Source organism: Saccharothrix sp. DSM 118769 (genome assembly GCF_052936295.1).
Map to the genome: position 1 here is coordinate 226,272 of NZ_CP193627.1, position 113,468 is coordinate 339,739.

At 72.2% G+C, this 113,468-nt stretch carries 111 protein-coding genes and 2 tRNA genes (2 of these 113 cut by a window edge); 73 read left to right on the forward strand and 40 right to left on the reverse strand.

What is annotated here, in order from left to right; all coding sequences use genetic code 11:
* Positions 1–323, reverse strand: the 5' portion of a protein-coding gene (locus tag ACRAKJ_RS01120; protein ID WP_438923780.1) for a hypothetical protein. The gene continues 901 nt to the left of window position 1, outside the view; only the first 323 of its 1,224 coding nucleotides appear in the window; the start codon lies at positions 321–323; the stop codon falls past the left edge of the window.
* A 76-nt stretch (positions 324–399) separates the two neighbouring features.
* On the opposite strand from ACRAKJ_RS01120, the gene ACRAKJ_RS01125 reads away from it, so the two are divergent.
* The 3 genes from ACRAKJ_RS01125 to ACRAKJ_RS01135 are packed head-to-tail and all read left to right on the forward strand — an operon-like array spanning position 400 to position 4,201.
* Entirely contained in the window at positions 400–1,665 is a 1,266-nt protein-coding gene (locus ACRAKJ_RS01125) for an aspartate kinase (protein WP_438923781.1), read from the forward strand.
* Entirely contained in the window at positions 1,662–2,726 is a 1,065-nt protein-coding gene (locus ACRAKJ_RS01130; RefSeq protein ID WP_438923782.1) for an aspartate-semialdehyde dehydrogenase, read from the forward strand. The genes ACRAKJ_RS01125 and ACRAKJ_RS01130 overlap by 4 nt, the downstream gene beginning before the upstream one ends.
* 50 nt (positions 2,727–2,776) lie before the next feature.
* A complete protein-coding gene (locus ACRAKJ_RS01135; RefSeq protein WP_438923783.1) occupies positions 2,777–4,201 on the forward strand; it encodes an FGGY family carbohydrate kinase in 1,425 nt (474 codons plus the stop codon).
* On the opposite strand, the gene ACRAKJ_RS01140 is transcribed toward ACRAKJ_RS01135, so the two are convergent.
* A complete protein-coding gene (locus ACRAKJ_RS01140) occupies positions 4,177–5,361 on the reverse strand; it encodes an MFS transporter (protein ID WP_438923784.1) in 1,185 nt (394 codons plus the stop codon). The two genes, ACRAKJ_RS01135 and ACRAKJ_RS01140, sit on opposite strands and share 25 nt — an antisense overlap.
* Positions 5,362–5,446: 85 nt before the next feature.
* On the opposite strand from ACRAKJ_RS01140, the gene ACRAKJ_RS01145 reads away from it, so the two are divergent.
* Together ACRAKJ_RS01145 and ACRAKJ_RS01150 are read left to right on the forward strand one after the other, a co-directional pair.
* Entirely contained in the window at positions 5,447–5,872 is a 426-nt protein-coding gene (locus tag ACRAKJ_RS01145; protein ID WP_438923785.1) for a transcriptional repressor, read from the forward strand.
* Positions 5,873–5,937: 65 nt separating this feature from the next.
* Positions 5,938–7,386, forward strand: a complete 1,449-nt coding sequence (locus ACRAKJ_RS01150; protein ID WP_438923786.1) for a catalase — start codon at positions 5,938–5,940, stop codon at positions 7,384–7,386.
* 126 nt (positions 7,387–7,512) lie between these two features.
* On the opposite strand, the gene ACRAKJ_RS01155 is transcribed toward ACRAKJ_RS01150, so the two are convergent.
* Positions 7,513–8,580, reverse strand: a complete 1,068-nt coding sequence (locus ACRAKJ_RS01155) for an alpha/beta hydrolase fold domain-containing protein (RefSeq protein ID WP_438923787.1) — start codon at positions 8,578–8,580, stop codon at positions 7,513–7,515.
* A 78-nt stretch (positions 8,581–8,658) separates the two neighbouring features.
* On the opposite strand from ACRAKJ_RS01155, the gene ACRAKJ_RS01160 reads away from it, so the two are divergent.
* The 3 genes from ACRAKJ_RS01160 (at position 8,659) to ACRAKJ_RS01170 (ending at position 10,244) form a co-directional block, all read left to right on the forward strand.
* A complete protein-coding gene (locus ACRAKJ_RS01160; RefSeq protein WP_438923788.1) occupies positions 8,659–9,219 on the forward strand; it encodes an NAD(P)H-dependent oxidoreductase in 561 nt (186 codons plus the stop codon).
* Between the two features lie 109 nt (positions 9,220–9,328).
* Positions 9,329–9,751 carry an organic hydroperoxide resistance protein gene (locus tag ACRAKJ_RS01165; protein WP_438923790.1) on the forward strand — a complete coding sequence of 141 codons (423 nt, stop codon included), beginning with the start codon at positions 9,329–9,331 and terminating at the stop codon, positions 9,749–9,751.
* 16 nt (positions 9,752–9,767) lie between these two features.
* Positions 9,768–10,244 carry a ferritin-like domain-containing protein gene (locus ACRAKJ_RS01170; RefSeq protein WP_438923789.1) on the forward strand — a complete coding sequence of 159 codons (477 nt, stop codon included), beginning with the start codon at positions 9,768–9,770 and terminating at the stop codon, positions 10,242–10,244.
* A gap of 54 nt (positions 10,245–10,298) precedes the next feature.
* Here ACRAKJ_RS01170 and ACRAKJ_RS01175 read toward each other — a convergent pair whose 3' ends face one another.
* From ACRAKJ_RS01175 to ACRAKJ_RS01185, 3 genes are all read right to left on the reverse strand, one after another.
* On the reverse strand, positions 10,299–12,107 hold the full coding sequence (locus ACRAKJ_RS01175) for a prolyl oligopeptidase family serine peptidase (protein WP_438920998.1): 1,809 nt from the start codon (positions 12,105–12,107) through the stop codon (positions 10,299–10,301).
* Positions 12,104–12,925, reverse strand: a complete 822-nt coding sequence (locus ACRAKJ_RS01180) for a methyltransferase domain-containing protein (protein WP_438920999.1) — start codon at positions 12,923–12,925, stop codon at positions 12,104–12,106. Before ACRAKJ_RS01180 ends, ACRAKJ_RS01175 begins: the two co-directional genes overlap by 4 nt.
* A gap of 76 nt (positions 12,926–13,001) precedes the next feature.
* Positions 13,002–13,229 carry a hypothetical protein gene (locus tag ACRAKJ_RS01185; RefSeq protein ID WP_438921000.1) on the reverse strand — a complete coding sequence of 76 codons (228 nt, stop codon included), beginning with the start codon at positions 13,227–13,229 and terminating at the stop codon, positions 13,002–13,004.
* A 272-nt stretch (positions 13,230–13,501) separates the two neighbouring features.
* On the opposite strand from ACRAKJ_RS01185, the gene ACRAKJ_RS01190 reads away from it, so the two are divergent.
* The 5 genes from ACRAKJ_RS01190 to fxsT all read left to right on the forward strand — a co-directional run bounded on the left by ACRAKJ_RS01190 (position 13,502) and on the right by fxsT (position 21,154).
* The gene (locus ACRAKJ_RS01190; RefSeq protein ID WP_438921001.1) at positions 13,502–13,702 is read left to right on the forward strand and encodes a hypothetical protein; all 201 of its coding nucleotides are present in this window, start codon (positions 13,502–13,504) and stop codon (positions 13,700–13,702) included.
* A gap of 889 nt (positions 13,703–14,591) precedes the next feature.
* A complete protein-coding gene (locus tag ACRAKJ_RS01195) occupies positions 14,592–14,948 on the forward strand; it encodes a MerR family transcriptional regulator (protein ID WP_438921002.1) in 357 nt (118 codons plus the stop codon).
* A gap of 474 nt (positions 14,949–15,422) precedes the next feature.
* Positions 15,423–16,277, forward strand: coding sequence for an FRG domain-containing protein (locus ACRAKJ_RS01200; RefSeq protein ID WP_438921003.1), 855 nt, complete (start codon positions 15,423–15,425; stop codon positions 16,275–16,277).
* Complete coding sequence (locus ACRAKJ_RS01205; protein ID WP_438921004.1) at positions 16,277–17,371, forward strand: DUF262 domain-containing protein; 1,095 nt, start codon at positions 16,277–16,279, stop codon at positions 17,369–17,371. The genes ACRAKJ_RS01200 and ACRAKJ_RS01205 overlap by 1 nt, the downstream gene beginning before the upstream one ends.
* Positions 17,372–18,259: 888 nt before the next feature.
* Positions 18,260–21,154 (forward strand): FxSxx-COOH system tetratricopeptide repeat protein, encoded by a 2,895-nt coding sequence (fxsT, locus tag ACRAKJ_RS01210; protein WP_447008851.1) that lies wholly within the window; start codon positions 18,260–18,262, stop codon positions 21,152–21,154.
* A 750-nt stretch (positions 21,155–21,904) separates the two neighbouring features.
* On the opposite strand, the gene ACRAKJ_RS01215 is transcribed toward fxsT, so the two are convergent.
* The 3 genes from ACRAKJ_RS01215 to ACRAKJ_RS01225 form a co-directional block, all read right to left on the reverse strand.
* On the reverse strand, positions 21,905–22,123 hold the full coding sequence (locus tag ACRAKJ_RS01215) for a transposase (protein ID WP_438921006.1): 219 nt from the start codon (positions 22,121–22,123) through the stop codon (positions 21,905–21,907).
* Between the two features lie 465 nt (positions 22,124–22,588).
* Complete coding sequence (locus ACRAKJ_RS01220; RefSeq protein ID WP_438921007.1) at positions 22,589–23,404, reverse strand: protein phosphatase 2C domain-containing protein; 816 nt, start codon at positions 23,402–23,404, stop codon at positions 22,589–22,591.
* A 12-nt stretch (positions 23,405–23,416) separates the two neighbouring features.
* Complete coding sequence (locus ACRAKJ_RS01225; protein WP_438921008.1) at positions 23,417–24,250, reverse strand: sigma-70 family RNA polymerase sigma factor; 834 nt, start codon at positions 24,248–24,250, stop codon at positions 23,417–23,419.
* A gap of 135 nt (positions 24,251–24,385) precedes the next feature.
* Between ACRAKJ_RS01225 and ACRAKJ_RS01230 the strand changes: the two genes are divergently transcribed.
* The 15 genes from ACRAKJ_RS01230 (at position 24,386) to ACRAKJ_RS01300 (ending at position 36,642) form a co-directional block, all read left to right on the forward strand.
* Positions 24,386–24,730 carry a hypothetical protein gene (locus ACRAKJ_RS01230; RefSeq protein ID WP_438921009.1) on the forward strand — a complete coding sequence of 115 codons (345 nt, stop codon included), beginning with the start codon at positions 24,386–24,388 and terminating at the stop codon, positions 24,728–24,730.
* Positions 24,730–25,164 carry a hypothetical protein gene (locus ACRAKJ_RS01235; protein ID WP_438921010.1) on the forward strand — a complete coding sequence of 145 codons (435 nt, stop codon included), beginning with the start codon at positions 24,730–24,732 and terminating at the stop codon, positions 25,162–25,164. The genes ACRAKJ_RS01230 and ACRAKJ_RS01235 overlap by 1 nt, the downstream gene beginning before the upstream one ends.
* A 53-nt stretch (positions 25,165–25,217) precedes the next feature.
* Positions 25,218–25,679 (forward strand): NUDIX domain-containing protein, encoded by a 462-nt coding sequence (locus ACRAKJ_RS01240; protein WP_438921011.1) that lies wholly within the window; start codon positions 25,218–25,220, stop codon positions 25,677–25,679.
* 94 nt (positions 25,680–25,773) lie between these two features.
* Positions 25,774–25,932: a hypothetical protein gene (locus ACRAKJ_RS01245; RefSeq protein ID WP_438921012.1), complete on the forward strand. Its 159-nt coding sequence runs from the start codon at positions 25,774–25,776 to the stop codon at positions 25,930–25,932.
* Between the two features lie 41 nt (positions 25,933–25,973).
* On the forward strand, positions 25,974–26,096 hold the full coding sequence (locus ACRAKJ_RS01250; protein ID WP_438921013.1) for a hypothetical protein: 123 nt from the start codon (positions 25,974–25,976) through the stop codon (positions 26,094–26,096).
* A gap of 104 nt (positions 26,097–26,200) precedes the next feature.
* Entirely contained in the window at positions 26,201–26,395 is a 195-nt protein-coding gene (locus ACRAKJ_RS01255) for a hypothetical protein (RefSeq protein WP_438921014.1), read from the forward strand.
* A gap of 8 nt (positions 26,396–26,403) precedes the next feature.
* Positions 26,404–26,661 (forward strand): hypothetical protein, encoded by a 258-nt coding sequence (locus tag ACRAKJ_RS01260; protein ID WP_438921015.1) that lies wholly within the window; start codon positions 26,404–26,406, stop codon positions 26,659–26,661.
* On the forward strand, positions 26,658–27,872 hold the full coding sequence (locus ACRAKJ_RS01265) for a hypothetical protein (protein ID WP_438921016.1): 1,215 nt from the start codon (positions 26,658–26,660) through the stop codon (positions 27,870–27,872). Before ACRAKJ_RS01260 ends, ACRAKJ_RS01265 begins: the two co-directional genes overlap by 4 nt.
* A complete protein-coding gene (locus ACRAKJ_RS01270; RefSeq protein WP_438921017.1) occupies positions 27,869–30,100 on the forward strand; it encodes an FtsK/SpoIIIE domain-containing protein in 2,232 nt (743 codons plus the stop codon). The genes ACRAKJ_RS01265 and ACRAKJ_RS01270 overlap by 4 nt, the downstream gene beginning before the upstream one ends.
* A 304-nt stretch (positions 30,101–30,404) precedes the next feature.
* Complete coding sequence (locus tag ACRAKJ_RS01275) at positions 30,405–30,575, forward strand: hypothetical protein (protein WP_438921018.1); 171 nt, start codon at positions 30,405–30,407, stop codon at positions 30,573–30,575.
* Positions 30,576–30,611: 36 nt separating this feature from the next.
* Complete coding sequence (locus ACRAKJ_RS01280; protein ID WP_438921019.1) at positions 30,612–31,991, forward strand: DUF4398 domain-containing protein; 1,380 nt, start codon at positions 30,612–30,614, stop codon at positions 31,989–31,991.
* Positions 31,992–32,168: 177 nt separating this feature from the next.
* On the forward strand, positions 32,169–33,215 hold the full coding sequence (locus tag ACRAKJ_RS01285; RefSeq protein WP_438921020.1) for a bifunctional DNA primase/polymerase: 1,047 nt from the start codon (positions 32,169–32,171) through the stop codon (positions 33,213–33,215).
* Between the two features lie 43 nt (positions 33,216–33,258).
* Positions 33,259–34,935, forward strand: coding sequence for a hypothetical protein (locus ACRAKJ_RS01290; protein WP_438921021.1), 1,677 nt, complete (start codon positions 33,259–33,261; stop codon positions 34,933–34,935).
* A 329-nt stretch (positions 34,936–35,264) separates the two neighbouring features.
* Complete coding sequence (locus tag ACRAKJ_RS01295; protein ID WP_447008852.1) at positions 35,265–35,492, forward strand: helix-turn-helix domain-containing protein; 228 nt, start codon at positions 35,265–35,267, stop codon at positions 35,490–35,492.
* A gap of 55 nt (positions 35,493–35,547) precedes the next feature.
* On the forward strand, positions 35,548–36,642 hold the full coding sequence (locus tag ACRAKJ_RS01300) for a tyrosine-type recombinase/integrase (protein WP_438921023.1): 1,095 nt from the start codon (positions 35,548–35,550) through the stop codon (positions 36,640–36,642).
* 65 nt (positions 36,643–36,707) lie between these two features.
* Here the strand turns inward: ACRAKJ_RS01300 and ACRAKJ_RS01305 are convergent.
* Positions 36,708–36,784: transfer RNA gene (locus ACRAKJ_RS01305), tRNA-Pro, on the reverse strand.
* Between the two features lie 43 nt (positions 36,785–36,827).
* Positions 36,828–37,787, reverse strand: coding sequence for a metallophosphoesterase (locus tag ACRAKJ_RS01310; protein ID WP_438921024.1), 960 nt, complete (start codon positions 37,785–37,787; stop codon positions 36,828–36,830).
* A gap of 64 nt (positions 37,788–37,851) precedes the next feature.
* Between ACRAKJ_RS01310 and ACRAKJ_RS01315 the strand changes: the two genes are divergently transcribed.
* Entirely contained in the window at positions 37,852–38,319 is a 468-nt protein-coding gene (locus tag ACRAKJ_RS01315; RefSeq protein WP_438921025.1) for a GatB/YqeY domain-containing protein, read from the forward strand.
* Positions 38,320–38,945: 626 nt separating this feature from the next.
* On the opposite strand, the gene ACRAKJ_RS01320 is transcribed toward ACRAKJ_RS01315, so the two are convergent.
* Positions 38,946–41,429 (reverse strand): transglycosylase domain-containing protein, encoded by a 2,484-nt coding sequence (locus ACRAKJ_RS01320; RefSeq protein ID WP_438921026.1) that lies wholly within the window; start codon positions 41,427–41,429, stop codon positions 38,946–38,948.
* A 258-nt stretch (positions 41,430–41,687) separates the two neighbouring features.
* Here ACRAKJ_RS01320 and ACRAKJ_RS01325 point away from each other — a divergent pair, with 258 nt between their 5' ends.
* The gene (locus ACRAKJ_RS01325; RefSeq protein ID WP_106616446.1) at positions 41,688–41,978 is read left to right on the forward strand and encodes a WhiB family transcriptional regulator; all 291 of its coding nucleotides are present in this window, start codon (positions 41,688–41,690) and stop codon (positions 41,976–41,978) included.
* Between the two features lie 9 nt (positions 41,979–41,987).
* On the opposite strand, the gene ACRAKJ_RS01330 is transcribed toward ACRAKJ_RS01325, so the two are convergent.
* The 3 genes from ACRAKJ_RS01330 to ACRAKJ_RS01340 are packed head-to-tail and all read right to left on the reverse strand — an operon-like array spanning position 41,988 to position 44,396.
* Positions 41,988–43,100 carry an ArsA-related P-loop ATPase gene (locus ACRAKJ_RS01330; protein WP_438921027.1) on the reverse strand — a complete coding sequence of 371 codons (1,113 nt, stop codon included), beginning with the start codon at positions 43,098–43,100 and terminating at the stop codon, positions 41,988–41,990.
* A complete protein-coding gene (locus ACRAKJ_RS01335) occupies positions 43,097–44,089 on the reverse strand; it encodes an ArsA-related P-loop ATPase (protein ID WP_438921028.1) in 993 nt (330 codons plus the stop codon). Before ACRAKJ_RS01335 ends, ACRAKJ_RS01330 begins: the two co-directional genes overlap by 4 nt.
* A gap of 55 nt (positions 44,090–44,144) precedes the next feature.
* Positions 44,145–44,396, reverse strand: coding sequence for a hypothetical protein (locus ACRAKJ_RS01340; RefSeq protein ID WP_438921029.1), 252 nt, complete (start codon positions 44,394–44,396; stop codon positions 44,145–44,147).
* A 141-nt stretch (positions 44,397–44,537) separates the two neighbouring features.
* Between ACRAKJ_RS01340 and ACRAKJ_RS01345 the strand changes: the two genes are divergently transcribed.
* From ACRAKJ_RS01345 to ACRAKJ_RS01360, 4 genes are read left to right on the forward strand one after another with little or no spacing between them, the layout of a single operon-like run.
* Positions 44,538–44,693 carry a hypothetical protein gene (locus tag ACRAKJ_RS01345; protein WP_306744357.1) on the forward strand — a complete coding sequence of 52 codons (156 nt, stop codon included), beginning with the start codon at positions 44,538–44,540 and terminating at the stop codon, positions 44,691–44,693.
* Positions 44,690–45,148 (forward strand): RidA family protein, encoded by a 459-nt coding sequence (locus ACRAKJ_RS01350; protein WP_438921030.1) that lies wholly within the window; start codon positions 44,690–44,692, stop codon positions 45,146–45,148. The genes ACRAKJ_RS01345 and ACRAKJ_RS01350 overlap by 4 nt, the downstream gene beginning before the upstream one ends.
* Position 45,149: 1 nt before the next feature.
* Complete coding sequence (locus ACRAKJ_RS01355) at positions 45,150–45,752, forward strand: hypothetical protein (protein ID WP_438921031.1); 603 nt, start codon at positions 45,150–45,152, stop codon at positions 45,750–45,752.
* A 38-nt stretch (positions 45,753–45,790) separates the two neighbouring features.
* Positions 45,791–47,227: a hypothetical protein gene (locus tag ACRAKJ_RS01360; RefSeq protein ID WP_438921032.1), complete on the forward strand. Its 1,437-nt coding sequence runs from the start codon at positions 45,791–45,793 to the stop codon at positions 47,225–47,227.
* A gap of 84 nt (positions 47,228–47,311) precedes the next feature.
* On the opposite strand, the gene ACRAKJ_RS01365 is transcribed toward ACRAKJ_RS01360, so the two are convergent.
* Positions 47,312–48,217: a Gfo/Idh/MocA family oxidoreductase gene (locus ACRAKJ_RS01365; protein ID WP_438921033.1), complete on the reverse strand. Its 906-nt coding sequence runs from the start codon at positions 48,215–48,217 to the stop codon at positions 47,312–47,314.
* A gap of 118 nt (positions 48,218–48,335) precedes the next feature.
* Positions 48,336–48,692 (reverse strand): hypothetical protein, encoded by a 357-nt coding sequence (locus tag ACRAKJ_RS01370; protein WP_438921034.1) that lies wholly within the window; start codon positions 48,690–48,692, stop codon positions 48,336–48,338.
* 69 nt (positions 48,693–48,761) lie between these two features.
* Here ACRAKJ_RS01370 and ACRAKJ_RS01375 point away from each other — a divergent pair, with 69 nt between their 5' ends.
* Positions 48,762–49,526 (forward strand): NUDIX hydrolase, encoded by a 765-nt coding sequence (locus tag ACRAKJ_RS01375; RefSeq protein WP_438921068.1) that lies wholly within the window; start codon positions 48,762–48,764, stop codon positions 49,524–49,526.
* Positions 49,523–50,278 (forward strand): MBL fold metallo-hydrolase, encoded by a 756-nt coding sequence (locus ACRAKJ_RS01380; protein WP_438921035.1) that lies wholly within the window; start codon positions 49,523–49,525, stop codon positions 50,276–50,278. Before ACRAKJ_RS01375 ends, ACRAKJ_RS01380 begins: the two co-directional genes overlap by 4 nt.
* Positions 50,279–50,526: 248 nt before the next feature.
* On the opposite strand, the gene ACRAKJ_RS01385 is transcribed toward ACRAKJ_RS01380, so the two are convergent.
* The 4 genes from ACRAKJ_RS01385 to ACRAKJ_RS01400 form a co-directional block, all read right to left on the reverse strand.
* Positions 50,527–50,991, reverse strand: a complete 465-nt coding sequence (locus tag ACRAKJ_RS01385; protein WP_438921036.1) for a hypothetical protein — start codon at positions 50,989–50,991, stop codon at positions 50,527–50,529.
* A gap of 190 nt (positions 50,992–51,181) precedes the next feature.
* Positions 51,182–52,420 (reverse strand): MFS transporter, encoded by a 1,239-nt coding sequence (locus ACRAKJ_RS01390; protein ID WP_438921037.1) that lies wholly within the window; start codon positions 52,418–52,420, stop codon positions 51,182–51,184.
* A 419-nt stretch (positions 52,421–52,839) separates the two neighbouring features.
* Positions 52,840–53,514, reverse strand: a complete 675-nt coding sequence (locus tag ACRAKJ_RS01395) for a Crp/Fnr family transcriptional regulator (RefSeq protein ID WP_015097742.1) — start codon at positions 53,512–53,514, stop codon at positions 52,840–52,842.
* A gap of 215 nt (positions 53,515–53,729) precedes the next feature.
* A complete protein-coding gene (locus ACRAKJ_RS01400; protein WP_015097743.1) occupies positions 53,730–53,981 on the reverse strand; it encodes a hypothetical protein in 252 nt (83 codons plus the stop codon).
* A 289-nt stretch (positions 53,982–54,270) separates the two neighbouring features.
* Between ACRAKJ_RS01400 and nth the strand changes: the two genes are divergently transcribed.
* Genes nth through ACRAKJ_RS01420 form a run of 4 tightly spaced genes read left to right on the forward strand, consistent with a single transcriptional unit; the run spans position 54,271 to position 57,518 of the window.
* Positions 54,271–55,038 (forward strand): endonuclease III, encoded by a 768-nt coding sequence (gene nth / locus ACRAKJ_RS01405; RefSeq protein WP_438921038.1) that lies wholly within the window; start codon positions 54,271–54,273, stop codon positions 55,036–55,038.
* A complete protein-coding gene (locus ACRAKJ_RS01410; RefSeq protein ID WP_438921039.1) occupies positions 55,035–55,646 on the forward strand; it encodes a redoxin domain-containing protein in 612 nt (203 codons plus the stop codon). Before nth ends, ACRAKJ_RS01410 begins: the two co-directional genes overlap by 4 nt.
* On the forward strand, positions 55,643–56,344 hold the full coding sequence (locus ACRAKJ_RS01415) for an NUDIX domain-containing protein (RefSeq protein WP_438921040.1): 702 nt from the start codon (positions 55,643–55,645) through the stop codon (positions 56,342–56,344). Before ACRAKJ_RS01410 ends, ACRAKJ_RS01415 begins: the two co-directional genes overlap by 4 nt.
* Positions 56,331–57,518: a MarP family serine protease gene (locus tag ACRAKJ_RS01420; RefSeq protein WP_438921041.1), complete on the forward strand. Its 1,188-nt coding sequence runs from the start codon at positions 56,331–56,333 to the stop codon at positions 57,516–57,518. Before ACRAKJ_RS01415 ends, ACRAKJ_RS01420 begins: the two co-directional genes overlap by 14 nt.
* Here ACRAKJ_RS01420 and ACRAKJ_RS01425 read toward each other — a convergent pair.
* The 4 genes from ACRAKJ_RS01425 to ACRAKJ_RS01440 all read right to left on the reverse strand — a co-directional run bounded on the left by ACRAKJ_RS01425 (position 57,515) and on the right by ACRAKJ_RS01440 (position 61,812).
* Positions 57,515–58,453: an alpha/beta fold hydrolase gene (locus ACRAKJ_RS01425; RefSeq protein WP_438921042.1), complete on the reverse strand. Its 939-nt coding sequence runs from the start codon at positions 58,451–58,453 to the stop codon at positions 57,515–57,517. The genes ACRAKJ_RS01420 and ACRAKJ_RS01425 overlap by 4 nt on opposite strands.
* A gap of 5 nt (positions 58,454–58,458) precedes the next feature.
* Positions 58,459–58,926: a phage holin family protein gene (locus tag ACRAKJ_RS01430; protein WP_438921043.1), complete on the reverse strand. Its 468-nt coding sequence runs from the start codon at positions 58,924–58,926 to the stop codon at positions 58,459–58,461.
* 124 nt (positions 58,927–59,050) lie between these two features.
* A complete protein-coding gene (gene acs / locus ACRAKJ_RS01435) occupies positions 59,051–61,027 on the reverse strand; it encodes an acetate--CoA ligase (protein WP_438921044.1) in 1,977 nt (658 codons plus the stop codon).
* A 215-nt stretch (positions 61,028–61,242) separates the two neighbouring features.
* A complete protein-coding gene (locus ACRAKJ_RS01440; RefSeq protein WP_438921045.1) occupies positions 61,243–61,812 on the reverse strand; it encodes a GNAT family N-acetyltransferase in 570 nt (189 codons plus the stop codon).
* 91 nt (positions 61,813–61,903) lie between these two features.
* On the opposite strand from ACRAKJ_RS01440, the gene ACRAKJ_RS01445 reads away from it, so the two are divergent.
* Positions 61,904–62,629 carry an oxidoreductase gene (locus ACRAKJ_RS01445; protein ID WP_438921046.1) on the forward strand — a complete coding sequence of 242 codons (726 nt, stop codon included), beginning with the start codon at positions 61,904–61,906 and terminating at the stop codon, positions 62,627–62,629.
* A gap of 174 nt (positions 62,630–62,803) precedes the next feature.
* Here ACRAKJ_RS01445 and kynU read toward each other — a convergent pair whose 3' ends face one another.
* Both kynU and ACRAKJ_RS01455 read right to left on the reverse strand, forming a co-directional pair.
* A complete protein-coding gene (gene kynU, locus ACRAKJ_RS01450; protein WP_438921047.1) occupies positions 62,804–63,928 on the reverse strand; it encodes a kynureninase in 1,125 nt (374 codons plus the stop codon).
* The gene (locus ACRAKJ_RS01455) at positions 63,925–64,740 is read right to left on the reverse strand and encodes a tryptophan 2,3-dioxygenase family protein (RefSeq protein ID WP_438921048.1); all 816 of its coding nucleotides are present in this window, start codon (positions 64,738–64,740) and stop codon (positions 63,925–63,927) included. Before ACRAKJ_RS01455 ends, kynU begins: the two co-directional genes overlap by 4 nt.
* Positions 64,741–64,847: 107 nt before the next feature.
* On the opposite strand from ACRAKJ_RS01455, the gene ACRAKJ_RS01460 reads away from it, so the two are divergent.
* Positions 64,848–65,297: a winged helix-turn-helix transcriptional regulator gene (locus ACRAKJ_RS01460; RefSeq protein ID WP_438921049.1), complete on the forward strand. Its 450-nt coding sequence runs from the start codon at positions 64,848–64,850 to the stop codon at positions 65,295–65,297.
* Here ACRAKJ_RS01460 and murQ read toward each other — a convergent pair.
* The 6 genes from murQ to ACRAKJ_RS01490 form a co-directional block, all read right to left on the reverse strand.
* Positions 65,266–66,201, reverse strand: a complete 936-nt coding sequence (gene murQ, locus ACRAKJ_RS01465) for an N-acetylmuramic acid 6-phosphate etherase (protein WP_438921050.1) — start codon at positions 66,199–66,201, stop codon at positions 65,266–65,268. The two genes, ACRAKJ_RS01460 and murQ, sit on opposite strands and share 32 nt — an antisense overlap.
* Positions 66,198–67,115: an SIS domain-containing protein gene (locus ACRAKJ_RS01470; protein WP_438921051.1), complete on the reverse strand. Its 918-nt coding sequence runs from the start codon at positions 67,113–67,115 to the stop codon at positions 66,198–66,200. The genes murQ and ACRAKJ_RS01470 overlap by 4 nt, the downstream gene beginning before the upstream one ends.
* 100 nt (positions 67,116–67,215) lie before the next feature.
* Complete coding sequence (locus ACRAKJ_RS01475) at positions 67,216–68,868, reverse strand: serine hydrolase (protein ID WP_438921052.1); 1,653 nt, start codon at positions 68,866–68,868, stop codon at positions 67,216–67,218.
* Between the two features lie 11 nt (positions 68,869–68,879).
* Positions 68,880–70,148: an exo-beta-N-acetylmuramidase NamZ domain-containing protein gene (locus ACRAKJ_RS01480; protein WP_438921053.1), complete on the reverse strand. Its 1,269-nt coding sequence runs from the start codon at positions 70,146–70,148 to the stop codon at positions 68,880–68,882.
* 5 nt (positions 70,149–70,153) lie between these two features.
* A complete protein-coding gene (locus ACRAKJ_RS01485) occupies positions 70,154–71,914 on the reverse strand; it encodes a glycoside hydrolase family 3 N-terminal domain-containing protein (protein WP_438921054.1) in 1,761 nt (586 codons plus the stop codon).
* 568 nt (positions 71,915–72,482) lie between these two features.
* Positions 72,483–73,295, reverse strand: coding sequence for an HAD-IB family hydrolase (locus ACRAKJ_RS01490; protein WP_438921055.1), 813 nt, complete (start codon positions 73,293–73,295; stop codon positions 72,483–72,485).
* 498 nt (positions 73,296–73,793) lie between these two features.
* Here ACRAKJ_RS01490 and ssd point away from each other — a divergent pair, with 498 nt between their 5' ends.
* The 8 genes from ssd to ACRAKJ_RS01530 all read left to right on the forward strand — a co-directional run bounded on the left by ssd (position 73,794) and on the right by ACRAKJ_RS01530 (position 79,868).
* The gene (ssd, locus tag ACRAKJ_RS01495) at positions 73,794–74,849 is read left to right on the forward strand and encodes a septum site-determining protein Ssd (protein ID WP_438921056.1); all 1,056 of its coding nucleotides are present in this window, start codon (positions 73,794–73,796) and stop codon (positions 74,847–74,849) included.
* A 399-nt stretch (positions 74,850–75,248) separates the two neighbouring features.
* Positions 75,249–76,379 carry a TadA family conjugal transfer-associated ATPase gene (locus tag ACRAKJ_RS01500; RefSeq protein WP_438921057.1) on the forward strand — a complete coding sequence of 377 codons (1,131 nt, stop codon included), beginning with the start codon at positions 75,249–75,251 and terminating at the stop codon, positions 76,377–76,379.
* A complete protein-coding gene (locus tag ACRAKJ_RS01505; protein WP_438921058.1) occupies positions 76,376–77,140 on the forward strand; it encodes a type II secretion system F family protein in 765 nt (254 codons plus the stop codon). The genes ACRAKJ_RS01500 and ACRAKJ_RS01505 overlap by 4 nt, the downstream gene beginning before the upstream one ends.
* A 343-nt stretch (positions 77,141–77,483) precedes the next feature.
* Entirely contained in the window at positions 77,484–78,038 is a 555-nt protein-coding gene (locus tag ACRAKJ_RS01510; protein ID WP_438921059.1) for a type II secretion system F family protein, read from the forward strand.
* 17 nt (positions 78,039–78,055) lie between these two features.
* The gene (locus ACRAKJ_RS01515) at positions 78,056–78,217 is read left to right on the forward strand and encodes a DUF4244 domain-containing protein (RefSeq protein WP_438921060.1); all 162 of its coding nucleotides are present in this window, start codon (positions 78,056–78,058) and stop codon (positions 78,215–78,217) included.
* 59 nt (positions 78,218–78,276) lie between these two features.
* Positions 78,277–78,648 carry a TadE family type IV pilus minor pilin gene (locus tag ACRAKJ_RS01520; protein WP_447008853.1) on the forward strand — a complete coding sequence of 124 codons (372 nt, stop codon included), beginning with the start codon at positions 78,277–78,279 and terminating at the stop codon, positions 78,646–78,648.
* A complete protein-coding gene (locus ACRAKJ_RS01525) occupies positions 78,611–79,003 on the forward strand; it encodes an Rv3654c family TadE-like protein (protein WP_438921062.1) in 393 nt (130 codons plus the stop codon). The genes ACRAKJ_RS01520 and ACRAKJ_RS01525 overlap by 38 nt, the downstream gene beginning before the upstream one ends.
* Positions 79,004–79,268: 265 nt before the next feature.
* Positions 79,269–79,868 (forward strand): bifunctional DNA primase/polymerase, encoded by a 600-nt coding sequence (locus tag ACRAKJ_RS01530; RefSeq protein WP_438921063.1) that lies wholly within the window; start codon positions 79,269–79,271, stop codon positions 79,866–79,868.
* Here the strand turns inward: ACRAKJ_RS01530 and ACRAKJ_RS01535 are convergent.
* Positions 79,838–82,228, reverse strand: a complete 2,391-nt coding sequence (locus ACRAKJ_RS01535; RefSeq protein ID WP_438921064.1) for a DEAD/DEAH box helicase — start codon at positions 82,226–82,228, stop codon at positions 79,838–79,840. The genes ACRAKJ_RS01530 and ACRAKJ_RS01535 overlap by 31 nt on opposite strands.
* A gap of 235 nt (positions 82,229–82,463) precedes the next feature.
* Here ACRAKJ_RS01535 and ACRAKJ_RS01540 point away from each other — a divergent pair, with 235 nt between their 5' ends.
* The 8 genes from ACRAKJ_RS01540 to ACRAKJ_RS01575 all read left to right on the forward strand — a co-directional run bounded on the left by ACRAKJ_RS01540 (position 82,464) and on the right by ACRAKJ_RS01575 (position 93,519).
* Positions 82,464–84,803 carry a sodium-translocating pyrophosphatase gene (locus ACRAKJ_RS01540; protein WP_438921065.1) on the forward strand — a complete coding sequence of 780 codons (2,340 nt, stop codon included), beginning with the start codon at positions 82,464–82,466 and terminating at the stop codon, positions 84,801–84,803.
* A 124-nt stretch (positions 84,804–84,927) separates the two neighbouring features.
* Positions 84,928–85,509: a hypothetical protein gene (locus tag ACRAKJ_RS01545; RefSeq protein ID WP_438921066.1), complete on the forward strand. Its 582-nt coding sequence runs from the start codon at positions 84,928–84,930 to the stop codon at positions 85,507–85,509.
* A gap of 38 nt (positions 85,510–85,547) precedes the next feature.
* The gene (locus ACRAKJ_RS01550) at positions 85,548–86,165 is read left to right on the forward strand and encodes a hypothetical protein (protein ID WP_447008854.1); all 618 of its coding nucleotides are present in this window, start codon (positions 85,548–85,550) and stop codon (positions 86,163–86,165) included.
* Positions 86,166–86,298: 133 nt separating this feature from the next.
* Complete coding sequence (locus ACRAKJ_RS01555; protein WP_438922306.1) at positions 86,299–86,877, forward strand: hypothetical protein; 579 nt, start codon at positions 86,299–86,301, stop codon at positions 86,875–86,877.
* Between the two features lie 128 nt (positions 86,878–87,005).
* Positions 87,006–89,774, forward strand: a complete 2,769-nt coding sequence (topA, locus tag ACRAKJ_RS01560) for a type I DNA topoisomerase (RefSeq protein WP_438922305.1) — start codon at positions 87,006–87,008, stop codon at positions 89,772–89,774.
* A gap of 23 nt (positions 89,775–89,797) precedes the next feature.
* Positions 89,798–90,184, forward strand: coding sequence for a hypothetical protein (locus ACRAKJ_RS01565; RefSeq protein ID WP_438922304.1), 387 nt, complete (start codon positions 89,798–89,800; stop codon positions 90,182–90,184).
* Positions 90,185–90,268: 84 nt separating this feature from the next.
* Complete coding sequence (locus ACRAKJ_RS01570) at positions 90,269–92,299, forward strand: MFS transporter (protein ID WP_438922303.1); 2,031 nt, start codon at positions 90,269–90,271, stop codon at positions 92,297–92,299.
* A 20-nt stretch (positions 92,300–92,319) separates the two neighbouring features.
* Positions 92,320–93,519 (forward strand): DNA polymerase III subunit delta', encoded by a 1,200-nt coding sequence (locus tag ACRAKJ_RS01575; protein WP_438922302.1) that lies wholly within the window; start codon positions 92,320–92,322, stop codon positions 93,517–93,519.
* Here ACRAKJ_RS01575 and ACRAKJ_RS01580 read toward each other — a convergent pair.
* Positions 93,497–93,874, reverse strand: a complete 378-nt coding sequence (locus ACRAKJ_RS01580) for a hypothetical protein (protein ID WP_438922301.1) — start codon at positions 93,872–93,874, stop codon at positions 93,497–93,499. The genes ACRAKJ_RS01575 and ACRAKJ_RS01580 overlap by 23 nt on opposite strands.
* 160 nt (positions 93,875–94,034) lie before the next feature.
* Complete coding sequence (locus tag ACRAKJ_RS01585) at positions 94,035–95,606, reverse strand: hypothetical protein (protein WP_438922300.1); 1,572 nt, start codon at positions 95,604–95,606, stop codon at positions 94,035–94,037.
* Between the two features lie 116 nt (positions 95,607–95,722).
* Here ACRAKJ_RS01585 and ACRAKJ_RS01590 point away from each other — a divergent pair.
* Both ACRAKJ_RS01590 and ACRAKJ_RS01595 read left to right on the forward strand, forming a co-directional pair.
* A tRNA-Thr gene (locus ACRAKJ_RS01590) sits at positions 95,723–95,796 on the forward strand.
* A gap of 133 nt (positions 95,797–95,929) precedes the next feature.
* A complete protein-coding gene (locus tag ACRAKJ_RS01595; protein ID WP_438922299.1) occupies positions 95,930–96,124 on the forward strand; it encodes a hypothetical protein in 195 nt (64 codons plus the stop codon).
* Here the strand turns inward: ACRAKJ_RS01595 and ACRAKJ_RS01600 are convergent.
* Complete coding sequence (locus ACRAKJ_RS01600; protein WP_438922298.1) at positions 96,111–97,058, reverse strand: TIGR03617 family F420-dependent LLM class oxidoreductase; 948 nt, start codon at positions 97,056–97,058, stop codon at positions 96,111–96,113. The genes ACRAKJ_RS01595 and ACRAKJ_RS01600 overlap by 14 nt on opposite strands.
* Positions 97,059–97,101: 43 nt before the next feature.
* A complete protein-coding gene (locus ACRAKJ_RS01605; protein ID WP_438922297.1) occupies positions 97,102–97,554 on the reverse strand; it encodes a DUF4442 domain-containing protein in 453 nt (150 codons plus the stop codon).
* Positions 97,555–97,682: 128 nt separating this feature from the next.
* On the opposite strand from ACRAKJ_RS01605, the gene ACRAKJ_RS01610 reads away from it, so the two are divergent.
* Both ACRAKJ_RS01610 and ACRAKJ_RS01615 read left to right on the forward strand, forming a co-directional pair.
* Positions 97,683–98,225, forward strand: a complete 543-nt coding sequence (locus tag ACRAKJ_RS01610; protein ID WP_438922296.1) for a MarR family transcriptional regulator — start codon at positions 97,683–97,685, stop codon at positions 98,223–98,225.
* Positions 98,225–99,919 (forward strand): DHA2 family efflux MFS transporter permease subunit, encoded by a 1,695-nt coding sequence (locus tag ACRAKJ_RS01615; RefSeq protein ID WP_438922295.1) that lies wholly within the window; start codon positions 98,225–98,227, stop codon positions 99,917–99,919. The genes ACRAKJ_RS01610 and ACRAKJ_RS01615 overlap by 1 nt, the downstream gene beginning before the upstream one ends.
* Positions 99,920–100,030: 111 nt before the next feature.
* On the opposite strand, the gene ACRAKJ_RS01620 is transcribed toward ACRAKJ_RS01615, so the two are convergent.
* Entirely contained in the window at positions 100,031–100,534 is a 504-nt protein-coding gene (locus ACRAKJ_RS01620; protein WP_309110360.1) for an inorganic diphosphatase, read from the reverse strand.
* A gap of 477 nt (positions 100,535–101,011) precedes the next feature.
* Between ACRAKJ_RS01620 and dacB the strand changes: the two genes are divergently transcribed.
* From dacB to hpt, 4 genes are all read left to right on the forward strand, one after another.
* Positions 101,012–102,361 (forward strand): D-alanyl-D-alanine carboxypeptidase/D-alanyl-D-alanine endopeptidase, encoded by a 1,350-nt coding sequence (dacB, locus tag ACRAKJ_RS01625; RefSeq protein ID WP_438922294.1) that lies wholly within the window; start codon positions 101,012–101,014, stop codon positions 102,359–102,361.
* Between the two features lie 252 nt (positions 102,362–102,613).
* On the forward strand, positions 102,614–103,645 hold the full coding sequence (locus ACRAKJ_RS01630; protein WP_438922293.1) for a zinc-dependent metalloprotease: 1,032 nt from the start codon (positions 102,614–102,616) through the stop codon (positions 103,643–103,645).
* Complete coding sequence (gene tilS, locus ACRAKJ_RS01635) at positions 103,642–104,559, forward strand: tRNA lysidine(34) synthetase TilS (RefSeq protein ID WP_438922292.1); 918 nt, start codon at positions 103,642–103,644, stop codon at positions 104,557–104,559. The genes ACRAKJ_RS01630 and tilS overlap by 4 nt, the downstream gene beginning before the upstream one ends.
* A gap of 17 nt (positions 104,560–104,576) precedes the next feature.
* Entirely contained in the window at positions 104,577–105,128 is a 552-nt protein-coding gene (hpt, locus tag ACRAKJ_RS01640; RefSeq protein ID WP_438922311.1) for a hypoxanthine phosphoribosyltransferase, read from the forward strand.
* A gap of 63 nt (positions 105,129–105,191) precedes the next feature.
* On the opposite strand, the gene ACRAKJ_RS01645 is transcribed toward hpt, so the two are convergent.
* On the reverse strand, positions 105,192–106,895 hold the full coding sequence (locus ACRAKJ_RS01645; protein WP_438922291.1) for a substrate-binding and VWA domain-containing protein: 1,704 nt from the start codon (positions 106,893–106,895) through the stop codon (positions 105,192–105,194).
* A gap of 431 nt (positions 106,896–107,326) precedes the next feature.
* On the opposite strand from ACRAKJ_RS01645, the gene ftsH reads away from it, so the two are divergent.
* The 7 genes from ftsH to ACRAKJ_RS01680 all read left to right on the forward strand — a co-directional run.
* A complete protein-coding gene (gene ftsH, locus ACRAKJ_RS01650) occupies positions 107,327–109,675 on the forward strand; it encodes an ATP-dependent zinc metalloprotease FtsH (RefSeq protein ID WP_438922290.1) in 2,349 nt (782 codons plus the stop codon).
* 5 nt (positions 109,676–109,680) lie between these two features.
* On the forward strand, positions 109,681–110,304 hold the full coding sequence (gene folE / locus ACRAKJ_RS01655; RefSeq protein ID WP_438922310.1) for a GTP cyclohydrolase I FolE: 624 nt from the start codon (positions 109,681–109,683) through the stop codon (positions 110,302–110,304).
* A 29-nt stretch (positions 110,305–110,333) separates the two neighbouring features.
* A complete protein-coding gene (gene folP, locus ACRAKJ_RS01660; protein WP_438922309.1) occupies positions 110,334–111,119 on the forward strand; it encodes a dihydropteroate synthase in 786 nt (261 codons plus the stop codon).
* Positions 111,112–111,471, forward strand: coding sequence for a dihydroneopterin aldolase (gene folB / locus ACRAKJ_RS01665; protein WP_438922289.1), 360 nt, complete (start codon positions 111,112–111,114; stop codon positions 111,469–111,471). The genes folP and folB overlap by 8 nt, the downstream gene beginning before the upstream one ends.
* Positions 111,468–111,950, forward strand: coding sequence for a 2-amino-4-hydroxy-6-hydroxymethyldihydropteridine diphosphokinase (folK, locus tag ACRAKJ_RS01670; RefSeq protein WP_438922288.1), 483 nt, complete (start codon positions 111,468–111,470; stop codon positions 111,948–111,950). The genes folB and folK overlap by 4 nt, the downstream gene beginning before the upstream one ends.
* 65 nt (positions 111,951–112,015) lie before the next feature.
* Entirely contained in the window at positions 112,016–112,468 is a 453-nt protein-coding gene (locus ACRAKJ_RS01675; protein WP_438922287.1) for a DUF3180 domain-containing protein, read from the forward strand.
* A 50-nt stretch (positions 112,469–112,518) separates the two neighbouring features.
* A protein-coding gene (locus ACRAKJ_RS01680; RefSeq protein ID WP_438922286.1) for a DUF6779 domain-containing protein crosses the window boundary here: on the forward strand, positions 112,519–113,468 show its 5' end (the start). 1,102 nt of this gene lie beyond the right edge of the window; 950 of the gene's 2,052 nt are visible here — the first part of the coding sequence; it begins with the start codon at positions 112,519–112,521; its stop codon lies off the right edge, out of view.

Below are 113,468 nucleotides of genomic sequence, written 5' to 3' on the forward strand. Positions count from 1 at the left end.
GGCGTCTCCGGCGAGCGCCGCCCGAAGGCGTCCACCAGCCACGGCGGCACGTCGGCGTACCCGCCCTCGGCGATGCCCAGGAACCACTGGCCGTCCCACGAGGTGAGAGCCTTCGTGACGCCCTTGTCCCAGCGGGCGGCCATCAGCTGCAGCGCCAGCAGGCCCAGCTCCCTGACCAGCAGGAACAGCACGGCGGGGGCGAGCGCGACGGTCACCCGGTGTCTGGCCGCGCGGGCCAACCGGTCCCGCGCCGACGGCGCGTCCTCGGGCTCCACGCGAACGGCCTCCAGGCTTGGCACGACCCCGAGGGTAGTGGGCGTCACGGCGGCCCCGTCCCACTCCTCGGGCCAGGTAGTCTCCCCGTGAGCTGGGCTTGAAGCACCTGGAGGGAGTGGGTCTGTGGCGCTCGTCGTCCAGAAGTACGGCGGTTCCTCGGTCGGGAGCGCCGAGCGGATCAAACGCGTGGCCGAGCGCATCGTCGCGACCCGCAAGGCGGGCAACGACGTCGTCGTCGCGGTCTCCGCGATGGGCGACACGACCGACGAGCTGCTCGACCTGGCGCGCCAGGTGTCCCCGGTGCCGCCCGCCCGCGAGATGGACATGCTGCTCACGTCCGGTGAGCGCATCTCCATGTCGCTGCTGGCGATGGCGATCAGCTCGCTGGGGGCCGAGGCCCGCTCCTACACCGGCTCGCAGGCCGGCGTGATCACGACCTCCGTGCACGGCAAGGCGCGCATCATCGACGTGACGCCGAGCCGCATCCAGGACGCGCTCGCCGAGGGGGCCATCGCGATCGTCGCGGGCTTCCAGGGCGTGTCCCAGGGCAGCAACGAGATCACCACGCTCGGCCGCGGCGGCACCGACACCACCGCGGTGGCGCTGGCCGCCGCCCTGAAGGCCGACGTCTGCGAGATCTACACCGACGTGGACGGCGTGTTCAGCGCCGACCCGCGCATCGTGCCGAACGCCAAGCGGCTGGAGACCATCTCCTACGAGGAGATGCTCGAGATGGCGGCCAGCGGGGCCAAGGTGCTCATGCTGCGCTGCGTCGAGTACGCCCGCCGGTACGGCGTCCCGGTGCACGTCCGATCCTCGTTCAGCAACAAGCCCGGGACCATCGTGTCCGGGTCAGTGGAGGACCTTCCCGTGGAACAGGCGATGATCACCGGCGTCGCGCACGACCGGTCCGAGGCCAAGGTCACCGTGACCGCGGTGCCCGACCTGCCCGGCATGGCGGCGCGCATCTTCCGCGTCGTGGCCGAGGCGGAGCTGGACATCGACATGGTCGTGCAGAACGTGTCGCAGGCCGTGTCCGGCCGCACCGACGTGACGTTCACCCTGCCGAAGGACGACGGCCCGCGCGCCGTGGCCGCGTTGGAGAAGTCGCGCGAGGAGATCGGCTTCGACCAGGTGCTCTACGACGAGCACGTGGGCAAGGTCTCGCTGGTCGGCGCGGGCATGCGCTCGCACCCCGGCGTGACCGCGCAGTTCTGCGAGGCCCTGGCGTCCGCCGGGGTCAACATCGAGATCATCTCCACCTCGGAGATCCGGATCTCGGTCATCTGCCGCGACACCCAGCTCGACGAGGCCGTGCGCGCGCTGCACGACGCGTTCGACCTGGGCGGCGACGAGGAGGCCGTGGTGTACGCGGGGAGCGGGCGATGAGCGGGCCGGTGCTCGCCCTGGTGGGGGCGACCGGTGCCGTCGGCACCGTCATGATCGACATCATCAACCGGCGCGAGTCGGTGCCGTGGGGCGAGGTGCGGCTCATCGCGTCGGCGCGCTCGGCGGGCAAGAAGATCACCGTGCGCGGCGAGGAGCTGACGGTGGTCGAGCTGACGCCCGAGGCGTTCGACGGCGTGGACGTCGCGATGTTCGACGTGCCGGACGAGGTCTCGGCCGAGTGGGCGCCCGTCGCGGCGTCGCGCGGCGCGGTCGCCGTGGACAACTCGGGCGCGTTCCGGATGGACCCCGAGGTGCCGCTGGTGGTGCCCGAGGTCAACGCGGACGCGACCGCGACGCGGCCCAAGGGCATCATCGCGAACCCGAACTGCACGACGCTGTCGATGATGGCGGCGCTGGGCGCGCTGCACCGCGAGTTCGGGCTGCGCGAGCTGGTCGTGGCGTCCTACCAGGCCGCCTCGGGCGGCGGGCAGGTCGCGATCGACCGCCTCTACGCCGAGGTCGGGGCGTTGGCGGGCAAGCAGGTCGGCGTCCGCGCGGGCGACGTGCGGGAGGCGCTGGAGGCCGCGGGCCTGCCGGTGTCCGACTCGCCGTTCCCGGCGCCGCTGGCGCTGAACGTGGTGCCGTGGGCCGGTTCCCTCAAGGACGACGGGTGGACCAGCGAGGAGCTGAAGGTCCGCAACGAGTCCCGCAAGATCCTGGGCATCCCGGACCTGAAGGTGTCGGCGACCTGCGTGCGCGTGCCTGTCGTGACCACGCACTCGCTGGCCGTGCACGCGACGTTCGAGCGCGAGGTGACGGTGGCCCGGGCGCACGCGATCCTGGCCGCGCAGCCGACCATCGTGCTGGTGGACGACCCGGCGGCGAAGGAGTTCCCGACGCCGGCGGACGTCGTCGGCGAGGACCCGACCTACGTGGGCCGCGTGCGGCAGGCGCTGGACTTCCCGAACACGCTGGACTTCTTCGTGTGCGGCGACAACCTGCGCAAGGGCGCGGCCCTGAACACCTACGAGATCGCCGAGGAACTGGTCGCCCGCCTGTAGTCGCGCCCGTGGTCGCGCTGCGCGGGGTCCGTCCGCTGTAGGTTCGCCTCATGGCGGACGTAGTGCTCGCGATCGACCTCGGCACGACCTCGACCAAGGTCATCGCGGTGGACCGGAACGCGGGCGTGGTGGCATCGGCGGAGCACGGCTACCCGATGCGCACCACGCCCTCCGGCGAGGCCACCCACGACCCGGACGAGGTCCTGACGGCCGCGTTGACCGGGTTGCGCGAGGTCGCGACCTCGGGTCACCGGGTGCGGGCGATCTCGCTGACCGGGGCCATGCACACGCTGCTCGGCCTGGACGCGTCCGGCCGCCCGGTGACGCCGTCGCTGTCGTGGGCGGACAACCGGGCCGTGGCGCAGACCGCCGAGCTGCGCGGCACGGGTCGCGGCACGGCGCTGCACCGCGCCACCGGCACCCCGGTCCACACCATGTCGCCGCTGGTGAAGCTCGCGTGGTTCGCCGAGCAGGGCACGACCGCGGACCGCTGGTGCGGCCTGAAGGACTACGTCGCGCTCAAGCTCACCGGCGTGTTCGCCACCGAGCACTCGTCGGGGTCGGCGACCGGCCTGATGGACCTGGCCACGAGGTCCTGGCACGCCGACGCGCTCGCGTTCGCCCGGGTGACGGCGGAGCAGCTGCCCGAGCTGCACGCCCCGACCGACTCGGTGCCGCTGACGTTCGCCGTGCCCGGCGTCGACCCCGGCACGCCGGTGGTGCTGGGCGGCGGCGACGGCCCGATGGCGAACCTCGGCGTGGGGGCGGTCGTGCCGGGCGTGGCGGCGGTGTCCCTGGGCACGAGCGGCGCGCTGCGCGTGGTCCGCTCCGGGCCCGCCGTGGACGAGCTGGGCCGCGTGTTCTGCTACGCGATCGCCGACGACCTGTGGGTGCTGGGCGGCGCGGTGAGCAACGGCGGCGTGGCCGCCCAGTGGGCCGCGGACGCGTTCAAGGCCGACCTGCCCACCCTGCTCGCCGAGGCCGCCGCCGTCCCGCCGGGCGCGAACGGCGTCACCGCCCTGCCCTACCTGCTCGGCGAGCGCGCGCCCTGGTGGGACCCCGACGCGACCTCGGCGGTCATCGGCCTGCGCCGCGAGCACGGCCGCGCCGAGATCACCCGGGCCCTGGTCGAGGGCGTGGCGCAGCAGCTCGCCCTGGTCCTCGACGCGGTGCGCTCGGTGGCGGACGTGCACGCGGTCCGGGTGACCGGCGGCGCGTTCCGCAGCGACCTGTGGGCGACCGTGCTGGCGTCCGCGCTCGGCCTGGAGCTGGAGCTGGCGGACGACAGCGAGGGCTCCGGCGTGGGCGCGGCCCTGGTGGCGTGGCGGGCGCTGGGCGAGTTCCCGGACCTCACCGTCGCCGCGGAGCTGATCAAGCCGGTGAGGACGATCCGACCGGACCCGGCCGCGGTCCGCCACTACGCCGCGGCCCGCCCCGGCGTCGAACGCCTCTACCGCGCGTTGGCCGAACTGTAGGCCGCGGCGCGCGTCCGGCGGTCCAGCAGGATCGTGAGCAGCGCGATCGCCACCGCGCCCAGGCCGGCCGTCGCGAAGCCCCAGGCGGGGGAGCCGTGGTCGATCACGAAACCGGTGACGGGCTGGCCGAGCGCGACGCCCAGGGTGAACGCCGAGCCCTGCAACCCCATCGCCTCGCCGCGCGCCGACGCGGGGGCGTTGGTGGTGATCGCCTCGCCGGTCGCGGTGATGGTGGGGGCGCACAGGAAGTTCGTCGGCACCAGGGCCAGGGCCAGCCACCACGGCGAGCCGGCGACCAGGCCGATCGGCACCGCCAGCACGCCCATGCCGCCCATCAGCGCCCACAGCGGCGGCACGCGGTCCAGGCCGCCGTAGACGAAACCGCCGAGCAGGGACGCCACGCACATGACGGCGACCATCGCGCCCGTCCACGCGGTCAGGTCGAGCTCGCGCATCGACGCCACCAGCGACACCTCGACGCCGGACAGCACGAACGTGGCACCGCCCGCGCTGACCAGCACGCCGACCATGCGGCCGTCGAGCCACTCCCGGCGCGGCACCCGGACGGTGTCCTCGGACTCGTGCCGCACGGGCGGGTCGACCCACCACAGGACCGCGCCGACGAGCACCATCGCCGCGCCGATCACCCACATCGCGGTGCGGCTGCCGCTCTGCGTCACCAGGGCGACGCCCAGCGCCGGGCCGGCCATGAACGAGACCTCGACGGCCATCGAGTCCATGGCGAGCGCGGTGCGCCGGGAGGAGTCGGGCACGAGGGCGGTGAGGACCTGGCGGCCCAGCGACATCACCGGCATCACCATGAGGCCGGCGAAGAAGCAGGTGACGAGCAGCACGTGGTAGGGCAGCAGGGGCGCGACGAACCAGAAGACGCCCTCGGAGACCATCGAGACGGCGAGCATGGCGCGCAGCCCGCGCCCGTCGACCAGCCGTCCCATCAGCGGCGAGCCGATCGCGATGCCGACCGTGGACAGGGCCCCGACCAGGCCCGCCTCGCCGTAGCCCCGTTCCAGGCCGAGCAGCACGTGCATCGTGACGGTCATGCCCGCGGCCGTCGCCGGCACCCGCGCCAGCAGCATGAGCAGCATGAGACCGGGCACGCGCGGCGTGCGCAGGACGGCGAGGTAGTTAGCGACGTTCACGAGTTCATCTTCACCCGTCCGCGCAAGAGCTTTAACCATTCGCTTTCTTGACCGGTTCAAGAAAGGTTGCTTGACTGGGTCGGCCATGACCCCAGGACCTCGCGAGCTGCTCAAGGACGCCGGGCTGCGCGTCACCGCGCCCCGGATCGCGGTGCTCGAATGGCTCGCCGAGCACCCGCACGCCACGGCCGACCAGGTCGCCGAGGCCGTGCGGGCGAAGTTGGGGTCCGTGTCCACGCAGGGCGTCTACGACGTGCTGAACACGTGCTCCCGGACCGGGCTGCTCCGCCGCATCGAGCCCGCCGGCCACCCGGCGCGCTTCGAGACGCGGATCGGCGACAACCACCACCACCTCGTGTGCCGGGCGTGCGGCAGGACCGAGGACGTCGACTGCGTCCACGGCGCCGCGCCCTGCCTGGAGCCGTCGGACGCCGCCGGTTTCGCCGTGGACGAGGCGGAAGTCCTGTTCTGGGGCCACTGCCCCGCGTGCCGGGGCGCCGACCTCCCTTGAACCGCACCTCCGGGCCCCCGCACCCGAAGACCGACTGCCGCACCACCACCGAAGGAGCTGGAAGCGTGACCGAAGCGCGTCACACCACCACCAACGCGGGCACCCCGGTCGCGAGCGACGACCACTCGCTCACGCTCGGCGCGAACGGCCCGATCCTGCTCCAGGACCACTACCTGATCGAGAAGAACGCCCAGTTCAACCGCGAACGGGTGCCCGAGCGGGTCGTGCACGCGAAGGGCGGCGGCGCGTTCGGCCACTTCGAGACCACCCGGGACGTCAGCCGCTTCACGAAGGCGGCGCTGTTCCAGCCGGGTGTGCGGACCGAGGCGCTGCTGCGCTTCTCGACCGTCGCCGGCGAGCTGGGCTCGCCCGACACCTGGCGCGACCCGCGCGGGTTCGCGCTGAAGTTCTACACGTCGCAGGGCAACTACGACCTCGTCGGCAACAACACGCCGGTGTTCTTCCTGCGCGACCCGATCAAGTTCCCCGACTTCATCCGGTCCCAGAAGCGCCGCGCCGACACCGGCCGCCGCGACCACGACATGCAGTGGGACTTCTGGACGCTCCAGCCGCAGACCGCGCACCAGGTGACGTGGCTGATGGGCGACCGGGGCATCCCGAGGACGTGGCGCCACCAGAACGGCTACGGCTCGCACACCTACCTGTGGGAGAACGCGGCCGGCGAGCGGTTCTGGGTCAAGTACCACTTCAAGACCGACCAGGGCGTCGAGTGCCTGACGTCGGAGGAGGCCGCGCGGATCGCCGGCGAGGACGCCGACGCGCACCGCGCCGACCTGTGGCACGCCGTCGAGCGGGGCGAGTTCCCGTCGTGGACGCTGCACGTGCAGGTCATGCCGTACGCGGACGCCGCGGACTACCGCTTCAACCCGTTCGACCTGACCAAGGTGTGGCCGCACGGCGACTACCCGCTGGTCGAGGTCGGCAAGCTGGTCCTGGACCGCAACCCGGCGGACTACTTCGCCGAGATCGAGCAGGCGGCGTTCGAGCCCGGCAACCTGGTGCCCGGCATCGGCACGTCCCCGGACAAGATGCTGATCGGCCGCCTGTTCGCCTACCCGGACGCGCACCGGTACCGCATCGGCGCGAACTACGCGCAGCTGCCGGTGAACCGGCCGAAGTCGCCGGTGAACTCGTACGCCAAGGACGGCGCGATGCGGTACGGCAACGCGAGCGACCCGGTGTACGCGCCCAACTCCTACGGCGGCCCGCACGCCGACGCGGTGGTCGCGGGGGAGACCCTCTCGGCCTACGGCGTCGAGGACGAGGTCGTGCGCTCCGCCTACAAGCTGCACGCCGAGGACGACGACTTCGGCCAGGCGGGCACGCTGGTCCGCGAGGTCTTCGACGACGCCCAGCGCGAGCGCCTGGTGCGGAACGTCGTCGCGCACGCGGGCAACGGCGTGTCGGCCCCGGTGCTGGAGCGCGTGTTCGAGTACTGGCGCGCCGTCGACAAGGAGACCGGCGACCGGATCGCCGCCGCCTTCCGCGGGTAGCGCGCCGGGTCCACGCCCGAAGACCGCGCCCGAAGACCAGGAGGGCCGCCCGGATCAGCGCCGGGCGGCCCTCCCGCCCGTTCCGCACCGCCGGACCCGTCGGCGCACCGACCCGGGTGCGCCGGGCTAGGCGGTCTCGGCGATGTCCTGCCGCGAGTTGGCCAGGGCCAGCCCGGTGCGCAGCGCCCCGACCGCCTCGGCCACCGCCTCCCGGAACACGCCGCCCACGCCGAGGATGTTCGCGTACCCGTGGAACAGGCCCGGGTGGCGGCGCAGCACCACCGGCACGCCCTGCTCGGCCAGCTTCTCGGCGAACGCCTCGCCCTCGTCGCGCAGCGGGTCGAACCCGGCCGTGGCCAGGTACGTCGGCGGCAGGCCGCTCAGGTCCTCGGCCAGCAGCACGGACAGCCGCGGGTCGCTGTGCACGTCGCGGGACGGCGCGTAGTGGTCGAGGAACCAGTCCATCTTCTCGTCGGTCAGGAAGAACCCGTTGCCGAACAGCTCCCGCGACCGCCGCCGCACCGAGGCGTCCACCGCCGGGTAGAACAGCAGCAGGAACACCGGCTTCACCGCGCCCGCGTGCAGGGCGGTCACCGCGGCGAGGTTGCCGCCCGCGCTGTCGCCGCCCAGGGCGATCCGGTCGCGGTCGGCGTTCAGCTCGTCCGCGTGCGCCACCGCCCACTCGAACGCGGTCCGCGCGTCGTCCGCGGCGGCCGGGAACGGGTGCTCGGGCGCCAGCCGGTAGTCGGCGGACAGCACCCGCACGCCCGCCTCGACCGCGAGGAAGCGGCACAGGTTGTCGTGGCTGTCCAGGTCGCCGGACACCCACCCGCCACCGTGGTAGAAGACCAGCAGCGGCGAGCCGGGCGCGAGCGAGGTCGGTTCGTAGGAGCGGCCGGGGACGCCGTCGAGGTCGAGCGACCGCACCGCCACGCCGCCGATGACCGGCCCGCACACGAGCTGGTTGCTGCGGGACAGCGCGAGGCGGTTCGCGGCCGGCGTGGTCGTCTGCCAGTCCTCGCCGCTGAGCTGCTGGAGCTTGAGCAGCAGCTGCGCCTCGGGGTGCAGCTCCTGGCCGTCCAGGGTGATGGGGCGCCCGGCGATCAGCCTGCGCAGCGGCGCGGGCAGGCCGAACGCGAAGCGCAGGGCGCCGGCGAGGACACCGGGTGGGATCGACTCCGCGAGCTTCGACATGCGACGCACGTTACTCGTGGGTAAGCACCGAAGCGAGGAATGGACCTCCAGCTAGGTCGAGGTGGCAGGATCGGGACCATGACGGTCACCGTGGTGGGCATCGGCGGGTCGCTCCGCCCCAACTCGCAGTCCGAGCGCGCCATGCGCATCGCGTTGGGCGGTGCCGCGGACGCGGGCGCCAAGGTGATCGAGGTCGCGGGCCCCGAGCTGGTGCTGCCGTTCTACGACCCGTCCATCCACGACCGCCCGGACAACGCCCGCCGGCTCGTGGAGGCCCTGCGCCGGGCCGATGGTGTGGTCCTCGTCTCACCCGGCTACCACGGCACGGTGTCCGGCCTGGTCAAGAACGCCCTGGACTACGTCGAGGACCTGCGCGACGACGAGCGCCCCTACCTCGACGGCCGGGCGGTCGGCTGCGTGGCCGCGGCCCACGGCTGGCAGGCGTCGGTCACCACGCTCACCGCGCTGCGGTCCATCGTGCACGCCCTGCGCGGCTGGCCCACGCCCCTCGGCGCCGCGGTGAACTCCCGCGAGGTCGAGTTCGACCTCGAAGGCGGCTGCTCCGTGCCCTCGGTCGGGGAGCAGCTCCGCACGATCGGGCGACAGGTGGCGGAATTCGCCGTGTCGAAGGCCGGGTAGCGGGTACCTCTCGAAAGGGCGTGAGCTGCCCCACGACCGGGTGTGGATCAGCCCGACCGGGCGTTGGACTGATCGACAAGCCACCACCGGCTCGAGGGAGAGCGTGACGATGAAGGTGCTCTACACGGCGCAAGCCACCGCGGTCGGCGACGGGCGCAACGGCGAGGTCCGGTCCTCCGACGGCGTGATCGACGAGCAGCTCGCCACCCCCACCGAGCTGGGCGGTCCCGGCGGCGACAAGACCAACCCCGAGCAGCTGTTCGCCGCCGGGTACGCGGCGTGCTTCCACAGCGCGCTCAAGGTCGCCGCGCGCCAGGCCAAGGTGACGACCGGTGAGACCACCGTCGACGCCAAGGTCGGCATCGGCCCGAACGACGCGGGCGGGTTCCAGCTGGCCGTGGAGCTGGCCGTGCACATCCCGGGGGTGGAGCAGGCCGTCGCCGACCGGCTGGTCGACGCAGCGCACCAGATCTGCCCCTACTCCAACGCCACCCGCGGCAACATCGAGGTGGCCCTCACCGCCACCGTGTGAAGGAGGACTCAGCCACATGAGCAAGAGCCCGATCACCAGCCCGCTGTCCGACGCCGACAAGGCAGCCGTGGGGGCGGTCCTGCAAGCCACCCTGGTCGACCTGATCGACCTGTCGCTGGTGGCCAAGCAGGCCCACTGGAACGTGGTCGGCAAGAACTTCCGCAGCGTCCACCTCCAGCTCGACGAGCTGGTCACGACCGCGCGGACGTACACCGACGAGGTGGCCGAGCGGGCCGCGGCGCTGGGCATCTCGCCCAACGGCAAGGCCAGGACCGTCGCCGAGGGGTCGGGTGTCCCGGAGTTCCCGGACAACTGGCTCAAGGAGGCCGACGTCGTCGAGGCCGTCGTGACGGCCCTCGGCAAGCTGATCGAGCGGCTGCGCGGCCGGATCGACGAGGTCGACAAGCCCGACCTCGTCACCCAGGACCTGCTCATCGAGGTCACCAGGAACCTGGAGCAGGCCCACTGGATGTGGCAGGCCCAGCAGGCGTGACGCCCTGACGAACCCGGCCGGGGCCCTCCCACCCGGAGGGCCCCGGCCGCGTCCTCAGAGCACCCGCCGCACGAACGCGACCTCCGCCGCCGTCTGCCGGATCGTCTCCGCGACCACCAGCGACCCGTGCCCGGCGTCGTACCGGTACACCTCGTAGGCCGCGCCCCGCTCGGCCAGCCGGTCCAGGTAGTTGTCGATCTGCCGGATCGGGCAGCGCGGGTCGTTCTCGCCCGCCAGCACCAGCACCGGCGCGCGCACCGCGTCCACGTAGGTCAGCGGCGAGCACTCGCGGTACCGCTCCGGCAGCTCCTCCGGCGACCCGCCGAACAGGGCCCGGTCGAACGCCCGCAGCGGCTCCATCTCGTCCTCGTAGGCGGCCAGGTAGTCGGCCACCGGCACGCCCGCGACACCCGCCGCCCACCGCTCCGGCTGCGTGCCCAGCGCCAGCAGCGTCAGGTACCCGCCCCACGACGCGCCGTTGACCACGCACCTCGCCGGGTCGGCGAACCCGGTCGACACGGCCCAGTCGTGCACCGCGGCCACGTCCTCCAGCTCGGTCAGCCCCGGCCGGCCCTCGATCGCGTCGCGCCACTTCGAGCCGTACCCGGTGGAGCCCCGGTAGTTCACGTGCACCACGGCGTACCCGGCGTCCAGCCACACCGCCCGGTAGGCGGAGAACCGGTCCTCGTCGGCCGAGTGCGGCCCGCCGTGCAGGTGGAACACGGTCGGCAGCGGGCCGTCCGGCGCGCCCTCCGGCCGCGCGACCAGGGCGTGCACGTCCCCGACGAACACGTCGGTCAGGTCCACCGAGGCCGGCGCCGCGTGACCGGGCGGGGTGAGCAGCACGCGCTCGTCGCCGTCCGCCGCCAGCACCCGCACCACGCCCGGCCGCCCGGCCGAGGACCACGAGTACTCCACCGAGCCGTCGGGCCGCACGTGCGCGCCGCCGACCGTGCCGTGCGGGGTGTCCAGCGCGGTCAGCGCCCCCGTCGCCAGGTCGTAGCGGTGCAGCGTGTTGCGCGCCCGGAAGGTGTGCACGACCAGCAGCGCCGACGCGTCCGGGTACCAGTCGGCGCTGATCTCGCCGGGCAGGTCGACCACGACCTCGGTCTCCTCGCCGGTGGCGACGTCCCAGATCAGCAGCTCGTCCTTGCCGCGCCGCTCGTGCCCGACGAGCAGCCGGTTGTCGCCGCGCACCGGGCTGAACGCGATGGCGTCCAGGCCCTTGCCCGGACCGTCCCACTTCTCGGCGACCTTCTCACCCGTCGGGGTGATCACGCGGAGCGCGGCGTGCCGGTTGTCGCCGTGCTCGGAGTGCGCGAGCGCCAGCAGCGTCTCGTCCTTGGACAGCGCGGTCACCCCGCCGTCGTTCTCGTGCGCGTAGACGACCTCGGCGGGCGCGCCGCCGCGCGAGACGTACACGGTGGTGCCGTCGTCGGTGGACGTGCCGACCGCGACGACCTCGTGCCCGATCTCCAGCCCGGCCGGGTACCCGGCGTGCACGCCCTCCACGGCGGGCTTCACGTCGCCGGCCGCCGCGAACGGCTCGCGCACCCACGTGCCGAACTCGTCGCCGTCGGTGTCGTCGAACCACCAGATCGACTCGCCGTCGGGGCTGAGCGCGCCGTGCGAGGTGCCGTTGGGCCGGTCGGTGACCTTGCGGTGGGTGCCGGTGGCCCGGTCCCAGGCGTAGATCTCCCACACGCCACTGGAGTTCGACAGGTACAGGTTGCGGTCCGGCGCGTCCTCCGCCCAGCTGGGCAGGCTCACGCGCGCCGCGGTGAAGCGGGCGCGCCAGCGGGCCTCGGCCTCGGCGTCGGGGAACAGCGGGTCGGGCACGGCGGCGGTCGGGTGCGTCGTCACACCCCCGATCCTGCCGGCTTGCGCGCGGTGACCAGGTAGTAGTCGAGCAGGCCGCGCCGGGCCACCCGGTGGTAGGCGCGGTCCCAGTGGTCCGGGCGGGGGCCGAGTTCGAGCCAGCGGTCCAGGCCGCGCCACACGTGCTCGCCGATGGAGGTCGCCGCCACGTCGGCGAACCCGGCGGCGCGCAGGTGGTCGAGCACCTCGCCCACCGGGTGCGCCAGGTCCAGGCCCCGGGCGAACGACTCGACCGCGGTGAGCAGCTCCGGCGCGGCGGCGGCGTCGGTGGCGAAGAACGTGGTCAGCGCGAACCGGCCGCCGTCGCCGAGCACCCGCGCGCCCTCCCGGGCGAACCCGGCGACGTCCTCGAAGTGCTGCGCGGCCTCCACCGACAGCAGGGCGTCGAACGCGCCGTCGTCGAACGGCATGTCGTGGGCCGCGCCCTGCGCGAACGCCACGCGCGGGTCGTCGTTGGCCGCGGTGGCGCGCGCGACCTGCTCCGGCACCAGGTCCAGGCCGCGGACCAGGGCGGGGTCGTGGCGCAGCGCCCGCCGGGTGCCCACGCCGTGCCCGCAGCCGACCTCGACGAGCCGGTCGCCCGGTCGGGGCGCCAGCGCGTCGAGGACCACGTCGTAGAGGGCCTCCTGGGTGGCGACGCGCTGCTCGACGGTGATCGGGCCGGTCAGGTCGACGTCGCGCCAGTAGCCGAAGTTGATGAAGCCGCCGGCGAAGACGGGCAGCGCGGCCAGGTCCTTCGTGCCGTACATGTGCCGCCGCAGCGCCGTGCGCTCCTCGATGCCCGATCTGCCGTCGTCCGCCATGCCGTGATGATGCCCGCCCGGACCCGCGTTCACGCAGGGTGACGCGGCTGCCGGTGGCGGGCGCGACGGAGGGTGATCAGCGGTGGTCCAGCTCCTCGTCGAGGATGCGGTCCACCGCGTGCGACGCCCGGACCAGCGCGAGGGCCACGAGCCCGGCGAGCGCGGCCACGACGCCCGCGACCACGCCCCAGACCGGTGTGCCGAGGAGTGCGACGAGCCCGGCCGACCCGAGCGCGACCAGTGGCAGGACGACGAGGGGGAGGAGGTTCTCGGAGGCCGGGCGTGCGGTGGAGGTGGTGCTCAAGGTGCTTCTCCCTGCTGGCGGTGCCCTCGGTGCTGAACGGTGGATCTCCGGTGCGGGTGCGTTGACTCGTCGTCGCATCGATCTTGCTGCTCGTTACGCACCGTAAGTTGAATCTGCAACCTCCACTCGAATGGGCTAACAGAACGTGACAACCCTTCGACTGTGCGGCCGAACGGTCGGTTTTGACAACAGCGAGGAGTGACGAGTAACGCCAACGTTCGTATGAACGAATCACCTGGCAAGACGAGTGCGGCACAGGGGAGGTCAGACCGATGATCGACAACACGGTTCGGCAGGGCGGTCGCGTCGGGTGCACGGACGCCCTCGGTCGTCGGCGCACCCTGGAGGTCACCCTCACCGAGGAGGGCAACGTGTGCATCCACACGCCGCCCGGCGAGTCCGCCAAGCTCGACTGGAACCAGGTGGGCGAACTGCTCCGCCGCCTCGCCGAGCTCCGCCCGCACGTCCGCTAGCGACCCGCGGCGGCGGTGGCCCCGGGCGAGCGCCCGAACCACCGCCGCCGCCGGCGGCCCGAGCCACCCCGAGTCACCTCTCCGGCGCCACCCCCCGCTTGCCCCCAGGCCCGCCGCGCAGGCACGTCCGCGCCGCCGGTCGGGCGCGGACGTTCCGCCCTCGCACCCTCCGCGCCGCCGCCGCGCCTCCCGCGCCGCCGCCGCGCCCTCGCCTTCCCCCGTTGTGCCTGGTCAGCCGTACTGCGTCACTCGAACGAGGAAATCTGTGCCGACGGGGGTAGACATTCCATGATCCGTGTGCGTAGTATCTTCCTTGTCACGAGAGAGAAGGTCTCATCGGCACGGGAGATGACGAACTACCCGTGAGTTGGGAGCAAGACGGCCTCACAGGCCGGGGCGGGAACAGCACGTTGCCTCGGCGCGAGGTCAAGGGCCTTCGACGGCCGGAGTTGGGCAAGACAGCAGTGGGCAAGACAAAGCAGTACGCAAGGCAGTAGACAAGGCAATACGCAAGACAAGTAAGGCAGTAGGCAAGACAGGCAGTCGCAAGACACGCAAGGCAGTACGCAAGACAAGCAGTCGCAAGACACGCAAGGCAGTACGCAAGACAAGCAGTCGCAAGAGATCAGGGAAGTAACCAGAGGAGAAGGGAAGGGTCACACACCATCGGATCGCCTGCCTCGGGCTGGACCAGCCGGGCGGGTACCGCACTCCAGACAGATTGGAAGGTGGTCTCCGGTTACGCATAAGCGATCCTCGCGCTCATCGTCGTCAGTGGGACGTGCAGCGCGGATGTGACAAGCCGACCTAGCGGTCGGATGATGGAAGTGAACCCATAACCCTGGGCCCCGGTGCTACGGCACCGGGGCCCTCGTGGCGCGGAGGTGCAATGCCGGCAGAGACAAACGAGCCGCAGAACGCGGCGGACAGATTCGACGACGACCACTACCCCGCCTACACCATGGGCCGGGCCGCGGAGATGCTCGGCACCACACCGGGTTTCCTCCGCAGCCTCGACGAGGTGAAGCTGATCGAGCCGCAGCGCTCGCAGGGCGGGCACCGCCGCTACTCCCGCCACCAGCTCCGGCTGGCCGCGAGGGTCCGGGAACTCGTCGACAAGGGCACCGGCCTGGAGGCCGCGTGCCGCATCGTGACCCTGGAAGACCAGCTCCAGGAAGCCCAGGACCTCAACAAGCGGCTCTCACCGCCGCCCGAACAGGACTACCCGCCGCTGCGCGGCGTGTGACGCGGAGAACCGGGGACGTCGCCACGGCGGCGGGACTTCCGGCGCGGGCCGACCAGGCACCGCGACGAGCCACCGTCGACGTCCCAGCTCCCGCCCACGCTCACACCCACCGGGCTGAAGAACGACCCGGACCCGGAAACGACCGAGCCCCGGAAACGACTCAGGGCCCGTCCGAATACCTCTCGGACAGGCCCTGATCTGTGGTCGGGGTGACAGGATTTGAACCTGCGACCTCTTCGTCCCGAAGCAAAGTTGCCAGGACCAAAGCCTCCCTGTTCTACCAGCTCACGGCACATGTGACGTCCGTGAACGTCCGGGTGCGTGTGCACTTGTCCGCCTTGGTTGTCACGCAGTTGGTCGCTCACTCGCCCGCTGTAGGTGAGTTCGTCGGTGGGGCGAGGTCGTAGGACGGCGCGCTGCGCCGCCCGGCCGACCGGCGCAGTGAGGCGGATGCTGGGAGTGCCAGGATGGACGATGTCCGCCGTACGCCCGCGACACGCCGCCAGCGGCGGTGGCCTTGATCGCGTAGAGGGAGTTTCGGCAGAATCGTCCGATCAGTCGCACAGCGTGGTGAACGGATGGTGCTCGATGCCGAAGGGCACGCCCGGTGAGATCTGCTGTGTCGAGGATCTGCTTGAAGTGCTGGAAGACACAGCGGCGTTCGGCACGCGGTGGTACCGCGGGCACGTGGACCAACGCTGGCCCTTGGTTCCTTCGCTTGCTCGGCGTCGAGAGTGGCTTGAGGCTGAACGCGAGATGGTGAAGCGTTTCAAGCAGGATGCGCACTCGCGGCTACGTTATGCGCCTGACTCGGAGTGGGGCTGGGTATTTCTTGCTCAACACCATGGCTTGCCGACTAGGCTGCTTGACTGGACTGAAAATCCACTGGTTGGGTTGTACTTTGCGGTCGAGCGAGATTCCGGTCAAGACGATAAGCGTGCAGATGGGCGTTTTTTTATATTGCGTCCGAGAGATCTTAACGCGAGTACTGTGTCCGCTGATATTGACATGCTTATGTTCGGTCACGATGAACTCTTGAACGATTACCTGCCTGAAAATGTTAGCAAGAAGCCGAGTATGGCCCCAGTCGCAGCGATCGCCAACAGGACATTTGGTCGAATCATTGCCCAGAGCGGCACTTTTACGGTGAATCACCGATCCCATGCCCCCCTTGAATCTAGCCATGGCGCGGATTGCATAGATAGCTGGGTGGTGCCGGTTCAGTATAAAGAGCGGATCAGGCAGCAGTTGCGCGCGATTAATATTTCGGCTATGTCGGTCTATCCAGATCTGAACACTCTTGCTGCGTATGTGAAGGGTATGTACTGATGGAAGATTTTAATGTCGGCCACGTGCGCAATACCTCCGTCGGCTATCTTTCTCAGCTGCGCAGTCAGATTGAGATGGAGCCGGTGTACCAGCGGCAGGGGAGTATTTGGTCTATTGAGAAGCAGCAGCTTCTCATCGACTCGCTCATCAACGGGTTCGATGTTCCGAAGATCTATTTTCATGAGTTTGTGACACGCCGGGTAATTGACGGCAAGCGCGTTAAGTATGCGATCGTTGATGGAAAGCAGCGCCTACAGGCGATATGGGACTTTCTAGACGATCTGTATCCGTTGGCGGATGACTTTTCATACTTTGAAGATCCTGATGTTGCTGCGGCTGGTCTCACCTACTCGCAACTTGTGGACGAGTATCCAGACGTTGTCGCTCTTCTGAACTCGACCTCACTCGACGTCATTGGCATCCGAACCGATGATGTCGAGATAATCGAGGAGATGTTTTCTAGGCTGAATGAGGCTGTCCCTCTTAATGCTGCGGAGAAGAGAAATGCGTTCGGCGGACCACTGCCGGCAGCTTCAAGAGAATTGGCCGACAACGACTTCTTCAAATCCCGATTGCCTTTCAAGAACACGCGCTATCGCCACTGGGATCTTGCTGCAAAGTTCCTCTATTGGGAATACATGGGCGGTCCGGCCGACTCTAAGAAGTTTCATTTGGACACGTTCTTCAAGTCAATGAAGAAAGACTCCGGTGAAGTTGAAAAGGTGGTGAAGGCGAAAGCCGGCGCGACAACTGTTCTAGGGCTTCTCAACGATGTGTTCCAGGAGAAAGATCCACTCTTGGAACAGCTGGGCATGGTTTCGGTCTACTACCTTGCCTATCGGCACCTTTCTACTCAGGGACAGGATCTGCCTGTGAGAGACTCTCTTGTGAGTTTCAACGACGCGCGTCGCGCAAACCGAGTAGCTGCCGAATCTGAGCTGTCGAACGCCCAGTATGAGTTGCTCGAATTTGATCGCCATTCACAAAGCCCTAACGACAGCTTGGCGCTCTCTTATCGATTGAAGGTCTTGCTGAGGTACCTTGATGGAACGCTCGAATCGTCTCCGCCTAGTCTCGATGTAGACGGGAATTGAGTTCATTGAGTGTTGCCGTCATGCATGCATGCCGTTTGATCGTTCAAATCGATACTGTCGTCGGAGTTTCGTGACCTTGGGCGAATATGCGGAGAGGCCTGACCTAAGTTGAGGGCACGAGGCAGAGTCCTGTGCGGCGCTCTGCGGCCCGGCCACCCAAGGCAGGCCGTTGGAGCCTGCCTTGGCGCAGCCGTGTACTACTCCTTCACCTTCTGAAATTAGAAATAGACGGACAAACCCGCAATAGGCCGACGAAGAGTGCTCTGACCTGCGCCGATGTAGGGCGGTCTGAGTGCGGGTTTGGCTGAGTCGGCGGGTTTGAATCCGTCTCAAACCTGCACACCCAACAGGCGGCCCTGGTCCGTCACACACGCTTTCGAGGTCTGCGAACCACCGACCAGCACCGATCGCAACGCCTATTCAAGCAGCTCAACGAAGTACGGCGGTCCCCACGAACGCACCCGACCGTCGGTGAACGCCGCCACGAATGCAACCGCAGCGCACCGCGCCCGAGCTGCAGTTCTCCCTGTGGGACTTGCCGACCAACGACGTCCAACCCACACACCTAACCGGGCATCAAGTGAACCAGCCGCGCCCTGCCGGGGTGGGCCGGTGGTCCTTCGGTGGGCTGCCTCGGTTCGCCGCTTCTACGAGCCCTCAAGGCACCGCGGCGCCTTGCTCGCTGACTGCGGCGGTCCATGAGGATGATCTTTGCCTCGGATCTGTTGCTTGGTCCGACAATCTGCGAATTTATGAGGGATGTACATGTTCTGCGCTGGTGCGTTCCGTGCATGTTCCGCCGTTCGGATCTCTCGGGTGGGGCCTGTGCTGTAACCAGGGGTCGGGCGGGCACGATGTGTCCGGGTACACGGTTGGAGGGCGGTGTCCGTGGCGGACAAGTGGGACTTCTTCGTCTCCTACACGCAGGATGATCGGCAGTGGGCCGAGTGGATCGCGTGGGAGTTGGAGGAGGCCGGTCATCGCGTGCTGATCCAGGCGTGGGACATCGTGCCTGGCAGCAACTGGGTCGCCACCATGCAGGAGGGCGTGCAGAAGGCGGAACGCACGATCGCGGTCCTGTCGACGGCCTACGCGTCGTCGACTTACGGCGCGGCGGAGTGGCAGACCGCGTGGCGCGATGCCCCACTTGGTGAGAATCGCAAGCTGCTGGTGCTGCGGGTGCAGGACTGCGACCGGCCGGGCCTGTTGGGCTCGGTGGTGTCGGAGGACCTGTTCGACCTGCCGGCCGACGAGGCCCGCGACCGCTTGCTGCGGGTCGTGAAGGGTGCCGTCGAGGGCCGGTTGAAGCCCGCCACCGCTCCGGGGTTTCCCGGCCGGACGAGGGCGGTGGCGCGGGAGCCGCGGTTCCCGGGTTCGTTACCGGGGGTGTGGAACGTGCCGGCGCGGAACCCGAACTTCACCGGTCGTTCCGGGTCGTTGTCGCGGTTGCGGGAGGCGTTGCGGTCGTCGGGGACGGTGGCGGTGCACTCGCTGCGGGGTCTGGGCGGGGTGGGCAAGTCGCAGTTGGCGATCGAGTACGTGTACCGCTTCGCCGCCGACTTCGACGTGGTGTGGTGGATTCCCGCCGAGCAGCCCTCGCTGATCCCCGACCACCTGGCCGAGTTGGGTGCCGCGCTGGGGATCGACGGCGGTGCCGATCCCGCAACCACGGCCACCGTGGTCCTGGCCGGCTTGCGCGGACGGCGGCGGTGGTTGTTGGTCTTCGACAACGCCGAGGAGGTCGATGCCCTGCGGCCGTACCTGCCTTCCGGCGACGGCCAGGTGCTGATCACCACCCGACGCAACGGGTTCCGGTCGCTCGGCCCGGTGCTGGACGTGGACGTGCTGGACCGCGCCGAGAGCGTGGCACTGCTGCGACGTCGCCTCCCCGAAATGCCCGACGACGCGGCGGATGCGCTGGCCCAGTGGCTGGGTGATCTGCCCCTGGCGCTGGAACAGGCGTCGGCGTACCTGGAGGCCACCGAACTCCCGGTCGGTGAGTATCTGGATCTGCTGCGCACACGTACCGCCGAGATGATCGTCCGCGGTCGGGTCGCCGGTCGTGGAGAGACGTTGGCGACCCTGTGGGACCTGTCGCTGACCGCCTTGCAGGCACAGGACCGGGCGGCGGTTCAGCTACTCGACCTGTTGGCCTGGATGGCACCCGAACCCGTCCCCCTGGACCTGTTCACCGCCCACCCGGAGGTGCTGCCCGAACCGCTGGCCGAGGTCGCCACGGACCCGGTCGGGTTCGCCGAGACGGTCGGAGCGCTGGCCGGCTGGTTCCTGGCCCGACGTTCCGGCGACGAGGTGACCATCGCCCATCGACTGCTCCAACAATCACTCCGCGCCCGCACCACCACGACGCCGGCACAGGACCGCACTTCCCCGGCATTGGTGGTTCAGCAGCTGCTCGCAGCGGACCTCCCGGGCGAGATCATGACCGCACCGCAGAACTGGCCTCGCTGGCGGGCGCTCCTCCCGCACGTCCTGACCGTGCACGAGGACACCACGAGCATTCCATCCGCCACTACCGAGCACACCGCGTGGCTGCTCGGCCGCGCCGCCACCTACCTCCGAACGCACGGCCGCCCCGGCGACGCCCACCCCCTGCTCGAACGGGCGCTGACCATTGACGAGGCCACCTACGGACCCGACCACCCCGAAGTCGCCACCGACCTGAGCAACCTCGGTGGCGCGTTGAGCGACCTGGGCCGCCCCGGCGACGCCCACCCCCTGCTCGAACGGGCGCTGGCCATCACCGAGGCCACCTACGGACCCGACCACCCCGCCGTCGCCACCCTCCTGAACAACCTCGGTGGCGCGTTGAGCGACCTGGGCCGCCCCGGCGACGCCCACCCCCTGCTCGAACGGGCGCTGGCCATCACCGAGGCCGCCTACGGACCCGACCACCCCGCCGTCGCCACCCTCCTGAGCAACCTCGGCCTCGCGTTGAGCGACCTGGGCCGCCCCGGCGACGCCCACCCCCTGCTCGAACGGGCGCTGACCATCACCGAGGCCACCTACGGACCCGACCACCCCGCCGTCGCCACCCTCCTGAGCAACCTCGGTGGCGCGTTGCGCGACCTGGGCCGCCCCGGCGACGCCCACCCCCTGCTCGAACGGGCGCTGACCATTGACGAGGCCACCTACGGACCCGACCACCCCGAAGTCGCCACCGACCTGAACAACCTCGGCCTCGCGTTGAGCGACCTGGGCCGCCCCGGCGACGCCCACCCCCTGTTCGAACGGGCGCTGGCCATCACCGAGGCCGCCTACGGACCCGACCACCCCGCCGTCGCCACCCTCCTGAACAACCTCGGTGGCGCGTTGAGCGACCTGGGCCGCCCCGGCGACGCCCACCCCCTGTTCGAACGGGCGCTGGCCATCACCGAGGCCGCCTACGGACCCGACCACCCCGCCGTCGCCAGCCTCCTGAGCAACCTCGGCCTCGCGTTGAGCGACCTGGGCCGCCCCGGCGACGCCCACCCCCTGTTCGAACGGGCGCTGGCCATCACCGAGGCCGCCTACGGACCCGACCACCCCGCCGTCGCCACCCTCCTGAACAACCTCGGTGGCGCGTTGAACGCCCTGGGCCGCCCCGGCGACGCCCACCCCCTGCTCGAACGGGCGCTGACCATCACCGAGGCCACCTACGGACCCGACCACCCCGAAGTCGCCACCGACCTGAACAACCTCGCGGTGGTATTGCAAGACCTCGGACACAGTGACGAGGCGCAACAGCTCGCCGAGCGTGCAAAACGCCTTCGATCCTCCAAATAGACACAACATGGAACGGCGCGCTCTCCCACACGTCGGCAAGCCTTGTGAGCTTGTCGACGCCGCCAAGGCGGCGAGCTGTCCACAGGGGGCAGCCGAGCGCCATAACTAACCCATCAAGTCGACCACCCGACGCTCGCCCTAAGCCCGACACCATATGCGATTTCCATCGAGCGACGAGAAAAATCTTGAACGCGACGCTTGTTCGGCTAACGGTTTAGGAAACCGTGCTCGCTGGCACATTCGAAACCGCCTCTGACCCGGGAATACGTATCATCCCCCAACTTGGGCAGGGTCAACTTGGGCAGCTATTGGGCAAACGGGCCGCTTTACCGGCACCGCGCCGAGTGGACAAAGGCGCTCCTGGGATGCGCGCCGAAGAAAGCTGCTCTGACTGATGTTGAGAGGCGCGAGGCAGAGTCTTCCCTAGGGCTGGCTTGCTTCGTCCCCTCTACGGGGCTCTCAAGGCGTCCTGTGCGGCCCTCTACGGCCCGGCCCCCCTTGGCGGACCGTTGGGCCCGCCTCGGCACAGCCATGTACTACTACTACTTCACCTCTTAAAATCAGAAAACAAACCCGCAAACCCGCAAGAGACTGACGAAGCAGGCTCTGACCTGCGCTGATGAGCTGCGGGTTTGAGTGCGGGTTTGGCTGGGTTGGCGGGTTTGAAACCCGCATCCAAACCCGCCAACCCACAGGACGGCCCTACTACCTCCCGCAGGGGCTAGTAGGGCCGTCCTGCGAGGGTGGCGATCAACGCTGCTCACATTGCGTACCGAACTGGATCGCCCCGGCGGCGTCCGCGCGGGCTTGCAACGCGGTCAGGACCCGCTGCCAGACGCCGGCCCGCTGCCAACGGCGGAACAACCCGTAGACGGTCTGCCAGGGCCCGTACTCGGGCGGGACATCGCGCCACGGGGCGCCGGGCGGTGTTGGGAACACCCCCGCTCGCGCGGGGAAGACCCCAGCCATCCGAGGCCCAATCCGAACAGCACGGGAACACCCCACTCGCGCGGGGAAGACGGCGTCGCGATGCTGCGCGCGGTCGCGGAGCAGGGAACACCCCCCGCTCGCGCGGGGAAGACAGCGCCCGTTGGGGGTTGAGGAGGTCGCCGGGCGGAACACCCCCGCTCGCGCGGGGAAGACAACCAGTCCTGCGCCTTGATCGCCTCGGCCGTGGGAACACCCCCGCTCACGCGGGGAAGACACTGCGCCTCCTCCCTGTTCGTGACGGAAACGAGGAACACCCCCGCTCACGCGGGGAAGACACTTCTTGACCTGGGACTATACCCGGCCGTACTGCCGTTTTGATTCGGTTCATAACAGTCTCGAAAGTCGGTGATCGCGTACCGCTGGCCGACAACATGGCAGCACCTGACAGCAGAGGTCGACTGGTAGTCGACAGAGTGACACCTGACTGCGCATAGCATTGGACTGCTAGTCGAACGTCAAATAAACCGCAGTCGCATCGTCGCTCTTCTTGTATCGCGGCCAGCGGCGGCCCGTCGGGTCGCTGTCCTCTACTTCGCGAACGGCAGAAATCAGACCTCGGGGCCCGGAAGCATCCAAGGTGGCCATAATGCCGCTCCAGTCGGTTATATTGAACTCTTTTAGCCTAGCTGCACCATCCGAGAGCAATGCCGCACGCTTTACTAGCGCCTTTGGCGTAGATCCCGTTAGCGCTTCTGCTGCGGCTTTGGGATTGGTTCCTGCCACCCAGTAGCCGCCAGGGGTATTTCGGATTAGCCTTTGCGCCTCCACGAGCTTGCTGACATTCTTCTCGTGTTCATCGGTACCTGTGTCCGAACTTACGGCCGCTTCGTGTTGCGCTCGATTTACTCGCGCTACGCGATCGTCGCTAACAGCTATGAACTCATTAGTGCAGTCGAGCAGCAAGGTTGAGTCTGCCAGAACCAGCCAATCGAAATATTCCTCTCCTTCGCGTAGTGCTAGAACTGTCGCTGACGGTGTTCCGGGGTTTTTCAGGTCGCATGTAGGCGCATGGATTCTTGCTGTCGATTGGATGGATGCGGCCAGGGCGGAGCGCATGTCTAGTTCGTCGTCCGCCAAATTTGCGACTAGCGCTGAACCCAATCGCTCTACGAACCACGGCACGCCGTGTATGCATCCGGTTCCAAGGTCGCCCGGAGCAGTCAGACCGTCTAGGAGGACGGCGATCCTGTTGGTTGCTGCGGCCCAGTCTTCATTTGGGTTTGCAAAGCTTCCCGGTTGACTGTCCAGTTCTGCGCGCATGGAACCGCCGTCCTACTTGTAGATGGGAGCGACACGCTTGGAGGACAATACCCGGCGTGTAGTTGCATCAAACGTGCAGTGAATTACAGTCGAGAACCGACCATCTTTCACTTCACGGTAAAGTTCGGCGATGTGGTTGTCGAGAAAGTGTATGACACCTGCGGCTCCAATTGCGTGAATGCCCGCGATATATAGAAAATTGCCTTTGCCGTCGAGTCTGGGCAATTTTCCGACATACGCATAGTCGGCAGGCGTGCCGTCGTCCATCGGGGAACGATAAACTTTTTGTTGCATGCGGTCGAGTAGGTGCCATCCGCTGTCGTCGCGGTCAAATCCAATGTAAGTGTCAGATTCGAGAACTTGTGCAATGAGTGGCGACAGTCGAGGTCCGCAAATTACCACCAGGTCATCCCGGTTGAGGTTGATCATGCCGGGGGGCTGTATGACCTCGTAACTAGTTTCAAAATCCAGGCCGCTGGCTAGGCTTCGGAACTCATCGTAAGCTTGAAAGTCTTCCTGTGCCACAACCGGGCCGGGGTTATTTTCTTTAGCTTCAAGCTTCCCGCCCACGGCGACTACTAGATTTGTGCCTACTCCAAAGAATGCGCGTTCGATCTTAGGGCCGGTCTTCAGTAGCTGACCTACCCGTGAACGTGTCATGTCGAGATGTCCAGCAATTTCGGTCTGTGACATTCCGAGTACGGAGGACATCTCTTCCAAAGCTTCCTTGCGGACCCTGGAGATCTCTGTAACCGCAGCTTGGAACCTGCCGACCAGGTCGCTCGCCTGTTGAGCGCGGCGTATGGGGTCCTGGATGTCGCGTAGTTGCTTGACCTGCTCTTCCATGCCTCCACCTTCCTCTGCAAGGGGGCTTGCGCCATCTTCGCAAGAGGGGGTTGACGAACGCAAGCAACCCTGTCTAACGTGGCCTCTGCAACCCCCCCTTGCGAGATGCAAGGGGGCTTGACAGTGGAGGTTGAAGTGGACACGACGCGCAACTACCCGGACGGTCTGACCCCGGCGGCCCTGCGGCTGCTGGACCAGCAGGTTTCGGTGGAGATCGCGGTGGCGGCCGGGCCGTCGTCGGCGTTGTTGGACGGTTCGGCGCGGGAGCGTCGCAACCGCCGCATCCTGGCCCGAGCGTTGGCCGGCATCACGCCGAAGTACGGCGTCACGCTGGACCAGGCGGTGGCCGAGCTGGCGGAGCCGGTGCGGCCGGTGGTGGTGGCGAACGTGATGCCGGCCCCGGTGTTCGGCAAGCACAAGGGACGGGGTCGCCGGACGCGCCGCGCCGCCGCTCGTGCCGCGGTGAAGCAGGCCGCGTGATGGCGACGATGGCGTACCGCGCGGCGGTGGCCGCGGCGTTGTTGGCCGAGCACGCCGAGGCGTTGGCGGGGGTGTGCGCGGTGGCCGTGCGGGTGGCCCGTGACCCGGCTTCCGACCAGGGCATCCGCTTGCAGATGGGCTGGTCGTTGTCGTGGGAGTCGTCGGCGGGGCAGGTGACGCGGGCGGCGCAGGCGCTGGGCTTGGCACACGTGCTGTTCGACCCGGTGGGCGACTACGTGCGGGTGTCGGCGCAGGGGCCGGTGGCCACGTCGGCGGGCACGGCCCTGGTGGAGGTGTGGGACCACCTCACCGGTGAGCAGGTCGGCCGGGCCGCCGCCGCGCTGGGCCTGGCCCTGGTTCCCGGCACCGATCCGGTGCGTGTGGCGGTGGTGGACGTGCTGCGCCTGACCGCGTCCGAACCGGCCGCCGCCTGACCGTCCGTCCCTGCTTTCCCTTATGCATCAACACCTTTGAGGAGATCGCCGCTGTGAAGAGCAACAACGCTTCCATCACCACCGATGTGCTGCTGTTCGCCCAGGACGACGCCGGAACGTGGCGGGTGCTGCTGATCGAGCGGGGTCACGACCCGTTCGCGGGTCGGTGGGCGCTGCCCGGTGGCTACGTCGACCCGCACGAGACGTTCTCCGCCGCCGCCGTGCGCGAGCTGGCCGAGGAGACCGGTGTCGAGTTCAGCGAGTGGAACCTCGACCGGGTCGGCGTCTACGACGCGCCGGACCGCGATCCGCGGGGCCGTGTGGTGTCGGTGGCGTTCGCCGCGGTGCTCGACCACATGCCCCCGGCCGTGGGTGGCGACGACGCCCGTCAGGCCCGGTGGTGGCCGGTGGCCGAGGTGCTGTCGATCGACTTCGGGCACCTGGCGTTCGACCACGACCAGGTGCTCACCGACGCGGTGGACCTGCTCATGGCGCAGGGCGTCACCGTCCACTGACTTCGCCCGGACCGGCGGCCCATCCCGGCCAGGAACCGCCGCCGGTCCGGTCCACCCCAACACCGCCCCAGAGGGGCGGGTCAGGAGAACACCAGTGTTGCGCAGTCTGATCACCAAGTCCTCGGCGACCCACTGCACCGCCCCGACCGGCCGCGACGGCCGTCACTGCGGCAAGCGCAAGCGCACCGGCCGACTCGCCGACGGCACCACCTGCGGCGGCCCGATGTGCGCCCTGTGGCACGCCGCCCGCTGACCACCACCCCGTCACCCGCACACCCGGACAGGGAGAACCGCATGGCCACGACCTCGAACCCGCCGCGCATCCCGATCGACTGGTGCACCCGCTGCGGCCACAAGAAGAACAACCCCCGGGCGACGTGCGTCTGCCCGAGCTGCGCGTGCGGCACCACCCGCTGAACGTCCCGTTGCGCCCGGACCGGCGGCCCATCCCGGCCAGGAACCGCCGCCGGTCCGGTCCACCCCAACACCGCCCCAGCGGGGCGGGTCAGGAGAACACCAGCATGGCGAACAACCCGCATCGGCGCGACCTCGTGGACGCGGCCACCGGTGACACCTTCGACCAGCCCGCCCCCTACGGCCTGGTCACCCAGGTCACCAGCGCGGACGGCTCCGCCCCGTCGTCGCAGCGTGGCCGCACCTGGCAGGACCTCACCGCCTCCGGCCGCAAGCTGCGCCCCGCCGGGGGCACCCGGTGAGCCTGCCGATGCCCTTACTGCTCCTCGTCGTCGCCCTGGCCCTGGTCGCCGTGGTGGTGCTGTGGAAGTTGCTGATGGTCGCCGGGCTGATCGGCCTGGCGCAGTGGGCGGTGACCGTCCAGGCCGAGGACCCCACGGTCCTGCTGGTCGCCTACGGCCTGCCCGCCCTCGTGGTGGCCGTCCTGGCCCGCCGCGCCACCCGTACCGGCCGCCGCGCCGGGCCGTTCTCCCCTCGTTCCGCCCGCCGTTTGGAGGTGTCCCGATGAGCACGTATGCCGACAACCGGCGCGCGGACAAGGCCGCCGCCGCGGAGCAGCGCCGGGCCGATCAGGCCATGCTGTTCGAGCAGCGCCGCGCCGACGCCGCCGCCCGCGCCGAACAAGACCGGGCCGAACGGGCCGCCGCCGTCAAGCTCAGGCGGGATCAGGCCGATGCCGCCCGCGCCCGCCGCACCCGCGCACTCAAGGCCACCTCCGGGTGGGTGTCGGCGCACACGATCGACCTGCTGTTCGTGCCGGTCATCCTGGTGCCCGCCCTGCTGGCCTGGTCGGCTATCGCCGGGTTCGGCCACGACCTCTACGGCGCGCCCGGCTGGACCATGCCGCTGTACTCCGAGGCGGCGATGTGGGCGTTCGCGTTCGCCCTCGCCGCCGCCCGCCGCGCCGGACGCCCGGTGCGGCGGCTGCTGGTCGGCCTGTGGTTCTCCGCCGCCGTGTCCGCGACGCTGGCGTTCCTGCACGGCCTGACCGCCGACGGCGGCAGCGTCACCGACGGTGTGGTGATGGCCATCGTGGCGGTGGGCGGGGTGGTGGTCCACCAGCTGGTGGACACCGCCGCCACCGCCGCGCCCGTGAAGCCGCGGCCGACCCGTGAGCAGCGCGCCGCCCTGCGGCTTCAGCGCTTGGCCGCGCGCCGGGTGGAGGCGGTGCGCCGCGCCGCCGTGCGCCAGGCCGCCGCCGAGCTGGCCGCCGACGGCACCGCCACCCTCGTGCACCGCCCCGGCCTGGTCGAACCGCGCCGCCGCTTCGGCCGCGTCCGCCTGATCCCCACCACGGTCGCCGGGCTGCCCGTCGCCACCGCGAGCGGCGACAGCGTCGGGGACGCCCTGGCCGCCGAGATCGGCGAGTACCTGACCGCCCTTCCCGCCCTGCCCGCACCGCGCACCACCGGCACCGCCGCGCCGACCCCGGCCGACCGGCCCGACACCACCCCGACGGCCGATGCGCCGTCCGGCGCGCACCGGTCGGGAAATGCGGAAACACCCGCTGCGCCGGACGCCGCGAAGATCGCCCGCTACACCGCGCGCGTCCGTGCCGCGATCGACCGCCAGGCCCTCCCGGAGCAGCCCTCCCAGACCGCCGTACGCAAGTTCCTGCGCTGCCGCTCCGAGGACGCCGCCACCGTGCACCGCGCCCTGTTCCCCACCCGCAACGACGGCCCCGACGACGGCGGCACCCGCCAGGAGGTGACGGCATGACCACCGCACACCAGCACGACGACGAGGGCCAGGAGCACGGCAACGTGGTGCGCCTGCCGGTGCGCCGCGCCGACACCGCCCCGGTGCCGGACACGGACGGGCTGGAACCGGACGGGGCGGTCGTCGGGGAGCTGCTCACCGACGCCGAGTCCGCCGAGCTGGACCGGCGCATGGCCGCCGCGCGCATGCGCGACGCCGCCGGGGCGGTGGTGCGGGTCGTGCGGCACGAGCGCACCCGCTCCGTCGCGCGGGCGGTGCGCCGCAACGCCGGCTACGCCGTCGCCGGGTCCCGCATCCGCCGCGCCGAACGTCGGGCGCGGCGCAAGCACCTCGACCTTGAGCAGGCCATCACCACCCTGCGCGTCAACGCGAAGTCCGCCGACGACTTCCGGGTGCTGCGGGAGCTGGAAGAGGCGTTGGAGCGCCGCCGCACCGGGGCGGCGCAGCGCGGCCGGGAACGCCGGTTGGAGATCCTGCGGTGGTCGGGTGGGGCGGTGGTGCTGCTGGCCGGCGGGCACGTGCTGTTCCTCGGCTTCGCCGCCGCACAGGCCGTGGTGGGCGCCGGGTCGCTGACCGACCGGTGGAACGCCACCGTCGAGTTCTGGACCACCGTCGCCGACCTCTCCCCGGCCGGGGACTACTGGTGGGCCTGGGCCGTCGCCGTCGCGGGCACGTGGGCCGCGCGCACTATCCCGGTGGGCCGGGATCGGGGCACGTTGCCGATGTGGGCGGGGGAGGACCAGGCGGTCCCGGCGGACGGGCGCAGCATCATCGTGGACGAGTCCGCGGTGCTCTCCGCGCTGCGCCACCTCGGCGGCCTGCCGCTGCTCAAGGACGCCTTCCGCGAGGGATGGGGGCGCAGCATCACGCCGACGTGGGTGCAGCCGCCGCACCGCGACGGCAACGGCGTGCGCATGCAGCTCGTGCTGCCCAAGGGCGTGCCAGTCGAGGAGATCGTCAAGCGCAAGACCGTCTTCGCCCACAACCTCGTGCGCCTGCCCGTCGAGGTGTGGCCGTCGGAACCCAAGGGACAGCCCGGGGTGCTGGACCTGTGGGTCGCCGACCAGGGCGCGCTCTCCGGCCCGGTCGGGCCGTGGCCGCTGCTGGCCGCCGACGGACCGTCGGACTACTTCGCGTCCGTCCCCGTCGGCATCAACATCCGGGGCGAGGTGGTGCGGGCGCAGCTGTCCGAGAAGAACTACGCCGCCGCCGGGGTCATGGGCTCGGGCAAGTCGAGCATGTTCATCACCCTCGTCGCCGGGGCCGTGCTGGACCCGCTGGTCGAGGTGGACGTGTTCGTCCTGGCGGAGAACTTCGACTACGAACCGCTCAAGCCGCGGCTGCGCACCCTGCGCACCGGAGCCGACGCCGACACGGTCAAAGCGTGCCTGACCACCCTGCGCGAGCTGTACGCCGACCTCGACGTACGCGGCAAAGCCCTGCGGGAGCACGAGGTCCGCAAGGTCGACCGCAAAGTCGCCACCAAGGACACCCGACTCCGGCCCCGGGTCGTGGTCATCGACGAGTGCCAGGCGCTGTTCATGCACGAGGAGTACGGAGAGGAGGCCGCCGACGTGGTCACCAAACTCATCAGCGCCGCCCGCAAGTACGCCGTCACCCTGCTCTTCGCCACCCCCGAAGCCTCCACCGCCTCTTTGCCGCGCAAGGTCACCGCGGTGACCTCGTGCAAAGCCTGCTTCGCCATCGGCGACCAACAGTCCAACGACGCCATCCTCGGCACCGGCTCCTACAAGGCCGGCATCTCCGCCGTGTCGCTGGAACCGGCCACCGACGAGAGCCCCGGCGACATCGGCACCGCCATGGTCCGCGGCATCATGGCCAAACCCGGCCTGCTCCGCTCGTTCTACCTCACCCCCGCCGAACTCGCCGAGGTCACCGACCGCGCCATGGACCTGCGAGACGGTCACGTCCCCCCGACCACCGGCGACGACGAGCCGGAGAAGGTCGACTTCCTCACCGACCTGGCCCACGTCCTGACCGGCCACAAGCACCTGCGCACCGCCCAGGTGCTCAACGCCCTGGCCGCGCTGCGCCCCGACCACTACGGCAAGTACACCAGCAGGACCCTCGCCGCCGCCCTGGCCGAGGTCGGCGTGCCCATCGTCAAGCGCGACAGCGGACAGAGCGCCGTGGACGCCAACGACGTCACCGAAGCCGTCACGATGCGTGACACAGAGAACGGCGCGGACACTGACGACGAGGGCTAGAAACCCGCCCGTCGGGCACCGGGAAGTATCGGGGAAGCAGCCGGGGGAGCAGCGAGACCCAGGGGAATTCCCCTGACTGCTCCCCTGGCCAACTTCCCTGACTCCACCAGGCGAGACGCCTGCCAGGGAAGATCGACACAACGGGACGGCGACCAGCCGAAACCCCGGAAAACGCCGGTCCTGCTCCCCTGACGGCTTCCTTCCCCACACCGCTTGACACCTCCGCGCCGGCACCCCGCACCACCGCCCGCGCGTCACCCTCGCACACCCACACGTCGTCACACAAAGTCACGAAAGGGTCGTCATGGGCGACGACAACCTGATCCACCTTGAGGTGCGCCGGTCCTGGTGGGACGGCCACGCCGAAACCGCCTGCGGACTTCGCGTCGACCGGCCCGAAGCCGTCTGGACCTGGTTCACCACCCGCACGTGGTGCCCGACCTGCCGCGCCGCCGACCGCGCGGCCACCCGCTGACCCACCCGAAACCCCAGCACAGCGAAGGGACGTGACATGTGCAGAGCAGGGGGCCGCCGCTGCCCCAACGCCGGAGGCCGCTTCACCCAGAACACCCGCCAGGCCGTCTCCCGCGCCCGCCGCGCCCTGCGCGACGCCCACGAGATCGGCAACCCCGCCGAGATCACCGCCGCACGGCAACGCCTCGCCGACGCCCGCACCGCCCACCAGGAAGCCAAGACCGCCGCCGCCCGACACGACCACGGAACCGCAGGTCACGACGGGGACGTGACAGCGGCCCGGGTACTGCGCCCACCCACCGATCCGCCCTCGTCGGCACGGCCGTTGGGGGACGGCTCGACAGGGGACACCGAACTGTTGACCTACCCGGACGGGACCCGGTTGGTGCGCAAACGCAACGGCACCAAAGCCCACTACCGCGACGCGGACCCGGTGAAGCTGACCGACGCCGAGGAACTCGCCCCCCACGTGCTGGCCGCCGTCGGCCTGCCCCACGCCGCGGTGCACCGCACCGCCCCCGACGAAGTCCTCATGGAATACGTGCACGGCCGCTCCGGCACCGAACTGACCGGAGGCCGCCACGTGCCCGACGACTACAGCGGCAGCCCCGACGGGCGGCTGCTCGGACTGGTCGACCACGTCATCGCCAACCGCGACCGCAACACAGACAACTGGATACAGACCCACGACGGCCGCCTGATCGGCATCGACCACGGCGAGGCGTTCAACGCAGACCCGTTCACCACCAGCCCGTTCGCCCACACCCTCTACGACCACACCGAACGCACACCCACCCCGCGCGCCAACGAGTTCACCCCCGCCGACATGCACCACCTCGGCCAACGCCTGGCCGCACTGCGCCCCGAGTTCGACAAACGCGGCCGGAGCGACTGGCACGACTCCATGATGCGCCGCCACCACGACCTCGCCCAACACGCCACCGGCACCACCGACCTCATCACCCGCCACCACCGGGCCGAGGAGAACGCCGCGACCCCACACCACAACGAGGACCAGGACCACACCACCGCCCACCGCGACACCACAGGTCACAGCGGGGACGTGACCCCGCCGCCGACCACCGACGACACCGCCACCGCTCCGTCCACACAGGACGCCGGCACCCACCGCCACGGAGGATTCATGATCCGCAACACCAACAACGTCCACGGCAACGCCCACGTCGGCAGCCAACACGACATCCACCACGGCGACGGCGACGCCACCCGATCCACCAGGCGCGCCCGCCCCACCACAGGCGACGACAGGGACACGACCGACCACGCCGACCGCAACGACACCACCAACGGCCACGACGAGCCGCACGGCACCCACAACATCGCCTCCGGCAACGACCACGTCACCCAACAGGTCGGCTTCACCCTCGCCGACCTCCGCCGACTGCGCCGCCGCTGACCCCATCAGGGCCGGTCATACCGGGGACGTGACCGCCCCACGTCCCCCGGCACGACCGGCCACCGCACCTACACCGTCCACACAGGAGTCCGGGACTGACAGGACGGCCCTGCTATCCCCGCGCGGCTAGCAGGGCAGCAAGTCGCTTCGACCCGATCGCCGAGAGGAACCACCGCCATGACCACAACCCAGCCCACCGCCGCCGACGTCGCGCTGTGGGTGGCCCGGCGGCACGGCTGGCACGTGATGCCCCTGCACCCCGGCACCAAACGCCCGCTGGCCGGCTGCCCGGACTGCCGGGGCGGCGGAGGCCACACCGCCGACCGGTGCCCGTGCCTGGCCCGCGCCGACGGCGCGCTGTGCCACGGCGTGTGGGCCGCCACCGCCGATACGGCGGTGGTCGACCGGTGGGCGGGACGCTGGCGCACGAGCGTGTGGGCGGTGCACCTGGGGGTGTCCGGGCTGCTGGCCGTCGACCTCGACGCCCACGGCGGCACACCGCCCGCCCAACCGCTCAACGGCCTGCCCTGGCCCGACGGCAACCCGCTGCCCACCGACGGCATCGACACCTACGCCGCGTTGGCTGGCCTGCGCGGGCAGGGGTTCGACGTGGACACCCTCGTCACGGAGACCCCGTCCGGTGGGCTGCACCTGCTCTACACCGCCGAGTCGGGCCGGTGGAAGTCCAGCACCGGCCGCGTCCGCGACGGCGAGAACGTGGTGAGCAGCGGACTCGGCTGGCAGGTCGACATCAAGGCCTACGGCGGCTACGTCGTGCTGCCCGGCTCCACCACCCCCGCCGGCACATACCGCCGCACCTCCACCACCTTCACCCCGACCGTCCTGCCCGACTGGCTCACCGCCGAACTCGTGCGCACCGGCCACGACCGCCACGCCACCCCGACACCGATCCGACCGGCGACGCCGGTCACGGTCACCGCCCGCGGTGAGGACCGCCAAGCCCGCTACGCCGCCGCCGCGCTCCGGTCGGCGTGCGAGGAGTTGGCCGCGATGCCGCCGGACTCCGGACGCAACCGCAAGCTGTTCCGCTCCACCAGCCGACTCGCCGGAATGGTCGAAGCCGGCTGGATCGACCGCCACCAGGTGGAGACCGCGCTCGCCACCGCCGCCCACACCGCCGGACTCCCGGCGGGGGAGATCCGCTACGCCCTGGCCTCCGGGTTCGCCCGACCCCGCACCCCGACCGAACACCCCGCCGCATGACCACCAAACGCGCCCAGCGCGCCACGGAAGGGAGGCCCGTCGCATGACCACTGCCGCCGAACCCGCCATCACCGACACCGCCGACGAGACCGCCGACCGGCCGCCCATCCGCATCGGCGGGGACGCCGAGACCATCCGCACCCTCACCGCCGCCGTGGCGGAGGGCGCGCTGCCCGACGTGTTCGTCTCCGGCGGGCAGCTCGTGCACCTCTCCCGCGTCTCCGGCCCCACCGGCACCGACCACACCGCCGGACAACCCGCCGCGCTGCCCGTACAGGCCGAACCGCTCACCGCCTCCGCCCTGGCGTTCCTGCTCGCCCACCACACCTACGTCCACCGCCTCAAGAAGGACAAGAACACCGACGAGTGGACCGAAGTGGAGGTCAGCCCCACCGGAACCGCGCTGTCGGCGGTGCTGTCCTCGCGCTACTGGCCCGGCGTCCGGCCGCTCAACGGCATTGTCGGTTCACCCGTCCTGCGCCCGGACGGAACGCTGATCCAGACCGCCGGCTACGACCCCGCGACCGGCCTCTACTACTCGCCCACCGCTCCCATGCCGCCCGTCCCGGCCCACCCGACCGCCGACCAGGTCGCCGACGCCAAGGCCTTTCTGCTGGACCGGCTGTTGTCCGATTTCCCGTTCGTTGCCCCTGCCGACCGCGCCAACCACATCGCCCTGCTACTCGCGCCCATCCTGCGCCCCTACCTCGGATGCCTGACCCCGTTCGGCCTGATCTCCGCCACCACCCAATCCAGCGGCAAAACCCTGCTCGCCGAAATCCCCGGCTACATCTACGGCTGCAAAAACCTCGTCTGGCGCAAAGGCGACGACAGCGAATTGGAGAAGGGCATCACCAGCGCCCTGCACAGCTCCTCACCGATCATGCTCTGGGACAACATCGCCGAAGGAACCATCGTTTCCTCCGCCGTCCTGGCCCAACTGCTCACCTCCCCGCAGTGGTCCGCCCGGATGCTCGGCTCCTCCGGTGCCGGATTCACCGCCACCAACAACCGACTCTGGCTCGCCACCGGAAACAACATCCGGTTGGGCGGGGACATGGCCACCCGCACCGTCCTGGTCCGACTCGACCCCAACGACCCGCACCCCGACCAACGCGACCAAACCGCGTTCGGCATCCCCCACCTCGACAACTGGCTCAAAACCCCCGCCAACCGCGTCACCGTGCTACGCCACCTGCTCATCCTGGTCATGGACTGGATCAACGCCGGCGCACCCCGCTCCGGCCACACCATGCGCCAATTCACCACCTGGGCCGGAGCCTCCGGCGGACTACTCGCCCACCACGGCATTGACGGCTTCCTCGACAACCTCAACGACATGCGCGAAGCCGACGACGAAGACGCCGAATGGGTCGCCTTCCTCGCCCGCTGGCACGAACTCAACCACAACCGCCCCATCACCAGCCGACACCTCCGCCAACAAGCCGAAATCGACATCATCGACAACCAACCCGTCGACCGCTGGGAAGGAACCTTCCTCACCGACGACCAAGGCCGCACCCCCTCCACCAAATCCATTGGCCGACACCTCACCGGCCACATCGGCCGCTGGCACGGCGACTACGTCATCCGCTCCGCCATGGACACCCACGCCAAAGCCCGCGTCTTCTGGGTCGAAACCCGCACCAACGACGACCACCAAGCCGACCAGGCCGCCGACGACCAGGCCCCGGCTGGCCAACCAGACCTCTGGCAGTAGCAGGACAGCCCCGACCGGCCCCGTCGACCCGCTTGCGGGTTTGACGCGACCCCCCGCGGCTTTGGTGCGGGTTTGCCCCGACCTCAAACCCGCGCCGCATCACCGCAGGTCAACGTCCTTCCTCTGCCCGATCGGCGGGTTTGCGGGTTTGACACCCCGTACCCGCACCCGCACAGCACCAACGTCCGGCCGCGCTACGTCGCCGCCACCCCGACCGGCCAACCCCGAGGTGATGACGCATGCCCAAAATCCCCACCCAACGACAGACCTCACCACTGGAGAGCGCTCGCGTGAAGCCGCACGACTCACCGGAAAGCGAGGGGGTACCGATGAGCGACACGAGCAACGTCACCGAGTTGGCGAAATATCTCTACAAAGTGCCCGAAGCGATGCGGCTGCTGTCACTGAGCCGCAGCACCTTCTACGAGCAGATGCGGGCTGGACGGATCAAGTTCGTCAAGCAGGGCAGCGCCACACTTATCCCGGCATCCGCGATCCGCTCCTACGTCGCGCTGTTGGAGCGGGAAGCGGGGGTGCACCTTGGCGAAACGGCGTAGCCGCGGGGATGGCGGCCTGCACTGGGATGACGCGCGTAAGCGCTGGATTGCGACCGTGACCGTAGGCTTCGACGGACGAGGGAAGCGGATCACCAAACGCGCCAGCGGCCGGACGAAGACCGAAGCGAAGAACAAGCTTGACGCCATCCAGCGTGACGTCAAGGACGGGCTAGCGATCGAACCGCACAACTACACGGTTGCCGACGCTGTGACCAACTGGTTGCAGTACGGTCTGAATGGCCGCGACAAACAGACCGTCACAACGTGTCGAATCCTCGCTGAAACACATGTCATCCCTGCATTGGGTGCGCGCAAGCTTCGTGAGCTGTCGGCGGACGATGTTGACGAGTGGTTGGCGGCGAAAGCGAAGACTCTCAGCACGCGGACGCTGCGAGACATTCGCTCGGTTCTCCGTCGATCCGTAAGCCGTGCGCAGGCGCGCGACAAGGTCAAGCGCAACGTCGTGCTTCTCTGTGAGTGTCCGGAAGGGCAGGCCGGTAGACCGTCGAAGTCGTTGACCTTCGAGCAGGCCGAGGCTGTCTTGCTCCGCGCGGAAGCTGATGAATCGACGATCGGGGCCTACATCGTGGTGTCACTGGTGGGCGGCCCGCGCACCGAGGAGGCACGGCCTCTCACGTGGTCGCATGTCGACCTGAAAGGGGATCCACACGTCAGTCCACCGATACCGCCGCACATCGCCGTGTGGCGGTCGGTGCGGACCGGTGGTGACACGAAGACACGGAAGTCCCGGCGCACGCTCGCGTTGTCGCAGCGGGCGATCAAGGCGCTGGAAGCTCAGCGGGCACGTCAGGAGGTGCACAGGAAGCGGGCTGGCGACCAGTGGCAAGAGCACGGGTTGGTGTTCGCGTCGGAAGTGGGGACCGAGCTGGACGCGGCCAACGTGCGCCGCATGTTCCGGCGAGTCCTCAAGGCGGCAGGGCTTAACGCTGCGGAGTGGACGCCTCGTGAGCTGCGGCACAGCTTCGTCTCGCTGCTCTCGGACAGCGGCATGACCTCGGACCAGATATCGAAGCTCGTGGGGCACAGCAGCACGTCGGTCACGGAGGAGGTGTACCGCCATCAGATCCGGCCAGTGATCCAAGACGGCGCGACGGCGATGGATCGGATTTTCCCGGCTGCGAAAGCATAGTCACGCAGTTAGTCACCCATATACGGGTCAGGGCCGGTATGTCTTAAGACATACCGGCCCTGACCTGGTCGGGGTGACAGGATTTGAACCTGCGACCTCTTCGTCCCGAACGAAGCGCGCTACCAAACTGCGCCACACCCCGGTCCCGCTCGCCCGACCGGTCACCCGCTCGAACGAGGAGAACTCTACCTGACGTTCCCACCCACTCCGAACCGGGTATCCCTTTTCGCGTCCGACCCGCTCTGACCTGCGTCAACCGGACGCGGCACCAGGGTGAGCAGGCTCGCCTCCGGCGGGCAGGCGAAGCGCACCGGCGCGTACGGCGACGTGCCCAAGCCCGCCGACACGTTCAGCCACGTGTGCGAGCCCCAGCGCGACACGCCCCGCGCCCGCGACCGGTCCAGGTCGCAGTTCGTCACCAGCGCGCCGTAGCCCGGGATGCGCAGCTGCCCGCCGTGCGTGTGACCCGCCAGCACCAGGTCGTAGCCCTCGGCGGCGAACGGGTCCAGCACGCGCGGCTCCGGCGAGTGCGTCACGCCCAGGCGCAGCGGCACGTCCGGCAGCGGCCCGCTGATCTCGTCGAACCGGTCCCGCTTGAGGTGCGGGTCGTCCAGGCCCGCCGCGAACACCTCCACCCCGTTCACCACGAACGAGTGGCGCGTGTGCGTCAGGTCCAGCCAGCCCCGCTCGACCATCGCCGCGCGCAGGTCCCGCCACGGCAGCGGGATGCCGTGGATGCGCTTCGTCTTCGCCGACGGCAGCAGGTAGCGCGCCGGGTTCTTCGGCCGCGGCGCGTAGTAGTCGTTGCTGCCGAACACGAACACACCCGGCCGGTTCAGCAGCGGACCCAGCGCCCGCAGCACCGCGGGCACCGCCTGCTTGTGCGCGAGGTTGTCCCCGGTGTTCACCACCAGGTCGGGCTCCAGGTCGTCCAGCGCCGCCACCCAGCGCTGCTTCGACGCCTGCCCCGGCATCATGTGCAGGTCGGAGAGGTGCAGCACCCGCAGCGGCGACGAACCGGGCGCGAGCACCGGCACGGTGGCCTCGCGCAACGTCCAGTGCCGCCGCTCGACCCCCGCCGCGTAGGCGAGCGCGGTGGCGCCCAGGGCGGTCGTGGCGAGCAGTGATCGGCCGAGCGTGTTCACGAGGTCGAGGGTAGGGGGTTAACCGATTCGGGCCGACGGGGGCCTTTCGGTACCGTTCGGCCTCATGGCGGAGCTGAAGGCACGGTTGCAGGCGGACCTCACGGCGTCGATCAAGAACCGGGAGACGGTTCGGGCGGGCGCGCTGCGGATGACGCTGGCCGCCGTGACCACCGAAGAGGTCTCCGGCAAGGCGGCGCGCGCGCTGTCCGACGACGAGGTGCTCAAGGTCATCACTCGCGAGGTGAAGAAGCGCAAGGAGGCCGCCGAGGCGTTCGGCGGGGCGGGGCGGGTCGAGCAGGCGGAGCTGGAGCGGCAGGAGAGCGCCGTGCTGGAGGCGTACCTGCCCGCGCAGCTGTCGGACGACGAGCTGGTGGCCCTGGTCGACGCGGCCGTGGCGCAGGTGACCGAGCAGATCGGCGAGCAGCCGGGCCAGCGCCAGATGGGGCAGGTCATGAAGATCGTGAACGCCCAGGTGGCGGGCCGCGCGGAAGGCGGCCGGGTCGCCGGCGCGGTGCGCGCCAAGCTCGCCTGAGACCGGGCCTGGATCGCACCCGTACACACGATCGGGTGATCGATGTACGTAACCGCGATCTCGGCCATCGGTTGAAGACGAAGCGGAACCCCGAGACCACCACCCCTGCCGACCAACTGGCCGCCGACACACCCGGAGGACGACCCGCACCAGGCCGACCCACACCAGAGGACACCCGCCGAGCCCGGAGAGCCCCAGGAAGCCCACAGGCACGCCCAGGGCACGGGTGCGGCCGGGGTGCGGGGCGGAGTGCGGGCAGAGCCGGGTGTGGCGAGGCCGCGGCAGCCGGAGCGGGTGTGGCGCGAGCGCGCCGCCGGTCGAGGCGGGACGGGACGGGTGCGGGCGAGCCCGGCGCGGCGAGGGGAGTGGAACGCGACCCGGGACGGGTGCGCCACGAGCAGCGCACCCCGGGCGAGGCGGGCTGAGCGGGCGCGGGCAGCGCGCCGCGGGCGAGACGGCGCGGGCTGAGCGCCGTGAGCAGCGCGGTGCGGGTGGGGCGTGCGCTGAGCGGCGCGGAGCAGCGGGGCGTGGCGCGGAGCAGCGGGGCGTGGCGCGGGCTGAGCGGCGTGGGCGGGGCATGCGTGCGTGCGCGGGTGACCGGCTGGGGCACCCGCGCACGCGGGAGATCAGCGGCCGGGGGGCTCGATCGGGATGGTGATCTGCGGCGGCTCGCCCGGGCGGCCCGGTGGTTCGCCGGGTTGGCCCGGGTTCGGCTGGCCTGGCGCGGGCTGGCCGGGTGCCGGTTGCCCGGTGGTCGGCTCGACCGGCTGCGGCGGGGGGACGTAGCCCGTCGAGACCAGGAGGGTCACCACGGTGCCGCGCAGCGCACTGCCCCGCGGGGTCTGGCCGACGACCTGGCCCTTCGACTGCTCGGAGTTGCGGTTCTGCACCGACACCTTGTACCCCGCCTGCTCCAGGGTCCGGGTGGCGTCGTTGACGTTGCGCCCCACCACGTCCGGCACGCGGATCTCGCTGCCGCCCTTGAGGTAGCGCTCCTCGACCGGCGGCAGCGGCTTCACCGGCAGTCCTTCGTGGACCTTCGTCATCGTGTCGAACCAGGTGCGCGCGGGCACCGTGCCGCCGTAGATGTCGCCGCTGCCGCACAGCCTCGGCGGTCCGGCGTTGACGCAGATGCCGCGGGGGTTCGTCCCGTCGTTGAACGTCTGGACCGCGCCCGCGAAGTCCGGCGTCGCCCCGATGAACGCCGCCGACTTGTACTCCTCCGTCGTCCCGGTCTTGCCGAGCATCGGCCGCCCCCACTTGAACTGCCGGGCCGCGGCGGACGCCGTGCCGGCGCCCTGGTCGTCCTTCGACATGCCCGCGGCCAGGCCGTTCGCCAGCGGCTCGGCCACGACCTGCTCGCACGGCGCCTCGTTCACCGGCACCGGCTGCCCGTTGCGGTCCAGCACCTGGCCGACCGGTGACGGCGGGCACCACACGCCGCCGCTCATGATCGTCGCCGCCACGTTCGCCAGCTCCAGCGTGGACACCGGCGCGGGCGACAGCGTGAACGACGCGTTGCCGCCGTTGGACTTGTAGAACTCGGTCTGCGAGATCCGCAGCTGCCGGTCGCGCGCCTTGGGGTCCGGTCGCACGCCGCCGATGTTGGTGGCCATCGTCTCGCGCATCCCCAGCCGCGACGCCATGTCCACGACCGGGTCCATGCCGAGCTGCTCCTCCAGGATCACGAACCCGGTGTTCGGCGAGGTCTGCAACGCGGTCTGCAACGACATCTGCGGCGGGTACGTGGACGACGCGTTGCCCAGGCAGTACCAGCGGGTGTTCGGCTCGCCGGTCGGCGGGCACTTGTCGCCGCCGCCCTTGAACACGCGCGACACGTACGAGTTGGGCGTGGCGATCGTGTTCTCGATGCCCATGCCCTTCTCCAGCGCCGCCGCGGCGGTGAACACCTTGTAGATCGACCCGGCGCCGAACTTGTTCTCCACCCCGGACGGCAGGTCGAACTGGGTCTGGAACTGGTCGGCCTTGAGCCCGTAGTCGCGGTTCGCGACCAGTGCGACCACCTCGTGCCGTTCGCGTCCTGGCCGCACGACCGCCATCGCGTTGGCGATCCCGCCGGTCGACTTCGCCACCTGCGCCTCGGCGGCCTGCTTGGCGTGGGACGTGATGGTGCGGTCCAACGTGGTCCGCACGGTGTAGCCGCCGGTCTTGAGCTGCTCCAGGCTGAACCCGTTGCGCTCCAGGTAGTTCACGACGTACGAGCAGAAGAACCCGTTCTCGGGTCCCGCGCCGACGCACCCGTTGGGCGGTGTCCGGACCGGGCTGGCGATCCCGAGCGGTTCGGCCTTCGCCGTCTCCGCCGCGTCCCGCGACAGCTTGTCGTTCTCGACCATCTTGTCGATGACCTGGTTGCGCCGCACCAGCGCCTTCTCCGGGAACACCTCCGGGTTGAGCGCGGACGGGCTGTTCACCATCCCGGCGAGCATCGCCGACTGCGCGACGGTCAGCTTGTCGGGCGTGGTGGCGAAGTACGCCTGGGCCGCCGCCGCGATGCCGTAGATCGTGGAGCCGAACGGCACCACGTTCAGGTAGCGGGCGAGGATTTCCTCCTTGCCGAGTTTGCGTTCGAGCTGCAAGGAGATGCGCGCTTCACGGGCTTTTCGCGCAATCGTCTGCTCTTGCGCCTTTTGCTGTTCGACCTGGTTGTTCCGCGCCACCACGTGCACGAGGTAGTTCTTCACGTATTGCTGGGTGAGCGTGGAGGCACCCTGCGTCACGGCACCGCTGAACTGGTTGGTCAACCCGGCGCGGATCGTGCCCTTCCAGTCCACGCCCTGGTGCTCGTAGAACCGCCGGTCCTCGACGGAGACCAGCGCGGCTTTCATGGTGGGCGAGATCTTCTCGGGCGGAACGAGCACCCGGTACTGGTCGTACAGGTAGGCGATGGGCGCGCCGTCCTTGTCCGTGATCGTGGAGACCAGCGGCGGGTCGGTCGTGACCAGGTCCGCGGAGATGCTGTCCACCGTGTCGCTGGCTCTGTTCGACACCATCCCGAGCGAGCCCACGACGGGGAACAACAGACCTGCCAGCAGCACTCCGGCCAGCAGGCACAGGCCAAGCAGTTTCAGCACGCCGTTCCTGGCTCGCATGCCGGTGAGCGTACGCGGCACCCAAAGAGGTGATCGAGATCGCGCACAGTTGATTACACAGGATGAGTACTCGTACTCAAGACAGGTAACAGGTGGGCAACCCAGGGTTGGAGGTGGAACCAGAAGGCTCTACAGTCCGTCACTGTCCACGACAGCAGCCGACGGCGCAGCCACTCGTTGGTGGTGAGCCTACGGCATCCGCGGCAGGGGTGTGGCGGATTTAGGAAGTCTGGGCACAGGGGAACTGAGGTGGGGGCTATGCAGCAGGGGGATTGGCGTATCAAGGCTTCGTGCCGCGACGAGGAGCCGGACCAGCTCTTCGTCAGGGGTGCGGAGCAGCGCAAGGCCAAGGTGGTGTGCCTGGGTTGCCCGGTGCGCACCGAGTGCCTCGCGGAAGCCCTGGACAACCGGATCGAATTCGGTGTGTGGGGTGGAATGACGGAGCGTGAGAGGCGGGCGCTGCTGCGGCGGCGACCCGACGTCACCTCCTGGCACGAGCTCCTGGACACGGCACGCCAGGAGCACCACGAGGAGTCCAAGGTCGGGTAGGGGCGGTTCCTACTCGCCCGCGAGCCGCCGGCCGATCTCGTGCAGGCCGTCCAGGTCGTGCACGTCGGTCGGCAGCGCGGGCACACCGACCAGCGGAACGCCGGGGTGCGCCCGGGTGAACCGCGCGAGCAGTCGCTTCTCCCGATCGGCGACGGCCACGCGGTCCGCGTGCACCCGCAGCACCGCGGCGGCCAGCGGCGCGTCCCCGGCGCGCTCCAGCCGGTCCGCCGCCGCCAGCGCGCCCGGTGCGGGCAAGGGGGCCAGCACCGGGTGCGTCCGGTTCGCCACCAGGCCGGTCAGCGGCATCCGCTCCGCGCTCAACCGCTCGACGAAGTAGCTGGCCTCGCGCAGCGCGTCCGGTTCGGCCGCCGCGATCACCAGGAAGCCCGTGCCGGGTGAGCGCAGCAGGTCGTAGGTGGCCTGGGCGCGCTGCCGGAAGCCGCCGAACATGCTGTCGAACGCCTGCACGAACGTCGACGCGTCGTTCAGGAGCTGGCCGCCCACGATCGTCGACACGGCCTTGGTGAACAGGCCGAACCCGGCGCCGACGATCTTGCGGATGCCGCGCCCGCCCGCCCGGGCGGGCGCCGACAGCATCTTGATGAGCTTCCCGTCGAGCACCGTCGACAGCCGCTGCGGCGCGTCCAGGAAGTCCAGCGCCGAGCGGCTCGGCGGCGTGTCCACGACCACCAGGTCCCAGTCGTCCTGCGCGACGAGCTGCCCCAGCTTCTCCATCGCCATGTACTCCTGCGTGCCGGAGAACGACGTGGAGATCGTCTGGTAGAAGGGGTTGGCGAGGATCTGCTCGGCCCGCTCCCGGCCCGCGTGCTGCCACACCATGTCGTCGAACGTGCGGCGCATGTCCAGCATCATCGCGTGCAGCTCGCCGTCGAAGTCGCCCTCGACGCGCCGCGGGTTGTTGTCCAGCTCCCGCAGGCCCAGCGACTGGGCGAGCCGCCGCGCCGGGTCGATCGTCAGCACCACCGCCCGCCGGCCGCGCGCCGCCGCCCGCAGGGCCAGCGCCGCGGCCGTCGTCGTCTTGCCCACCCCGCCCGAGCCGCAGCACACCAGCACCCGCGTGCCCGGGTTGTCCAGCAGCGCGTCCACGTCCAGCCGGTTCACCGCACACCCCGCCCGACCAGCAGTTCCGCCAGCTCGTACAGCGCGGCCACGTCCACCCCGTCGGTCAGCTCGGGCAGCTCCACCGACGGCAGGTCCGACTCGGCCAGCTGCTCCTTGGCCCGCTGCTCCGCGAGCACCCCGGCGGCGTGCTCGACGGCCTGCTCGACCAGGCCCTCCAGCACGTCGGCGTCCACGTCCAGCCCGGCGGCGGCCAGCCCGTCGCGCACCCGGTCCGCGTCCACCCGGCCCGCCGCGGCGGCGGCCACGGACCGCGCGGGCAGCCTCGGCGGCCGCACCCGGTTCACGAACACCGCGCCGGGCCGCAGGTCGGCGGCGTCCAGCTCGGCGACCGCCTCCAGCGTCTCGCGCACCGGCATCTCCTCCAGCAGCGCCACCAGGTGCACCGCCGTGTCGCCCGAGTGCAGCAGGTTCACCACGCCGTCGCTCTGCCCCTTGATCGGCCCGACCTTCGCCAGGTCGGCCATGGCCCGCGTGACGTCGAGGAACCGCACCACGCGGCCGGTCGGCGGCGCGTCCAGCACGACCGCGTCGTACTCGTGCCTGCCGTTCCTGCCGACCCGGCGCACGCACTCCTTGACCTTGCCGGTGAGCAGCACGTCCCGCAGGCCCGGCGCGAGGGTCGTGGCGAACTCGATCGCGCCCATCTTCTTCAGCGTCCGGCCCGCGAAGCCCAGGTTGTAGAACATGTCGAGGTACTCCAGCAGCGCCGCCTCGGGGTCCACGGCCAGCGCCCGGACCTCCCCGCCGCCGGGCGCGGACGCGATGCGCTCCTCGGAGTAGGGCAGCGGCGGCCGGTCGAACAGCCGCGCGACGCCCTGCCGGTTCTCGACCTCCACCAGCAGCACCCGGCGACCGCCGGTGGCCAGGGCCAGCGCCAGCGCCGCGGCGACCGTCGTCTTGCCGGTCCCGCCCTTGCCCGTGACGACGTGCAGCCGCGCGCGGGTCAGTTCGTCGGTCCAGCCGTTCACCAGGTCAGCCTAGGCGCGGACCACCGCGGGCCGCTGGGCGAGGGAGGCCGCCGCGTCAATCCCACATGGTGACGAACACCACTGCGATGGCGGTCGCCGCGACCACGCCCCATGCCACCACCGAGGGCAGCACGTAGGCGATCAGCACCGCCACCACGGCCACCGCGACCGCCCCGATGCCCGCCGCGCGCCACACCTGCGACCGCACCGCGCCCTTCCGGTCCCGCGTCAGCGCCATGGCCACCAGGACCATCACCAGCCCGCCCAGCAGGAACGAACCGGTCGCCACGATCCGCCACGTCTCCACACGAGCAAGTTAGCGCTTGGTGACGGGGCCGTCACCTGCGGAAACCGCAGAAGTGCGTGAACCCGACGGGAAAATTCCAGCTCGCGCGACCTGCGAGCGGGCGCGGGCGAGTACTCCGGGTGTCCGGCTAGGCTGCCCGCCATGCAGACGTGGGAGTACGCGACCGTCCCGCTGTTGATCCACGCCACCAAGGCGATCCTGGACCAGTGGGGCCAGGACGGCTGGGAGCTCGTAACTGTCCTGCCCAACCCCAGCGGTGAGCAGCACGTCGCCTACCTGAAGCGGCCGAAGGCATGAGCTGGACGGCCCGCCTGGCCGAGCTCGGCGTGGCGCTGCCCCCGGTCGCGGCGCCCGTCGCCGCGTACGTGCCCGCCGTCCGCAGCGGCCGGCACGTGTTCACCTCGGGCCAGCTCCCGTTCGTCGACGGCGCGCTCGCCGCCACCGGCAAGGTCGGCGGCGACGTCAGCCCCGAGGAGGCCAAGGCGCACGCCCGCACCTGCGCGCTCAACGCGCTGGCCGCCGTGGACGCGCTCGTCGGCCTGGACTCCGTGGTCCGCGTCGTCAAGCTCGTCGGGTTCGTCGCCTCCGCCGAGGGCTTCACCGGCCAGCCGGCCGTCGTGAACGGCGCGTCCGAGCTGATCGGCGAGGTGTTCGGCGACGCCGGGCGGCACGCGCGGTCGGCCGTCGGCGTGGCCGAGCTGCCGCTGGGCGCGCCCGTCGAGGTGGAGCTGATCGTCGAGATCGGGGAGTGAGATGTCCGACACGTGCCACGAGCTGCTGCTGCGCCTGGCCGGGAGGCTCCCCGACGACGTCCTGTGGCGGTTCCGCGACTGGGCCGCGACGGACGCCGTCCTGGTCCTCGCACGCGCCCTGCCACGCACGTTGCTGCACGACCGGATCGGCCTGACCGACCGCGAGCAGGCCCTGCTCGCCGACGCCCTCGTGCCGCACGGCGCCGACCGGGCCACCATCAGTTCCATCAGGGGACTGGACGAACTGCCCGATCCCGGCTACACCTTCACCCCGGAATCACCCGATCGGGTGCTGATGGGTGATTCCGCGACCGTGGTGCTCGGGGCGACCCTGCGCGGTCGCCCCGGGGTCGGCGAGGTCCGGTCCACGTGGCGGCTGGGCGGGGACGGGACCAGGAAGCTCGTCCTGGTCGCCGCCACGACCGGGTGCGCCCGGCTGGCCGGCGAACTCCAGCGCGTGCTGCGGGCGCTCGGCGAGCACGACCCCCTCGTGGAGGTCCTGCCCGTCGGACTTGACCTGCCGCCCTACCACCGGGCGGCGTTGGCGGCCTCGGAACTGGTGTGCACCGGCGCCGAGGCCGACGGGCACCTGGTGCCCGTATAGAGCTCGTCGCTCCCGCGCGGGCCGGAAGGAGAACAGGCGTGACGAACGACGGAGTGGGACTCCCCGTCCGTTTACACGACCTCCTGTTGTCGTTGGCCGGACGGGTCGACGACGACGCGTTGACGCAGGCCCGTGAGCTGCTCGCGGTCGCCGAGCTGGACCGGGCCGTGGAGCTGCTCGTCGGCTGCCTGCTGGCCGGTCGCATCCCGGTGTCCACGGAGGAGCGTCGCGAGCTCGGCTGGCTGCTGGGCGAGGTCCGCTCGGACCGCGCCCTCGCCGACCGGCTGTTCGCGGTCGAGCAGGTGCCCGTGCCCCGGCACCGGTTCAGCGCCGAGTCCGACCCGGCCGACGGCCTGGGCGACGTGCTCGGCAGGACCGTGTCGGCGCTGCCGGACGTGCGCGGCGTGCGCGCCACGTGGCGGTCCACCCCGGCCGGCGCGACACCCGGCCCGCTGCCGCAGCGGGTCGTCCTGGTCGACATCGGCCCCGCCGGGTTCGCCCCCGCCACCGCGTACCGGGTCGACACCGTGCTGCGGAAGGCCGGCATCCGGGCCGTGGTCGAGGTGCTGACCGTGGGCACGCCGCTGGGCGAGTACCACGCGGCCGCGGTCACCACCGCCCGCGAGGTGTTCTTCGCGTCCGGCTCCACGACACCGGGACCACCGCCCGATCCCGGCACGTGGTTCGACGGTGACATGTCGGGCCAGGCACCGGTGGTCGAGCCGGAACCGGTGCCTGTCGAACCCGAGAACGGCTCCAAGTCCCGTCGTGCGCGCGTCGACTCGTACGAGGGGGCGCAACCGTTCCCGCCCAAGCCGGTCAAGCGGCTGCCGGTGCGCGAACCCACCGACGAGCCGCAGGGCGACCACCGGGTCGAGCCGCGTGCCGACTCGCGGGCGGAGTCGCGCGCCGAGTCCCGGTCCGACTCGCGCGTGGAGTCGCGGTCCGACTCGCGTGCCGAGCCGCGACCCGACTCGCCGGCCGAGCCGCGTGCCGACTCCCGGGTCGACTCGCGGACCGACCCGCGGACCGACCCGCGGACCGACCCGCGGACCGACTCGCGGGTCGACGACCTGCTGGGCGACGGTGGGCGGGGCGAGGAGGTGCGCGTCACCGACGCCGCGCCGCCCGAGCCCGCGCCCGAACCGGTCGTGGAGGAACCGCGGGGCCTCACGCCCCCGGTGACGCCGCTGCCGCTGTCCCTGCCCGACGACCACCCGCTGTCGCGGTCCGAGGTCACCACCGAGCTGAACCCGGACGACCTCGCCGCGCTCCAGGCCGCCCTGGCCGAGGGGCAGGCGCCGGCGTCCGTGCAGCTGCCGCCGACCGTCGACGCCAAGCTCAGCGACCGCGAACGCGCCCTGCTCCAGCAGCTCCACGAGGAGCTGGCGCAGCGCGAGCAGCAGTCCTGGCCCGGCGGACCGGAGTTCGTCAACGGCGTGCCCAAGCCGAACAACGGCAAGTACCCCGGCTAGCGCGCCCGCGCGGCAGCCCGGCCCCGACGTCCGCGCCCAGCGGCCGGGAGGGCCGGGCCGCCGCCCACGCCGTCCCGCGGCCCCTCACGCCGTTCCGGCGTCGCCCCCGGCCCTCCGCCGCGCCAGGTCGATGACCCGCTGGAGGTGCAGGCCCCGGCGGACGTCCAACGGGTGCCGCGCCGTGCCGCTGTCCACCATCGCCACGAAGTCGTCCAGCAGGTTCGTGAAGCACTGCACCGCGCTCGTGCCCCGGTCGGCCAGCACGCGGTGACCGTGCTCGCCGTACACCGCCACCTCCGAGACGCCCGGCGTCAGCGGCAGCGTCATGCTCAACGCGGCCGAACTCGTCGCGCCGCCCTCGTGCCGGAAGACCACCTGCCACACGCCGTGCTCCGACCGGTCCGCCGCCACCACGTCCGTGATCGTCCCCAGCGCCGCGTCCAGCAGGTCGAACGCGTGCGGCCCGACGTCGTCCAGCGGGCCCCGCTCGTGCCGCCACGGCGAGTGCGAGAACGGGCCGTCCAGCAGCGCGCCCGACAACCAGCGGGCGCTGCCGCCCACCCAGCCGCCCACCCGCGCCAACTGCTCCAGCTGCTCCCGGGTCTCCGGCGCGTACCGACGGGTCAGCACGACCAGCGAGGCCACCCCGTGCCGCTCCACCGCGTCCGCGAGCCGCTCGGCGTCCTCCAGCGTCGCGGCGATCGGCTTCTCCAGGACCAGGTGCTTGCCCAGCTCGGCGGCGCGCGTCGCGATCGGCGCCTGCACCTCCGGCGGCACGGCGAACGCGACCGCGTCCACCTGCTCCAGCAGCTCCTCCGGCGTCGCCGCCGTGCCCGCGCCGTAGGTGCCGGCCAGCGCGGCCGCCGCCTCCCCGCGCCGGGCCCACACCGCCGCCAGGCGCGTCCCGGGGTGGTCGGCGATGCCCGGCGCGTGCACCCGCTCCGCCCACGGACCCGCGCCGATCAGTCCCACGCGCAGCTGTTCGTCCACGCCGGCCACCCTAACTCCCACCCGCCCCCGCCCCCGGCCGGTGATCACCACCCAGGCCGTCACCCGACCCGGGCTCGGCCGTCACCGCCCGGCCTTCACCGGGCCCCGGGCTCGGTCGTCACCGGCCACCGAGGTAGTCCTCCTCGGGCACGAAGATCCGCCTCCCGGTGCCGAAGCGCAGCTCCACACCGCCCTCCTGCCGCACCACCTCCGGCTCGGTCCCCCACCCGCCCGGGACCGCCACCACGAACCCGTGGTCCTCCGCCCGCCCGAGCCACACCTCGTGGTCCGTGCCGCCCAGCAGCCGCGACTCCTCCTTCACGTACACGTTCGGAGTTCCCTCGTACGTGTGGATCGTCTCGCTGGTCGGCAGGAACAGGACCACGGCCGCGACGGCCGTCAGACCGGTGCCGATCACCCCGCCCGACCCGAACAGCAGGACGTTGACCAGGCAGCCCTTTTTCGCGGTGTCCACAGCGGGTGATCCTCGTCGTAGGCTCGGTCCGTGCGCGAACTACCCGACGAACTGGTGCTGCCGGCCGAGATGGCCCCGTCCACCTTCACCGGCCCGCCGGCCGAGCCCCGCGACGCGGCGACCGTCGTGCTCGTCCGCGACGGCGACCGGGGGGTCGAGGCGTTCCTGCTGCGCCGCGTCGCCGCCATGGCGTTCGCGGGCGGGATGACCGTGTTCCCCGGCGGCGGGGTCGACCCGCGCGACGCCGACGCCTCGGTCGCGTGGAGCGGCCCCCCACCCGGGTGGTGGGCCTCGAAGTTCGCCTGTTCGCCCGAACTCGCCACCGCGCTCGTGTGCGCCGCGGTGCGGGAGACGTTCGAGGAGTCCGGCGTGCTGCTGGCCGGGCCGTCGGCCACCACGGTCGTCGCCGACACCGGCCCGTACGCGGCGGCGCGGGCCGCGCTGGTGGCGCGGGAGCTGTCGTTCGCGCGGTTCCTGGCGGACGAGGGGCTCGTGCTGCGCGCCGACCTGCTGCGACCGTGGGCCAACTGGGTGACCCCGCCCGAGGAACCGCGCCGCTACGACACCCGGTTCTTCGTCGCCGTGCTGCCCGAGGGGCAGAGGGCGGACGGCGCGACCACCGAGGCGTCGGACGCGGTGTGGCAGCGGCCGGCCGACGCGCTGGCCGACTGGGAGGCGGGCCGCCGAGCCCTCATGCCACCCACCTGGGTGACCCTCTCCGAGGTGAACGACCTCGGCTCCGTAGCGGCCGTCCTGGCCGAGCCGCGCGAGGTCGAGAAGATCATCCCCAAGATCGTCCGCGACGGCGACGTCCTCCGGGTGGTCCTGCCGTGAGCGCCGAGTACGGGGTGCTGCGCCGGGTCACGCCGTTCGCGTCGGTCGTCCTCGCGGAGAACCCGGGGATGATGACCCTGGAGGGCACGAACACGTGGGTCCTGCGCGCGCCGGGCGCCGAGTCGTGCGTCGTGGTCGACCCGGGCCCCCTGGACGAAGGCCACCTGAACCGCGTGGCCGCGCACGGCCCGGTCGACGCCGTCCTCCTCACCCACGGCCACCCGGACCACTCGGAAGGGGTGAGCGCCTTCGCGCGGCTCGTGGGCGCCCCCGTGCACGCCGCGGACCCGAGGTTCGCCACCGCGCCGCTGGCCGGCGGCGAGGTCGTCACCGGCGGCGGCCTGGAGATCACCGCCCTGGCCACGCCGGGCCACACCGACGACTCGTTCTCGTTCCTGGTCGGCGACGCGGTGCTCACGGGCGACACCATCCTGGGCCGCGGCACGACGGTGCTCGACGGCAGGCTCGCCGACTACCTCGCGTCCCTCAGGACCCTCGCCGACCTGCCGGGGGGCACCGCGGTGCTGCCCGGCCACGGGCCCGAGCTGCCGGACGTCGTCGCCGTCGCCCGCGCCTACCTGGCCCACCGCGAGGAGCGCCTGGCCCAGGTCCGCGCGGCGGTCGAGCGGCTGGGCGGCGCGCCCACCGCGCGCCAGGTCGTCGAGCTCGTCTACGCCGACGTGGACCGCTCCCTCTGGCCCGCGGCCGAGTGGTCGGTGCGGGCCCAGCTCGACTACCTCGCGGGCACCTGACGCGCGGGTGCCTGACGCGCGGGTGCCTGACGCGCGGGTGCCTGGGGCGGGCCGGTGGTGGCGGTCGGTGGTGGGCCGGCGGGGTCGGTGGTGGGGGTGGGCTGTTCGTCCTCCGGGGTGTGTCGGCGGCCGGCTGGTCGGCAGGGGTGGTGGTCTCGGGGTTCCGCTTCGTCTTCAACCGATGGCCGAGACGGCGGTTACGTACATCGATCACCTGATCGTGTGTACGGGCGACCGATGACCACTGGTCAGACCGTTGTCCGGATCGGGACGACCAGGTAGGTCAGCTCCATCCCGTCCTCACCCGCCTGCGACGTGAGCACGGTGGACCGCAGCCCGTCCTGGATGCGCAGCTCCACGCGCCGCCCGCTGAACGCCGTCAGCGCGTCCGCCAGGTACCTGGCCTGGAAGGTCTTCGTGATCCGGCTGCCGTCGATCGTCGCCTTGACCGACTCCGACCTCGACCCCGGCCCCTCCGGACCACCTGACCGCGGGTCGCCGCCGCGCACGCGCAGCTCGCCGTCGTCGACCTGGAGCGTGACCGAACCGTGCGGCCCGGGGTGGGGAACCGCGCGGCGCACGGCGCCGGCCAGCGCGTCCGCCTCCACCAACACCGTGCTGTCGATGACCGCCTCCAGCAGCTTCCTTGTCCGAGTCGTGCGGGGAACGGGGTTGCCGGCGGCGCCGTGCCGGCGCGAGGTCGTCAAGTGCACCCGCCGGTACACACGGTAGCGAAGTGAGCGCCGTTCGGTAACGATCCGTCCCGCTTGGTCCCGGAGGTGAACGGTCCGGGGCTGAGCGCGAGGACGCACCCGCGCACCCGCGCGCCGGTGATCGGGTGCATGCGGCGAACGCTAGACCCGACCACCGACATTCTCGCCCACCGACGTGGAAAGCCGCACGTCAGCGGGCCGCGAGGTCCATGTCCTCCTGCTGGGGCAGCGGCACGCCGGCCGCCACCGTGCCGCGGAAGACCCACACCAGGGCGGCGATCACCAGGCCGGACACCGCCGCCACCGCGAACGCGGTGCTCGTGCCGTGCGACTCGACGAGCTGGCCGCTGGCGGACTGCCCGATGGCCAGGCCGACGGTGACGGCGGTGACCACCCAGCCGAACGCCTCGGTCGCCGTGCCCGCCGGGGCGACGTGCTCGATCGCGGTGGAGTGCGTGGTGGACTGCGGGGTGATCAGGGTGCCGACCACGAGCAGCGCGCCGGCCAGCCAGAACAGGCTGGTGGGCAGCGCGAGCAGCAGCGACAGCAGCGCGAACCCGCCGAGCAGCACGGGCAGCCGCAGGTGCATGGCGCGCGGGAACGGCTTCATCGCGTACAGCACGCCGAACACGACGGAGCTGACCGACCACAGGCTCAGCAGCAGCCCGCCGAGGCCCACGTGGCCGGCGTTCGCGGCGGCGGCGGGCACGGCGACCTCGATGAACCCGATCGTGACGCCGAAGCCGAGGGCCGCGAGCGCCACGGTGCGCATGCCGGGCGAGGCGAGCGCGCCGAGCAGGTCGCGCCGCGCCGGTTCCGGCCGCACGGCGCGGACGGTCGGGTTCAGCGCGAACCACACCGCGCCGACCACCATGGACGCCGCGCCGACCACCACGCCGGTGCCCGCCCACGGCACCGTGACCAGCAGGCCCGCGAGGCCGGGGCCGAGGATGAAGAAGACCTCCATGCTGATCGCCTCGTAGGCGTACCCGGCGAGCCGAGCGGACCCGGGCGGCAGGGCGCGGGCCCACAGGGCGCGGGACGCCGAGCCGACCATGGGCTCGGTCAACCCGACGGCGAACGCGAGCGGCACGAGGAGGGGCAGCGCCACGCCCGCCTCGACGGCGGTGACGGCGAGCGCCACGAACACGGCGAACAGCGACACGGCGACGAGCAGCGGGCGGGTCGGCCCGTGCCGGTCCATCAGCCTGCCCTGCACGATCGACCCGACCGCGACGCCGACCAGGGACGCCGCCGACACCAGGCCCGCGGCGGCGAACGAGCCGGTCTCGCGCTGCACGAACAGCAGCAGCGAGAGGCCGATCATCGCGATCGGGAGGCGGGCGAGCAGGGACGCGACGACGGGGCCGCGCATCCCCGGTGCGGTCAGGGCGGTGCGGTAGTCGGAGAGGCGGGCAGAGTGGGACATGCGTACCAGTATGCCCGCACTGGTACGCGCGTACCAGTCATCGGGCGGTGCGATCGGTCACCCGGTGGGGATCGTCCACTTCTCGGGAGCGTTATTGCGATCCGGTAACAACAATGGGATGACCGGGTGAAACCCCTCGGAAAAATGCCTGCACAAGGGGTCCTTGAGGGTGAACGGCCTTGAGTTGCGGCCCAGGGGGCGTGCGATCGTGGACAGCACGACCCGCGTACCCGTTTCGACCTTCGTCGCTACGGGTAGTCAAACCTCCTTCCGGTGCCGAAGGGTCGGGGCCTGCGGGCACCGGAGGTGTGGAACGCGTGATCTGTCGGGGGATGGGTCGCGCGAACAACAGGGCCGGTGCGCCGCGTCGGGGGCGGCGCCCGGCTCTGTTGCTGCGTCCGGCGGCTGCCGGGACCTGCTCAGCGAGCGCGGCGCGCCAGGCGCTCCGGGTCCAGGATCAGCACGCTCTTGCCCTCCAACCGCAGCCACCCGCGGTGGGCGAAGTCGGCCAGGGCCTTGTTCACCGTCTCGCGCGACGCGCCCACGAACTGGGCGATCTCCTCCTGCGTCAGGTCGTGGGTGACCCTCAGCAGACCGGCCTCCTGGCTGCCGAAGCGCTGCGCGAGCTGCAACAGCGCCTTCGCCACGCGGCCGGGCACGTCGGTGAAGATCAGGTCGGCCAGCATGGAGTTCGTCCGGCGCAGCCTGCGCGCCAGGGCGCGCAGCAGCTGCTCGGCGATCTCCGGCCGGTTGGTGATCCACTGCCGCAGGGCGGGGCGGTCCATGCTCACCGCGCGCACCTCGGTCACCGTGGTGGCGGTGGACGTGCGGGGGCCCGGATCGAAGATCGACAGCTCGCCGAACATGTCGGACGGGCCGAAGATCCCCAACAGGTTCTCCCGACCGTCCGGCGACTTGCGGCCGATCTTCACCTTCCCGGACTGGATGATGTAGAGCCGGTCGCCCGGCTCGCCCTCCGCGAAGATCACGTGGCCACGCGGGAATTCAACGGACTCCAGCGTCTGCGCCAGTGCCTCCGCTGCCGCCGGTTCAACCCCCTGGAAGATGCCCGCGCGGGCCAGGGTCTCGTCCACCTCGTCCCTCCTGTCGAGACGCGGCGGCATGGTCGAGCGCGTTCCGCCTTCTGGCGGATCAGCGCCTTGCCGCCGATCACTGGGTGCAGTCTAAGGGCTGTGCGGGAGATCGCCTTCCGGCGCGCCGCCGCACGTGCCCCGCGACTCGGGGCGGACAGCCCGATGAGGCCCGCCGGGGGATGCGCCCCCTCGGGCCTCGCCGGTCCTCGCCCCGGTCAGCGGCGGGTGCGCCGCTGACGCAGGTTCCTCGCACGACCACCCAGCCTGCGCAGCCGGAACAGCTCCAGCGCGCGGCCGATGCCGTGCCCGTAGAGGGCCCTGACCTCGTCGGGCCGGGCCGACTCCAGGAACTCCTCGACCTCGTCCTCCTGCACGGCGACGTGGCGCAGACGAGCTTCCACGCGCTCCATGAAGAGCGCGAAGAACATGATCACGATCGGAACGGCGATGACGAACCAGGCAGTCATGATGGCTCCGATCCTTGCGCATCCGTTTCGGCGCGCACTAGAGGGGGGTCACTCTTGCGTGTGTCGTCGTGCGCTCGTAAGTGGGACGTGCACGGCGGGGCGGTGGTTGCTCGGTGCTCGCCGACGAGTTGTTCCCCGGGGCCGCGCACCCCGAAACGCCGGCCCGCGCGCCGACCCCCTCGTCGACCCCCGCACCCGCCCGCGCACCGGTTCCCGCACCCACCCGCGCCGGGCGCCGGCACCGCCCACGGCCGCGTCGCCCACCGGGCGGGAGCAGTAGTGTTCCGACATGGCCAAGAGCGCGGTGAAGCAGCCGGAGACGAGGCTGGGGCTGGTCCGCCGGGCGCGCCGGGTGGTGCGGGTGCTGGGGCAGGGCTACCCCGACGCGCACTGCGAGCTGGACTTCCGCGACCCGCTGGAACTGCTCGTCGCCGTCGTCCTGTCCGCCCAGACCACCGACGTCCGGGTGAACCAGGTCACGCCCGCCCTGTTCCGGCGCTACCGCACGGCGCGCGACTACGCCTCGGCGGACCGGGCCGAGCTGGAGGAGCTGATCAGGCCGACCGGCTTCTACCGGAACAAGGCGACGTCCCTGCTGGGGCTCGGCGCCGCCCTGGTGGAGCGGTTCGACGGCGTCGTGCCGGGCAGGCTGGAGGACCTGGTCACGCTGCCCGGCGTCGGCCGCAAGACCGCGAACGTGGTGCTGGGCGACGCGTTCGGCGTGCCGGGGATCACCGTGGACACCCACTTCGGCCGGCTCGTCCGCCGCTGGGGCTGGACCCGGGAGGAGGACCCGGTCAAGGTCGAGCACGCCGTCGGCCCGCTCGTCGAGCGCAAGGACTGGACGATCGTCTCGCACCGCACGATCTTCCACGGCCGCCGCGTCTGCCACGCCCGCACGCCCGCCTGCGGCGCGTGCCTGCTCGCGCCGCTGTGCCCGTCCTACGGCATCGGCCAGGTCGACCCGGTCAAGGCGCAGAAGCTCGTCAAGGGCGAGGAGGCGCCGCACCTGATCGAGCTCGCCGAGCGCGTGCGTGCGGGGGAGAAGTTGGCGTGAGCACCCGAGCCCGGTGGACGGCCGTCGCCCTGGTGCTGGCGGTGGCGGGCGTCGTCGCGCTGTGGCCGCGCTCGTCCGACCCCGTCGACCCCGGCCCGGCGGTGAGCGCGCGGCCCGCGCCGGACCTCGGCCTCGCCCGGCGGGACGCCGCGCTCCAGCCGTGCGCGCCGCCCCCGCGCTCGCAGGACGGCGCGGCACCCGGACCGGCCGCGCTGCGCGGCCTGGAGGTCACCTGCCTCGGCGACGGCACCCGCCTCGACGTGGCGTCCGCCCTGCCCGGTCGGGCCGTGGTGAACTTCTGGGCGACCTGGTGCGTTCCCTGTCAAGAGGAGCTCAGGGTGCTCGACGCCTACGCCCGGGAGCCCGGCGCGGTGCCGGTGCTGACGGTCCTGGTCGACAGCAAGGAGGGGGACGGGCTGGAGTTGCTGGCCAAACTCGGTGTTCACCTGCCGTCCGTGCACGACCCCGCGGACCTGCTGCGCAAGGCCGTGGCCCCGCCGCCGCGCATGCCGGTGACCTACGTCGTCGGCGCGGACGGCGCGCTGGCCCTCGTGCCCGACCCGCTCGTGCTGACCACGGTCGAGCAGGTGCGCGAGGTGGTGGGATGACCGCGCTGGTCGACCCGGGCGACGTCCCGGAGTGGATGAGCGGCCTCGTCAAGGCCACCGCCGAGATCGACGCCCGCGCCTTCACCCGCCTCTCGCCGCCGCCACCGGGCACCGGGCGCGCCGCGGCCGTGCTCATGCTGTTCGGCGAGGGCCCCCGCGGGCCGGACGTGCTGCTGCTGCGCCGCGCCGACACCCTCGGCTCGCACCCCGGCCAGGTCGCGTTCCCGGGCGGCGCCGCCGACCCGACCGACGACGGCCCGCTGGACACGGCGCTGCGCGAGGCGTTCGAGGAGACCGGGGTGCTGCGCGAGGGCGTCCGCCCGGTCGCGCTGCTGCCCGAGCTGCACGTGCCGGTGTCCGGGTTCGTCGTCACGCCGGTGCTCGCGCACTGGCGCGAGCCGTCGCCGGTCGCGCCCGTCGACCCGGCGGAGACCGCCGCCGTGGCCCGCGTGCCGGTCGCGCACCTGGCCGACCCGGCGAACCGGTTCCGGGTGACGCACTCCTCGGGCTACACCGGCCCCGCGTTCTCCGCGCCGGGCATGCTGGTGTGGGGCTTCACCGCCGGGCTGCTCAACGGCCTGCTGGCGCTCGGCGGGTGGGAACGGCCGTGGGACACCTCGGACGTGCGGGACCTGGACCTCGCGCTGCGCGCGACGGAGCGGGCGGTCGTGGATCGGGGTGCCGGTGAACTGGGTTGACCTGCTCGTCCTGGCGCTGGCCGCCTTCGCCGCGGTGTCCGGCGCGCGGCAGGGCATGGTCGTGGCGCTGCCCGCGTTCGTCGGCGTGCTCATCGGCCTCGTGCTCGGCACGCAGCTCGCGCCGCTGGTGGTCGCCCAGTTCGAGAACGTGGTGACCAAGGTCGTCTTCGCGGTCGGCATCGTGGTGCTGCTCGTGGCGCTCGGCGAGACGCTCGGCGTGTACGTGGGGCGGACGATCAAGCCGCGGATCAACTCCAGCCCGCTGCGCGGCGCGGACAACGCGCTGGGCGCGATCGTGCAGGGCGCGGTGGTGTTCGTCGTGGCGTGGATGATCGCGCTGCCGCTGACCGTGGTCGCCGGGCTGCCGTCGCTGGCCAAGGCGCTCAACCAGTCGGTGATCCTGTCGACCGTCGACGGCACCATGCCGCAGGCCGCGCGGACCCTGTCCGGCGACCTCCAGAGCCTGTTCGACGTGTCCGGCTTCCCGGCCGCGATGGACCCGTTCAACCGCACGCCGCTCAAGGAGGTCGGCCCGCCCGACCCGGCGCTGAGCCAGGACCCGATCGTGCAGAACCTGCGGGCCAGCGTGCTCAAGGTGCGCGGGCGGGCGCCGTCGTGCTCCCGCGCCCTGGAGGGCACCGGGTTCGTGATCGCGCCGGAGCGCGTGATGACGAACGCGCACGTCGTCGCCGGCACCACCGAGGTCGCGGTCGAGGTCGGCCGGGGCCAGTTCGACGCGACCGTCGTGCACTACGACGCGCAGACCGACGTCGCCGTCCTCGCCGTGCCGGACCTCAAGGCCGAACCGCTGAAGTTCCGCACCGACGAGATCGCGCAGGGCGAGGACGGCATCGTCCTCGGCTACCCGCTGGACGGCCCGTACACGGCGTCCGAGGCCCGCGTGCGGGAGCGCATCCCGATGCTGCGCGGCCCGGACATCTACGACGCGCAGACCGTGACGCGGGACGTCTACACCGTCCGCGCGAAGGTCCGCAGCGGCAACTCCGGCGGTCCGCTGGTCGACCCGCAGGGCCGCGTGATGGGCGTGGTGTTCGGCGCGGCGGTGGACGACCAGGAGACCGGTTTCGTGCTGACCGCCCAGGAGGTCGCCGACGAGGTCGCGGAGGCGCCGTCCCTGGTGCGGCGGGCGTCGACGCAGACCTGCGCGTCCTAGCCCCGGGCCTGGACCTTCGCCAGGAACTCGGTGACCAGGCGGCTCGTGGTGTGCGGCGACTCCTGGTGCGGGAAGTGGCCCACCTCGGGCAGCACCCGGTACGACGAGCGGGGGCCCGCCCAGGCGGTCGAGTCGGAGGCGGTGGACTCCAGCAGCACCGGGTCGCGCGCGCCGTGGACCTGGAGGACGGGGACCTCCAGGCGGCGGTCGAGGACCTCGGCGAAGCGGCGGCCGTCGCTGCGCAGCTGGGAGCGGACGGCCCAGCGGTGGTACTCCATGGCGCTGTGCGCCACGCCGGGGATGAGGACGGCCTCGCGGTTGCGGCGGAGCACCTCGTCGAACTCCGGTGCCACCGTCCACTTCGGACCGGACCAGGAGCGCAGCAGGTCGGCCACGGCGGCGCCCCGGTCACGGGTCAGCGCGCGCTCGGGCCGCACCGGCAGCTGGAAGCGGAAGATGTGCGCCGCCGCGCGCCCCTGACCGCGCGGGTGGCGGCGGATGGCGCGGCGCAGGGCCAGCGGGTGCGGCGCGGCCACGGCCGTGACCGAGGAGACCAGGCGGGGGTGCATGGCGCCGACCGTCCACGCCAGCATGCCGCCCCACGCGTGGCCGACGAGGTGCGCGCGGCTCTCGCCCAGCGCCTTCACCAGGCCCGCGACGTCACCGGCGAGCGTGAAGCCGTCGTAGCCGCGCGGCGGCTTGTCCGAGTCGCCGTAGCCGCGCAGGTCCACCGCGACCGCGCGGTACCCCGCCTCGGCCAGCGCGACCAGCTGGTGCCGCCACGTCCACCAGAACTCGGGGAAGCCGTGCAGCAGCAGCACGAGCGGCCCGTCGCCGAACTCGACCACGTGCAGCCGGATGCCGTTCGCGGACACGTCGCGGTGCGCCCACGGGCCGGGCACCCGGGCGGTCGACGGGTCCGGTGGCAGCCGCACGGGCGTCAGCGGGCGTCTCGGTGGCGCAGCGCCGCGACCGTGTCCTTGGCCGAGTCGATGGTCCGCTGCGGCGCGCGCAACTTCTTCACCTTGCGGTAGCCGAGGAACGCGAACAGCCCGGCCGTGACGAGCATCAGCACGAACACGATCAGGAACGCCGACCAGCGCGGCAGCCACACGTCGAGCAGCTCGGCGCCGAAGAAGAAGAAGAAAAAGGAGCTGAACAGCAGCACGGCCAGGGCGACGATGAAGTAGACGCTGCCCTTCACGCCCTTCTTGATCTCGCCGGCCACCTCGGACTTGGCCAGTTCGACCTCGGCCCTGACCAGCGTGGACAGGTGCGCCGTCGCGTCGCGCACGAGACCGCCGATGGACGTCTCGCCCGCGATCATCGCCGGGCTCTCCGCGGTCAACGGGATGGACGGGACAGGTGGCAGCCCGCTGCCGTTGGTGTTCTCCCGAGCGCTGGTCACCGCGCCATCGTGCCACGCCCGCGCGGCCGTCACCGCTCGACCGGCTGATGACCCGGCGACGGGTTTCGGCCGCGACGCGGCGGGGGCGCCTCCCCGGTCCGGGAGACGCCCCCGCCGCGGTCGGTCAGTCCTCCGCGGAACCCGTCTTCAGGCCCTGGGAGATCAGCTCCATGACGGACGAGTCGGCGAGCGTCGTGACGTCGCCGACCTGCCGGTTCTCCGCCACGTCGCGCAGCAGGCGGCGCATGATCTTGCCCGAGCGGGTCTTCGGCAGCTCCGGCACGACCATGATCTGCCGCGGCTTCGCGATGGGGCCGATCTCCTTGGCCACGTGGTCGCGCAGCGCCTTGATCGCCTCCGCGCCGTCCGAGCCCTCGGCGACGCCGCCGCGCAGGATCACGAACGCCACGATGCCCTGGCCGGTGGTCGGGTCGGTCGCGCCGACGACCGCCGCCTCGGCCACCGTCGGGTGCGAGACCAGCGCGGACTCGACCTCGGTGGTGGAGATGCGGTGCCCGGACACGTTCATCACGTCGTCCACCCGGCCCAGCAGCCAGATGTCGCCGTCCGCGTCGTACTTCGCGCCGTCGCCCGCGAAGTAGAAGCCCTGCTCGCCGAACCGCGACCAGTAGGTGTCGCGGTAGCGCTGCTCGTCGCCCCAGATGCCGCGCAGCATCGACGGCCACGGCTCGTCGAGCACCAGGTAGCCGCCACCGCCGTGCGGGACCTCGTTGCCCTGGTCGTCGACGACCTTCGCGCCGATGCCGGGCAGCGGCCTCTGCGCCGAACCGGGCTTGGTCGCGGTCGCGCCGGGCAGCGGGGAGATCATGATCGCGCCGGTCTCGGTCTGCCACCACGTGTCGACGATCGGCGTCTTGCCCGCGCCGATGGTCTCCCGGTACCAGATCCACGCCTCGGGGTTGATCGGCTCGCCGACGCTGCCCAGCACGCGCAGGGACGACAGGTCGTACTTGGCGGGGATGTCCGCGCCCCACTTCATGAACGTGCGGATCAGCGTCGGCGCGGTGTAGTAGATCGACACGCCGTACTTCTGCACGACCTGCCAGTGCCGGCCCTCGTCCGGGGTGTTCGGCGTGCCCTCGTAGACGACCTGCGTGACGCGGTTCGACAGCGGGCCGTACACGATGTAGCTGTGGCCGGTGACCCAGCCGATGTCGGCGGTGCACCAGTAGACGTCGGTGTCCGGCTTGAGGTCGAACACGGCGTGGTGCGTGTACGACGCCTGGGTCAGGTAGCCGCCCGACGTGTGCAGGATGCCCTTCGGGTTACCCGTGGTGCCCGACGTGTAGAGGATGAACAGCGGGTGCTCGGAGTCGAACGCCTCCGGGGTGTGCTGCTCGGCCTGGCGGTCGACCAGGTCGTGCCACCACACGTCGCGGCCCTCGGTCCACTCGACCTCGGTGTCGGTCCGCTTGACCACGAGGACGTGCTCGACGCTCGCGGCGTTGGCGACGGCCTCGTCCACGGCGGGCTTGAGCGCCGCCGGCTTGCCGCGCCGGTACTGGCCGTCCGTGGTGATCACGAGCTTGGCCCGCGAGTCCTCGATGCGGGTGCGCAGGGCCTCCGCGGAGAAGCCGCCGAACACCACGCTGTGCAGCGCGCCCAGGCGGGCGCAGGCGAGCATGGAGAAGATCGCCTCGGGCACCATCGGCATGTAGATGGCGACCCGGTCCTCGGCCCCGACACCCAGTTCGACCAGGGCGTTCGCCGCCTTGGAGACCTCGCGCTGGAGGTCGGCGTAGGTGATGGTCCGGCTGTCGCCGGGTTCGCCCTCCCAGTGGATGGCGACCTGCTCTCCGTGGCCGGACTCGACGTGCCGGTCGACGCAGTTGTACGCGACGTTGAGCTTGCCGCCGACGAACCACTTCGCGAACGGCGCGTTCGACCAGTCGAGGACCTGCGTCCACTTCGTGTCCCAGGACAGCCGCTCGGCCTGCTTCGCCCAGAACGCCTCGCGGTCGGCGTCCGCCTCCCCGTAGAGCGCGGCGGTGGCGTTGGCCTGCGCGGCGAACTCGTCGCTGGGCGGGAACTTCCTGTTCTCGGTCGACAGGTTGTCCAGGGCGGCTTGCGGCTCTGTCATGGCGGGGCGTACCTCCTGAATCAGTGTGGTGCGCACTGACCGTAGTGCGATTCAGCTCACTGCGCACCCAAAAGGTTCAGACCAATTTTGGCCGGTTTCGAAACGCGTGGGTAACTGTGTAACCCGGTCCCGCGGCACTGACCACCGTGATCCGGCCGAACGACACACAAGTTGCGACGAGCGGCACCTCGCGTGAGACAGGTCACGCGGGCGGGTCAGCTGTGCAGGCGGGCCTTGAGCGCCGGCCACTCGGCGGCCGTCATCGAGTACACGACGGTGTCGCGCAGCGTGCCGTCCGGGCGGACGCGGTGCACCCGCAGCACGCCCTCGCGGGTCGCGCCCAGCCGTTCGATCGCCTTCTGCGACCGCTCGTTGCGCAGGTCCGTGTGCCAGCCGACGCGGTGCGCGCCGAGGACCTCGAACGCCCTGGTCAGCAGCAGGAGCTTGGCGTCGGTGTTGAGCGCGGTGCGCTGCCAGCGCGTGCCGATCCAGGTGTGGCCGATGTAGAGGCCCCGGTGCACCGGGTCGATCTCGTAGTACGACGTGGTGCCCGCGACCTCGCCGGTGCGGGGGTCGACCTGCGCCCAGGGCAGGCGGTCGGGGTCGGCGAGCGCCCGTTCGACGTAGGCGCGGGTGTCGTCGAGGGTCTTCGGCTGGTGCGAGCTGAGCCACGTCCAGGTGTCGGGGTCCTTGCCCGCCTCGTGCAGGCCCTCGGCGTGGTCGGGCGACAGGGGTTCGAGGCGGACGTGGGAACCGGTGAGCACAGGGCGGTCGTACCAGGTCATGCGGCGAACCTATCCCGACGATTGGCCTGTTCGGATAGCCAATTCCGGCTTGGTGCGAATAGCCACTTACCGGCGGGTAGTGTGCGGTCCCGTGACCGATCCGCTCGCCCCGCTGCTGGGCCTGCCCGGTGTGGCCGACGCCGTCGACTCGGCCCGCGACGCCGTGTTCCAGGTGCACCGGCACCGGGTGAACCTGCGCGGCTGGGCGACCACCGCGGCCGAGGCGTCCGTGCGCGCCGCCCGCGCCTCCGCCGCGCTCGAAGGCGGTGCCACCGACATCCCCGAGGACGGTTCGGTCACCGACCCCGTGCTGGCGGGTGCGCTGCGCGTGGCCGAGGCGCTGGGCGTGCTGCTGCCGACGTGGCAGCGCGCGCCGCTCCAGGCGCTGGCCAGGCTGCACGTCCTGGCGGGGGCCGACCTGGGCGGTGAGCTGGGCCGTCCCCGCGCGGTGCCGGACGTGTCGCAGCGCCTGGGCCTGCTGGCCCAGCTGGTGACCGGCGGCACGTCCGTCCCCGGTCCGCTGCTGGTGGCCGTGGTGCACGGCGAGCTGATGTCGCTGTCGCCGTTCGGCACGGCCAACGGCGTCGTCGCCCGCGCCGCGTCCCGCCTGGCGTCCATCGCGACGGGGCTCGACCCGAAGTCCCTGGGCGTGCCGGAGGTGATGTGCCTGCGCCGCCGCAACGACTACGCCGCCGCCCTGCACGGCTTCTCCACCGGTGACCCCGAGGGCGTCACCCGCTGGCTCCTGTTCCACTGCGAGACCCTCGAAGCCGGCGCCCGCGAAGCCCGCAGCATCGCCGACGCCGCCACCCCCTGACCCCGCGAGAGTCCAACGCCCAGGCCCCGAGAGTCCAACGCCGGGGCCCCGAGAGTCCAACACTCAGGACCCCTGAGCTCTACGTTCCGGACGTAGAACTCAGGGGTCCTGGAGGTACGACTCTCGCGACCTGAGCGTTGGACTCTCGGGGCCTGGAGGTTGGACTCTCGCGGGTCAGAGGAGTTCTTTCAGGGTGGTCGCGGCCCGCTCGGCCTCGTCGAACGTGTTGTAGAGCGGCGCGAAGCCGAAGCGGAGGACGTCCGGCGGGCGGTGGTCGCCCAGGACGTCGCGGGCCGCCAGCTCCTCCACCAGCCGCCGCGCCTCCGGGTGCCGCAGGCTGACCTGGTGGCCGCGCCGCTCGTCGGCCGGGGTGATCACCTCGATGCCCGGCAGGCCCTCGACCAGGCGCATGAAGTGCGCGGTCAGCGCCAGGCCCTTCGCCCGCACGTCCACCAGCGACACGTCGTCCCACACGTCCAGCGCGGCGTCGAGCGCCAGCATCGACAGGATGTCCGGCGTGCCCACGCGCGCCCGGGACACGCCGGGGTCGGGCGTGTACTCGTCCGCCATCGCGAACGGCACCTCGTGGCCCGTCCACCCGGTCAACGGCTGCTCGAACGCGTGCTGCGCGTGCTTCGGCACGTACAGGAACGCGGGCGACCCGGGCCCGCCGTTGAGGAACTTGTACGTGCAGCCGACCGCGAGGTCCACGCCGAGCGCGTCCAGCTCGATCGGCAGCACGCCGGCGCTGTGGCACAGGTCCCACACGACCTTCGCGCCCACGTCGTGCGCCTGCCGCGTCAGCTCCGCCATGTCCAGCAGCCGGCCGGTGAGGTAGTCGACGTGGTTGAGCAGCACGACCGCCGTCGTGTCCCGCAGGTCCAGCTCCTCCGGCGGCGCGGGCCGCAGCGCGAGCCCGGTCAGCTCCGCCACCGACCGCGCGATGTAGCCGTCGGTGGGGAACGTCCCGGCGTCGACCACGATCTCGGCCCGGTCGGTGTTGCGGACCGCCGCCATGAGCGCCTTGAACAGGTTCACGCTCGTCGAGTCCGCCACCACGACCTGGCCGGGGCCCGCGCCGACGAGCCGCCCGATCCGGTTGCCGACCCGCTCCGGGGCCTCCCACCAGCCCTCGGACCAGCTGCGGATGAGCCGGCGGCCCCACTGCCGCTCCACGACGTCGCGCACGCGCCCGGCCACGGCCTTCGGCGGCGCGCCGAGCGAGTTGCCGTCCAGGTAGACGACGTCGTCGTCCAGGTCGAACAGGTCGCGCACGTGCGCCAACGGGTCGACGTTCACACGTAGCTCCTCGCGGTCCACAGTTCGGGGAAGACGGAGCGCTGCGCGCGCTTCTCCAGCCACGCGACGCCGGCCGAACCGCCGGTGCCGGTCTTCGCGCCCATCGAGCGGCGGGTCGCGAGCAGGTGGTCGTGCCGCCAGCGGGTGAACTCCTCGGCGACGTCGGTCAGCGCCTCGCCCAGCTCCAGCAGGTCGCGCGGCCCGTCGCGGTAGACGTCCGCCCACACCGCCTCGACCTCGGCGTTGGGCCGGTAGCCCTCGCTGACGTCACGGGTGAGCACGTCGGCGGGGATCGGCTTGCCCCGGCGGTGCAGGAGCGCGAGCACGTCGTCGTACAGGCTCGGCTCGTGCAGCAGCGCCTCCAGGGCGTCGTGCTGGGCCGGCACGGCGCGGTGCGGCACGAGCAGCGAGCGGGACTTCTCGCCGAGCAGGAACTCCACCTCGCGGTAGCGGCCGGACTGGAAGCCCGAGCCCTCGCCGAGGGCGTCCCGGAACGAGTTGAACTCGCCGGGCGTCATCCGGGCGATGGGCCGCCACGCCGCGTTCAGCGCCTGCATGTGCAGCTCGCTGCGGCGCAGGGTGCGCACGGCGCCGGGCACGTCGTCGGCGCGCAGCTCCCGCTGGGCGTGCCGCCACTCGAAGCACAGCAGGCCGAAGTACAGCTCCATGACCTGCGTGACCACCAGGAACGACATCTCGCGCGGGTCGTCGGACCACTGCTGCTGGAGGCCGTGCAGCACGGAGGCGTGCACGTAGTCCTCGTAGGGCGTGGTGCCGCCGAAGTCGAGTTTGGGTGGGACCGGACACGTCATGACCACCATCATCGCCCGGCGATCGGGTGATCTGAAGAGCTGTCGGGATACCCTGACCAGCGAACTTCTCACGTTCACAAATGATTCGGACGGATGGCTTCACGGTCATGAACATCGAGCTGGACGGTGTCGACCGCGCCCTGCTGGAGGCGCTCCAGGACGACGCGCGGCTGTCGTACAACGAGCTGGCCCGGCGCGTGCACGTGTCGCCGCCGACCGCGGCGCAGCGGGTGCGGCGGCTGGAGAACGCGGGCGTCATCACCGGCTACCGCGCGACGGTCGACCCGACGGCGGTGGGGCGGCCGGTCGTCGCCCTGGTCCGGATGAAGTGCTACGGCGCGCGGTGCATCACCGTGCACCCCGAGCTGCTCGACGACTGCCCCGAGGTGGTCGAGGTGGTGCGGCTGACCGGTGACATCTGCTCGGTGGTCAAGGTCGTCACCACGTCGGTCAGCGAGCTGGAACGGATGCTCGTGCGGCTGGGCGGCTACGGGGAGACGTCCAGCGCGATGGTCCTGTCCACGCCTATCCCGTGGCGCCCGGTGCCAACAGGCTGAGCGCCTGCCGCACGTGGCCCTGCGTCCGGTCCAGCGCGTCGGCGGCCCGCGCGGTCGGCACGTCGGCCAGCAGGTGCACCAGCGCCACCTTGAGGTCGCCGCCCGCGTCGGCCAGCGCCGCCGCGCAGTCCTCCTCGGTCAGGCCGGTCGCCTCGCGCAGGATGCGCACCGTGCGACCGCGCAGCTTGGCGTTCGTGGCGCGCATCGACACCATCAGGTTCGAGTAGGTGCGGCCCAGCCGGACCATGACCGCCGTCGAGAACGACGTCAGCACCAGCTTCTGCGACGAGCCCGCCTTCATCCGGGTCGACCCGGCGATGGCCTCCGGACCGGTGTCCACCGCGATCAGCACGTCGACGTCGACGGGTGCGGGCGCGGTCGGGTTGTTCGACACCAGGACCGTGCGGGCGCCCATCGTGCGGGCCTCCTCCAGCGCGGCCACGACGAACGGCGTGCGGCCGGACGCCGTGACGCCCAGCACCAGGTCGCCCGCCGCCGCGTGCCTGCGGATCTCGGCGGCGCCGGCGGACGCCTGGTCCTCCACGTTCTCCACCGCGTTGACCAGGGCCTCCCGCCCGCCCGCGTGGTGCGCGACGAACCAGTCCGGCGGCGCGTTGAACGTGGGCACCAGCTCGGCGGCGTCGAGCGTGGCCAGCCGGCCGGACGTGCCCGCGCCCACGTAGTGCACCCGTCCGCCGGCCCGCAGCGCGCCCACGGCCAGGTCGGCGGCCCGCGCCAGCTCGGGCAGCACGGCGGCCACCGCGTCCGGGACCAGGTGGTCCTCGGTGTTGATCAGCCGCAGCACGTCCAGCGTGGACAGCCGGTCGATGTCCTCCGTCCTCGGGTTCCTGGCCTCGGTGGGGGATTCCACGGTGACCACGACGTCGTGCCGCGGCGGCGTCATTTAGCGGTCTCCCGGCGACGCCGGCCGTCCGGCCTGGCGCCCAGCCGGTGGCCCGCCACCGCGTCGTACGTCGCCTCCAGGGCGGTCTTCGCGCTGTCCACGTGCCGCTGGGCGACCCCGATGAACAGGCAGTCGATGACGGTCAGCTGCGCGATGCGGCTGGCCATCGCGCCCGAGCGGAACGTGGTCTCGCGGGCCGCCGTGGTCAGCACGTGGTCGGCGACCTCGCTGATCGGCGAGCGCGGGAAGTTCGTCAGCGCCACCGTGGTCGCGCCCCGGTCGCCGGCGACCCGGAGCGCCTCGACGGTCTCCGAGGTCGAGCCGGTGTGCGAGATGCCGACCGCGACGTCCGCGGGGGTGAGGACGGCGGCGGAGGTGAGCGCGATGTGCGTGTCGTTCCACGCGAAGCAGGTGCGCCCTATGCGGTGCAGCTTCTGCTGGAGGTCGAAGGCGACGAACGCGCTGGCCCCGAACCCGTAGACGTCCACCCGGCCCGCGGCCGCGACCGCCTCGACGACCGCTTCGAGCGTGTCCACGTTCAGCTGCTCGGCGGTCTCCTCGACCGCGCGCGCGTCGGCGAACGCCACCTTGCCCACGACTTGCCGCAGGTCGTCGCCCGGACCGATGTCGCCGCCCAGGTCCCGGTCGGTGCGCATCGACGTGCGCGCGGTGTCGGCGGCCAGCGCGATGCGCAGCTCGGGGTAGCCGCCCACCCCGATGGCCTTGCAGAACCGGGTCACCGTCGTCTCGCTGGTCCCCGCGGCCTCGGCGACCTCGGTGATGCTGCGGTGGGCGACGGTCGCCGGGTTGTCCAGCACGACCTTGGCCACCCGCTGCTCCGCGCGGGCGAGGCCCGGCAGGAGCGAGCGGATCGTGACCAGGGGGCTGGTGTCGGCAGTGCTCTCGGTGGACACGTGGGAAACTTACTAACCGTTCAACGGGCGGTCAACGCAGGGTGGGTGCAACTCACCCCAACCGTGACCGAATCCCACCGGTTGGCGGCAAGGCGGGTGACTAACGGTCCGCTACCCGCCACCCTGCGGAGTGCAACCCCTCCGGTTCGCGCTCCGCGTCGAGCAGGACGCCCCGCCGGTCGGTGATGCGCACCGAGTCGACGTACGCGCCCCGGCCGCCGTACCCGGTGCCCTGCGCGTACCGCCAGCGGAACGCCAGCGCCGCCCCGGTCACGACCTCGACCCGTTCCCACCGCCGCTGCCCGTACCCGCTCAACACCTTGATATCGCGCCACGTCGTGCCGTCGTTAGTCGCCTCCACCACGACCGAGTCGGCCGGGTCGAGGTCGACGAACGCGTCGAACACCAGTTTCTGCTGCTCGGAGCGCTGTTCCAGGGGGCGGGTGGTGAGCGTGCCGCCGGCCGTGACCGGGGTGTGCGCGGTGCCGTGCCGGGGTTTCACGGCCATCGCCCGCGCCAGGCCGTCCGCGACGACCCGGCGGGCCGGGTTGATCGAGCCCCAACCGCGGCTCGGGTGCACGCGGTTGGTCAGCAGGATCGCGATCGACCCGGACAGCGGGTCGAGCACCAGCGTGGTGCCGGTGAACCCGGTGTGCCCGGCGGCCCTCGGCGAGGTCAGCGCGCCCATGTACCAGCGCTGGTCCAGCTCGAAGCCCAGGCCGTGCGAGTTGCCCGGGAACGCCTGGTTGAAGTCGGTGAGCATCAGCTCGACGGTCTCGGGACGCAGGACGCGCCGCCCGCCGTACGAGCCGCCGTTGAGGATCGCCTGGCCCAGCACGGCCAGTTCGCGGGCGGTGGAGAACACGCCCGCGTGCCCGGCGACACCGCCCAGCGACCACGCGTTCTCGTCGTGCACGACGCCGCGCACGACGCCCCGGTTCGCCTGGTACTCGGTCGCCGCGATCCGGTCGAGCTTGCTCGCGGGCGGGTTGTAGCCGGTGTCCTTGAGCCCCAGCGGCGCGGTGATGCCCTCGCGGACCAGCACGTCCAGCGGCTTGCCCGACCACTTCCGCGCCAGCAGGCCCAGCGTGATCAGGTTCAGGTCGGAGTAGACGTAGGCGGTGCCCGGCGGGTTGACCGGCGTGGTGTCCATGACGGCCTTCACCCGCGACGGCACGTCCGGGTACTGCGACCACAGCGGCAGCCACGCCACCAGGCCGGACGTGTGCGTCAGCAGCTGCTTCACCGTGATCGACGACTTGCCGTTGACGCCGAACTCGGGCAGGTGCTCGGCGACCGGGTCGTCCAGCCCGAACCTGCCCAGCTCGTGCTGGCGCATCACGACGACCGACGTGAACAGCTTCGAGATGGACGCCAGGTCGAAGATCGTGTCGCGGGTCATCGGCACCCGCTGGTCCTCGGGCAGCTCGACGCCCGAGCCGTCGCCGTAGCGGACCGCCCAGCCCGTCGGCTCGTGCGTCACCACGGTGCCCTCGTGCGCGAGCAGCGTGACGGCGCCCGCGAACAGGGGGTGACCGGTCGCGTCGGGCCGCGTGTACTGCTCGACCCGGTCCAGGGCGGCGTCGATCGGGGCCGGGTCGAGCCCGACCCGTTCCGGGGTGCCGGCGCGCAGCACGGAGCTGTGCGCCCAGCCGTCGTGCGGCCGGTCGAAGCGGGCCTCGCGGCCCCCGGTGGCGTGGGCCGGCGTCGTGATCACGAGGGTGGTGGCGACAAGCAGGGCGGGGACGCGCATCGCTTCTCCATCTACCGGTAGCGCAGGTATTGCCGGCGGGTGCGGTCGAACGCGGCGAGCTCCTCGGACCAGGCGCCGACCACCTCGTCGGTGCCCGCGCCCGCGTCGACCATGCGGCGCATCCGGTCCGAGCCGCTGAGCTTGTCGATCCAGTTGTCCGGTCGCCACGCGAACACCTGCGGGAACCGGGCTTTCGCGGCGACGATCATGGCCACGGCGGTGCGCGGCGCGTCGAACCGGTCCGGGTCGGTGAGGTGCAGGGCCACCCCGCCGCACAGCTGGTTCGCGAACTTGTTGAACGTCGGCGTGAAGTGGGTCTCGCGGAACCGGACGCCCGGCAGGTCCAGCGCGTTCAGGTCCTCGGCCCACCGCCAGTCCAGGCCCGGCGCGCCGATCGTCTCGAACGGGCGGGTCGTGCCGCGGCCCTCGGAGAACACCAGGCCCTCGAACAGGCACGTGCCGGGGTAGACCAGCGCGGTGTCGCGCGTCGGCACGTTGGGGCTGGGCGGGACCCACGGCAGGCCGGTGTCGAGCCGGTCGCGGCGCCAGCCCCTGACGTCGACGACCTCCAGCTCGGCCACCCGGCCGCCGTCGGCCGGCAGGAACTCGCCGTTGAAGAACCGGGCCAGCTCGCCGATCGTCATGCCGTGCTGCTGGGCGATCGGCTTGCGGCCGACGCCGGTGGCGTAGGCCGGGTCGAGCTGCGGGCCGCGGGCCGTGCCGCCGACCGGGTTGGGGCGGTCGAGGACGACGAACCGCGCGCCGGTCGCGGCGGCGGCCTGCATCGCCGTGTACATCGTCCAGATGTAGGTGTAGAAGCGCGCGCCGATGTCCGCGATGTCGAACACCAGCGTGTCCACGCCCGCCTTGGCGACCATGCCGGCGAACTTGGCGGCGTTCGCGCCGTACGCGTCGTAGACCGGGACGCCGGTGCGCGGGTCGAGGTAGTCGCCCTCCGAGCCGCCGGCCTGCGCCGTGCCGCGGAAGCCGTGCTCCGGGCCGAACGCGGCCACCGGCACCACGCCCGCGGCGACCATCGAGTCGACGACGTGGGTCTGGTCGCGCAGCGCGCCGGTCGGGTTGGTGACGACGCCGACCCGGCGGCCCGCGAACCGCCGCCAGCCGTCGGCGGCCAGCTGCTCCGCGCCGGTCTCGACCGCCCTCGGCCGGTCGGGGTGGGCGGACGCGGCGGGGGACAGCGCGGCGGGGGGCAGTGCGGAGGGCAGTGCGGCGAGGGCGGGCGCGGCGAGCGCGCCGGCGAGGAAGTTCCTGCGGTCCACGGCGCTCACCAGGCCAGGCCGTGGCCGAAGGGGTACGGCGTGGGGCCGGGCACGTCCACCGGCAGCTTCCCGGCGGGCCGCACCTCGCCGGTGATCACCCGGGCCAGCGACTCCATCGACACCGCGCTGTAGGAGTAGGTGGCCAGCCACGTCGGCGCGGCGGTGTGCGCCACGTCGTACGGGTTCTGCGCGGCCACCGCGACCACGGGCTTGCCGGTGGCGAGCAGCCTGGTCAGCAGGGTCTGCTGGGCCGGCCGGGCGGCCAGGCCGTTGGTCAGCACGACCACGAGGTCCGCGTTCGCCGCCGCCTGCACGGCGGCGGCGACCTGCGCCTCGGTGGGCGCGGTGCCGGTCGGCAGGGCCGTGCCGCCCAGGACGCCCGCGAGGGTGCGCGTCGTCGTCTCGCCCCAGCCCGTGACCAGGGCCGCGGTCGGCTTCGCGGCGAGGGGCAGCACGCCCGCGTCGTTGCGCACGGCGGTGACGGTGCGGTCGGTGATGCGGCGCGCGTCGGCCAGGTGCGCCGGCGCGCCGACGACCGAGCCGACCCGGTCCACGTCCACCCGCGGGCTGGTCAGCACGCCGCGCAGCAGCTTCATCCGCAGCACCCGCAGCACGCTCAGGTCGATCCGCCGCTCGGTCAGCTCACCGGCGCGCACGGCCGCCAGCACGCTGTCCACCGCGAGCTGGAGGTCCACCGGCATCAGCAGCTGGTCCACGCCCGCCTTGAGCGCCAGCACGGGGATCTCGGCGTCGCTGTGCAGCTGCCGCACGCCCGCCATCGCCAGCGAGTCGGTGATGACCACGCCGTCGTAGCCCAGCTCTCCGCGCAGCAGGTCCAGGGTCGGCTTGGACAGCGTCGCCGGCTCGCCCGACGGGTCGATCCTCGGCATCTGGATGTGCGCGGTCATGATCGAGTCGACGCCCGCCGCGATGGCCGCCTCGAACGGCGGCGCGTCCAGCTCCCGCCACTGCTCGGCGGTCCGGTCCACGGTCGGCAGGCTCGTGTGGCTGTCCTCGGCGGTGTCGCCGTGGCCCGGGAAGTGCTTGGCGGTGGCGCTCACCGCGTCCGTCGCCAGGAAGCGGCCCTGGTAGCCGCGCACCTGGGCGGCGGTCAGCTCGGCGGCCAGCGCCGGGTCGCCGGAGTACGAGCGCACGCCGATCACCGGGTTCGCCGGGTTCGAGTTGACGTCCGCGTCCGGCGCGAAGTTCTGGGTGATGCCCATCGCGCGCAGTTCGAGGGCGGTGACGCGGGCGGCGCGCTCGGCGTCCTGCGCGCTGCGGCCCGCGCCGAGCGCCATGTTGCCCGGGAACTGGGTGGCGGGCGCGCCGATGCGGGTGACGATGCCCATCTCCTGGTCGGTGGAGATGGCCAGCGGGACGCGGCTCGCGCGCTGGAGCCCGTTGGACAGGGCGGCGATCTGGCGCGGTGTGTCGATGTTGTCGTAGCTGGAGTTGTTGAAGTAGATGACCCCGCCCGGCTGGAACTTCGCCACCACCTCGGCCGGGGTGGCCACACCGAAGTCGCGCAGGTTGCCGGGGTGCTGCTCGTCCGGCGCCTGGCCGTGCACGTAGGTGACGAACAGCTGGCCGACCTTCTGCTCCAGCGTCAGGCCGCGGAGCACGGCGGCGGCCTGCTGCCGCGCCTGGTCGGCCACCCGCGCCTGGTCGACCTGCGCCCGGTCGGGCGCGGCGGCGGCGGGGAACAGGGGTGGCGCGGCGGCGGAAGCCACGACCACGGCGATGGCGGCGACGAGCGGACGGAGCACTGCGTCCTCCCCACGTGGAAAACTTCCACCAGCAGGTGGTCGTAATCCGCAAGTTACCCACGTCACAGAGACGGGTCAACGGGTTGCGTTGCGTGGGAATTGTGCGGTGGAGGACCGACGGGAACCGGGCGTTGGCGGGTCACCCGATCGGGTGCGGTTTCGCGAACCGGCCGCGGACAGACGTCGGGCCCCTCTTCCGAGGGGCCCGACGTCGCGGCGCGGACTGTCGAGTTACCAGGCGTGCAACTCGTGTCGTACCGACCTGGCCTCGGCGTCCGGCGTCCCGGTACGCAGGCCCTAGACGACAAGCCTCCCGCGGCGTGCTGCGCGTGGGTGTCTCGAAGTCCGCGCACGGAGCTCTGCCGGGGAGGACGCCGCTTCTCTTCCGCTTCGTCCCTGGCCGACCCGAGGTCCGCACCTCCATTTGTAGTACGTGTCCGGCGTCACAGCAAGCACTCGATGGGGTGCACCGATCACGCGACGCCGGGTAGCGGTTCCCTTGCGGTGACAGCGTTTTCGGCGTTCGGCGGTGGTCGGTACCGCTGTCCGGGCGGACGCGCCGGGTGAATCAGCTCCGGCGTCGGCGGCGCAGCCCGTACCAGGCCGCGCCCGCGACCGTCGCCGCGCCCAGGCCGATGGCCGTGACGGCGACCGCCGTGCCCGAGGGGCGCGGGATGCGGGCGCGCAGCGACACCGGGTCGGAGAACGTCAGCACCGGCCAGCCCCGCCGGTCCGCGACCCGGCGCAGCGCGCGGTCCGGGTTGACCGCCGTCGGGTGGCCGACCGCCTCCAGCAGCGGCAGGTCGCTGATCGAGTCCGAGTAGGCGTGGCAGCGGTCCAGGTCGTAGTCGTGCTCGTCGGCGAGCTGCTTCACGGCGATGGCCTTGTTCTCGCCCGCGCAGTAGAAGTCGACGTCGCCCGAGTACCGGCCGTCCGAGACGACCATCCGCGTGCCCACGCTGTGCGTGGCGCCGACCATGGTGGCGATCGGGGCGACCAGCTCCGCGCCGGACGCGGACACCACGACGACGTCGTGGCCCTCGTCCTTGTGGTCGGCGATGAGCTGCGTCGCCTCCTTGTAGACCAGGGGGTCGACGATGTCGTGCAGCGTCTCCTCGACGATCGAGCGCACCTGCCCGACGTCCCAGCCCTGGCAGAGCGCGGTGATGTGCGAGCGCATCCGGTCCATCTGGTCGTCGTCGGCCCCGGCCAGCATGAAGACGAACTGGGCGTAGGCGCTCTTGAGCACCGCACGCCGGTTGATGAGGCCCTCTTGGAAGAACGGCCGGCTGAACGCCAGCGTGCTCGACCTGGCGATGACGGTCTTGTCCAGGTCGAAGAACGCGGCGACGCGGCTGCCCTCGGTGGCGTGCTCGGTCACGGCCCCAGCTTAGGGCGGGCGACTGGTCGGGTCGGCGCGAATCCGTTCGTCTTTTTACGAACTGGGTGTGGGTAGGGCGAAATTTCCGCTTCCCTCTAACGGAAGACACGCAAGACCTTGTCCCGTGGGGATACAGTAGACGGGTCCGGCTCGACCGGACGGGTTCAGTCCGACCCCCCGGGACTGAACCGATGACGACCCCCGTCCCTCCCCCCTGGCGGGGGTCGTCCCATGTCCGGGGTCGGTTCGGCCCCGTGTTCCGGGTGCTCCCCAGCCGCCTCGCGCGGCCTCCCGCCGCCTCCCGCGCCGCGTTCCGGACGGGCGCCGCGCGCCGGCTCCCCGAGTGCCGCCGCCCTCCTCCGCGCCGGCCGCACCGCGAGTTGTCCACAGGTCGCGGAGTTGTCCACATGTTGATCATGGCTCGTTGTGTCCTTCCTCACCGCCCGCGACCGTGGGACCCGAAGATCCGCTCCGGATCGGTCGAGCTCGGGAGGAACGATGGAACGGCCCGTGGTCCTGGTGTCCGACGCGGCGCTGCTGGACGAGGTCCTGCACGCCGCCGCGGTGGTCGGCTGCGAGGTGGAGCGCGCCGCCGACGTGCCCGCGCTGCGCGCCCGCTGGCAGGATGTGCCGCTGGTGGTGCTGGACGAGGCGGCGGCGGAGGCGTGCGCCGCCGGGGAACTGCCCCGCAGGTCAGGGCTGCACGTCGTGGCCACCGGTCCACCGGGTGAGGCGACGTGGCGGCGCGCCCTCGCGCTGGGCGCGGAGCAGGTGCTGGAGCTGCCGGCCGGCCAGGCGGCGCTGCGGGCCGCGTTCGCCGACGCCCTCGAAGGTCCCTCCGGCGACGGTCGGGTCCTCGCGGTCCTGGGCGCGCGTGGCGGTGCGGGCGCGTCGGTCCTGGCGGTGGCCGTGGGCCAGGCCGTGCTGTCGTCCGGCGGCCACGGCCTGCTGGTCGACTGCGACCCCCTCGGCGGCGGCCTCGACCTGACGCTGGGCGCCGAGCGCCAGGAGGGCCTGCGGTGGCCCACCCTGCACCTCAAGGGCGGTCGCGTCCCGGCGTCGGCGCTCCGCTCGGCGCTGCCCGGCCGCACCGGCAAGCGCGGCAGCCTGACCGTGCTGTCCTGCGGCCGGACGGGGCCGGGCCCCGAACCCGCCGCCGTGGTGGCGGTCGTCGAGGCGGGCAGGCGGGCGGGCGGCACCGTCGTGTGCGACGTCCCGCGCCAGCTCACCGCCGCCGCGTGCGCCGCGCTCGACCGGGCCGACCTGGCGGTCATGGTCGTGCCCGCGGACGTCAAGGCGTGCATGGCCGCGCAGCCCCTGGTCGACCAGGTGGCCGACCGGGGCGTCCAACTGCGCGCCGTGGTGCGCGGCCCGTCACCGGGCGGCCTGACCAGCGACGAGGTGGCCGAGGCGGTCGACCTCCCGCTGCTCACCACCATGCGCCCGGAACGCCGCCTCGCCGCGGCCCTCGACCAGGGCCGCTTCCCCGAAACCGCCCGTGGCCCGCTGGCGAAAGCGGCCCGAGAAGTACTGGCAGCCCTCAATGAGCACTGATCCCGTGACCTCCGACCCGTCCACCGCCGAACCCGCGAGCGCCGGGCCGAAGCCCACGCTCGCCCACCACCCCGAGCACAAGCCCACGGCGGCCTTCCGCACCTACCGTCCCGGTGCGCCTACCGACCCCGACGCGAGTCCGCCGACCCGGCGCGAGTGCCGGTCCGGTCCGGGCGCCTCGCCCGACCCGGCGGCCCGTGCCCCAGGAGCCCGTGTCCCAGGAGCTCACGCCCCGGAAGCCCACGACCCGAAGACCTGCGACCCGGTAGTGGGGTCGGGGTGTGACCGGGCGGTGGGGTCGGGGTGCGGCGGTGCCACCGCCATCCCCTGGCCCCGGCTGCCGCTCGGCGAGACCGAGGACTTCCGGTCCCGCACCTCCCGTACCTGGTGGGGTGCGCGATGAGCGATCTCGTCGAGCGCGTCCGCCTGCGCCTGGCCAACGGCAGCGGCGACCTGACCTCCGCCGCGGTCGCCGAGGCGGTCCGGGGCGAGGCGGGTGGGGTGCTCGGGGACGAGGACGTCCAGCGGGCCCTCGCGGTGCTGCGGCAGGAGTTCGTCGGGGCCGGGCTCCTCGAACCCCTGCTGCGCGACCCGGACACCACTGACGTCCTGGTCACCGCCCCGGACCAGGTGTGGGTCGACGGTGTCGGCGGCCTGCGCCGCACCGGGATCTGCTTCCCCGACGAGGCGGCCGTGCGCCGGCTCGCCCAGCGGCTCTCGGCGGTGGCCGGGCGGCGGCTGGACGACGCCGCGCCGTACGTCGACGGGTGGCTCCCCAGCGGGGTGCGCCTGCACGCCGTGCTGCCGCCCGTCGCGCCGTCGACCTGCCTGTCGCTGCGCGTGCTCCGGCCGGCGGTGCACGACCTGGCGGCGTTGCGGAGCTGCGGCACGTTCGACGAACCCACCGCCGACCTGCTGCGGGCGATCGTCCTGGCCCGCCAGGCGTTCCTGGTCGTCGGCGGCACCGGGTCCGGCAAGACGACGCTGCTCGCCGCCCTCCTCGGCTGCGTGCCGCACGGCGAACGCGTGGTCTGCGTGGAGGACGCGGGCGAGTTGCAGCCCGACCACCCGCAGGTCGTGCGGCTGCTCGCGCGGGGCCCGAACGTCGAGGGCGCGGGGGAGGTGACGTTGCGCGACCTGGTCCGCCAGGCGTTGCGGATGCGCCCCGACCGGATCGTCGTCGGCGAGGTGCGCGGCGCCGAGGTGTGCGAGCTGCTGTCCGCCCTCAACACCGGCCACGACGGCGGTGCGGGCACGTTGCACGCGAACTCGCCCGCCGAGGTGCCCGCGCGGCTGGAGGCGCTGGCCGCGACGGGCGGGCTCGGGCGGGCCGCGCTGCACAGCCAGGTGGCCGCCGCCGTCAAGGTCGTGCTGCACGTGCGGCGCGCCGTCGACGGCACCCGCCACCTCGCCGAGGTCGGCGTGCTCGACCACCGGGACGGGCGGCTCGCCGTGACGCCCGCGTGGCGGCGCGACGGCGGCTGGCAGGAGGCGGGCGACCGGCTCAAGGCCCTGGTGGGCTGGTCATGAGCTGCCTGCTCCTGGCCGTCGCGCTCCTGCTCGTGCCGTCGTCGCCCGCCCGGCGGCGGCTGGCCGGGCTGCGCCGCTCACCGCCGCGCCGCCGGGTGCCCGCGCCCACCAGGCTGGTGGTGGTCGTGGCGGGTGCGGCGCTCGGCCTCCTGGCCGGTCCCGGCGGCGCGGTGGCGGGCGGCGTGCTCGCCGCGGCGGTGTGGCGGGCGCACCGCGACACCACCCGGCAGCGGGTGCGGCTGAAGGCGGCCGGTGCGCTCGCCGACGGCCTGGGCGGGTTCGTCGCCGAACTGCGGTCGGGTGCCCACCCGGCCGCCGCCGCCACCGGGGCGGCCGAGGACGCCGAGCAGCCCGCCGGGGACGTCCTGCGCGCCATCGCCTCCACGTCGGCGCGCGGCGGCGACGTGGAGGCGGCCCTGGCGGACTTCCCGGACGCCCGCCACCTGGCCAGGGCGTGGCGGTTGTCCGCGGACCACGGCGTGCCGCTGGCCGACGTGGTGGACGCGGTCCGCCGCGACCTGGACAGGAGGACGGCGTTCGCCAGGCAGGTGCACGCCCGCATGGCGGGGCCGCGGGCCAGCGCGGCGGTCCTGGCCGGCCTGCCGCTGTTCGGCGTCCTGCTCGGCGAGGTGAGCGGTGCGGCACCGCTGGCCGTCCTCACCGGCACCGCGCCCGGTCAGGTGCTGCTGGTGGTCGGCGTGGCGCTCATCAGCGGTGGGCTGCGGTGGAGCGGGCGGTTGACGAGGCAGGTGGTCGCGTGACGGCGCCGGGCTCGCCGGCGGTTGACGCGGTGTCCGCCGCCGGCGGGGTGGTGGAGCGGGTGGCTGTCGGAGCGGCTGGTCGCGTGGCGGTGCCCGGGACGGTGACAGCCGGCGCGGTGTCCGCCGATGGCGGGGGTGTGGCGTGGCGGGCGGTTGACGAGGTGGCCGGTGGCGTGACGGCGCCAGGAACGGCGGTGACCGGTGCCGGCGGTGGGGTTGCGGTGTGGCGGGCGGCTCTTGGAGCGGCCGGTCGCGTGGCGGTGGCGGGATTACCGGCGGCCGGTGCGGTGCCTGTCGGCGGCGGGGCGCGGTGGCGCGGGCGGTTGTCGGGGCGGGTGGTCGCGTGACGCTGTTCCTGTTGGCGTTGGCGCTGGTCGTGTTCCCGGCGCGGCCCGCCGCGAGCGTCCGGCTGAAACCTCCGCCCGCGCGGCCCCGGAAGGTCGGGCCGCGCCCGCCGGACCCGTTCGCGCAGGCGGCGACCTGGGACCTGCTGGCCGCCGCGCTGCGGGCGGGGTTGCCGGTGGCCCGGGCGGTGCACGCGGTGCTGGCGGGTGTGCCGCCGGGGGCCGCCGAGCGGCTCCGGGAGGTCGGCGACCTGCTGAGCCTGGGCGCGGACCCGGTGACGGCGTGGGCGGGTGCCCTGCTCCACCCGGACACCGCTCCGCTGGCGCGGGCCGCCCGGCGCACCGCGAGGTCGGGTGCCGCCCTGGCGGGTGCCGCCGCCGACCTGGCGGTGGAGGCCAGGGCGGCGATCGCCGACCAGGCCGAGGCGCGGGCGCAGCGGGCGGCCGTGCTGGTGGCGGGACCGCTGGCGCTGTGCTTCCTGCCGGCGTTCCTGTGCCTGGGCGTCGTGCCGGTGGTGATCGGTCTGGTCGGCAGGGTGGGGGAGAACTGGTGATTGTCCACAGTGGAGGGATGGAGACGGTGGGAGAAGAAGGGATGTCGACGGCCGAGTACGCGATCGGCACGTTGGCCGCCGCGGCGGTGGCGATGGTGCTCTACGGGATCGCCACCGCCGACTGGCTCGCGGTCGCGGTCCAGGAACTGGTGCAGCGCGCCTTCACGGTGGGCTTGTGAACGGCCGCGCGGTGCGGCGGGTGGCGAATTCGCCGCCACCGCTGGGAGATCGGGGCGCGGTGACGGTCGAGGCCGCTGTCGCGGTGTGCGGGTTGGTCGTCGTGCTGGCGCTCGGGGTCGGGGCCGTGATGGCGGTGGTCGGGCAGTTGCGGTGCACGGACGCGGCGCGGGAGGTGGCTCGGGTTGTCGCGCGCGGGGACGACGGGGCGGCACGAGGGGTGGTGGACGCCGTTGCGCCGGAAGGAGCTTCGTTCGACGTGCGGCGGGAAGGAGGAGCGGGCGGGACGGGGGCGTGGGTCGAGGTGCGGGTGTCGCGGTTCGGGATCGAGTTGCGGGCTCGGGCCTACGCCGTCCTGGAACCGGGAGTGCAGGAGTCGGGAGGGGACGAGCGGGGTGTGGCGGAGGGGGAGGTGGTGGGGCCGGCCGGGTGACGGGGCCGACCGGGAGGGCGGGGGTGGCGAGCGCGGGGCCGCCTCGGTCGTCGCGGTGGCCGTGGTGGGGGTGTGGGGTGCGTTGGTGCTGGTCGGGGTGCTGGTGGGTGAGGCGGCGATCGTCCGGCACCGCGTCGCCGCCGCCGCCGACCTGGGCGCCTTGGCGGCGGCCTCGTGGGTGGTCGAGGGGGTGGACGCGGCCTGCTCGCGGGCACGGGTGGTCGTCGAGCGGATGGGCGGGCGGTTGGACGGGTGCGCGGTCGACGGGTGGGAGGTGGAAGTGGTGGTGAGCGGTGAGGAGGCGGTGTTCGGCGCGCCGAGCGCTCGGGCGCGGGCAGGTCCGGCCGAAGGGTGAGCACCGCACGACACGGTGAACGGTCGGTCGGCGGCGGTGAGCGGACTCACACGACCGCATATCCGCGGCCTCGCCGGGGATGAGCGGTCCCGGGGCCGTTCAGCCGCACCGCGCGGCCGCCGCGCTCGCCGTGCCACATCGCCCACTTGTCGACTGCGGGTTACCAGAACCCCCGGTCATGCCGTTAGTTCAAGTGGCGGCACCAACGCGGTGTCGAAGAACGCCCGACACGGTGTCGTGGTCGCACAGAGGAGGCGAACGGAAGATGGAGTGGTCGGATAGCTGGCGCGGGGCATTCCGCATCGAGCTGCGCGCGGAGGCGGTCACCCTCGCGTGGCACGGGTGGTCTGTGCTGCCGGGCACCTATCCGGCGGGCGGGCAGTGGGCCGGCCGCGACGGGGTGGAGCACCACGGCCCCGTCCCCGTGCACCACGACTGGGAGGCGCGCGTCGGCACCAGCGCCGACGAGGTCGCCACCTGGTGGGCCGGCCAGTCCTACAGCATCCTGCTGGCCACCGGTCACGGCGTGGACGCCGTCGAGGTCGGCGCCGACCTGGGCCACCGCGCCGCCGTCGCGCTGCGCGCCACCGGCAACCCCGTCCCGATCGTCGCGACCCCGGCCGGGCGGTGGCTGTTCCTCGTCGCCTCCGGCGGTTCGGTCCGCGTGAACGACGACGTCCGGCACTACGCCGCCGGCGAGTACGTCCCGCTGCCGCCGAGCCCCGCGCACCACGGGGTCGTGCACTGGCGGGTCAAGCCCCAGGTCTGCGGGTGGGACCTGCCGCCCGCGAGCGTCGTCCAGGACGCCCTGCGCCTGGCGCAGAGCACCCCGACCTACGACCTGGTCACCGCCGACCGGTCGTGACCACCGTGGCCGTGCCGGACGTCGTGGGGCCTCTCCCCGACGAACCCGAGCACGACGTCCAGCACGGCCACCCCGCCCGCCTTGTCCAGCGGATCGTTGCCGTTCCCGCACTTGGGCGACTGAACGCAGGACGGGCACCCGGCCGGACACGCGCAAGCAGCGATGGCCTCCCTAGTAGCGACCAACCACGGGACTACCGCGTTGAACCCGCGGTCGGCGAACCCGGCACCCCCCGGATGACCGTCGTGCACGAACACCGTCGCCTCCCCGGTGTCCTGGTGCAGTGCGGTCGAGACGCCGCCGATGTCCCAACGGTCACAGGTCGCGAAGAGCGGTAGCAGGCCGATCGCCGCGTGTTCGGCGGCGTGCAGTGCGCCGGGGACGCGCGCCGGAGCCAGACCGGCGCCCCCCGGCGCACTGCCCAGCAACCCCGCCGAGACCGTGTACCAGACCGCGCGGGTGACGAGGGTCTGCGCGGGCAGGTCCAGCGGCACCGAGTCGACGACCTGGCCGGACGACAGCTTCCGCAGGTAGCCGACCACCTGCGAGGTCACCTCCACCTCGCCGAGGCAGACGGTCACGCCCCCGAAGTCCCGCCGCTCCACCTCGCGGACGATCGAGATGTCCTTGGTGTCGCGGGCCGTCGTCGACCAGTCCGGCCGCTCGGCGTGCACCAGGGCGATCCCGCTGTCCAGGTCGAGCCGGTCCACCACGTACGACTCGCCCTGGTGCAGGTAGACGGCCCCGTCGTGGACGGTCCGGTGCGCCGCGCCCGGGTCGACCGTGCCGAGCATCCGGCCCGAGTCGGCCTCCACGACCACGACCTGCTCGCCGCCCGAGCCGCGGATGTCGACCTCGCCGTGCGGCCGGTCGCGGGACGTCCAGTACCAGCCGTTCGGGCGACGGCGCAGCACCTTGCGCCCCACCATGTCGTCGAGCACGGCCAGCGCCGCGTCGCCGCCGAAGTCGGTCAGCGCGTCGGGCGTCAGCGGCAGCTCGGCGGCGGCGCAGGCGAGCTGGGGCTCCAGGACGTACGGGTTCGCCGGGTCCAGCACCGTCGCCTCGACCGGCTTGTGCAGCACGGCGGACGGGTTGTGCACCAGGTAGGTGTCCAGCGGGTCGTCGCGGGCGACGAAGACGACGAGCGCGTCGGAGTCGCCGGTGCGGCCGGCGCGGCCCGCCTGCTGCCAGAACGACGCGAGCGTGCCCGGGAACCCGGCGACGACGACCGCGTCCAGGCCGACGATGTCGACGCCCAGTTCGAGGGCGTTGGTGGTGGCCACGCCGAGCAGGTCGCCGGACGACACGGCGCGCTCCAGGGCGCGGCGCTCCTCGGGCAGGTAGCCGCCGCGGTAGGCGGCGACCCGGCCCGCCAGCTCCGGGTCGACCTCGGCGAGCACGCGGCGGGCGCCGAGGGCGGTCAGCTCGGCGCCCACCCGGGAGCGGACGAACGCGAGCGACCGCGCGCCCTCGACGACGAGGTCGGCCAGGATGCGCGAGGTCTCCGCGCCCGCCGACCGGCGGACCGGCGCGCCGTTCTCGCCCTCCAGGTCGTCCAGCAGGGGCGGTTCCCACAGCGCGACCGTGCGGGCCGCGCGGGGCGAGCCGTCGTCGGTGACGGCGGTGCACGGCAGGCCGAGGAGGGCGGAGGCCGAGGACGCGGGGTCGGCGACCGTGGCCGAGGCCAGCACGAACACCGGGTCTGCGCCGTAGCGGTTCGCGATCCGGCGCAGGCGGCGCAGCAGCAGCGCCACGTGGGAGCCGAACACGCCCCGGTAGGTGTGGCACTCGTCGACCACGACGTACGACAGCCCGCGCAGGAACCTGATCCAGCGGGCGTGGTGGGGCAGCACGCCGCGGTGCAGCATGTCGGGGTTGGTGAACACCCAGTTCGCGTGCGCCCGCACCCAGTCGCGTTCCGCCATCGGCGTGTCCCCGTCGAACGACGCGGCGCGCACGCCCGGCAGGCCCAGCGAGTCGACGGACCGGAGCTGGTCCGCGCCGAGCGCCTTGGTCGGTGACAGGTACAGAGCTGTTGCCCGCGACGTCGTGCCCGGTGCGGCGACGAGGGCCGAGAGGACCGGCAGCTGGTAGGCGAGCGACTTCCCCGAGGCCGTGCCCGTGGCGACGACGACGTGCTTGCCGTCCCGCGCGAGGTCGGCCGCCTCCGCCTGGTGCCGCCACGGTTCCCGCACACCGCGGTCGACCAGCGCGGACACCACCTCGGGCGAGGTCCAGGAGGGCCACGGCGCGTGGCGCGCGGGCCGGGCGGGCAGGTCCTCGCTGTGCGTCAGCGGGGATTCACCGACCGGGACCCCGGCGAGCACCCGGTCCAGCAGACGACGTCCCTGGTTCACCACGGACCGCAGCTTCGCACACGGTGTCGACACGGTGTTCGCTTCCAGTGTGGATAACGGTGTGTGTACGGATCGGAGCGGGCCGTTGCCTCCTTGCCGGCTATGAATAGACTCCGCCGCTATCGCGTCCAATGAGGGATGCATCACGTTGTGTCGGGGCTGACAGTCGCGTGAGTGACCCGCCTCACACAGCGGGGTGCCCCCGGAGTTGGGCTAGGAAAACTCACCAGGAGGACGGATGTCCCGGCAATTCCTCGCGGAGGGCCTCGAGCTCTCCGGAGGTGATCGCGGCCTAGTCGCCGTGGTCGCCGTGGTCGCGCTGGCCGCCCTGGCCGTCGGGTACGTGCTGCTTCGCGAGGTGCTGGCCGCGGGCCAGGGCACCGCCAAGATGCAGGACATCGCCAAGGCGGTCCAAGAGGGCGCAGCGGCCTACCTCAACCGGCAGTTCCGCACGCTCGGCATCTTCGTGGTCGTCGTGTTCGTGCTGCTGTTCGCGCTCCCCGCCGACGACATCGGCGAGCGCATCGGCAGGTCGCTGTTCTTCATCGTCGGCGCGGTCTTCTCGGCGATCATCGGCTACCTCGGCATGTGGCTGTCGACCCGCGCGAACGTGCGCGTCGCCGCCGCGGCCAAGGAGGCCGGTGGTCGGGAGAAGGCCATGCGGATCGCGTTCCGCACCGGTGGCGTGGTCGGCATGTTCACCGTCGGCCTGGGTCTGTTCGGCGCGGCCCTGGTCGTGCTGGTCTACGCGGGGCAGGCCCCGAAGGTGCTGGAGGGCTTCGGCTTCGGCGCCGCCCTCCTGGCGATGTTCATGCGCGTCGGCGGCGGCATCTTCACCAAGGCCGCGGACGTCGGCGCCGACCTGGTCGGCAAGGTCGAGCAGGGCATCCCCGAGGACGACCCGCGCAACGCCGCGACCATCGCGGACAACGTGGGCGACAACGTCGGCGACTGCGCCGGCATGGCGGCGGACCTGTTCGAGTCCTACGCGGTGACGCTCGTGGCGTCGCTGATCCTGGGCACGGCCGCGTTCGGCACGCAGGGCCTGCTGTTCCCGCTGATCGTGCCCGCCATCGGCGTGCTGACGGCGGTCATCGGCGTCTACATCACCAGCGCGCGCACGGGCGAGAACGGGCTGTCGGCGATCAACCGGTCGTTCTACATCTCGGCGGTCATCTCGGCGGTGCTGTGCAGCGTGGCGGCGTTCGTCTACCTGCCCAGCACGTTCGGCGCCCTGGAGGGCGTGTCGGACGAGATCAAGGGCGTCAGCGGCAACCCGGCGCTGATCGCGGCCGTCGCCGTCATCATCGGCATCGTGCTCGCGGGCGTCATCCTCTGGCTGACCGGCTACTACACCGGCACCGAGCACAAGCCGGTCAAGGAGGTCGGCCGGACCTCGCTGACCGGTGCGGCCACCGTCATCCTGTCCGGCATCTCGGTCGGCTTCGAGTCGGCCGTCTACACGGCGCTGGTCATCGGCGCGGCGGTGTACGGCGCGTTCCTGCTGTCCGGCTCCGTCGTCGTGGCGCTGTTCGCGGTCGCGCTGGCCGGTTGCGGCCTGCTGACCACGGTCGGCGTCATCGTCGCCATGGACACCTTCGGCCCGGTCTCGGACAACGCGCAGGGCATCGCGGAGATGTCCGGCGACGTCGACGGCGAGGGCGCGCAGATCCTCACCGAGCTGGACGCGGTGGGCAACACCACGAAGGCGATCACCAAGGGCATCGCGATCGCGACGGCCGTGCTCGCGGCGACCGCGCTGTTCGGGTCGTACAAGGACGCGATCTCGCAGGCCCTGACCAAGGTCGGGATCGGCGCCGGCGACGTGCCGGTGTCGTTCTCCAACCTGGTGTCCGACCCGAACGTGCTGGTCGGCGTGATCATCGGCGCGGCCGTGGTGTTCATGTTCTCCGGCTTGGCCGTCAACGCGGTGACGCGGGCGGCGGGCGCGATCGTGTTCGAGGTGCGCCGCCAGTTCCGGGAGAACCCCGGGATCATGGACGGCACCGTGAAGCCGGAGTACGGCCGGGTCGTGGACATCTGCACGCGCGACTCGCTGCGCGAGCTGGCCACGCCGGGCCTGCTGGCCGTCATGGCGCCGATCGCGGTGGGCTTCGGCCTGGGCGTCGGCCCGCTGGCCGGGTACCTGGCCGGCGCGATCGCCACCGGCACGCTGATGGCGGTGTTCCTGGCCAACTCCGGTGGCGCCTGGGACAACGCGAAGAAGCTCGTCGAGGACGGCAACCACGGCGGCAAGGGCTCGGACGCCCACGCGGCCACCGTCATCGGCGACACGGTCGGCGACCCGTTCAAGGACACCGCCGGCCCGGCCATCAACCCGCTGATCAAGGTGATGAACCTGGTCTCGGTGCTGATCGCGCCCGCGATCGTGACGTTCTCGGTGGGCGCGGACGCGTCGGCCGGGGTGCGGTACGCGATCGCGGTCGTGGCCGTCGTGGTGATCGTGGCGGCCGTGGTGATCTCGAAGCGCCGGGGCACCGTGATCTCCGACGAGCCGCCCGCGCCGTCCGCGCCGGCCTCGTCCGAGGGGGCGTCGGTGGCCAACGGCGCCGCGTAGGCGTCGACGCGGGAACCGAGCGCACGGTGGCGGGGCGTCCTGACGGGCGCCCCGCTCCCGTTGGTGCCCGTTCGTCCGGTCGGGGCACACTGGGTGCGATGACCGAGACGTTGGGAGCCACTCGATGAGGCTGTCTGTGCTGGTCGCGACGGCGGCGCTGGTCGTCGCCGGGTGTTCGTCCGGGGACGGCGGCACGCCCTCGCCCGCGTCGTCGTCTTCGGCGTCGTCCGCGGACGCGGCGGTCGCCTACGTGGACAAGGTGTGCACGGCGGCGTCCACGTTCGTCACCGCGCCCAAGACGCCGCCCCAGCTCGACGCGGGCGACCCGGCCAAGCTCAAGGCCGACATGGCGGCGTACATGGGCCAGATGGCCGACGCCTACAACCGGACGGCGGAGGCGCTGCGCGGGGTCGGGCCGTCGCCGGTGGCCGGCGGTGACGAGCAGGTGGGGGCGATGGCGACGACGTTCGCGGACATCGCCAAGAACTTCTCCGACGCCAAGGCGGCGCTGGAGGCGGCGGACGCGAACGACCAGACGGGCGGCCTCCAGGCCGCCGGCGAGGCGATCGCGCGCCTGGACACGTTCGTGGAGCCCTTGAAGGCGCTGGACGCGTCGCCGGAGCTGACGGCGGCGGCGGAGAAGGCCCGCGCGTGCCAGGGGCTGCGAAGGTTGACTCCTACCGGATCGGCGGTACCCACCACGTAGTAGGTTGCTCGGTCTCTTGCCAATCCTTTGGGGGAATTGTGAAGCATCGTGTCACCCTTGCGGGTGTCTTCGCCGCCGTTCTGGTGAGCGCGGCGTGCGGTGGTGGCTCCGGCGCCGCGGGCAACGGCTCCAGCGCCGCGTCCGCCACCCCCACCACCACCTCGTCGGTCGCGGCGAAGTCCGACCCGGTCCAGTGGACGGGGACGTTCTGCGAGGGCATCGGCCCCACGATCGAGGGCGTGCTCGCGCTGCTCAAGACGATGTTCGAGGGTGGCGCCGAGGACCCGGCCGTGCAGAAGGCCGCGCTGCTCGACTACAGCTCCAAGGCCGGGACGTCGCTGAGCGCCGCCGGCGAGAAGATGGAGGACCTGGGCGCGCCGTCGGCCGACGCGCAGGCCCTGCACGACGAGCTGGTGAAGTTCTTCACCGAGTCGGGTGAGACGCTGTCCAAGGTCAACACCGAGCTGGCCGCGCTGGACCCGGCCGACCCGGAGTTCGCGACGAAGCTGGAGCAGCTCGGCGGCGACCAGGCCGACCCGTCCAAGCTCCAGGAGCAGATCAAGAAGCTCCAGGACGACCCCGAGCTGGGCCAGGCGTTCAAGCAGGCGCCCGAGTGCGTGGCGCTCCAGGAGAAGATGCAGTCGCTGGGCGGCTGACGCGCGGCGCGCGGCCCCGGTCCGCGCGCCGGACCGGGGCCGTCACCGGTGGTGGCGGTGGTGTTCGTGGGGTTCGTGGTTCAGTCGTTTGGCTACTGGCCGGCGTCGAACGTGTGTTCTACGCTGCTGCCCCGTGGGGCAACTGTCCTTCTTCTCGGCCGAGGCCCGGCAGCCTTGCGTCGGTGACCTGGCGGGCCTGCTGTGCGGGCCCGGCCAGGCGCTGGGCTTCGCGCGGGGACGGGCCGCCCGGGTGTCGGTCGAGGTGGACGGCCCGGAGCGCGGGGCCGCCGTGGTGGCCGCCCTCGGGGAGCGCGGGGTGCAGGCCCGGGTCGAGGACGTCGAGGGGTCGTGGCAGGTCACGACGGCTTTCCGCACCGACCTGACGGGGCTGGCGGGGCAGTGGCTCGACGACGGCGGCAAGGTGGTGCCGGGCGGGTTCGCGCTGGACGGCGGGGTGCTGCGGCTGTGGGCGCTCGCGGCCGGGCGGTGGGTCGAGCCCGGGTACTGGCTGGGGCTGGACCCCAGGGCGCCCGACACGCACGAGGTGTTGCGAAAAGCGTTGGCCACGTCGGGCCTGCCCTCGACACTCTTGACGGGCAAGGCGGGCGGCCCGGCGTTGCGCGTCGTCGGCCGCAGGCGGCTCGAACGGCTCGCGGAGCTGGTCGGACGTGCGCCGAGCGGGGTGGCGGAGCGCACCTGGCCGGCCGCGTAGCGCCTCCTGTTGGCGGAGGATCGGGCACAGTTGTGTCACCCTGTCCGTGACCAGGGCTGCCCCGGCGGCGACAAAGGACAGTGCACACTGGCGGGTCGGGACACAGTGTTCGAAGAGAGCGGGACGGCGTGGCTGGATCGACACGGGCGAAGAAGGCAAGCGGGGGAGCGGCGGACGGCAATCGGCGGTTGGTGATCGTCGAGTCGCCCGCGAAGGCGCGCAAGATCGCGTCCTACCTCGGCAGCGGCTTCGTCGTGGAGTCGTCCAAGGGGCACATCCGGGACCTCCCCCGGGGCGCCGCCGACGTGCCCGCCAAGTTCAAGGGCCAGCCGTGGGCGCGGCTGGGCGTGGACGTGGATCACGACTTCGAGCCGCTCTACGTCGTCACGCCGGACAAGAGGTCCACCGTCGCGGAGCTGAAAGAGCTGCTCAAGGACGTCGACGAGCTCTACCTGGCGACGGACGGCGACCGCGAGGGCGAGGCCATCGCCTGGCACCTGCTGGACACCCTCAAGCCCAAGGTCCCGGTCCGCCGGATGGTGTTCCACGAGATCACCGAGCCCGCGATCCTGGCCGCCGCCGCCAACCCCCGCGACCTGGACCAGGACCTGGTCGACGCGCAGGAGACCCGCCGCATCCTCGACCGGCTGTACGGCTACGAGGTCAGCCCGGTGCTGTGGAAGAAGGTCATGCCGAAGCTCTCGGCGGGCCGCGTGCAGTCCGTGGCGACCCGGATCGTGGTCGAGCGGGAGCGCGAGCGGATGAAGTTCGTGACCGCGAGCTACTGGGACGTGTCCGCGACCATGGACGCGGGTGCCGACGCCGCGCCGCGCGCGTTCTCGTCGCGGCTGGTCGCGGTGGACGGGACGCGGCTCGCGGTCGGCCGCGACTTCGGTTCCGACGGCCGGCTCAAGGCCGGTTCCGACGTCCGGGTGCTCGACGAGGCGCAGGCCCGCGCCATCGCGAACGGCCTGGTCAACGCGTCGATGACGGTCTCCTCGGTCGAGGAGAAGCCGTACACGCGCAAGCCGTACGCGCCGTTCATGACCTCGACGCTCCAGCAGGAGGCCGGGCGCAAGCTGCGGTTCTCCGCGGACCGGACCATGCGCACGGCGCAGAAGCTGTACGAGAACGGCTACATCACCTACATGCGCACCGACAGCACGACGCTGTCGGAGACCGCCATCTCGGCGGCGCGGGCCCAGGCGACCGAGCTGTACGGGTCGCAGTACGTGGCGAGCGCGCCCCGGCAGTACACCCGCAAGGTCAAGAACGCGCAGGAGGCCCACGAGGCCATCCGTCCCGCCGGCGAGGTGTTCCGGACGCCGGGCCAGGTCGCGCGGGAGCTGGAGTCCGACGAGTTCAAGCTCTACGAGCTGATCTGGCAGCGGACCATCGCCTCGCAGATGGCCGACGCGCGCGGCAACACGACGTCCGTGCGGATCACCGGCCGGACCGCCGGCGGCGAGGCCGTCACGTTCGCCTCGTCGGGCCGCACGATCACGTTCGCGGGCTTCCTCAAGGCGTACGTGGAGACGGTCGACTCGGAGGCGGGCGGCGAGTCCGACGACGCCGAGTCGCGCCTCCCGCAGCTGGTCAAGGACCAGGTCGTGCAGGCGGCCGAGCTGTCCGCGGACGGGCACTCGACGTCGCCGCCGCCGCGCTTCACCGAGGCGTCGCTGATCAAGACGATGGAGGAGCTGGGGATCGGGCGGCCCTCGACGTACGCCTCGATCATCAGCACCGTGCAGGACCGCGGGTACGTGTGGAAGAAGGGCTCGGCGCTCGTGCCCTCGTGGGTGGCGTTCGCCGTGGTCGGGCTGCTGGAGCAGCACTTCGGCCGGCTGGTCGACTACGACTTCACGGCCGCGCTGGAGGACGAGCTGGACGGCATCGCCGCTGGCCGGCAGGAGCGCACGACCTGGCTGTCCGGGTTCTACTTCGGCGGCAACGTCGGGCCGGAGTCGTCGGTGGGCCGCTCCGGCGGGCTGAAGAAGCTCGTCGGGTCGAGCGTCGAGGAGATCGACGCCCGCGAGGTCAACTCGATCCCGCTGTTCCCGGACGACGAGGGCCGGACCGTGGTGGTCCGGGTCGGCCGGTACGGGCCGTACCTGGAGCGCGAGGTCCCCGACCCGTCCGGCGAGCTCACGGCGCAGCGCGCGAACCTGCCCGACGACCTGCCGCCGGACGAGCTGAACCGGGAGATCGCCGAGAAGCTGTTCTCGACCCCGCAGGAGGGTCGCTCGCTGGGCACGGACCCGGTCACCGGGCACGAGGTCGTGGCCAAGGAGGGCCGCTTCGGGCCGTACGTGACCGAGGTGCTGCCGGAGCCGCCGGACGGCAAGAAGTCGCCCAAGCCGCGCACGGGCTCGCTGTTCAAGTCCATGTCGCTGGACTCGGTGACGCTGGACGACGCGCTGCGGCTGCTGTCGCTGCCTCGGGTGGTCGGCAAGGACCCGGAGACGGGCGCGGAGATCACCGCGCAGAACGGCCGCTACGGCCCGTACCTGAAGAAGGGCACCGACTCGCGGTCGCTGACCGACGAGGAGCAGCTGTTCACGGTGACCCTGGACGAGGCGCTGAAGATCTACGCCGAGCCCAAGAAGCGGGGCCGGGCCGCCGCCGCGCCGCCGCTGAAGGAGCTGGGCGCCGACCCGGTGTCCGGCAAGCCGATGGTGGTCAAGGAGGGCCGGTTCGGCCCGTACGTGACCGACGGCGAGACCAACGCGTCGCTGCGCAAGTCCGACAGCGTGGAGGGCCTGTCCGACGAGCGGGCCTCCGAGCTGCTGGCCGAGAAGCGCGCCAAGGGACCCACGACGAAGAAGAAGGCGCCCGCCCGGAAGGCCCCGGCGAAGAAGGCGCCCGCGAAGAAGGCTCCCGCGAAGGCGAAGGGCTGACGAAGCCCTGGTGAGGGGTGGCGGTGGACGGCTTCGGCACGGGGTTCGGACCCGACGGCACGCAGGAGCCGCCGCCACCCCCGCTGTTCGCCGACCCCCTGGCGGGGCTGGTGACCGGCGAGGCGGCGCACCGGTCGGCGGCTGTGACGCCGGTCGCCGTGCCACCGCCGGTGGTGGTGCCCCCGGTGGCCGTGCCGCCGGCGCCGCGCCGGGCGCGCCGGGCGCCGGTCCCGAACGGGCCCCAGCCCGTGGTGCACCCGCCGTTCACGGGCCTGCCGCAGGTCACGAGCGGTGCGCCGCGCAACGGCCGGGCGCTGGCCGGCTGCCTGGTGGTGCTCGCCGTGCTCGGTGCGCTGCTGTTCCCGGTGCTGCGTGAGATCATCGAGGCCGTGGTCGACCTGCTGAGATGATCTCGCTTCGGTCACCCGAACGGTGGATGTGGTCATCCGGGTGAACCGCCCCGGCTAACCTGGTGGCCTGCAACAACGGCGGGGGTGAGCACCATCCGAGAAGGCGGCACAGCGGCCTCGACCAGCCACCGGATTCGCAGCGTGTTGGCGATCCGGCCGTTCCGCAGGCTCTGGGGTGTCACCTACCTGTGCAGCGTCGGTGACTGGCTGTCGCTCCTGGCGTTGACGGGCCTGGTCACGAAGCTGATGGACAGCTACCAGTGGCAGAACTTCTCGCTCAGCCTCGTGGTGCTCACGCAGCTGCTGCCGGGCATCCTGTTCGCCCCGCTGGGCGGCGTCCTGGCGGACCGGTTCGACCGGCGCAAGATCATGGTGGTGTGCGACCTGCTCCGCGGCGGGCTGTTCATCTCGATCGCGCTGGTCGGCACGGCGTGGTGGCTGTTCATCGCGAACTTCCTGGTCGGCTGCTGCGCGATGCTGTGGATCCCCGCCAAGGACTCGGCGGTGCCGAACCTGCTGCGCAGGCCGGACCAGGTGGAGACGGCCAACCAGCTCGGCCTGGTGATGACCTACGGCATCGCGGTCATCTCCGGCGCGGGCCTGTACTCGATCATCTCCGGCATCCCCGGCTACCTGCACGTGCAGAACAGCGACCTGGACTTCCGGATCGCGACCATCGCGGTCATGGTCAACGGCGCGCTGTACGTGACCTCGGCGATCCTGGTGGCGACCCGCATCCCGGAGCTGTCCGGCCGGATCGCGACGGCGAACAAGCGCAAGCGCGAGCAGGGCGAGGCGCCCGGGTTCTTCGCCATGATGAGCGACGGCATGAAGTACGCCGGTCGCACGCCGCTGGTCCGCGGCCTGGTCATCGGCATGATCGGCGCGTTCGCGGCGGCCGGCGCGGTGATCGGCACGGCGAAGACGTACTCGAACTCCCTGCTGGGCGGCGACTCGACGTTCGGCCTGCTGTTCGTGGCCGTGTTCGCGGGTCTCGCGGTCGGCATGGCGACGGCGCCCCGGATGGCGCGGCGGCTGTCCTACGGGCGGCTGTTCGGCGTCACCATCGTGGTCGCCGGGCTGAGCCTGGTGGTGGTCGCGTTCGCGCCGCACCTGTGGGTCGCCCTGATCGCGGTGGCGTTCGTCGGCGCGTCGGCGGGCATGGCCTTCCTCACCGGCCTGACGATCGTCGGCTCGCAGGTCGAGGACGCGATGCGCGGCCGGGTCGTGGCGCTGGTGCAGACGCTGCTGAAGGTGGTGCTGTTCGCGTCGTCCGCGACGGCCCCGCTGCTGGTCACGCTGGTGCAGACGCGCACGGTCACGGTCTTCGACCACCCGATGCAGGTGGACGGGACGCGGCCGGTGCTGTTCGGCGCCGGCCTGCTGGCCGCCCTGCTCGGGCTGATCGCCTACCGGCAGATGGACGACCGGCGCGCCGAACCGATCCTGTCCGACCTGATGGCGGCCCTGCGCGGGCGCGGGCGGCGCAAGGGCGGCGTCCTGATCGCCGTCGAGGGCTACACCCGGCAGGACACGGCGGCGCAGGCGCGGCGGCTGGCCGACGCGCTGCGCGACAGCGGCCGGCAGGTGCTGCTGGCCTCCGACCCGGACCTCGACGAGCAGCGGCTGCGCAACCTGCTGTCCACCGCCGACCTCGCCGGGGTGCGGGCGCACGCCCTGGTCGCCGCGGCGGTGCGGGCGGACGTGGTGGAGCGCGAGGTGCGGCCCGCGCTGGACGAGGGCGCGATCGTCGTCATGGAGCGGTACGTGGACAGCCCGCTGGCGCACTTCAGCGCGGCGGGCAGCGTCGAGCCCCGGGAGATCGAGGGCCTGGTCGACTGGGCCACCGGGCGGCTGCGGCCGGACGTGACGGTGCTGCTGGACCGCACGCCCGCCGAGGGGCGCGCGACGGGCGGCGCGCTGGAGACCGTCGAGCACCACTGGCGGGTGCAGCGGCTGCTCACCGAGATGGCGTCCGCCGACCCCGAGCGGTACCTGGTGGTCGACGGCGACGGCACCGAGGACGAGGTGGCCGAGCGGGTGTCGTCGGCGCTGCTGCCGCTGCTGTCGCGGCGGGCCGGGATGGTCTCGCGGCCGGTGGCGGAAACGTCGTAGCGGATCGGTACGGTCGGCCCGTGAGCGGTGGTGTCTGGACCGGGGTGGTCGGTCAGCCCGAGGCGGTGGCCGTGCTGTCGGCGGCGGCGGAGGCGGCGGCCTCGATCGTGGCGGGCGGCACGCCCGCGCCGGGCGCGATGACGCACGCCTGGCTGTTCACCGGGCCGCCCGGGTCGGGCCACGTGTCGGCGGCGCGGGCGTTCGCGGCGGCGCTCCAGTGCTCGGCGGTCGACGACCGGCCGGGCTGCGGCACGTGCGCCGGGTGCCACACCGCGCTCGCCGGGACGCACGCCGACGTGCGGGTCGTCGCCCCCGAGGGCCTGTCGATCTCGGTGGCCGAGATGCGGTCGCTGGTGCAGGTGTCCGCGCGGCGGCCCACGTCCGGCCGCTGGCAGGCGGTGATCGTCGCCGACGCCGACCGGTTGACCGAGGGCGCGGCGAACGCGCTGCTCAAGTCGGTGGAGGAGCCGCCGGAGCGCACGGTGTTCCTGCTCTGCGCGCCGTCGGACCACCCGGACGACGTGTCGGTGACCATCCGGTCCCGGTGCCGCGTCGTGTCCCTGGGCACGCCCCGGACGGCGGCCATCGCGTCGGCGCTGGAGGCCGAGGGCGTGGCGGCGGACGTGGCGTCGTGGGCGGCGTCGGTGTGCGGCGGGAACGTGGTCCGGGCGCGGCGGCTGGCGACCGAGGGGTCGGTGCGGGAGCGGCGCGAGTCGGTGCTGCGCATCCCGCTGGCGCTGCGGCGCCCCGCGGACGTCTTCACGTGCGCCGACCAGCTCGTGTCGGCGGCCGAGGCGGACGCGCTGACCGCGAACGAGGACCGCGACGTGGCCGAGCGGGAGGCGCTGGAGACGGCGATGGGCGCGGGCGGCACCGGCAAGGGCACCGCGGCGGCCGGCCGGGGCGCCAAGGGCGCGCTGAAGGACCTGGAGAAGCGCCAGAAGTCGCGGGCCACCCGGACGCAGCGCGACTCGCTGGACCAGGCCCTGGTCGACCTGGCCTCCTTCTACCGGGACGTGCTGGTCACCGCGTCGGGCGCGGAGGCGGTGCTCAACCACCCCGACCGGGTGGCCGACGTGCGGACGGCCGCGTCGTCGTGGACGCCCGAGTCGACCCTGCGCCGGCTGGAGGCCGTGCTGGGCTGCCGCACCGCGCTGGAGCGCAACGTGAAGCCGAGGATCGCCGTGGAGGCGATGCTCACGACCCTCCAGCGGGGCTGACGGGCAGGCCCGCCGAGCGGACCGCGGCGGTGACGGCCGCCGTCGCGCGGTGCAGGACGGCGACCGAGCCCTCGGACAGCCGCACCCGCTCCGGCACGGCGAAGCGCAGGGACACGGAGTGCGCCCCGCGGTGGTCGATCGAGAGCAGCATCGACAGGTCGCCGCCCGCGTCCGTGCGCAGGTCGTACTCGAAGGTGACGTCCGAGTCGGTCTCGTCCTCGCGGTAGGCGCTGGCCGCCACGGCCCAGCCGGCGGCGGTCAGCTCGTCCCACGCGGTCTGGAACGCGGTCGCGTAGATCGCCTGGAGCGGCTCGGGGCCGTCGGTCGAGACCAGCGTCAGGTCGGGCACGGTCATCGGGCGCCTCCTCGGGGTGGTGCGGTTCCCCCGACGGTGTGCTTCTCGGCTGGTTCCGCGTCCCGTTACAAAAGGCTGTTCCCGGTGCTGCCCGAATTGTTCTCGCGTCTTTCCGCCCCGCCGGGGGCCGGCGGGGCGGTGTGTGGCGTGCCTGCGGCGACTACCGCTCCGGGCGCCTCGGCCGGCGGTGCGGCAGGGCGGCGACCAGCACGACGCCGAGCATCAGCAGGGCGGTGCCGGTCCAGAAGATCGGGACCGTCTTGTACGCCGCGCTCGTGTAGGCCAGCTGCGGCGCGCCCGGTGGCGGCGCGGCCCCGCCGCCACCCGGCTGCGCGGGCGGGGCCGGCGGGGCCGCGCACACCACGCCGCCGGTCGGGGCGGCCGCGCGCACGATCTGCTCGCCCAGGGACACCTGCGCCAACGCCGAAGGCAGGTTCGGCAGACCGAGCGCGTCGGTCGGGAGCAGCTGGAGGTCGAGCAGGCGCGCGGTCGCCCCGAGCATGTACCCCTTCACGGTGGGGCCGCCCTGCTGGAGCGGTCCGTCCAGGACCTGCCCCCGCTGGTTGAGCTGGGCGACCTGGAGCCGCAGGACGCCGATGTCGAGCCCGGGCAGCGCACCGGTCAGGTCGCCGACCAGGGGGAGCTGCTGACCGCCGGCGACGCTGATCGGCACGTCGAGCTTCGGGTTGGCCGCGTCGATCGTGCCCAGCTCCCGGCCGCCCTGGCTGACCCTGAGCACGGGCGCGGTGTACTCGACCTTCGAGGTGGCCTCGTCGCCGGTGGACAGCGCGGTCAGCGTGGGCCGGGCCACGACGTCGACCCGGATCTCGGCGGGCGTGCCCTGGAGCAGCCGCAGGCTCGCGACCTGGAGGGTGGACGTCGACCTGACGGCCTTGTTCGCGCTGCCGGGGAGGTCCACGACCTCGACGGTGGAGCGGGCGGCCATCGTCTCGGGGAGGCTCAGCAGGGAACCGGTGGCCCCGGTGTCGGGCGTGCCGGAGAGCAGCCCGCCGAGCCGGCTCAGCGGGCCGGCGAGGCCCTTCACGGCGTCGATCAGCGACTGCTTCGCGGCGGCGTCGAGCTTCGGCGTGTCCTGGGTGAGCATCCCGGTCAGGTCGGTGGAGCCGGGCAGCGTCGGGATGGCGTTGAGCACGCTCAGGCTCGCCACCGAGGTCCGCGCGTCCGCCAGCGGGCTCACGCACGGGCCCACCCGCTCGTCCCAGCGGGCGTGCGCCGAGCCGTCGAGCAGGCCCACCCGGAGCAGCGCGTCCAGCGGTGTGGCGGGTGGCGTGAGACCGCCCGTGACGGGCTCGGCGTTGTCGGGCGACGCGGTCTGCACGAGCGTGCCGGGGGTCTGCGGCGCCCGGCCCTGCACGGCGAAGCCGAGCGGCGACGCCTGCGCCACCGACCGCTCGTAGCTCAGGAACGCCTCGCTGTTGGCCTGCGCGCTCGCCAGCCCCACGCCGATCTCGGCGGCCGACTGCCGGGGCAGCTGCTCGCCGAAGCCGGGCAGGGGCGAGCCGGTCGTCGCCGAGTCCGGCGCGAGCCGCACCACGGCCAGCCCGGTGCCCGCGTCGCCGACCGCGTGGGTGACCTGCTCCGGGCCGGTGGACACCGGCGGCTGGGCCGGGTCCGCCGGTCCCGGCACGGGCGTGGTCGCCGGCTGCGCGGACGCGGGGGAGGCGAGGAGCGCGACCAGGACGGCGGCGGCGGGCAGGGCCATCAGGCGCATGTGGGTGGTACCTCCCGGTGACGGCGGGGCGCGCGCGTGAGCGGCGTCACGACAGGTCCAACGACCGACCCCCCATCAGGTGACGCCCCCGGTGTGGGCTATAGTTGTCGCGTCTCGCCGCCTTAGCTCAGTCGGCCAGAGCAGCTCACTCGTAATGAGCAGGTCGTCGGTTCGATTCCGACAGGCGGCTCGCGAGATCAGGAGGCCCCGGACCCCGGTCCGGGGCCTTCGTCGTGCGTGGGCGCTGCTCCATCAGGGTGACGTTTTCGCCGCCGGCGTCAGCTGTGGGTGAGGGTGTCGTTGCCACCGTGGAGGTGATGCCGATGGGTGAGATGGTCCTGATGACGCTCCTCGCGCTGCCGCTCGTGCTGCTCGCGGCACGCGTGGGGCGGCGGCGGTGGGTGCGGCGGTCGGTCCGGCGGCGCGCGGAGCTGTTCCGGCCCGAGCTGTTCCGGCCCGAGCTGTTCCGGCACCGGGTGCTCGACGAGCCGAGCGGGCGTCGCCTCATCCGGTCCTGAGGACGGGGGCGGCCACCCGGGTGACCACGTCGCCGTAGCGGCGGGTCAGCTCGGCGCGCGCCTCGGCGGGCGTGCCGACGACGGCGAAGGCGTGCAGGACCTCGTCGGTGACGAGGCCGGCCATGTCGTCCCAGCGGGAGCGGCGGGACAGGCGGTGCAGCTCCTCGTGCAGGTCGCCCCAGCCGTGCAGGTCGAGGACCTTGCGGTACGCCGGGGTCGAGCCGTAGAACGCGATCTGCCGCCTCACCGCCCGCACCTCCTCGTCCGTGCGGGCGACCAGCGACGGTCCGCTGACGCCCAGGCCCGCGAGCGGCTTGCCCGCCCGCGCCCGACCGCGCGCGAGGGCCGGGAGCGTCACCTCGCGGAAGTACCGCTCGGTGGTGAAGCTGTGGCACAGGAAGCCGTCGGCCACCTCGCCCGCCACCTCGGTCATCAGCGTGCCGACGCCCGCCAGCCAGACGGGCGGCGCGCCGTGCGGGTTGGGGCCCGGGTCGAAGAACGGCGTCATGAGCGTGTGCGCGTAGAACTCGCCGCGGAACCGCAGGCGCTCGCCGGTGGCCCAGGTGTGCCAGATCGCCCGGACCGCCAGCACGAACTCCCGCATCCGCGCCGCCGGGTGCGACCACGGCATGCCGAACCGCTTGGTGACGTGCGGCTCGACCTGCGAGCCCAGGCCCAGCTGGAAGCGACCGCCGGAGAGCAGCTGGAGGTCGTTCGCCTGCACGGCCACGGTCATCGGGTTGCGCGCGAACGCCACCGCGACGGCCGTGCCGAGGTCCAGGTCCACGGTGCCCGCCACGCGGGAGAGCGCGACGAACGGGTCGTGCTTGGTCTCGGCGACCCAGAACCCGTCGCAGCCGCTCGCCGCGGTCTCCCGCGCGGCGTCCAGGACGGTGCGCGGGTCGGGTTCGGTCTCCAGGCGGTCGACCTTCATGCCGGGCACGGTAGCCGCCGCGCGGGACGCGGCCCCGGACCGCCTACCGGTGCGGGCGCAGGGTCCACACCACGGTCACCTCGGCGGTCGTGACGCCCTCGGCGTTGGTGACCGTCACCTCGACCGGGAACTCCGGCCGCGTGCCCGACTCCAGCTCGGCCACCACCTCCGCCGCCGGGCGGCCCAGGACGGCCTCGGCGCGCAGGGGGCCCAGCGCGAGCTTGCGGTAGGCGATCTCGGACCGCGCGACCAGCGGTGTGGCCCTGTCGACGTACCGCGCGAACGCGGCCATGACGACCGCGCCGGACGCGGTCTCCGCGACGCCGAAGATCATCGCCGCGTGCGGGCCGCCGACGTGGTTGCGCAGGTCCTCGCGGTCGGGCAGCTCGGCGACCACGCGGTCGCCGGAGACCTCCGGGAACTCCACGCCCATCGTCCCGACCCACGGCACGGCCTGCTTCATCGCCGCGGCGACGAACGAGTGGTCAGTGTCCATGGGCGGGATATTACCGGTCGGTAACCCCTGAGACGCGGCTCACCGGTATTTCGTTTGCGCAGACCGCGGACGAGGTCCATGCTTGTACTCAGCAACTAGTTGGTTGGTGCAAGCAAACGGAGTGTGCGATGTCCCTGCCCGTCGGTGACGGCACGCCGGTCGGCGACGCGGTCGTGGGAGCGGCCGAGGACGACCTCGCCGTCGCGGACCGGGTGGGCACGGCGCTGGTGCGCATGAACAAGATGCACGCCTGCGTCGCCGCGCACATGAGCAAGTCGGGCCTGGACAAGGCCTCGTTCGTCCTGCTCGCCACCCTTGAACGGCTCGGCCCCGCGCGGTCGAGCGCGTTGGCCGAGGCGGTCTTCTCCGACCCGTCCACGGTCAGCCGCCAGGTGGCGACCCTGGTCAAGGAGGGGCTGGTCGAGCGCCGCGCGGACCCCGAGGACGGCCGCGCCAGCGTGCTGGCCGTGACCGGTGCGGGCGCGCGCCTGGTGGACGAACGCCGACGGCAGCGCAACGAGGCGCTGGCCGGGCTGTTCGCGGACTGGGGGCCGGACGACCGGCTCCGGTTCATCGAGTACTTCGAGCGCTTCGTGGGGGACTACGAGAAGGCGCTGCCGCGATTCATCGCTGAGAGCGGACCCGGGCCGCGCTCAGAAGAGGAGAAGTGATGTCGGAAACGACAACCCGAGCGGACGCGACGCCACCCGGCGCCGCCCTGCTCACCCACCGGCAGATCCTGACGATCCTGTCGGGCCTGCTGCTCGGGCTGTTCCTGTCCGCGCTCGACCAGATGATCGTGGCCACGGCCATGAAGACCATCGCGGACGAGCTGCACGGCCAGACGCTCCAGGCGTGGGCGACGACCGCCTACCTGATCACCGCCACGATCTCCACGCCGCTGTACGGCAAGCTGTCCGACATCTACGGGCGCAAGCCGATGTACCTGACCGCGATCTCGCTGTTCCTGCTGGGCTCGCTGCTGTCCGGCATCGCGAACTCGATGTACGAGCTGGCCGCGTTCCGCGCGGTGCAGGGCCTCGGCGCCGGCGGCCTGATGTCGCTGGCCATGGCGATCCTCGCGGACATCACCTCACCGCGCGACCGCAGCCGCTACAGCGGCTACTTCATGGCCGTGTTCGGCGTCTCCAGCGTCGCGGGCCCGGTCGTCGGCGGCCTGTTCGCCGGCATGGAGAGCTTCCTCGGCACGGCCGGGTGGCGCTGGGTGTTCCTGATCAACGTGCCGATCGCGCTCGTCGCGCTGGTCGTCGTGGCGAAGGTGCTGAACATCCCGCACCAGCGGGTCGACCACCGCATCGACTTCCTCGGCGCCGCGCTGCTGACCGTCGGCCTGGTGCCGCTGCTGATCGTGGCCGAGCAGGGCCGCGAGTGGGGCTGGGCCTCGGGCACCTCGATCGCGCTCTACGCCGTCGGCGTGCTCGGCCTGGTCGGGTTCGTGTGGGCCCAGCGCCGGATGGGCGACGAGGCGCTGCTGCCGCTGCGCCTGTTCGAGCGCCGGACGTTCTCGCTGGGCAACGTGATCAACTTCCTGCTCGGCCTGGGCATGTTCGGCGGCATGGTGTCGCTGCCGCTGTACCTCCAGATCGTGCAGGGTTACTCGGCCACCGAGTCCGGCCTGATGATGCTGCCGCTGACGCTCGGCATCATGTCGGCGGCGGGCACGAGCGGCAACATCACCGCGCGGACCGGCCGCTACAAGGTCTTCCCGGTCATCGGCTTCGGCGTGATGACGGCGGCGCTGTTCGCGTTCAGCTTCGTCGGCACCGACACGGCGATGTACGTGCCGCTGGTCCTGATGTTCTTCCTGGGCGTCGGCCTCGGCCTGAACATGCAGACCCTGCTGGTGGCGATCCAGAACGACGCCGAGCCGCGCGACATGGGCGTGGCGACCTCGTCGGCCACGTTCTTCCGGCAGATCGGCGGCACGGTCGGCACCGCGGTGTTCCTGTCGATCCTGTTCAGCACGGTCGGCGACAAGATCGGGAATGCGCTGCGCGCGGCGTCGGGGCAGCCCGACTTCCAGGCGGCGCTGGCGCGGCCGGAGAACCAGGCGTTCGCGGGCGCGCTGCAGAGCGGCCAGGGCTTCGACCTGGACAACACCGAGTTCCTGTCGACCCTCGACCCGGTGCTGGCGCGGCCGTTCCTGGACGGCTTCTCCGGCTCGATCGACCTGGTGTTCCTGGTCGGCTCGGTGGTGACGCTGGTCGGCTTCGCGATCGTGTGGTTCCTGCGCGAGGTGCCGCTGTCCAACCGGTCCGGCCTGGAGCGGGTCAAGGACGAGAACGACGAGAACGCCGCGGACGGCGAGGCCGCCGAACGCCCCGCGCCGGTCGCGACGCACTGACGCGGACGTCGGTCCCGGTGCACTGACGACCCCGGTCCCGGTGCACTCGACCGGGTGAAACAGGAGAGGCCCACTCCCGCGCGGGGTGGGCCTCTCCTCGTCGTCAGCGGATCAGTGGTCCTCACCGCGGGCGACCGCGTCCTTGAGGCGCTGGTAGGAGCGGACGATCTCCGCCTCGGCCTCGGTGCGGCCCACCCACGTGGCGCCCTCGACGCTCTTGCCCGGCTCCAGGTCCTTGTAGACCTCGAAGAAGTGCTGGATCTCCAGCCGGTAGAACTCGCTGAGGTGGTGGATGTCGCGCAGGTGCTCCGAGCGCGGGTCCTCCGCCGGGACGCAGAGCAGCTTGTCGTCGCCGCCCTTCTCGTCCGTCATCCGGAACATGCCGATGGCGCGGGCGCGGATCAGGCAGCCCGGGAACGTCGGCTCCTGGACCAGGACCAGCGCGTCGAGCGGGTCGCCGTCCTCACCCAGGGTGTCGTCGACGAACCCGTAGTCCGCCGGGTACTGAGTGGCCGTGAAGAGGGTGCGGTCCAGCCGGATGCGCCCCGTCTTGTGGTCCATCTCGTACTTGTTGCGGACCCCCTTGGGGATCTCGATCGTGACGTCGAACTCCACTGCGCGGTCCTCGCTCGTCTTCGCCGTTCGTTACGCCACTAGTGTGGACTACGACGTCTCGTCAACCCCTTGCACGGGGTGTGACGTTGCCCGTACTCGACTGCGGAGGACTGCGTGCCCGACGAGCCATCGTGGCCGACCGTTGACGGCGACGACGTGCCGCGCGAGCCGCCGACGGTGCAGGTCAGACGCCCTGACCCGCCCACCATGCGCATCCCGGTGCCCGTGCCGCCGACGTCGGCGCCGGTCCCGCCGAGGCCCGCCCCGGCCCCGCCGGGGCACCCGCGCGAGCGGCCGACCGAGATCAAGTCGGAACCTGGACCGGTTCCTGAACCGATCACGGAACGTGAAGAAAACGCACCTTCCGCCCCGCCGGCCCGGTCCGGTCCGGCGCCCGCCGCGTCGTCCGCCCCGCCCTCCGCCGCGTCGCCCGCCGAGGCTGCTCCGGCGAGGGCGAGGCGCCGCAAGAAGCCGTTCGTGCTCGCGGTCGTGGTGCTGCTCGTGCTGGCGCTCGCCGGTGCCGGGTTCGTCGGCGCGCAGCGGGGCTGGTTCGACCGCACGCCCGCCGCGACGACCGCCGCCGCGCCGCCGCCCGCGCCCGTGACGCTGTCGGTCAAGGGCATCGGCGCGGACGGCCCCGCGCCCACCGCCGCCGGGGTGAAGGCCGCGCTGACCGGACCGGCGGCCAACCCGCTGCTGACCCCGTTGACCGGCGTCGTGGTCGACCCGGCCACCGGGCAGGCGCTGTGGAACCAGGGCGAGACGACCCCGGCCACGCCCGCGTCCACCACCAAGGTCCTCGTCTCGGCCGCCGCGCTGCTCTCGCTCGACCACACGGCGCAGTTCTCCACCAAGGTCGTGCAGGGGCCGCAGCCGGGCACCGTCGTGCTGGTCGGCGGCGGCGACCCGACGCTGTCCTCGCTGCCCGTCGGGGAGACCACCGTCTACCCCGGCGCGCCGACCCTCGACGAGCTGGTGGCGCAGGTCAGGGCGACCGGTCCCGTCACGCAGGTGCTGTTCGACGCGTCGCGGTACACCGGCGAGGGCCTCGCGCCCGGCTGGGACCCCAGCGACGTGCCCTTCGGGTACGTGGCGCCGATCCAGCCGTTGATGCTCGACGGCGGGCGCGGCAAGCCGAAGCTCCTCGACACGCCGCGCACCTCCGCGCCCGCCGCCGACGCGGCGACCGCCCTGGCCCAGCGGCTGGGCGTGACCGCCCCCGTCGCGCCGGGCACGGCGACCGCGGGCGCGAAGGTGCTGGGCGAGGTGAAGTCCGCGCCGGTGGACCGGCTGGTCGAGAACCTGATGCAGAACTCGGACAACGTGCTGGCCGACACGATGGCGCGGGAGGTCGCCATCGCGCGGGGTGCCGCGCCGTCGTTCGCGGGCGGCGCGCAGGCCGTGCGGGACGTGCTGACCGAGAACGGGTTCGACCTGGCCACGGCGACGTTCGTGGACGGCAGCGGCCTGTCGCCGAACAACAAGCTGCCCGCGAGGCTGCTCGCCGACATCCTCACCGCGGCGGCCAAGCCCGACGCGTCCGACGAGCGCACGGCGAAGCTCCGACCGCTGCTCACGGCCCTGCCGGTCGCGGGCGGCAGCGGCACCCTGGAGGCCCGCTTCCAGGAGGCCGGGGCGTCCGCGAAGGGGTGGGCGAGGGGCAAGACGGGCACGTTGAGCGGCGTGCACTCGCTGGCCGGCGTGGTGGTCGACGGCGACGGCGGGCTCGTCGTGTTCGCGTTCATGTCCCAGAGCACCCAGGACGGCACGGCCGTGCGCGGCGCCCTGGACGAGATGGTCGCGGCCCTCCGCGCCTGCGGCTGCTGACCGCGAGAGTCCAACGCCCAGGCCCCGAGAGTCCAACGCTCAAGACCTGAGAGTCCAACGCTCAAGACCTGAGAGTCCAACGTTCGGGACCCACGAGTTCTACGTTCAGGGCCCCGCGCGGGTGACCTGGACGTAGAACTCAGGGGGCCTGGGCGTTGGACTCTCGAGACCTGGGCGTTGGACTCTCGAGGCCTGGGGGTTGGACTCTCGCGGGAGTGTTGTTGCGGGTGGGGCGCAGGTAGCGTCGGGGGGGTGAACCCGGCGACGCAGCAGGAAACGACGCGGCAGGACCGCGGTGCACCGGTCGATTGGGACCTGGCCGTCACGACCGCCACCAGGCTCGTGCGGCCCGGACCGGTGGTGCCCAGAGCCGAGGCGGACGTCGCGGTCGGCCGGTTGCGCGAGCTGGCCGTGGACGCCGAGGTGCACGTCCGCGAGCTGACCGGGCTCGGGCACGGCCTGCCGCTCAAGCCCGGCGAGGTGGTGGACCGCCCCGGCTGGGTGCGGGCCGCCGTGCAGGGGCTCGCCGCGCTGACCGACGGCGCGCTGCCCCAGCAGACCGGCGCGTTCGGCGGCCTCCTCGCCGGCACGGCGGGCGTGCAGGCGGGCGTGGTCGTGGCGTTCCTCAGCGGCCGGGTGCTCGGCCAGTACGACCCGTTCTCCGACGGCGGCAGGCTGCTGCTGGTCGCCCCGAACATCGTCGGCGCGCAGCGCGCCCTGGACGTGCCGGGCGAGGACTTCAGCATGTGGGTGTGCCTGCACGAGGGCACGCACCGGCTCCAGTTCACCGCCGTGCCGTGGCTCGCCGAGCACTTCTCCGGCCAGGTCGCCGAGCTGCTGGCCGGCATGGACGAGGGCGGCTCGCCCCGCCTGCGCGACCTGCCGAAGCGGCTGCGCGAGGCGGACGGCATCATCGACCTGCTCCAGTCGCCCGGCCAGCGCGAGGTGCTCGACCGGCTGATCGCCCTGTCGACGCTGCTGGAGGGCCACGCCGACCACGTGATGGACGCCGTGGGCCCGGACGTCGTGCCGTCGGTGCTGACCATCCGGGAGCGCTTCACCGCCCGCCGCAAGGGCGGTGGCGTGCTCGACCGCGTCCTGCGCACGCTGCTCGGCGTGGAGGCCAAGGTCCGCCAGTACGCCGAGGGCGCCGCGTTCACCGGGCACGTCGTCGACGCCGTCGGCATGGAGCGGTTCAACACCGTGTGGAGCGGGCCGGAGACGCTGCCGACCCGCGCCGAGATCACCGACCCGGCAGCCTGGCTGCGCCGCGTCCGACCGTGACCGGGAACGGGCCGGTCGCCGAGGTCCGCACGGCCGTGCGCCGGTTCCTCGACGAGCACCGACCCGAGCGGGTCGCCGTGGCGGTCAGCGGCGGCGCGGACTCGCTCGCCCTGGCCGCCGTCACGGCGAGGCTGACCGAGGCCCGCGCCGTCGTGGTCGACCACGGGCTCCAGGACGGGTCGGCCGAGGTCGCCGAACGGGCCGCGCGCACGTGCCGCGACCTGGGGTTGGCGGCCGAGGTCCGGGTGGTGGAGGTCACCGGTCCGGGTGGTCCTGAGGCCGCCGCCCGCCGGGCCCGGTACGCGGCCCTGCGGCCCGAGCGCGGCCTGGTGCTGCTCGGCCACACCCGCGACGACCAGGCCGAGACGGTGCTGCTGGGCCTCGGCCGGGGCTCGGGTCCGCGCAGCATCGCGGGCATGAGGCCGCACGACCCGCCGTGGGGCCGGCCGCTGCTCGGCGTGTCGCGCGTCACGACGGCCGCCGCGTGCGCCGAGCTGGGCCTCGTCCCGTGGCACGACCCGCACAACGACGACCCGCGCTTCACCCGGGTCCGCCTGCGCCACGAGGTGCTGCCGCTGCTGGAGGACGTCCTGAACGGCGGGGTCGCGGACGCGCTCGCCCGCACCGCCGCCCAGCTGCGGGAGGACAACGACGCGCTGGACGAGCTGGCCCAGGCGTTCGACGGCGACTGCTGCGCGGTGGTCGAGGTCGAGCACCTGCCGACGGCCCTGCGGCGGCGCGTGCTGCGGCGGTGGCTGCTCCAGGAGGACGTGCCCGAGTTGTCCGACTCGCACCTGCGCAGGGTGGACGCCCTGGTGAGCGACTGGCGAGGTCAAGGCGGCGTGTGGTTGCCCGGTGGCTTTGTGGCGCGCCGCGCGCATGGCAGGCTGCAAGTGGAACCAGTGCAGTCATGACAAAAGGGGAACCGTCCGTGTACGACGGCGACATCAGTTCCGTGCTCATCACCGAGCAGGAGATCAGCGACAAGGTCACCGAGCTGGCCGACAAGGTCGCGGCTGACTACCCGGCCGACGGTGGGAACGACCTGGTCCTGATCACCGTGCTCAAGGGCGCGGTGATGTTCATGACCGACCTGGCCAGGGCGTTGCCGGTGCCGGTGCAGCTGGAGTTCATGGCGGTGAGCTCCTACGGCTCGTCGACCTCGTCCTCCGGCGTGGTGCGCATCCTCAAGGACCTCGACCGGGACATCGCGGACCGCGACGTGCTCATCGTCGAGGACATCATCGACTCGGGCCTGACGCTGTCCTGGCTGCTCAAGAACCTCGCGTCGCGCCGGCCGCGGTCGTTGGAGGTGTGCACGCTGCTGCGCAAGCCCGACGCGGTGAAGGTCGAGGTGCCGGTGAAGTACGTCGGCTTCGACATCCCCAACGAGTTCGTGGTGGGTTACGGCCTGGACTACGCCGAGCGCTACCGGGACCTGCCGCACATCGGCACCCTGGACCCCAAGGTCTACTCCGGCTGACCCGTGCGGGGGAGGGGCGTCCGCACCTGTTCGCGCAGGTGGGAACGCCCCTCCCCGGTCACGTCAGCAGTTCGGGCGGCACCTGCGCTGCGAGATGCCGTCCAGCAGCACGCCGCGGATGTCGCCGGGCTCCATGGCCTGGTACGCCTTGCCGCCGGTCGCGTCGGCGATCCGCCGCAACGCGTCCATGTCGGCGTCCGCGCCCAGCCCCACCATGATCATCGGTACCGGGCGGGCCGGGTCGACCTCGGCCTTCAGCGTCGCGAGCAGGGCGGGCAGGTCGATGCTGGAGATGTCGTCGTTGCTGCCGTCGGTGATCAGCGTGACCGAGTTGATCTTCCCCGGGTCGTAGCCCTGCTGCACGTGCCGGAACGCGGCCAGCGCCGTCTCGTTCAGCGACGTGCCGCCGCCGACCAGCTGCGGCAGGGTGCCCGCGCCCTTCTGGAGCTGCACGCGCCGCGGCGCGCCGCCGATCGGCTCGCCGAGCGGGCCGATCGGGACCAGCTCGATCCAGTCGTTCGGCGGCTTCTTGTCCGTGGAGAACGCCCACAGGCCGATCTCCGAGGTGTCCGGCAGCATCCCCAGGGCGGTGAGCGCGGCCTCGCGGGCCGCCTCGATGCGGGTGGAGCCGTCGCTCGTCTTCTCGGCCATCGAGCCGGACACGTCCAGCACGGCCAGCAGCCGGGTGTCCAGGCTGACCGCGCCCCACGTGCCCAGCAGCTCGGAGACCTGCTCCGGGGTGGGCGTCCTGAGCAGGGCGACGTCGTCGCCGCGCACGCCGTCCTCCTCGTTGGTCCACCCCTGCGGGGCCTTGCCGTCGGTCGTGCGGAAGCCCGCTTCGGCCAACCGCTGTGCGGTGCGGCCGGCGCGCAGGGCCCGCTCGAAGTCCTCGGCGGCCTTCGCCGTGCCCGCCTGCTCGCCCGGCCTGCTCACCCGCACCACGGGGTAGTCGAACGAGATCGTGCCCTCCGCCGGGTAGGAGGCGACGACCCGGCGCGACCCGGCGTTCCGGTTCGCGGACAGCACCGACTGCTCGGAGGCGGTGAACACCGGCGCGTCGTCGGCGCCCTGCGCGACCTTGCCGAACGCGTCGCGCACGGACGGCAGCGCGTCACGGCCGACCCGCAGCAGCGCGCCGATCAGCTCGGGCTTCGGCGTGCCGTCGGGGTTGCCGAGCTGCGCGCGGATGACCGCGAGCGTGGCCAGGCCCTCGGTGGACGTGGTCGGGTCGCTCAGCGCCACGGTGACCCGGGGGTCCACGACCCTCGACCAGCTCACCGGCGAGAGGGGCCAGCCCAGGTCGGTCATGGCCGTCTCGGAGCCCGCGATGAGCAGGGGCGAGGAGGCCAGCGAGTCGGAGATGTCCAGCCGCGGCGCGTCCGCGCCCTGGTCACCGGCCTGGCGCTGGGTCTCGGCCGCCCACATGGACGAGTCCGGCACCCACAGCGCGGGCGGGTTGATCTGGGCGGTGGGCAGCTCCTTGGACACGTCGGCGGCGCCGCGCGCCTCGACCTGGACCTGCACGCACTTGCCGTCCACCACGGGCTGACCGGTCTGGTAGTCGTCGGCCGCACCCCGCACGACCTCCTCGATCGCCGGCGTGACGGCGATCTTCAGCGGCAGGGTGCCGTCGCACTCGGGTCCGCTGGTCGCCCGCAGCGCCACGACGGTGACGCCGGCGGCGGCCACCACGCCGAGGAGCGCCCCGAGGGGCATGAGGACGCGGCGCAGGCGTCCGGGTCGGCTGTGCCGGGTGCGAGCTGACATACTCTCGGTACCTTCGGTTGGTGTTCACCCTTTCGGGTGTGCGAGGAACACTCCGTGACTTCCGAGGATGACATGTGCCACTCACATGACAAACTCTCGTGTCTCACGTCACCCGAGTGGTCCTCACATGGTCCCTACCTGCTAGTAACGCGTCACCCCCAGTAAGTGTTACGGGGATGAGGGGCCCTCGGTTCACCGTCCCGCCCGCTCCCCACCGGACCGCGCTGACCTGCGTTCCGTGTTCCCGGTTACGGCCGGCGGTCCCGCGGGAACACCGGAGGGGGTTCGCCCGTTGGTCCGGCAAGACGCGATGGGCCCGCACGCGGAGCGCTTCGCCCGGCTCCCGGGCGGTAGGCTGGTCGGACGGGTGAGCCCGTCTGCGCCCGTCGTCAAGTCAGGGAGGGTCGAGGCCGCCCGCCGGCCGTAAGTGCATGGACCGCAAGCGCCTGCTTCGCAACCCGCTGCTGTGGATCGTGGCGGGGTTGTTGCTCTTCTACGCCTTCAGCGTGCTCTTCGACACCGATCGGGGCTACACCCAGATCAAGACGTCCCAGGCACTGCAACAGATCCGGGACGGTCAGGTCAAGGAAGCCACGATCGAGGACAAGGAGCAACAGCTCAAGCTGACCTTGAACGATGGGGTGACCGTCGAGGGCAGCAACCGCGTGCGGGCCCAGTTCCCGGCCAGCTCCACCGACGAGATCTTCACCATCCTCGACGAGGCGCGCAACGAGCCGGTCGTCGAGACCAAGGTCACCCAGGACTCGTTCCTGACGCAGATCCTGCTGTACCTGGTCCCGCTGGGCCTGCTGCTGCTCCTGCTGATGTGGATGATGAACAACGCCCAGGGTGGCGGGAACCGCGTCCTCAACTTCGGCAAGTCCAAGGCCAAGCAGCTCTCCAAGGACATGCCCAAGACGACGTTCGCCGACGTGGCGGGCGCCGAGGAGGCGGTCGAGGAGCTCTACGAGATCAAGGACTTCCTCCAGAACCCCGGCCGCTACCAGGCGCTGGGCGCGAAGATCCCCAAGGGCGTGCTGCTCTACGGCCCGCCCGGCACCGGCAAGACGCTGCTCGCGCGCGCCGTGGCCGGCGAGGCCGGGGTGCCGTTCTACTCGATCTCGGGCTCCGACTTCGTCGAGATGTTCGTGGGTGTCGGCGCCTCGCGCGTCCGCGACCTGTTCGAGCAGGCCAAGCAGAACGCGCCCTGCATCATCTTCGTCGACGAGATCGACGCGGTCGGCCGCCACCGCGGCGCCGGCATGGGCGGCGGCCACGACGAGCGCGAGCAGACCCTCAACCAGCTGCTGGTCGAGATGGACGGCTTCGACTCGCGCGGCGGCATCATCCTGATCGCGGCCACCAACCGGCCCGACATCCTGGACCCCGCGCTGCTGCGCCCCGGTCGCTTCGACCGGCAGATCCCGGTGTCCGCGCCCGACCTCAAGGGCCGGAAGCAGATCCTGCGCGTGCACGCCAAGGGCAAGCCGTTGGCCCCCGACACGGACCTCGACGGCCTGGCCAAGCGCACCGTCGGGTTCTCCGGCGCGGACCTCGCGAACGTCATCAACGAGGCCGCCCTGCTCACCGCCCGCCACAACGGCACGGTGATCAACGGCGCCGCGCTGGAGGAGTCCGTCGACCGCGTGATCGGCGGTCCGGCCCGCAAGAGCCGGATCATCTCCGAGAAGGAGAAGAAGATCACCGCGTACCACGAGGCCGGGCACGCCCTGGCCGCGTGGGCCATGCCGGACATCGACCCGGTCTACAAGGTCACGATCCTGGCCCGCGGCCGGACGGGTGGTCACACCCTGTCCGTGCCCGAGGAGGACAAGGACCTGATGACCCGGTCGGAGATGATCGCCCGGCTGGTGTTCGCGCTGGGCGGCCGCTCCGCCGAGGAGCTGGTGTTCCACGAGCCGACCACGGGCGCGTCCAACGACATCGAGCAGGCCACCAAGATCGCCCGCGCGATGGTCACCGAGTACGGCATGTCCGCCCGGCTGGGCGCCGTCAAGTACGGCCAGGAGCAGGGTGAACCGTTCCTGGGCCGCACGGCGGGCCGGCAGGCCGACTACTCGCTGGAGGTCGCGCACGAGATCGACGAGGAGGTCCGCGAGCTGATCGAGGCCGCGCACACCGAGGCGTACGAGGTGCTCAACACCTACCGCGACGTGCTCGACGCGCTCACCCTCGAACTGATCGAGAAGGAGACCCTGCACCAGAAGGACCTGGAGCGGGTCTTCGCCTCGGTCGAGAAGCGGCCGCGGATCACCAAGTTCAACGAGTTCGGCACCCGCACACCGTCGGACAAGCCGCCGGTCAAGACCCCCGCCGAGCTGGCCAAGGAGCGCGGCGAGCCGTGGCCGCCCGCCATCGAGGACGTCCGCGACGCGGAGCCCTCGGTGCCGGACCCGGCGCCCGCGCCGCCGGTCAGCCCGAACGGGCCGAACGCGCCCGGTTACCAGCCCGGCCAGGCCGCGCCCGGTTACCAGCCCGGCCAGGCCGCGCCCGGCTACCAGGCCGGTCAGACCGCGCCGATCCCGACCGCGAACGGCAGCAACGGGTCGCCGTACCCGGCGACGCCGGCCGCGCCGGGTCAGCCGTACCAGCCCCCGCAGCACCCGTCGTCGGGCCCGCCGAACTACGGCGCGCCCCCCGGCTGGACCCCGGCCACCGCGCCGGGCGGGAACGTCACCCAGCCGCCCTGGCAGCCGGAACCGACGGACGCCGAGGCGGGCAAGCGCAACTTCGAGTCGGACCCGGACAACCGCACGTGACCGAGATCGACCAGACCGGCCTCTCCGGAAACGGGGGGGCCGGTCTCGCGCGCCGCCCCTTCGACCAGAAGCGCGCCGAGGCCGCCGTGCGCGAGCTGCTGCTCGCGTGCGGCGAGGACCCCGAGCGCGAGGGCCTGCGCGACACCCCGGCCCGGGTGGCGCGGGCGTACCGCGAGCTGTTCGCGGGCCTCTACACGGACCCGGACAGCGTGCTGGCGAAGACGTTCGACGAGTCGCACGAGGAGCTGGTGCTGGTCACCGACATCCCCATGTACTCGTTCTGCGAGCACCACCTGCTGCCGTTCCACGGCGTCGCGCACGTCGGCTACATCCCGAACGAGCACGGCCGGGTGACCGGCCTGTCGAAGCTCGCGCGGCTCGTCGACCTGTACGCCAAGCGACCGCAGGTGCAGGAGCGGCTGACGTCGCAGGTCGCCGACGCCCTGGTGCGGCGGCTGGAGCCGCGCGGCGTGATCGTGGTGATCGAGGCCGAGCACCTGTGCATGGGGATGCGCGGCGTGCGCAAGGCCGGGTCGCGGACCACGACGTCCGCCGTGCGGGGCATCTTCCGCAGCTCGTCCACCTCCCGGGCGGAGGCGCTGGAGCTGATCCGGGGACGGTTGCGGTGAGCCTGCCCAGACCGGGTCGCTGCGTGGTGATGGGCGTCCTGAACGTCACCCCCGACTCCTTCTCGGACGGTGGCCGCTACCTCGGGTTCGACGACGCGGTGGCGCACGGCGTGGCCCTGCACCGGCGGGGCGCGGACCTGGTGGACGTGGGCGGCGAGTCGACCCGCCCCGGAGCGGAGCGGGTGCCCGCGGACGTCGAGGCGGCGCGGGTCGCCCCGGTGGTCGCGGCACTGGTCGCGGAGGGCGTGCCGGTCAGCGTGGACACCACGCGGGCCGGGGTGGCGGCGGCGGCGCTGGAGGCGGGCGCGTCGATCGTGAACGACGTGTCCGGCGGGCTCGCCGACCCGGGCATGGTGTCCGTGGTCGCCGAGGCGCGCGTGCCGTACGTGCTGATGCACTGGCGCGGGCACAGCCGGACCATGAACGAGCTGGCCGTGTACGACGACGTGGTGAAGGACGTGCGGGACGAGCTGTCCCGGCAGGTCGACGTGGCGCTCGCCGCGGGCGTGTCGGCGGACGACGTGGTCCTCGACCCCGGACTGGGGTTCGCGAAGGACGCGGGCCACAACTGGCAGCTGCTGCACCGCCTGGACGCGCTGCTCTCGCTCGGGTTCCCGGTGCTGGTCGGCGCGTCGCGCAAGCGGTTCCTGGGCGCGCTGCTGGGCGGCCGGAACCCCGACGGGCGCGAGGACGCGACGGCGGCCGTGTCGGCGCTGGCGGCGTTCAACGGGGCGTGGGGCGTGCGGGTGCACGACGTCGGCCGGACGCTGGACGCGGTGGCCGTGGCCGGGGCGTGGAGGGCGGGCGGTGCCTGACCGGATCTCGCTGCGCGGCCTGCGGGTGCGCGGCTTCCACGGCGTGTTCGAGCACGAGAAGCGCGACGGCCAGGACTTCCTGGTCGACGTCACGGTGTGGCTGGACCTGTCGCGGGCGGCGGCGACCGACGACCTGCGGGAGACGGTGCACTACGGCGAGCTGGCCGAGCGCACGGCCGCGATCGTGGCCGGCGGCCCGTACGACCTGATCGAGACGGTGGCGGGCAAGGTCGCCGACGAGGTGCTCACCGACCTGCGCGTGGAGGCGGTGGAGGTGACCGTGCACAAGCCGTCCGCCCCGATCCCGCTGACGTTCGCGGACGTGTCGGTGACCGTGCGGCGGACCCGGTGACGAGGGCCGTGCTGTCGATCGGCTCGAACCTGGGCGACCGGCTCGGGTTCCTGCGGCAGGCGGTCGACGGCTTCGCCGGGTTCCTGGTGGCGGTGTCCCCGGTGTACGAGACCGCGCCGTGGGGCGTGACCGACCAGGACGACTTCCTCAACGCCGTCCTCGTCGTCTCCGGCCCGTGCGACGAGTGGGGGTGGCTGCGGCGCGGGCAGTCGCTGGAGGACGCCTCGGGCCGCGTGCGGCGGCAGCGCTGGGGGCCGCGCACGCTCGACGTGGACGTGGTGACCGTGGACGGCGTGCGGTCGGACGACCCGTCGCTGCTGCTGCCGCACCCCGGGGCGCACGAGCGCGCCACCGTGCTGGTGCCGTGGCTGGACGTGGAGCCGGACGCCGTGCTGCCCGGCCACGGCCCGGTGGCGGACCTGGTGGCGGGGCTGGACCTGTCGGGCGTGGCGCGGCGGGACGACCTGACGCTGGGGTGAGGCCGGCCGGGGTCGGGGTGGGCGGCGCGTCCACACCGGACGGGTGGTTCGGGGACGATGGTGGGGTGAGGTTCACCAAGCCCCGTGATCTGGCCGTCGCCGCGCTCGTCGCGGGACTGGTCGTGCACCTGCTGGTCCGGCTCTCCTACTCGACCCTGCCGCCGCTGCCGACGTTCGCCGGGTTCACCCTGCTGGTGATCGCGGCGGTGAACGGGTGGCTGGCCTTCTCGCTGCGCGCGCGCATCCTGCGCAAGCCCGGCGCGCGGCCCGTGGAGCCGCTGACGGCCGCGCGGGCGGTGGCGCTGGCCAAGGCGTCGTCGCTGCTGGGCGCGATCATGCTGGGCGCGTGGGCCGGGCTGCTGGTGCACGTGCTGCCGGCGCGCGACGAGTTCGCGGCGGCCGAGCACGACACGGTCAGCGGGACCGTCGGCGTGGTGTGCTCCGCGCTGCTCGTCGGGGCCGCCCTGTGGCTGGAGCACTGCTGCCGGACGCCCACCGATCCCCACCGGGACGAGTGAATGCGGACGCCGAGGTCTCAATCGGGTAACTGACCGGTACGGTAGACGCCATGACCGGGCGAGGCGCGTCGGACGATGACGAGCAGCAAGATCACGGTCGTGGTTCCGGGCGACTACTGCTGGTAGCGGCACTGACACTCGCCCTGGGCGCCGCGGCTGTCCTCGTGCTCAGCGACAACGCCCGCTGGCTGCGGCTGGCCGTCATCGCGGCGCTGTGGGCCGCGCTGGTCGGCGCGTTCCTCGCCGCCCGCTACCGCAGGCAGATCGCGGACCGCGAGGACGAGGTGGCCGACCTCCAGTCGGTGTACGAGCTGGAGCTGGAGCGGGAGGTCGCCGCGCGCCGCGAGTTCGAGCTGGAGCTGGAGACCGAGACCCGCAAGCGGGTCGAGGAGGACTCCCGGGACGACCTGGAGGCGCTGCGCAACGAGCTGCGCGCCCTGCGGGAGAACCTGGAGGCGCTGCTCGGCGGCGAGGTCCTCGTGGAGCGCGTGGCGCTGCGCGCCGAGTCGACCCGGATGCGCGCGCTGGGTGAGCAGTCGCGGCTGATGGCCGTGGGGGACAAGCGGATCATCACGGCGGGGACCGCCCTGCCGGTGGCGCAGAAGGCCGCCGCGCCGGCCGCCGACAAGCCCGCGCCGGACCGCCCGGACCGCACCGAGCTGATCGAGCGGGTCGAGCGGGTCGAGCGGATCGCCCACGACGGCGGGCGCAAGGACGCGGTGCGGCGTCCGGAACCGGCGCGGCCGGAGCAGCCCGTGCGGCGCGAGCAGGGGCAGCAGGCGCGCCGCGAGCCGAACCGCGAGCCCGCCAGGGAAGCCGTGCGGGAACCCGCCCGTGCGGCGTCCAACGGTGCCGGCGGTGGCGGTGCGGGTGGCGGTGCGGGTGGCGGTGTCGCGCAGCAGCGGACCGCGGTCGTGCGCCGCGAACCCGCCCCGCAGGGAGCGGGTCACCCGGCCGGCAACCAGCCCGCCGCGCCGAAGCCCGGCGCGTCCCGGCCCAA

Coding starts and splice junctions, on each gene's coding strand:
- ACRAKJ_RS01460 (WP_438921049.1), top strand. CDS start 64,848: ATGAACATCGAGCTGGACGGTGTCGACCGCGCCCTGCTGGAGGCGCTC.
- acs (WP_438921044.1), bottom strand. CDS start 61,027: ATGACAGAGCCGCAAGCCGCCCTGGACAACCTGTCGACCGAGAACAGG.
- ACRAKJ_RS01220 (WP_438921007.1), bottom strand. CDS start 23,404: ATGCGCGCAGAACTGGACAGTCAACCGGGAAGCTTTGCAAACCCAAAT.
- ACRAKJ_RS01390 (WP_438921037.1), bottom strand. CDS start 52,420: ATGTCCCACTCTGCCCGCCTCTCCGACTACCGCACCGCCCTGACCGCA.
- ACRAKJ_RS01165 (WP_438923790.1), top strand. CDS start 9,329: ATGAAGGTGCTCTACACGGCGCAAGCCACCGCGGTCGGCGACGGGCGC.
- ACRAKJ_RS01215 (WP_438921006.1), bottom strand. CDS start 22,123: ATGGCTGGGGTCTTCCCCGCGCGAGCGGGGGTGTTCCCAACACCGCCC.
- ACRAKJ_RS01530 (WP_438921063.1), top strand. CDS start 79,269: ATGGAGTGGTCGGATAGCTGGCGCGGGGCATTCCGCATCGAGCTGCGC.
- ftsH (WP_438922290.1), top strand. CDS start 107,327: ATGGACCGCAAGCGCCTGCTTCGCAACCCGCTGCTGTGGATCGTGGCG.
- ACRAKJ_RS01325 (WP_106616446.1), top strand. CDS start 41,688: ATGCAGCAGGGGGATTGGCGTATCAAGGCTTCGTGCCGCGACGAGGAG.
- ACRAKJ_RS01595 (WP_438922299.1), top strand. CDS start 95,930: ATGGGTGAGATGGTCCTGATGACGCTCCTCGCGCTGCCGCTCGTGCTG.
- ACRAKJ_RS01280 (WP_438921019.1), top strand. CDS start 30,612: ATGTGCAGAGCAGGGGGCCGCCGCTGCCCCAACGCCGGAGGCCGCTTC.
- ACRAKJ_RS01615 (WP_438922295.1), top strand. CDS start 98,225: ATGTCGGAAACGACAACCCGAGCGGACGCGACGCCACCCGGCGCCGCC.
- ACRAKJ_RS01540 (WP_438921065.1), top strand. CDS start 82,464: ATGTCCCGGCAATTCCTCGCGGAGGGCCTCGAGCTCTCCGGAGGTGAT.
- ACRAKJ_RS01225 (WP_438921008.1), bottom strand. CDS start 24,250: ATGGAAGAGCAGGTCAAGCAACTACGCGACATCCAGGACCCCATACGC.
- ACRAKJ_RS01155 (WP_438923787.1), bottom strand. CDS start 8,580: ATGTCGAAGCTCGCGGAGTCGATCCCACCCGGTGTCCTCGCCGGCGCC.
- ACRAKJ_RS01600 (WP_438922298.1), bottom strand. CDS start 97,058: ATGAAGGTCGACCGCCTGGAGACCGAACCCGACCCGCGCACCGTCCTG.
- ACRAKJ_RS01270 (WP_438921017.1), top strand. CDS start 27,869: ATGACCACCGCACACCAGCACGACGACGAGGGCCAGGAGCACGGCAAC.
- ACRAKJ_RS01265 (WP_438921016.1), top strand. CDS start 26,658: ATGAGCACGTATGCCGACAACCGGCGCGCGGACAAGGCCGCCGCCGCG.
- ssd (WP_438921056.1), top strand. CDS start 73,794: ATGGAACGGCCCGTGGTCCTGGTGTCCGACGCGGCGCTGCTGGACGAG.
- ACRAKJ_RS01285 (WP_438921020.1), top strand. CDS start 32,169: ATGACCACAACCCAGCCCACCGCCGCCGACGTCGCGCTGTGGGTGGCC.
- ACRAKJ_RS01130 (WP_438923782.1), top strand. CDS start 1,662: ATGAGCGGGCCGGTGCTCGCCCTGGTGGGGGCGACCGGTGCCGTCGGC.
- ACRAKJ_RS01180 (WP_438920999.1), bottom strand. CDS start 12,925: ATGGCGGACGACGGCAGATCGGGCATCGAGGAGCGCACGGCGCTGCGG.
- ACRAKJ_RS01455 (WP_438921048.1), bottom strand. CDS start 64,740: ATGACGTGTCCGGTCCCACCCAAACTCGACTTCGGCGGCACCACGCCC.
- ACRAKJ_RS01440 (WP_438921045.1), bottom strand. CDS start 61,812: ATGACCTGGTACGACCGCCCTGTGCTCACCGGTTCCCACGTCCGCCTC.
- ACRAKJ_RS01475 (WP_438921052.1), bottom strand. CDS start 68,868: ATGCGCGTCCCCGCCCTGCTTGTCGCCACCACCCTCGTGATCACGACG.
- ACRAKJ_RS01355 (WP_438921031.1), top strand. CDS start 45,150: ATGTCCGACACGTGCCACGAGCTGCTGCTGCGCCTGGCCGGGAGGCTC.
- ACRAKJ_RS01505 (WP_438921058.1), top strand. CDS start 76,376: ATGAGCTGCCTGCTCCTGGCCGTCGCGCTCCTGCTCGTGCCGTCGTCG.
- murQ (WP_438921050.1), bottom strand. CDS start 66,201: ATGACGCCGCCGCGGCACGACGTCGTGGTCACCGTGGAATCCCCCACC.
- ACRAKJ_RS01135 (WP_438923783.1), top strand. CDS start 2,777: ATGGCGGACGTAGTGCTCGCGATCGACCTCGGCACGACCTCGACCAAG.
- ACRAKJ_RS01320 (WP_438921026.1), bottom strand. CDS start 41,429: ATGCGAGCCAGGAACGGCGTGCTGAAACTGCTTGGCCTGTGCCTGCTG.
- ACRAKJ_RS01260 (WP_438921015.1), top strand. CDS start 26,404: ATGCCCTTACTGCTCCTCGTCGTCGCCCTGGCCCTGGTCGCCGTGGTG.
- ACRAKJ_RS01515 (WP_438921060.1), top strand. CDS start 78,056: ATGGAGACGGTGGGAGAAGAAGGGATGTCGACGGCCGAGTACGCGATC.
- ACRAKJ_RS01315 (WP_438921025.1), top strand. CDS start 37,852: ATGGCGGAGCTGAAGGCACGGTTGCAGGCGGACCTCACGGCGTCGATC.
- ACRAKJ_RS01345 (WP_306744357.1), top strand. CDS start 44,538: ATGCAGACGTGGGAGTACGCGACCGTCCCGCTGTTGATCCACGCCACC.
- ACRAKJ_RS01350 (WP_438921030.1), top strand. CDS start 44,690: ATGAGCTGGACGGCCCGCCTGGCCGAGCTCGGCGTGGCGCTGCCCCCG.
- ACRAKJ_RS01190 (WP_438921001.1), top strand. CDS start 13,502: ATGATCGACAACACGGTTCGGCAGGGCGGTCGCGTCGGGTGCACGGAC.
- ACRAKJ_RS01585 (WP_438922300.1), bottom strand. CDS start 95,606: ATGCGCCTGATGGCCCTGCCCGCCGCCGCCGTCCTGGTCGCGCTCCTC.
- ACRAKJ_RS01170 (WP_438923789.1), top strand. CDS start 9,768: ATGAGCAAGAGCCCGATCACCAGCCCGCTGTCCGACGCCGACAAGGCA.
- folP (WP_438922309.1), top strand. CDS start 110,334: ATGGGCGTCCTGAACGTCACCCCCGACTCCTTCTCGGACGGTGGCCGC.
- ACRAKJ_RS01580 (WP_438922301.1), bottom strand. CDS start 93,874: ATGACCGTGCCCGACCTGACGCTGGTCTCGACCGACGGCCCCGAGCCG.
- ACRAKJ_RS01500 (WP_438921057.1), top strand. CDS start 75,249: ATGAGCGATCTCGTCGAGCGCGTCCGCCTGCGCCTGGCCAACGGCAGC.
- ACRAKJ_RS01645 (WP_438922291.1), bottom strand. CDS start 106,895: ATGTCAGCTCGCACCCGGCACAGCCGACCCGGACGCCTGCGCCGCGTC.
- ACRAKJ_RS01255 (WP_438921014.1), top strand. CDS start 26,201: ATGGCGAACAACCCGCATCGGCGCGACCTCGTGGACGCGGCCACCGGT.
- ACRAKJ_RS01235 (WP_438921010.1), top strand. CDS start 24,730: ATGGCGACGATGGCGTACCGCGCGGCGGTGGCCGCGGCGTTGTTGGCC.
- ACRAKJ_RS01275 (WP_438921018.1), top strand. CDS start 30,405: ATGGGCGACGACAACCTGATCCACCTTGAGGTGCGCCGGTCCTGGTGG.
- ACRAKJ_RS01400 (WP_015097743.1), bottom strand. CDS start 53,981: ATGACTGCCTGGTTCGTCATCGCCGTTCCGATCGTGATCATGTTCTTC.
- ACRAKJ_RS01200 (WP_438921003.1), top strand. CDS start 15,423: ATGTCCGCCGTACGCCCGCGACACGCCGCCAGCGGCGGTGGCCTTGAT.
- ACRAKJ_RS01250 (WP_438921013.1), top strand. CDS start 25,974: ATGGCCACGACCTCGAACCCGCCGCGCATCCCGATCGACTGGTGCACC.
- ACRAKJ_RS01160 (WP_438923788.1), top strand. CDS start 8,659: ATGACGGTCACCGTGGTGGGCATCGGCGGGTCGCTCCGCCCCAACTCG.
- ACRAKJ_RS01295 (WP_447008852.1), top strand. CDS start 35,265: ATGAGCGACACGAGCAACGTCACCGAGTTGGCGAAATATCTCTACAAA.
- ACRAKJ_RS01375 (WP_438921068.1), top strand. CDS start 48,762: ATGGCCCCGTCCACCTTCACCGGCCCGCCGGCCGAGCCCCGCGACGCG.
- ACRAKJ_RS01195 (WP_438921002.1), top strand. CDS start 14,592: ATGCCGGCAGAGACAAACGAGCCGCAGAACGCGGCGGACAGATTCGAC.
- ACRAKJ_RS01610 (WP_438922296.1), top strand. CDS start 97,683: ATGTCCCTGCCCGTCGGTGACGGCACGCCGGTCGGCGACGCGGTCGTG.
- ACRAKJ_RS01290 (WP_438921021.1), top strand. CDS start 33,259: ATGACCACTGCCGCCGAACCCGCCATCACCGACACCGCCGACGAGACC.
- ACRAKJ_RS01415 (WP_438921040.1), top strand. CDS start 55,643: ATGACCGCGCTGGTCGACCCGGGCGACGTCCCGGAGTGGATGAGCGGC.
- ACRAKJ_RS01545 (WP_438921066.1), top strand. CDS start 84,928: ATGAGGCTGTCTGTGCTGGTCGCGACGGCGGCGCTGGTCGTCGCCGGG.
- ACRAKJ_RS01145 (WP_438923785.1), top strand. CDS start 5,447: ATGACCCCAGGACCTCGCGAGCTGCTCAAGGACGCCGGGCTGCGCGTC.
- nth (WP_438921038.1), top strand. CDS start 54,271: ATGGCCAAGAGCGCGGTGAAGCAGCCGGAGACGAGGCTGGGGCTGGTC.
- ACRAKJ_RS01605 (WP_438922297.1), bottom strand. CDS start 97,554: ATGGACACTGACCACTCGTTCGTCGCCGCGGCGATGAAGCAGGCCGTG.
- ACRAKJ_RS01205 (WP_438921004.1), top strand. CDS start 16,277: ATGGAAGATTTTAATGTCGGCCACGTGCGCAATACCTCCGTCGGCTAT.